Here is a 112,694-nt window from a genome sequence, read left to right as displayed (position 1 = left end):
CTGCCGATCATCGAGAAGATCTGCACGAACGGGCTGCCGCTGTAGGCATCGCCGGAAGCGTTGAGGGTCTGCAGCAGGCTGTCCCAGGGCGTCAGCGAGAGCAGCACGACCAGGGCGCCGATGTAGAAGATCAGGATGCGATAGATCACCTGGTTGATCGCCTTCGGGATCACCGTCCTCGGCTTGTCCGCCTCGGCCGCGGTGAAGCCGAGCATTTCCAGGCCACCGAAGGAGAACATGATGATCGCCATGGCCATCACCAGGCCGCTCACTCCGTTGGGGAAGAAACCGCCGTGTGCCCAGAGGTTGCTCACCGAAGCCTGCGGACCGCCGCTGCCGCTGAACAGCAGGTAGCAGCCGAGCAGGATCATGCCGATGATCGCCACCACCTTGATGATCGCGAACCAGAACTCGGCTTCGCCGAAGGCCTTGACGTTGGCCAGGTTGATCGCGTTGACGACGACGAAGAACAACGCCGCCGTGGCCCAGGTCGGCACCTCCGGCCACCAGTAGTGGATGTACTTGCCGACCGCGGTCAGTTCCGACATCCCGACCAGGATGTACAGCACCCAGCAGTTCCAGCCGGAGAGGAAGCCGGCGAAGCCGCCCCAGTACTTGTGCGCGAAGTGGCTGAAGGAGCCGGCGACCGGCTCCTCGACGATCATCTCGCCGAGCTGGCGCATGATCATGAAAGCGATGAAGCCGGCGATGGCGTAGCCGAGGATCATCGACGGGCCCGCCGACTTGAGCACCCCGGCCGAGCCGAGGAACAGGCCGGTGCCGATGGCGCCGCCGAGGGCGATCAACTGGATGTGACGATTCTTCAGGCCGCGCTTGAGCTCGCCCGAATGCGGATGTTGGCCGTCCATTGAATTATCTCACGCAAGTGGAAATTTATTGTTGTCGGAGGCGAAACGGGGCCGTGCGGCTCAGGCGGCAGGCGCACGGCGGGCGCCATGCGGGGCGCGTGGCGGCGGGCGGTCGGCTGGGCGGAGGGAGGACTCACGGATCATGCGTCACCTGTTTGTTGTTGTACGTGACGTGAATGGGCCGCCAGGCTCGTGGCTCGGCGGTGCGGGCAAGGCTGGCGCGATCGGCGCCGCTGGAACGGAAACGCGGAGCGCAAGGAAAACCGCCAGCCCCGGAACAGGCTGGCGGCAGCGGGATCAGATCACGCCGCGGCGAATCTGGTCTTCCTCGATGGACTCGAACAGGGCCTTGAAATTGCCCTCGCCGAAGCCCTGGTTGCCCTTGCGCTGGATGATCTCGAAGAAGATCGGGCCGATCACCGTGTCGGTGAAGATCTGCAGCAGGATGCCGTCGTCGCCCGGGGCGCCGTCGATCAGCAGGTTCAGTTCGCGCAGTTGCTCGAGCGGCTCGCCATGCCCGGCGACGCGGGTGTCGACCTTCTCGTAGTAGGTGTCCGGGGTCGACATGAACTTCACGCCGTTGTCGCGCAGCTTGCGCACGGTGGCATAGATGTCGTCGGTGGTCAGGGCGATGTGCTGGATGCCTTCGCCATGGTATTCGCGGATGAATTCCTCGATCTGCGAGGTATCGTCGGCCGACTCGTTGATCGGGATGCGGATCTTCCCGCAAGGTGCGGTCATGGCGCGGGAGAACAGGCCGGTGAGCTTGCCTTCGATGTCGAAGTAGCGAATCTCGCGGAAGTTGGCGATGCGCTCGTAGAAACCGGACCAGACGTCCATCTGGCCGCGCTTGACGTTGTGGGTCAGGTGGTCGATGTAGGTCAGGCCGACCGAGTTGTCGTTGGCGCTGCGGCCTTCGATGAACTCGAAGTCGACGTCATAGATGCTGCGGTCGCCGTAGCGGTCGACAAGATACAGCAGCGAACCGCCGATGCCTTCCAGGGAAGGGATGTTCAGCTCGCCGAAGTTGGCGTGGCTGCCCACCAGCTTGGCGCCCTGGGATTCGGCGTAGGCGGCGGCCTGGGAAGCGTTCTTCACCCGGAAGGCCATGGCGCAGGCGCTCGGGCCGTGCTTGAGGGCGAATTCATGGACATGCCCGGTCGGGCTGCCGTTGAGCACGATGTTGATATCGTTCTGCTGGAACAGGAAGACTTCCTTGGAACGATGCTTGGCGGTTTCGGTGAAGCCCATCATGTTGAACAGCTGGCGCAGCTGCTCGATGCCCTTGGCGTCGGGGGCGGTGAACTCGACGAATTCGAATCCGTCGGTACCGATGGGATTGTGCTGTTCGATCTTGGCCACGGCGTTCATCCGGCCTCCTCGTTGTTCTTGTTGAATGGACCGCCGCCGGTCCAGGCGGCCGACGACATGGGAGATGCCTTCATCTCACCCCGTGGCGGCGCGGCGGACAAGCCGTCGGCAGGGCCCGGCACAGGGCCTGGCGCAGGGTTTCTGGCAACTATTCCTTACGCGCCGGCGGCATGCATGGCGAACGCCCGGTCTTCGTAAAGTTATCTTTACAGTGCGGTGCGAAAAGCTGCCAGCAGCGCTGTCACGGCTGCGCTGAAAGCCGGCGCTGCATGATCGGCGTCAAGCGGTTAACCTGCGTCTTTCCTCCGCGACGGCATTCCCATGGCACGACCCGCCCCACCCGACCTGAGCGACAGCCGCCGGCCCCTGCGCGGCGTTGCCCGCAGCTATCCTGCCGGGCACCGCGTCGATGCCCACGAGCACGCCTGGGGCCAGGTGCTCTATGCGGTGTCCGGGATGATGTGGCTGGAGACGCCCGACGAGGCCCTGCCGGTCCCGCCGCAACGGGCGGTCTGGTTGCCTCCGGGCCTGCGCCATGCGGTGCGGGTCGCCTCCGAGTTGCAGATGCGCAACATCTACCTGAGCCCGGAACTCTCCCGCGGCCTGGAGGACCGCACCCTGGTGCTGGTGGTCGGCCCGCTGCTGCGCGAGCTGATCGTCAGCCTGGTGGAGCAGGAACGGCAGAGCGACCCCGACTACTATCGGGCGCTGGCCGATCTCGCCGTGCTCGAACTCGGCCGCGCGCGCCGTTCCAGCCTCCGCGTACCGCTGCCGGACGCCTCCGACAGGCGCCTGCTCGCGCTGTGCCAGGCGGTGATGGCCAATCCCTCCCTGGACATCGGCCTGGAGCGCCTGGCTGAAGACGCCGGGGCCAGCGTGCGGACCCTCTCGCGCCTGTTCCAGCGCAGCCTGGGCATGGGCTTTGCCGACTGGCGGCGGCAGGTGCAGCTGGCGACCGCCGCCGCCGCACTGATCGATGGCCGTCCGGTGGCAGGCATCGCCCATGCCCTGGGATATACGCCGAGCGCCTTCAGCGACATGTTCCGCCGCGAGCTGGGCGTCTCTCCCACCGAGTACAGGGCCGAGCATCACCAGCCGTTCCAGCCTTGACCGGTATTCGATAGCTATTGGCCGATAGATGTTTTTTCGGCCAACTAGACTGGCACCATCGTTCACCGTCCCTGTCAGCCGCCATGAACTACCTGATCTCCCTCGGCATCGGCCTGCTGGTCGGCGCGCTCTACGCCGTCCTCGACTTCCGCTCGCCGGCGCCCCCCGCCATCGCCCTGGTCGGCCTGCTTGGCATGCAGCTCGGCGAACAGCTTTTCCCCCTTGGCCGCGACCTGCTGCAGCAGTGGCTGCACTGATCGCCGCGACGACACGGAGCCCCCGATGAAAGCACTGCAATTCGACCGTACCGGCGACCTCGCCGCCCTCGAGTTGGTGGACATGCCCGACCCGCTTCCCGCCGCCGATGAGGTGCGGGTGGAAATCCGCGCCGCCGGGCTGAATCCGAGCGACGTGAAGAACGTCCTCGGCCGCTTCCCCTATACCACCCTGCCCCGGGTACCGGGCCGCGACTTCGCCGGGGTGGTGGTGGAGGGACCGAAGGCTCTGCTCGGCCAGGCGGTCTGGGGCACCGGGCGGGAGCCGGGATTCTTCCGCGACGGTAGCCACGCGCAGTTCCTGACCCTGCCGGCCGCCGGCGTCGCGCTCAAGCCGGAAAGCCTGAGCTTCGCCCAGGCCGCCAGTTGCGGGGTGCCCTACAGCACCGCCTGGGACGCCCTGCAACGCAGCCAGGTCAAGGCCGGCACCCGGCTCCTGGTAATCGGCGCCAACGGCGCGGTCGGCAAGGCCGCGCTGGCGCTGGCCAAGGCCCTGGGGGCCGAAGCGATCGGCGCGGTGCGGCGCGAGGAGCAACGCCAGGCGCTGGAAACGCAGGGCATCGCCGCGCTGCTGCTGGGCGAGCCGGCCGAGCTGGCGGCACAGGTGGAAGGGATCTTCCCCGGCGGGGCCGAGGTGATCTTCGATACGACCGGTTTCTGGCTCGAGGCGGCGGTCCCGGCGCTGGCCGCCTTCGGTCGCCTGGCGATCATCGCCGCACCGGCCGACGGCCATGTGCGCCTACCCGCATTGAACCTGTACCGCCGCGGTGGCTCGGTGGTGGGGATCAACTCGCTGCTCTATGGCGTGGAAGCCTGCGCAGGCTTCCTCGACGCCTTCGGCAAGCTGTTCGACCAGGGCCGCCTGCCGCTGCCGGACGGGCTGCGGGAAGTCCCGCTGGAGCAGGGCGTTGAGCAGTACCGGGCAGTGAACGAAGGCACCTGCGAGAAGATCATCCTGGTGCCTTGAGGACCAGCGGAATCCCGGCGGAACATGCCGGGATTCCGCTGCGCGCAAGACTACTCCGCGCCGACCGCGAGCTTGCGGGCGCTGCGCGCCTCCTCCAGCTGCATGCAGCGCTCGAGGAACAGATACATGTAGTCGTAGCTCTTGCAGATCGCGTCGCGCAGTTGCCGGCGCAGCTCGGCGCTGGGATTGGTGCCGGCCAGGGTGCAGATGATCTCCAGCGCCTCCCAGGGGTGGGCATCGTCGTACTGGGCGTGGAGCTTGAGCCACTTCATGGCGCGCTTGCGGCCTTCCTTGGGGAAGGCGTTTTCGTAGACGCCGTTCGAACAGACCAGCGCCGACCACTCGCCGGTGACGCCTTCGATGGCGTAGTTGGTGGCGGCCATGGCCACCGCCAGTGAGTCGCTGGCGCAGGTGTGCCAGCACCAGTGGCTGAGCGCGTGCAGTTCGGCCGGCACGTCTTGCGCCTGGATCTCGGCCAGGCTCACGCCGTGGGCCTCGGCCCAGTGCAGCCAGTAGTCGGCGTGGTTGAGTTCGACCCGAATGTTGCGCATCAGCCAGCGGCGCGCCATGTCTTCGCCGGGATGGCGGGCGAAACGGGTCTTCAGCAGGTTCTGCGACATGTACAAGGGGAACTGCTCGACCACCGGCCAGCCGCCGATCAGGTACAGGCGCATCAGCGCCGGGCTCAGCTCGGCGTCGCGCATGCGCCGGTACAGCTCGTGACCGGAAACCCGGTCCTTGCTCGCCTGGCAGTCGACGATCAGTTGCTGCGCCCACTGCGGATAGCTTCCCGCCTCCTGCAAGGGGCCCGTACGGTCAAAGAACTCGCTCACACCCGTCTCCCTTCTCTTCTTGTCGGCAACGGCCTCATAGCAGCGAAACTACTCTTTCTTCGCCCCGCGGTCACCTACCGGAGGTTCTGTCCCAGGCTCGGCCACAGGCCTTGGGCATCCACTCCAGCCCCCGGAGGCTGGCGACTGAACGGCAGGGGCGCGCCGATGGCCAGGCCCTGGGCATAGTCGATGCCGATCTCGCGCAGCGCTTCCATGACTTCGACGGTCTCGACGAACTCCGCGATGGTACGTTTGCCCATCACGTGGCCGATATGGTTGATCACCTGGACCATGGCGCGATCGATGGGATCCTCGAGCATGTCCTTGACGAAGCTGCCATCGATCTTCAGGTAATCCACCGGCAGGTGCTTGAGGTAGATGAAGGACGACATGCCGGCGCAGAAATCGTCCAGGGAGAAACGACAGCCGGTGTCCTTGAGCTCGTTGATGAAGCGGATGGCGCTGGCCAGGTTGGCAACCGCCACGGTTTCGGTGACCTCGAAGCAGATCGTCTGCGGCGGAATGCGGTAACGGGCGAACAGCTCGGTGAGGAACTGCAGGAACGACTCGTCGCCGATGGTCGCGCCGGAGAGGTTGATGGCGCAGGTGCCGATCGGCTCGGCGCGAGGGTCCTGGGCGCGTTCGACAAGGGTGCGGAAGGCATTCTCCACCACCCAGCGATCGATCAGCGTCATCAGGCCGTAGCGCTCGGCGGCGGGTATGAAGCTCAGCGGCGGCACCAGGCGCCCGCCCTCGTCGCGCAGGCGCAGCAGCAGTTCGACGTGCAAGCCCTCCTCCGCACCTTCGCCCAGCGGCACGATGGGCTGGGCATAGAGACTGAAGCGGTCTTCCTCCAGCGCCAGGTGGATGCGCTGGACCCAGGTCATCTCGCCGAAGCGCATCGATAGTTCGACGTCGTCCTGATGGAACACCTGGACCCGGTTGCGGCCCTTTTCCTTGGCCATGTAGCAGGCCATGTCGGCGGAGCGCAGCGCCTCCTCGAGGGTCGAGATACCCGGCAGCAGGTGCACCAGGCCAACGCTGACGGTGCAGTTGAACGGCTGCCCGCTCCAGGTGAAGTGCAGGTCCTGGATGGTCTTGCGCAGATGGTCGGCGATCTCCACGGCTTTTTCCGCCGGACAGTTCTCCAGCAGGATGCCGAACTCGTCGCCGCCCAGCCGCGCCAGCGTGTCGCCCTCGCGCAAGCCTTGCTGCAGCAGGGTACAGACCTGGCGCAGCAGTTCGTCGCCGGCGGCGTGGCCGCAGGTGTCGTTGACCAGCTTGAACTGGTCCAGGTCGAGGAACATCAGGGCGTGCCGCCCGCTGTTGCGCTCCAGGCGTTCCAGCGCTATCTGCAGGCGATACTCGAACTCGCGGCGGTTGGTCAGCCCGGTCAACGCATCGTGGGTCGCCTGCCAGGACAGGCGCGCCATGTACTGGCGCTCGCGGGTCATGTCGTGAAGCACCAGGACCACCCCGGTGATCTCGCCGCCACGGTGGATCGGCGCGCCCACCAGGGTCACCGGCACGCTGCTGCCGTCGTGACGCAGAACCAGCTTGGAATGCTCGCGACCGCCGTCGATCTCGCCGCTGAGGATCTGCTCGATCAGCAGCATGCCCTCCTCCCGCGAGCTTTCGTCGACGATCCGGAACAGCGACGCCAGGGGCAGGCCGCGGGCCTTGTCCAGCGTCCAGTTGGTCATCTGCTCGGCGGCCGGGTTGAGGTAGGAAATGCCCCCCTGGGTGTCGGCGGTGATCACCCCGTCGCCGATCGAGGCCAGGGTGATCTGGGCCCGTTCGCGCTCGGCATCGAGGGCGTTCTCCACTTCCTGGCGCTGCATCAGTTGCTGCCGGGTCCGCAGGAACGCCAGGAGGATGAGCACGCTGGCGGTGGTCAGGTTGGCCACCAGCAGCAGCCTGAGCAAGGCCCGCGAGCCCTCGCCGAGGGCGTCGCTGAAGGCCTTGGCCGCCGGCGTGACCTTCTCGTTGATCGCGTGGATCTCGGTCTTCCACTGTTGCACCTGCTCGGCGCTGGCCTGCCCGGCGCCGATGCCCGCGCGCATCTTGCCGGCGACGTCGATCAGTTCCATGACGTACTTGTCGCCCACCAGCCACAGCTCGATGGCGCGCTCGAAGTAACTGAAGTCGTGGAAGTTGCGGTACAGCCAGATGATCGCGGTAACGTCGTCGGCATGGTTGCCGCCCTTGAGGATGCCCTGGCGGGCCGCCTCGATGTCCGGGTCGGGCTGGTCCAGGGCAAGGCGCATCTCGCGGTCGCCGAGGGGGATCGCGATGGCCTCCTCGTAGCGGCGGAAGTCTTCGTCGGCGCGTGAGTCGGCATAGAGGGTGAGGTAGTAGATGGCATCCTTCTGGCCCTTCGACCAGAGGCTTTCGCCGCCGACATAGCTGCGCACCGCGGAGAGGACGTAGAGACTGCCGCCCGCCAGCATGGCCTGCAGCAGCACCACGACGATGAAGGGCCATACCAGGCCGAGCAGGCGGGGCTTGTCGAGAGTCCGGTTCTGCCTCATTCCATCTACCATTCAAACTGGCGCTAAGCGATCGGGCGCCGTCTCCGTCGCCCCTGACTGCATCACCTGTCGGCCGCTCAAGATCCCGTCGCAGAACTCCCGAGGCCTTGCCTGCCGGCAGCCACGACGCTGGAGGAGGCGGACACCTGGCAAACAGTAGGAGTCTAGTGGCTGTTTGCCGAACCTGCCCTGCACCTGGCGGAACAGACAGCGTTTTTTATTGCCGCAGCCAATAAAAACCGGATGTCTTATATGGAATATACGAGAAAAACCGCCAGGCGACAGCCTGGCGCCTCACATCTGTTGCAGATGTCCGTAGAGCCGGGCGTAGAGGCCGCCTTCGGCGATCAGTTGCTGGTGATCGCCGTCTTCGGCGATATGCCCGCCATCGAAGACCAGGACCCGGTCGGCCTGCTTCACCGCCGACAGCCGATGGGCCACGATCAATGTGGTGCGGCCTTCGAGGAAGTCGCCGAGCGCCTGGTGCAGGGCGTACTCGGTAGCGGCGTCGAGGGCCGAGGTGGCCTCGTCGAGGATCACCACCTTGGGCTCGGCGAGGATCATCCGGGCGATCGCCAGGCGCTGCCGCTGACCGCCCGACAGGCGCACCCCGGAACGCCCGACCACGGTGTCCAGCCCCTGCGGCAGGCGCCGCACGCCGTCGGCCAACTGGGCGATCTCCAAAGCCCGCCAGCAGGCCTGGTCACTGCGTTCGCGGCCCATGGTCAGGTTGGCCCGCACGCTGTCGTTGAACAGCGCCGGATGCTGGAGGACCACCGCGACATGTTCGCGCACGCAGTCCAGGCCGATTTCCTCCAGGGGCACCCCGCCGTAGCGGATGCTGCCGCGCTGCGCACTGTAGAGGCCGAGCAGCAGTTGCACCAGCGTGCTCTTGCCGCCGCCGCTGGCGCCGACCAGGGCAACCTTCTCGCCGGCGCCGATGTTCAGGTCCAACTGCTCCAGGACCTTGTCCTCGCCGTAGGCGAAATCCAGCCCGCGCACCTCGATGCCAACGGTCGTGCGGCCGGCGAACGGATCGCGCAGCGGCGGGTAGCGCGGCTCGTCGGCCCGCGCCAGCAACTCGTTGATCCGCTGCAACGCGCCGCCAGCGGCGTAGTAGGCGTATTGCAGGCCGAGCAGCTGTTCGACCGGACCGATCATGAACCAGAGGTAGCTGAACACCGCGAGCATCTGGCCGATCGACAGGTCCGAGAGCAGCACGGTGAGCATCGCCGCGGCGCGGAACACGTCGATGCCGAACTGGAACAGCAGGCCGCTGGCGCGCCCGGCGGCGTCGCTCTTCCATTGCGAGGCCACGGCGTAGTCGCGGACCTCCTGGGCGCGGTGGCCGAGGCGGCCGAGGAAATAGCCCTGGCGATTGCCGGCGCGGACTTCCTGGATCGCCTCGAGGGTCTCGGTGAGCGCCTGGGTGAAGCGCGCGGTGCTGTCGTTCTCGAGCTTCTTGAGATGTTTGACGCGCTTGCCCAGCTGCACCGTGGACCAGATCACCAGCGGGTTGAACAGCAGGATCAGCAAGGCCAGCTGCCAGTGCATCCAGACCAGGATCGCGGCGGTGCCGAGCAGCGTCAGCAAGGCGACCAGGAAGCGGCTGAGGGTTTCCCCGACGAACTTGTCCAGGGTGTCCAGGTCGGTCACCAGGTGGGCGCTGATCGAACCGCCGCCGAGGGTTTCGTATTCGCCCAGGGCGATATGCCGGAGGCGCTCGATCAGACGCAGGCGGATGCGGTAGACGATGTCCTTGGACAGCCGCGCGAACAGCTTCGCCTGGAGCACGTTGAACACCAGCGCCGCCCCCCGCAACAGGAGGGTCGCCGCCAGCATCAGGCCGATGTAGCCGAACGCCACCTGCCAGTCGGCGGGCAACAGGCGGTCCATGAAACGCAGCGCGCCGTCGCCCTTGCCGAGCAGCACTTCGTCCACCAGCAACGGCAGCAGCAAGGGGATCGGCACGGTGCAGAGGGTGGCCAGCACCGCCACCAGGTTGGCGAGCAACAGGGCTTTCTTGTGGCGCAGTGCGAGTCGACGAATCTCCGCCCAGCTCAGGCGGTCTCCGCGCTCACTCATGCCGGCCCCGTTCCAGCCAGCGGCCGAGCAAGGGTGAAAGTTCGGCAAGCGGCTGGTAGCCGTTGGTGAGCAACGCCAGTTGGCCGTTGCGCTCGGCCAGCAGGGTCGGGAACCCGGCGATGCCGAGGTCCTGGACCCAGGCGAAATCGGCGGCGGTGGCGTCACGCGCCTCGCCGCTGTCGAAGGCCGCGGCGAACTCGATGCGCGGAAGCCCCACCGCTTCCGCCAGGCCGGCGAGCACCGCCGCCTGGGTGACATCGCGACCCTCGGCGTAGAACGCCCGCTGGATCGCCCTCACCAGCGGCCAGGTGCTTTCCTCGTCGAGGCTGCGCGCCGCCACCAGGGCCCGGCAGGCCGGCTCGGTGTCATAGACGAAGCCATCGGGCAACGCGTCGTCGAAGCGGAACGGCTGGCCGGTGGTCTGCTGCACGGTCTGCCAGTGGCCGAGGATGTAGCCGCGGGTATTCGGGTCGAGCGCCGCGCCGTGGCCGGCGCGCAGGCCACCGGCTACCAGGTGGAAAGCGACGCCGTCGGCGGCCGCCTGCCGGGACAGCGCCTCGGCGACCGGGGCGAAGCCCCAGCACCAGGAGCACATGGGGTCCATCACGTACAGCAGGCGGGCCTTGGCCAAGGTTCAGTTCTCCAGCGTGGACTGGCGCGGATCGCGACCGAGCGGGTGCGGCTGGTTGCGCTGCCGCGCCAGTTCGATCTGTTTCTGCCGCTCGCGGGCGCCGGCGCGGGTCTTCTCGCTCAGCGAGTCCCAGCAGTGCGGACAGCTGATGCCGGGCACGTAGTGCTCGGACTGGCGGTCCTCCAGCGAAACCGGGTTGCGGCAGGCGTGGCACTGATCGTACTCGCCCTCGCTAAGATCGTGGCGCACGGTCACGCGGTTGTCGAATACGAAGCAGTCGCCGCGCCACAGGCTCTGTTCCTGCGGCACCTCTTCGAGGTACTTGAGGATGCCGCCCTTGAGGTGGAAGACCTCCTCGAAACCGGCGCCGAGCATGTAGCTGGAAGCCTTCTCGCAGCGGATGCCGCCGGTGCAGAACATCGCCACCTTCTTGTGCCGCGCCGGGTCGTAGTGGGCCTTGATGTACTCGGGGAACTCGCGGAACGACCTGGTCTTCGGATCGACCGCGCCCTCGAAGGTGCCGATCGCCACCTCGTAGTCGTTGCGGGTATCGATCAGCAGGACTTCCGGATCGCTGATCAGGGCATTCCAGTCCTTCGCCTCGACATACTGGCCGACCTGCTTGTTCGGATCGACGCCAGGCACGCCGAGGGTGACGATTTCCTTCTTCAGCTTGACCTTGGTGCGGTAGAACGGCTGTTCGTCGCAGTAGGATTCCTTGTGCTCGATATCGGCCAGCCGGGGATCGCTGCGCAGCCAGGCGAACAGCGCATCGATGCCTTCGCGGCTACCGGAGACGGTGCCGTTGATGCCTTCCTCGGCCAGCAGCAAGGTGCCTTTCACACCGTTGTCGAGCAGGGTTTGCAGCAGGGGTTCACGCAGCGCCACGTAATCGTCGAGAGTCACGAACTTGTACAGCGCCGCCACGACGATGGATGTCATGGGGATATAGCCTCCAGGTGGTCGCCCGCGTAAAGGGCGGACCGGAACGAAAAGCGCCAGCCGCTGGCGCCATGGAAACGACAACGCCGGCGGAAGGCCGGCGCTGGGTGCGTAGTCTAGCGCAGCAGGGGCAGGCTCTGCACCCCGCCGCGACGGACGCCGTCTCAGGGTATGTCGTGCTTGCTCCCGCCGCGGCAGGTCGGCGAGGCCGGCACCGCAGCCTGGCTCCACTCCTCAGGGGTGAAGGTATGCAGCGCCAGGGCGTGGAACTCGCCCATCAACCCACCGAGGGTGGCATATACCTTCTGGTGCCGCTTCACCGCGTTCAACCCGGCGAACTGCGGGCTGACCAGCACCACCTTGAAGTGGGTCTCCAGCCCGCGGCTGTGCATGTGGCTCTCGTCGAGCACCTCGACGTGTTGCGGATCGAGGGGCTGCAGGGCGGTCTGGATACGGTCACGCATGCTCATCGCGAATCACGACTCACTTTTTCTTCTGGGCCGGCGCGGCGACGCCGAGTTCCTTGTCCATGTCGGCCATCAGCTTGTTCACCGGCTCGACGGCGCCTTGCAGCTTGGCCTGGGTCAGTTGGGCGGATTCGGCAGTCAGGCGCGGCATCTTCTCCAGCACCTTCTTGCCCAGCGGCGACTGGTAGAAGGCATTCAGGTCCTTCAGCTCGGACTCGGTGAAGTTGGTGGTGTAAAGCTTGATCAGCTCGGGCTTGATCTTGTCCCAGCCGATGGCGCGGTCCAGTTCGGCATTGGCCTTGGCCTGGTAACGCTCGAGAACCGCCTTCTTGCTCTCCGGCGCCTTGGCCTGGGCGAAGCGCTGGGCCAGCATCTGCTGCACCTGGGCATAGACCGGGACCGTCAGCTTGTCGGCATGGACCAGCTTGAGGAATTGCTCGGCCTGGCTGGCGGAATCGGCCATGGCCATGGAGCTGAGGCTGAGCAGCACGGCGCTGCCGATGAGGCGAAGACGGGTCATGGAAAATCCTTGAGGTTGGGTAGATGTGTCCGTGGGACCCGACATTCTGCGCCTAAGTTCGAAATCCGCTCAAGCGCGGCGCCGAATATCGGGAGAATCCTATCCGGCGCCCGCCCGCTCCATGCCGTCTACTATCAGTTCTGTAGTGGGTACTTGCCGCCTTCCTTCCGCAGCCGGCATGCTTGCGTCAGCCTGTCACATGGATGTGTTAGATGAACGGAACCGCCGCCGATACCCTCGCCGTATCGCCCCCGCCCCTGCGCAACCTCTGCGACGGCCACGGCCGGCTCGATCCCCGGGCGGTCGGCTGGTCCGCCCGGCCGCGGGTGCTCTGCCACATCCCCGGCCACTTCGGCCGGCGCAAGCGCTGGAACCACTGGTGCATCGTCAGCCCCGGCTGGATGCTCTCGCTGACCATCGCCGACCTCGACTACCTGACCTACGGCGCCGCCTATTTCCTCGACCTGGACAGCGGCCAGGCGGTAGCGCACACGCAGATCCGCTTCTTCGGCCTCGGCTGCCAGTTGCCCGACGAGCCGCAGGCCAGCCATGCCTTCGAGCATCCCCGCCTGCAATTGCGCTTCGACGAACAGCCCGGGCGCCTGCGCGTCACCGGCCAGGCCCCGGACCTCGGCGGCCTGCCGCTGGAGCTGGCGCTGGAAGTGCGACGACCGTCGCACCTGGAGTCGGTGAACCTGGTGGTGCCGATGGGCAAACACACCTTCCATGCCTGCAGCCGCCAGCTCGGCCTGCCGATCAGCGGCTGCCTGCAGCTCGGCCGCCGACGCTACGACTGCCAGGCGGGCCAGAGCTTCGCCGCGCTGGACTTCGGCCGCGGCGTCTGGCCGCTGCATACCTACTGGACCCGCGCCGCCTTCGCCGCCCCCGGCGGCATCGCCGGCAACTTCGGCACCGGCTGGACCGAAGCCAGCGACCTGCGCGAGAACGCCCTGTGGTTCGGCGGCAAGCTCAGCCGCGTGCTCGACGACGTGCACATCCGCGAGCCTCGCGACCCGCTGGCCGAATGGCGCCTGGACAGCGCCTGCGGTCGCGTCGAGCTGCTCTTCCGTCCCGAACAGCTGCACCAGGCGCGGCCCAGCGTCGGCCTGTTCTATGCCAATACCCGCCAGTGGTTCGGCCGTTTCAACGGCACCCTGCGCCACGACGACGGCGACTGCGTGCCGGTGGACGGCGCCCTCGGCTGGATCGGTTCGACCCGCGCGCGCTGGTGAGGCCGGCGGCGGGCAATCTATTTCCGACCCGCAGCGCGGCGAAAAATGCCCACGAGGAAGCGACGGCAGCGGAACCCAAGGCGGGAGCGAAGGCCTAAACTGCCGGATACGCACCCTGGAGAACACTCATGAGCCGGACCGAAACCGATAGCCTGGGCACCATCGAGGTGCCCGACGACGCCTACTGGGGCGCCCAGACCCAGCGTTCGCTGGAGAACTTCGCCATCGGCGGCCAGCGCATGCCGCTCGCCGTGATCCACGCCCTGGCGCTGATCAAGAAAGCCGCCGCGCGGGTCAACGACCACCTCGGCGAACTGCCGCCGGAAGTCGCCCGGCTGATCGAACAGGCCGCCGACGAAGTCCTCGCAGGCCGCCACGACGAACACTTCCCGCTGGTGGTCTGGCAGACCGGCAGCGGCACCCAGACCAACATGAACGTCAACGAGGTGATCGCTGGCCGCGCCAACGAACTGGCCGGCAATCCGCGTGGCGGCAAGTCGCCGGTGCATCCCAACGACCACGTCAACCGCGCGCAGAGTTCCAACGACAGCTTCCCCACCGCCATGCACATCGCCGCCGCCAAGGCCGTGCACGAACAATTGCTGCCGGCCATCGCCGAGCTTTCCGGCGGTCTCGCCGAACAGTCGGCGCGGCACGCCAGCCTGGTCAAGACCGGGCGCACCCACCTGATGGACGCCACGCCGATCACCTTCGGCCAGGAACTCTCGGCCTTCGTCGCCCAGCTCGACTACGCCGAGCGCGCCATCCGCGCGGCGCTGCCGGCGGTCTACCAGTTGGCCCAGGGCGGCACCGCGGTGGGCACCGGGCTCAACGCGCCGAAGGGCTTCGCCGACGCCATCGCCGCGGAAATCGCCGCCGAATCGGGCCTGCCCTTCGTCGCCGCGCCGAACAAGTTCGCCGCCCTGGCCGGCCACGAGCCGCTGGTCATCCTCTCCGGCGCCCTGAAGAGCCTGGCGGTGGCCCTGATGAAGATCGCCAACGACCTGCGCCTGCTCGGTTCCGGCCCACGCGCCGGCTTCGCCGAGGTGAAGCTGCCGGCCAACGAGCCGGGCAGCTCGATCATGCCCGGCAAGGTCAACCCGACCCAGTGCGAGGCGCTGTCGATGCTGGCCTGCCAGGTCATGGGCAACGACAGCACGATTTCCTTCGCCGCCAGCCAGGGCCATCTGCAACTCAACGTGTTCAAGCCGGTGATCGTCTACAACCTGCTGGAGTCCATCCGCCTGCTCGCCGACGGCTGCCGCAACTTCAACAAGCATTGCGTCGCCGGCCTGGAGCCGGACGCCCAGCGCATGGCCGACCTGCTGGAGCGCGGCCTGATGCTGGTCACCGCACTGAACCCGCACATCGGCTACGACAAGGCCGCCGAAATCGCCAAGAAGGCCTACGCCGAAGGCACCACCCTGCGCGCCGCGGCGCTGCAGCTGGGCTACCTGGACGAAGCGCAGTTCGACGAATGGGTACGGCCGGAGCAGATGCTGGAGGCCGGCCACCATGGTTGAAACCGCCAAGACCGGCGCCACCCCGCTGGAAGGCGACGGCAAGCGCATCCTGCTGATCGTCGGCTCGCCCAAGCGCAAGAGCTTCTGCCACCTGCTCGCCGAATGCTACGCCCAGGGCGCGCGCAGCAAGGATCACGTGGTGCGCGAACTGAAGCTGGGCGAGCTGGCCTTCGACCCGATCCTCCACGAAGGCTACGAACAGAGCCAGGTGCTCGAACCCGACCTGCTGGAAGCGCAGCGGCAGATCCACTGGGCCGAGCACCTGGTGTTCGTCTACCCGGTCTGGTGGGGCGGCCTGCCGGCGCTGCTGCAGGGCTTCTTCGACCGCGCCCTGCAGCCGGGCTTCGCCTTCCGCTACCGCGGCACCCAGGACAAGGACTGGGAGCAACTGCTGGGCGGGCGCAGCGCCGACCTGCTGGTCTGCCACGACCAGCCGCTGTCGCGGCTGCGCTTCCTCAAGGGCCCGCCGGCGCACCGGCAGATGGTGCGCAGCGTGCTCGGCGCCTGTGGCATCGCCACCCGCCGCCTGGAAGAGTTCGCGCCGATGCGCAGTTCCAGCGAGGAACAGCGCCAGGGCTGGCTGCGTCGCGCCGAACAGCTCGGCAGCCAGGTCTAGTTCCCTTCCCGCCCGGCTGCGGCCGGGCGCGGACACTGATCGTTCTGACAGGTCCGCCACCTTCCCGCCGGCTTCCCTTCCCCGCCCCCATGGCGGCCCTTTGCCTGCCTCTACCGGCTCACAGTGCGGGTGCCGACCGCTTTGCATTCCGCGACATCCATCAGGAATGGGTAGCGAATCTGACCGGCCCGTCACATTTGGTAGGGACCTCAAACCGGCACCGAGGGCTAGGATCAGCCCGCTTCGAAATGAATCCGGTTCTGGAAAAAAGGACTTGTCATGAAACACTACTCAGCCACCCTGGCACTCCTGCCACTCACCCTCGCCCTGTTCCTGCCCCAGGCAGCCCATGCCCACGGCTCGATGGAAACGCCGCCCAGCCGCGTCTACGGCTGCTTCCTCGAAGGTCCGGAGAATCCCAAGTCGGCCGCCTGCAAGGCCGCCGTCGCCGCCGGCGGCACCCAGGCGCTGTACGACTGGAATGGCGTCAACCAGGGCAACGCCAACGGCAACCACCAGGCGGTGGTCCCCGACGGCCAGCTCTGCGGCGCCGGCAAGGCACTGTTCAAGGGCCTGAACCTGGCTCGCAGCGACTGGCCGAGCACCGCCATCGCCCCGGACGCCAGCGGCAACTTCCAGTTCGTCTACAAGGCCAGCGCGCCGCACGCGACCCGCTACTTCGACTTCTACATCACCAAGGACGGCTACAACCCCGAGAAGCCGCTGGCCTGGAGCGACCTGGAACCCGCGCCGTTCTGCTCGATCACCAGCGTCAAGCTGGAGAACGGCACCTACCGGATGAACTGCCCGCTGCCCCAGGGCAAGACCGGCAAGCATGTGATCTACAACGTCTGGCAGCGCTCGGACAGCCCGGAAGCCTTCTACGCCTGCATCGACGTGAGCTTCAGCGGCGCCGTCGCCAACCCCTGGCAAGCGCTGGGCAACCTGCGCGCGCAGCAGGACCTGCCGGCCGGTGCCACCGTCACCCTGCGCCTGTTCGATGCCCAGGGCCGCGACGCCCAGCGTCACAGCCTGACCCTGGCCCAGGGCAACAACGGTGCCAAGCAATGGCCGCTGGCGCTGGCGCAGAAGGTCAACCAGGACTCCACCCTGGTCAACATCGGCGTGCTGGATGCCTACGGGGCGGTCAGCCCGGTGGCCAGCTCGCAGGACAACCAGGTCTACGTGCGCCAGGCCGGCTACCGCTTCCAGGTCGACATCGAACTGCCGGTCGAGGGCGGCGGCGAGCAGCCGGGCGGCGACGGCAAGGTCGACTTCGACTATCCGCAAGGCCTGCAGCAATACGACGCCGGGACCGTAGTGCGCGGTGCCGATGGCAAGCGCTACCAGTGCAAGCCCTACCCGAACTCCGGCTGGTGCAAGGGCTGGGACCTCTACTACGCCCCGGGCAAGGGCATGGCCTGGCAGGACGCCTGGACCCTGCTGTAACGCCCTCGACTGCCGCCCGCTCCGGGCGGCAGTCGTTTTCGCCGCCAGGCACCCGCCGCGAGACGGCGAATCCGCGCAACGGTACAGTCCCCCGGCGAAACCCTGGCTACGTGTGCCTGTTCAATCTGCCGTGCGCTCCCTAGGCTGGTCCGACCACCAGCACGGGGAAACCACGCATGCCTTTTTCTCTCGCCTCCCTCCAACAAGCCGCCGCCATCGTCCACCAGAGCCTGCCGCCGACGCCGCAGATACGCTGGCCACTGCTATGCGAGGCACTGGGTTGCGAAGTGTGGATGAAGCACGAGAACCACCTGCCGGTGGGGGCCTTCAAGCTGCGCGGCGGCCTGGTGTATTTCCACCACCTGGCGCACCAGGGTGAGCGGCCGGCCGCCGTGATCAGCGCCACCCGCGGCAACCACGGCCAGTCGGTGGCCTTCTCGGCGAGCCGCTACGGCATCCAGCCGATCATCGTCGTGCCGCACGGCAACAGCCGCGAGAAGAACGCGGCGATGCGCAGCCTCGGCGCGGAGCTGATCGAGCATGGCGAGGACTTCCAGGCCTCCCGCGAATACGCCGCCGAGCGCGCCCGGCGCGAAGGCCTGCACCTGATTCCGGCGTTCCATCCCTGGCTGGTGGCCGGGGTCGCCAGCTACAGCCTGGAGTTGTTCGCCGCGCTGGCCGACCTTGACGAAGTCTACGTGCCGATCGGTATGGGTTCGGGCATCTGCGGCCTGATCGCCGCGCGCGACGCGCTGGGCCTGAAGACCCGCATCGTCGGCGTGGTGTCCGCCCATGCGCCGGCCTACGCCCTGTCGTTCGAGGCCGGCACGGCGATCAGCCACCCGGTCGACACCCGCCTGGCCGACGGCATGGCGTGCAGTACGCCGGACCCGAGCGCGCTGGAAATGATCCTGGCCGGCGCCGATCGCCTGGTGCGGGTCAGCGACAGGGAGATCGGCGCGGCCATGCGCCTGTGCTTCACCAGCACCCACAACGTCGCCGAGGGCGCCGGGGTGGCGGCGCTGGCCGCCGCCTGGCAGGAGCGCGAGCGCCTGAAGGGGCTGAAGGTAGGCCTGATCCTCAGCGGAGCGAACGTCGACCGCGAGGTATTCGCCGAGCAACTGGCCGCCGGCGACTGAGCCGGCGCCGCTAGGCCAGCCCCGCGAGGAGCAGCAGCCACCAGGCGAGCACCAGCAACTGCACGAAGAAGCCGGCGAAACGCAGCCAGACGAACAGCGCGGAGGTGCTGACCAGGTGCATCAGCGACTGGAACAGCCGGGCGCCGAGCACCAGTGGCGCCAACGGGTCGGTCAGGCTGCTCTGCCCGCTGGCGATCGCGTAGAGCAGCGCGCCGGCCAGCAGCGGCAGGTTCTCCACGCAGTTGGCATGGACTCGCACCAGCCGCTGGCCGAAACCGCCAGGCGTGTTGCTGCCATCGGCGGCGAAGGCGTTCACCGCCATCCGCCCGCCGAGTACCAGCAGGCCGCGCTGGCTGACCAGCAGGAAGACCAGCAACAGGGTCCAGGCGATCAGGCCGAGCAGGCAGATCGCGCTAGGGCTGAGAAACATGGATGACGCTCCTTCTATTGTCTTGTCGTGGGAAGGATGAAGCGTCTGGATTCTAGGCCGGCTAGAGCAATTGCTCTATTCGCAGTCCGCCGTCCTTAAGTCGTGTTCTGCCGGTACGCCGCTCGGCCCCGATGTCCGCCGTCGGCGGATGCGTAACCGGACGACCCACTGCCCGCGGCTTTCCGAACGGACAAAGAAAAGCCCCGCCGAAGCGGGGCCTTCCTTGCACGCAGCACTCAGGGCTGTCTTCTCATCAGAGCGAATCGAGATAGCGCTCCACATCCAGCGCGGCCATGCAGCCGGCGCCGGCCGAGGTGATCGCCTGGCGGTAGACGTGGTCGGCCACGTCGCCGGCGGCGAACACACCCGGTACGTTGGTCGCGGTGGCGTTGCCTTCGCGCCCGCCGTTGACCACCAGGTAGCCGTCCTTCAGGGCCAGTTGCCCTTCGAACAGCGAGGTATTGGGAGTATGGCCGATGGCGACGAACATGCCATCCACAGCGATCTCCTCGCTGCCGCCATCGCGGGTCTTCAGGCGCACGCCGGTGACGCCCATCGCGTCGCCAAGCACCTCATCGACCTCGGCGTTGAGCTTGAGCACTATCTTGCCTTCGGCGACCCGCGCCTGCAGCTTGTCCTGGAGGATCTTCTCGGCGCGGAAGGTCTCGCGACGATGCACCAGGGTCACCCGGCTGGCGATGTTGGCCAGGTACAGGGCCTCTTCGACAGCGGTATTGCCGCCACCGATCACCGCCACTTCGCGGTTGCGGTAGAAGAAACCGTCGCAGGTGGCGCAGGCCGACACGCCCTTGCCCATGAACGCCTGCTCCGACGGCAACCCCAGGTAGCGCGCGCTGGCACCGGTGGCGACGATCAGTGCGTCGCAGGTGTAGGTGCCATTGTCGCCGCGCAGGGTGAACGGCTTGCCGGCCAGGTCCACGGCATGGATGTGGTCGAAGACGATCTCGGTCTCGAAGCGCTCGGCGTGCTCCTGCATCCGCTGCATCAGTGCCGGGCCGGTCAGGCCGTGGGGATCGCCCGGCCAGTTGTCGACCTCGGTGGTGGTGGTCAACTGGCCGCCGGCCTGCATGCCGGTGATCAGCAGCGGCTTGAGGTTGGCGCGCGCGGCGTAGACAGCCGCGCTGTAACCGGCGGGACCGGAACCGAGAATGATCACTCGGGCGTGGCGGAGGGTATCGGGCATCTCGTCGGACTCCTGCCGACATCAGCGTCGGCGCGAATAAAAACGGGGCCACCAAAGCACATGGGGAAGGCTTGGAAGGAGCGGTCGCCCCGGAAAAAGGTCGGTCGGGCACACTTCGCGCCCGGCAGCGGGATCACAGTGCCTCGGCGTTCTCGGCCAGGTACGAGGCCACGCCCTCGGCGCTCGCCTTCATGCCTTTCTGGCCCTTGCGCCAACCGGCCGGGCAGACCTCGCCGTGTTCCTCGGTGAACTGCAGGGCCTCGACCAGGCGCACCATCTCGTCCACCTCGCGCCCCAGCGGCAGGTTGTTCACCACCTGGTGCTGGACCACCCCGGCGCGGTCGATCAGGAACGAAGCACGCAAGGCCACGCCGTCCTCGTGCTCGATGCCGTAGGCGCGGGTGATCTCGTGCTTGACGTCGGCGACCATGGTGAACTCGACCGCGCCGATGCCGCCCTTCTCCACCGGCGTGCTGCGCCAGGCGTGATGGGTGAACTGCGAGTCGATGGAGACACCGACCACCTCGACGCCCAGCTCGCGGAACTTATCCATGCGGTTATTGTGGGCAATGATTTCCGAGGGGCAGACGAAAGTGAAGTCGAGCGGCCAGAAGAACAGTACGACGTACTTGCCGCGCAGGCTGGAAAGCTGGAAGGCATCGACGATGGAACCGTCGCCGAGGACCGCGGCGGCAGTGAAATCGGGGGCTTGCTTGTTGACCAGTACGCTCATCGCGAGGCTCCTAGAAGGTTGGGTTCCGCCCGGCGACGCCAGGCTCCCGGAAGAATATGCAGCGCAGGTTACCCAGCCACGACGATGCATTGAAATGTCGAATTTCAATTCGCACGATAGAGTCAGCCTATGCTCTCAACCTGCGGCTAGACTCATGCTGTCGCCCATTACCCGTCCTCACCGCATGCCCCTACGCACACGCCTGCTCTGGCTGTTCCTGCCGTTGCTGGCCGCCAGTCTCGGCGGTATCTGGCTCTTGTCGGAAAGCATCCTGCTGAGCCGTTTCGACCGAGAGGACCAGCAACGCCTGCAAGAGGGCGCCACCGTCCTGCACAACCGGCTGGACTTCGAGTTGAAGCGCCACCTGGACATCGTTCGCACCTACGCCTGGTGGGATGCCAGCTACGACTTCATCCAGCGCCCCAACGAGACCTTCGAACAGGAAAACCTCGACCACGAGATGCTCGACGACCTGGGATTCGACTTCGTCCTGTTCCTCGACGACCGGGGTCACCTGCAACTGAAGCAGTGGTCCCCGCCCGCGCCCGACCAGCGCGTGCTCTTCGGCGCCCCCTCGGCGAGCGACCAGGCCCTGCTCGAGGCACTGCAGCAACGCGCCATCCGCCTCGGCGCGCTGGACTTTCGCGGACGCACCGACCACAGCCTGAGCGAGCTGCTGCTGGTCGACAACCTGCCGACCCTGCTGGTCAGCGTGCCTATCAGCAACAACCAGGGTAGCGCGCCGGCGAAGGGCGCGATCCTCGCCGGCTACTTCCTTGACCGGGAACGCCTGGCCAACCTCCGCGAACAGATGCAGGCCGACCTGCAACCGATGCCCAACATCGCCACCGACGCCACCTGGAAGCCGCTGCGCAGCCGCAGCGGCAGTACCCACAACCAGGCCCTGCTCAGCCCACGGCGGTTCATCGGCGAACATGTCCAGCAGGTCTCGGTGCAGTACCTGAGTTCCAGCGGCGAGCCGCAGCTGCGCTTCGACATCACCAAGAAACGCCTGCTCTACATCCAGGGCGAGAAGGCCATCAACTTCTTCCTCGGCGCCTCCCTGCTGGTCGCGCTGGGCGCTTTCCTGGTCGGCTACCTGGCCCTGGAGCTGTGGGTCCTGCGCCGGGTCCAACGGCTCAACCGGGAGGTCGCCGAAGTCGGACGCAACGCCCACTCGATACGCCTGAGCGACTTCGGCAACGACGAGCTGGGACAACTGGCGGGCGAGATGAACCAGATGCTCGAGCGCCTGGAACACAGCGAGGCGCGCGACCGGGCGATCCTCCAGTCGATGCGCGACGGCTACTTCGAAATGGACGTCGACGGCGTGATCCTCACCGTCAACCCCGCGCTCTGCCAACTGCTCGGCCAGACGCGCGAAACGCTGATCGGCCATCCCTACTACGAACTGCTCGGCGAAGACGACCTGGCGCGTGCCCGCCAACCCTTCCAGCGCGCCATGCAGAGCGGCGCAGGCAAGACCTTCGCCATCCCCCTGCAGCGCGCCGACGGCAGCCTCGGCTACTTCGAGGCCACGGTTTCGCTGATCCACGACCTGCAGGGCGAACTACGGGGCTACCGCGGCATCGTCCGCGACGTCAGCGACCAGATCGCCTACCAGCAGCAATTGCTGGAAATGGCCTACCGCGACCCGCTGACCGGCCTGGGCAACCGCAAGGCCTTCGACGAACAGCTCGGCCAGGCGTTGCTTCGCGCCGGCTCCGGCGGAAGCGAACTGGCGCTGCTGTACCTGGACCTGGACCGCTTCAAGGAGGTCAACGACCGCTTCGGCCACGACATCGGCGATGCCCTCCTCAGGACCGTCGCCGAACGGGTACGCAGCACCCTGCGGCAGCCGGACAAGGCCTACCGCCTGGGCGGCGACGAATTCGCCGTGCTCCTCGAGGACAGCCAGGAAAACAATCCGCAGCGCCTCGCAGAACGCCTGCTGGCGGCGCTGGTCCAACCGATCGCGCTGAATGGCGAACGCATCGACTTCGTCACCCCGAGCATCGGCATCGCTCTCTACCCGCGGCATGCCGGCGATGCCGAAGGACTGGTCCGTGCCGCCGACAGCGCCATGTACCAGGCCAAGCGCCAGCGCAACCACTATTGCCTGTACCAGGCGCCAGCCTGAAATGCGCGGTCAAACAGGCTCTGTCGCGGGCTTTCGCCAGTCTGCTAAGGTTTCAGCCCGCATCCCATCGGAGAACCATTCCCTATGCCAGCCCTGAGCGGCCCGCAATACCTCGGCGAAGGCCTGAAGCTGATCATGCGTCCCGGCCTGCGCCTGTTCGTGCTGATCCCCCTGACCCTCAACCTGCTGGTGTTCGCCCTGCTGATCGGCTTCGCGATGCAGCAGTTCAGCCACTGGGTCGACCTGCTGATGCCCAGCCTGCCCGACTGGCTGAGCTTCCTGCAGTACATCGTCTGGCCGCTGTTCGTCCTGCTGGTGCTGGTGATCGTGTTCTTCACCTTCACCATGGTCGCCAATATCATCTCCGCGCCGTTCAACGGCTTCCTCTCGGAAAAGGTCGAGGTGGTGGTTCGCGGCCGCGACGACTTCCCGCCGTTCAGCTGGGCCGAACTGCTGGCGATGATCCCGCGCACCATGGGTCGCGAGATGCGCAAGCTCGCCTACTTCCTGCCGCGCGCGCTGGTGCTGCTGGTGCTGAGCTTCGTGCCCGGGGTCAACCTGATCGCCACGCCGCTGTGGATCCTCTTCGGCATCTGGATGATGGCGGTGCAGTACATCGACTATCCGGCGGACAACCACAAGCTCGGCTGGAACGAGATGCTCGCCTGGCTGCGCAGCAAGCGCTGGGCGTGCATGGGTTTCGGCGGGATGACCTACCTGGCGCTGCTGATCCCGCTGGTCAACCTGGTCATGATGCCCGCCGCCGTCGCCGGCGCCACCCTGTTCTGGGTCCGCGAGGAAGGCGAGAAGGCGCTGGTGAAATAAGCATGCGCCCGGTGTCCGCTGTCGGCATTGTCAGGCGAGCGTCAGCGCCCTGACAGCCGGCGTCGGGCACACTACGAATGCCCTCGGGAGCGTCGGCGCAGGCCGCAGCCGAGACCTGCGCCAGCCCTTGCAGACCGGCTCGACGCTGCCGAACCGACTGGCCGCCGGTGCTTCCCCACGCAGGCGGCCTTTTTTTACCCCCCTGCCTTGCCGTCCATGCAGGATGGCCGGCGCTCACCCCCTTCCTGTCCGCTACGCCCCCCCTCGACGCCGCCACCCTGGCACTACAGTGGCAACCAGGCGAGGCAGGCTCCGGCCCGCTTTCGATGACCACCGTCCCCAGCCCGCCCAGCGGCGGAAAACAAGAAGAGGGTCGCCATGTCACGTTCCGCATTCACCGCGCTCTTGCTGTCCTGCGTCCTGCTGGCGCTCTCCATGCCTGCCACGGCCGACGACCTGCCCTACCGCTTCGGCCTGGGCAAGGCGGACATCACCGGCGAAGCCGCCGAAGTCGGCATGATGGGTTACTCCTCCCTCGAACAGAAGACCGCCGGCATCCACATGCGCCAGTGGGCGCGTGCCTTCGTGATCGAGGAAGCGGCCAGCGGCCGTCGCCTGGTCTACGTCAACACCGACCTGGGGATGATCTTCCAGGCCGTGCACCTGAAGGTCCTGGCCCGGCTCAAGGCGAAGTACCCCGGTGTCTACGACGAGAACAACGTGATGCTCGCCGCCACCCACACCCACTCCGGTCCGGGCGGCTTCTCCCACTACGCGATGTACAACCTGTCGGTGCTCGGCTTCCAGGAAAAGACCTTCAACGCCATCGTCGACGGCATCGTCCGCTCCATCGAGCGGGCCCAGGCCAGGTTGCAGCCCGGCCGCCTGTTCTACGGCAGCGGCGAGCTGCGCAACGCCAGCCGCAACCGCTCGCTGCTGTCGCACCTGAAGAATCCGGACATCGCCGGCTACGAGGATGGCATCGACCCGCAGATGAGCGTGCTCAGCTTCGTCGACGCCAACGGCGAGCTGGCCGGCGCGATCAGTTGGTTCCCGGTGCACAGCACCTCGATGACCAACGCCAATCACCTGATCTCCCCGGACAACAAGGGCTACGCCTCCTATCACTGGGAGCACGACGTCAGCCGCAAGAGCGGTTTCGTCGCCGCCTTCGCCCAGACCAATGCCGGCAACCTGTCGCCCAACCTGAACCTGAAGCCCGGCTCCGGTCCCTTCGACAACGAGTTCGACAACACCCGCGAGATCGGTCTGCGCCAATTCGCCAAGGCCTACGAGATCGCCGGCCAGGCCCAGGAGGAAGTGCTCGGCGAACTGGATTCGCGCTTCCGTTTCGTCGACTTCACCCGCCTGCCGATCCGCCCGGAGTTCACCGACGGCCAGCCGCGCCAGTTGTGCACCGCGGCCATCGGCACCAGCCTGGCCGCCGGTAGCACCGAAGACGGTCCAGGCCCGCTGGGGCTGGAGGAAGGCAACAATCCGTTCCTCTCGGCCCTGGGCGGGTTGCTCACCGGCGTGCCGCCGCAGGAACTGGTGCAATGCCAGGCGGAAAAGACCATCCTCGCCGACACCGGCAACAAGAAACCCTACCCCTGGACGCCGACGGTGCTGCCGATCCAGATGTTCCGCATCGGCCAGTTGGAACTGCTCGGCGCCCCCGCCGAGTTCACCGTGATGGCCGGGGTGCGGATCCGCCGCGCGGTGCAGGCGGCCAGCGAAGCGGCCGGTATCCGCCATGTGGTCTTCAATGGCTACGCGAATGCCTATGCCAGCTACGTCACCACCCGCGAGGAATACGCCGCCCAGGAATACGAAGGCGGCTCGACCCTCTACGGCCCCTGGACCCAGGCCGCCTACCAGCAGTTGTTCGTCGACATGGCGGTGGCGCTGCGCGAACGCCTGCCGGTGGAAACCTCGGCGATAGCGCCGGACCTGTCCTGCTGCCAGATGAACTTCCAGACCGGAGTAGTGGCCGACGATCCCTATATCGGCAAGTCCTTCGGCGACGTGTTGCAACAACCCAGGGAAAGTTATCGCATCGGCGACAAGGTGACCGTCGCTTTCGTGACCGGACATCCGAAGAATGACTTGCGCACCGAGAAGACTTTCCTGGAAGTGGTGAATATCGGCAAGGATGGCAAACAGACGCCCGTGACCGTTGCCACCGATAATGACTGGTATACTCAATACCGCTGGGAGAGAGTGGGTATATCTGCCTCGAAAGCGACTATCAGCTGGTCCATTCCACCAGGGACCGAGCCCGGCCATTACTACATCAGGCACTACGGCAACGCGAAGAACTTCTGGACCCAGAAGATCAGCGAAATCGGCGGATCGACCCGCTCCTTCGAGGTGCTCGGCACCACTCCCTAGCGGGCTCCAGCCAAGGTTGCGAGATTCGCCAGCCAACTTTATGACGCATGAAAGTCGTCAAATAAAATGTGATTTAAAACACATGAACAAGTGACCTTTCATTCAGCCGACAAGGGCATGGAACTTCATTTCCATGCCCTTTGTTTTTATCCCGAAAAACTTCTCAAGTTGTCGCTCAAGGTCATATCGAAGTCGCTTTCGGGATCAACCGATAAATTATCGCCATGAAACCATCGGCTCGCTGTATTCCCTGCCGGAAAAACAGCGAAGACGATTAATCATCTCGAAACAAGAAGTACGCAGATTGATGGAAATCAAAAAACCACCCGGGAAATAAAACGATGACCGAAAACTGGAAATTCCGCCGTCGAACCTTTCTCAAGCACGGCGCCCAGGCCGCTACCCTGGCCGGCCTTTCCGGGCTGTTCCCGGAGACGCTCCGGCGCGCCCTGGCCATCGAGCCGGACATCCGCACCGGAACCATCCAGGACGTCCAGCACGTGGTCATCCTGATGCAGGAGAACCGCAGCTTCGATCACTACTTCGGCCACCTCAACGGCGTCCGCGGCTTCAACGATCCTCGCGCGCTCAAGCGCCAGGACGGCAAGCCGGTCTGGTACCAGAACTACAAGTACGAGTTCTCCCCCTATCACTGGGATACCAAAGTCACCAGCGCCCAGTGGGTGAGTTCGCAGAACCATGAATGGTCGGCCTTCCACGCGATCTGGAACCAGGGCCGCAACGACAAGTGGATGGCGGTGCAGTACCCCGAAGCCATGGGCTACTTCAAGCGCGGCGACATTCCCTACTACTACGCCCTGGCCGACGCCTTCACCCTGTGCGAGGCCTACCACCAGTCGATGATGGGCCCGACCAATCCGAACCGCCTCTACCACATGAGCGGACGCGCCGCCCCCAGCGGCGACGGCAAGGACGTACACATCGGCAACGACATGGGCGACGGCACCATCGGCGCCAGCGGCACGGTGGACTGGACCACCTATCCCGAGCGGCTAAGCGCCGCTGGCGTGGACTGGCGGGTCTACCAGGAAGGCGGCTACCGCTCCTCGTCACTCTGGTACCTGTACGTCGACGCCTACTGGAAATACCGGCTCCAGGAGCAGAACAACTATGACTGCAACGCCCTCGCCTGGTTCAGGAACTTCAAGAACGCTCCGCGCGATTCGGACCTCTGGCAGCGCGCCATGCTCGCCCGCGGCGTCGACCAGTTGCGCAAGGATGTGCAGGAGAACACGCTGCCGCAGGTGTCGTGGATCGTCGCGCCCTACTGCTACTGCGAGCATCCCTGGTGGGGCCCCTCGTTCGGCGAGTACTACGTGACCCGGGTGCTCGAGGCGCTGACCAGCAACCCCGAGGTCTGGGCCAGGACCGTGTTCATCCTCAACTACGACGAGGGCGACGGCTTCTATGACCACGCCAGCGCCCCGGTGCCGCCGTGGAAGGATGGCGTCGGCCTTTCCACGGTCAGCACCGCCGGCGAGATCGAGGCATCCAGCGGGCTGCCCATCGGGCTCGGCCACCGCGTCCCGCTGATCGCCATCTCGCCCTGGTCGAAGGGCGGCAAGGTCAGCGCCGAAGTGTTCGACCATACCTCGGTGCTGCGCTTCCTCGAACGCCGCTTCGGCGTCGTCGAGGAAAACATCTCGCCCTGGCGGCGTGCCGTCTGCGGCGACCTGACTTCGCTGTTCGACTTCCAGGGCGCAGGCGATACCCAGGTCGCCCCCGACCTGACCAACGTCCCGCAGAGCGACGCGCGCAAGGAGGACGCCTACTGGCAGCAGTTCTACCGGCCCAGTCCCAAGTACTGGTCCTACGAGCCCAAGAGCCTGCCCGGCCAGGAAAAGGGCCAGCGCCCTACCCTCGCGGTGCCCTACCAGTTGCACGCCACGCTGGCCCTCGACATCGCCGCCGGCAAGCTGCGCCTGACCCTGGGCAACGACGGCATGAGCCTGCCGGGCAATCCGCAGGGACACTCCGCTGCGGTATTCCAGGTGCAGCCGCGGGAAGTCGGCAATCCGCGCTTCTATACCGTGACCAGCTATCCGGTGGTCCAGGAAAGCGGAGAGGAACTGGGCCGGACCCTCAACGACGAACTCGACGACCTGCTCGACGCCAACGGCCGCTACGCCTTCGAGGTGCACGGCCCCAACGGCTTCTTCCGCGAGTTCCACGGCAACCTGCATCTCGCCGCGCAGATGGCGCGGCCCGAGGTATCGGTCACCTATCAACGCAACGGCAACCTGCAGTTGAACATCCGCAATCTCGGCCGCCTGCCGTGCAGCGTGACGGTGACGCCGAACCCGGCCTATACCCGGGAGGGCAGCCGTCGCTATGAACTCGAACCGAACCAGGCGATCAGTGAAGTGTGGCTGTTACGCAGCAGCCAGGGCTGGTACGACCTCAGCGTGACCGCCAGCAATACGGAAGCCAACTATCTCCGCCGCCTGGCCGGACACGTCGAGACCGGCAAGCCGAGCAGGAGCGATCCATTGCTCGACATCGCAGCGACCTGAAGCGAGGAGTCCATCGCATGAGACCTACCCTGACCTGGACCTTGCTGGCCCTGCTGCTCTGCGGCACGGCCATCGGCGCCGTCCTGTTGCTTTACCCATCGGAGCCGGCGCCCGTCGCGCCCTTCGCGTCTCCCCCGCAGGCCACACCGGCGGCAAAACCTTCCATTCCTTCCCGAGCCCCCGAGATGAATACAGCCACCGCTCCCGACAACCTGGAACAGCAACTCGGCGAGTTCGGCCGCAACGCCGGGCAGATGTCCGAGATCGAACGCAAGCAGGCCGCCGAAGGCCTGATCGAACAGCTCAAGCGCGAGGTGGCGGTCGGCGCCGATCCGCGCCAGACCTTCGAGGAGATCCAGCGTCTGACGCCCTATGTGGAGGCCGATGCCAGGCGCCGCGAGGCGCTCGACTTCGAGATCTGGATGGCGCTCAAGGACAACGCCTCCGTCCAGCAGCAAGCGCCGACGCCTGGCGAGGAAGAGCAACTGCGCGAATACGCGCAAGAGTCGGACAAGGTGATCGCCGAGGTGCTCGCCAGCGTCGACGACGAGGAGCAGCGTCACGCCGCCATCGACGAACGCCTCAAGGCCCTGCGCAAGCAGATCTTCGGCGAGGAGAACCCACGCCTGCTGCAACGCTGAAATCCACGGCGCCCCGACAGGGGCGCCGTCACGCAAGCGTCACCAAAACTTCACATCCGCTACACGGCGTCGGTCGACACTGACGTCATGAGCAGACCTCTAAGCATCGCCCTGATCAGCGAAACCTACCCACCGGAAGTCAACGGCGTCGCCAATACCCTGGGTCGCCTGCATGCCGGTCTCCAGCAGCTTGGCCATCGGGTCCAGGTGGTGCGCCCGCGCCAGCCCGGCGACGACGGCCGGCGCAGCGACGCCGAGCTGGTGCTGACCCGCGGCTGGCCGTTGCCCGGCTACCCCGGCCTGCAATGGGGCATGTCGAGCCTGCACAAGCTGCTGCGCTGCTGGAAGCGCCAGCGCCCGGACGTGCTCTACATCGCCACCGAAGGCCCGCTCGGCTTCTCTGCCCTGCGCGCCGCGCGGCGCCTGGGCATCCCGGCGGTCAGCGGCTTCCACACCAACTTCCAGCAGTACAGCGAGCACTACGGCTTCGGTCCGCTGACCCGGCTGGTCACCGGCTACCTGCGCTGGTTCCACAACCGCACGCAGATGACCCTGGTGCCCAGCGGCAGCCAGCGCATGGAATTGCAGCGGCGCGGTTTCGAACGTCTCAACCTGCTCTCCCGCGGGGTCGACAGCCAACTCTTCCATCCCTCCCGGCGCGATCCCGAACTACGCCGGCGCTGGGGCCTGGGCGAACAGGACATCGCCGTGCTGCACGTCGGCCGGCTGGCGGCAGAGAAGAACCTCGGCCTGCTCGGCGGCACCTTCCGCGCGCTCTGCGCCGCCCATCCGCAGCTGAAGCTGCGCCTGGTACTGGTGGGCGACGGGCCGGAGCGCAGGCACCTCGAACGGGACCTGCCCGAAGCGCTGTTCTGCGGCGTCCAGCGCGGCGAAACCCTGGCCGCCCACTACGCCTCGGGCGACCTGTTCCTCTTCCCAAGCCTGTCGGAGACCTTCGGCAACGTGGTCCTCGAAGCCCAGGCCGCCGGCCTCGCGGTGGTCGCCTTCGACCAGGCCGCCGCCGGCCAGCACATCCGCCATGGGCACAACGGCGTGCTCGCCGCGCCGGGCGACAAGAGCGGCTTCGTCGAAGTCGCCAGTTGGCTGCTGGACGACCAGGAACGCCTGCGCCGGGTCCGTCTCAACGCCCGCCAGCACGCCAGCCGGCAAGGTTGGGACAGCATCGTCGAGCACTTCCAGAACTACCTGGAGGACGCCTGCGCCAGTCCGCTGGTCCAGCCCGCTCGGTCGAAGCCCGAGCGGCCGCCGGCGGAGGATGGCGGGGCCTTGCCACGCAGCCGCGAGTAGGTCTCAGGCAAAGGCTTTCGGCGCGGCGATGAAGCCCAGGCTCATGGCCCCGGCGCCCAGGTTGATGCCGCCGGTGGGACTGAGCATGCCCAGGTGCAAGTGGATGTCGCACTCGCGGCAGGCGTTCTCCAGCGCGGCGAAGCCCGGCAGGTCGCGCAGCGCGGTCGGATCGCCGGCATAGCTGAGACCCAGTTGCGGTGCCAGCAGCTCACCCGCCTGTACCCGCGCCAGGGCATAGCCGAACAGCTTCTCCGCCGACTTCTCGAAGCTCGGCGAGAGCGCCACCGGTTTGTCCTCGCCATCGGCCAGGCTGAACACCGGCTTGACGTCGAGCAGCGAGCCCAACCCCAGCGCCGCGCCCTTGACCCGGTCGACGAAACCGCTGCGATCACCCTTCTGGAAGCCGCGCCGGCGCAAGTGGCCCAGGTCGTCGGCGACCAGGTAGGTGCAGGTCTGCTGGCTGAGCTGTTCGAGGCGCGTACGCAGCGCGTTGGGGTGGCTGCCCTGCGCCAGCAGGCGCGTGCCCTCGGCCGCCAGGCAGGCGATGCCGGCGAACACCGAGTGGCTGTCGAGTACGCGCAGGGTGAAGGGACCGGCGATGCCGGCCGCGTGGCGGCGCTCGTGGTAGTGCTGGAGCAGGCCGAAGGAGGCCTGGGTGGCGTGCTCGAAGATCGGGCTGCGCAGGCTGTCGACGGTGAGGCAGACCACGTAGTCGAAGTCGGTCACCAGTTCGTCGAGGAACCATTGCTGCAACTCGGCGGCGGAGAGCGGCTGGCTGCCGTCCTTGCTGCCGACCTTGGGCAGGTGGTCGCGGTAGAAGCTCAGGGTGGTGTCGGGGTCGCGTCGATCGATGAGCCGCTGCTCGCCCAGGCGGATCCCGATCGGCATCACGCGGATGCCGTGGGCGGCGAGGAATTCGGGCGGCAGGTCGCAGGTCGCGTCGACCACCAGGCCGATACGCATGGATTCGCTCCTCTGGCCGTTTCTCGGCCTATTGTTGTGTTGGCGGTCATACAATGCCGGTTTCGGACTTTGAAGTCAGCCGGTCGCAGGGCGGGTTTTCGGAAAAAATCACGGCCATGAAAAATCCCACCCCGAGGGGTGGGATCTGCTTGCCGGCGCAGCGCCGGACCGGTGTGTCGCGGACGCGCCTTCAGACCAGGCTGGCCAGGGCCTCGCGGCTGAACGGCTTGATGTCGCCGATACGCCCCTCGCGGACCTTCACCGCCCACTCCGGATCCACCAGCAGCGCGCGGCCCACCGCGACCAGGTCGAACTCGCCCTTGTCCAGGCGCTCCACCAGGCCGTCGATGCTCGCCGGCTGCGCCACCTCGTCGGTTTTGCCGAAGAATTGCAGGAACTCGCTGCCGTCCAGGCCGACGTTACCCACGGTAATGGTCGGCTTGCCGGTCAGCTCGCGGGTCCAGCCGGCCAGGTTGAGTTCCGAGCCTTCGAACTCGGGAATCCAGAAGCGGCGGGTCGAGCAGTGGAAGATGTCGACGCCGGCCTCCACCAGCGGCGCGAGGAACTCGCGCAGGCCCTCCGGGGTTTCCACCAGGCGCGCGGAATAGTCCTGCTGCTTCCATTGGGAGAAGCGGAAGATGATCGGGAAATCCGCGCCGACCGCCGCGCGCACCGCCCGCACCAGCTCGACGGCGAAGCGCGAGCGATTGGCCAGGCTGCCGCCGTACTCGTCGTCCCGCTGGTTGCTGCCTTCCCAGAAGAACTGGTCGATCAGGTAGCCGTGGGCGCCGTGGATCTCCACCCCGTCCATGCCGATCGCCTGGGCGTCGCGGGCGGCCTGGGCGAAGGCGGCGATGACTTCCTGGATGTCGGCCTTGCTCATGCCGTGGACCAGCACCTTACCGTCCTTGGCCTTCTCCATCGGGCCGTAGCCGGGCACGCTGGCGTCCGGCTCCACGCCCAGGCGCCGAACGCTGCCGACGTGCCAGAGCTGCGGAACGATGCGCCCGCCCTCGGCATGCACCGCGTCGACCACCTGCTTCCAGCCGGCCAGGGCGTCCTCGCCATAGAAGCGCGGCACGTTCGGATAGCCGTTGGCGGCCTTGTGGCCGACCGTGGTGCCTTCGCTGACGATCAGGCCGACGCCGGCGGCGGCGCGCCGGCGGTAGTACTCGACGACCTTGGCGTTGGGTACGCCGCCCGGGGAAAAGTTGCGGGTCATCGGCGCCATCACCACACGGGTGGGCAGCTCCAGGGCGCCGAGACGGAACGGTTGGAACAGGGCTTCTACGGGGGCACTCATGGACGGACTCCTGAGGGGGAATGGGAGGTTCGGGCAGGTATCAGGCGCGGAGCAGCAGCTCCAGGCGCGACATGAAAGCATTCAACGGAGCGAGGCCGGCGCCGACCTTGAAGCGCGCCAGGGCGCCCTGCCAGGCGAAGCCGATGAAGCCGGCCAGGCTCGCGCAGTCCTCGTCGGCGGCCAGTTCGCCGGCCTCGCGCGCCTGCTCCAGGCAGTCCTGGAGGATTTGCGCGGAAGCCTGCAGGATCGACTCGACCTTGGCCGCGATCGGCGGCGACAGCTCGGCCATCTCGAAGCTCAGGCTGCCGATGAAGCAGTGGTATTCGGGCTTTTCCTGGCGGGCGAAGTGCTCCAGCAGCTCGCCGTAGTAGCGCAGCACCCGCTCGCGCGGGCTGAAGCGGCTGTCGCCGAGGGCCTGGGCGTAGCGCGCCAGGCGCGGCGCGTAGACGTGCTCCAGGGCCTGCTGGGCGAAGGCTTCCTTGCTGTCGAAGTAGTGATAGAAGGAGCCCTTGGGGATGCGCGCGGCCTGGACGATCTCCAGCACCCCGGTGCCGTGGTAGCCACGTCGGGTCATGACCTCGGAGCCCTTGGCCAGGATCAGTTCACGCTTGTCGAGTCGGTTGCTAGTCATGGAACGAGAGAATATGACCGGTCGTCTCGTCCGCCCAGCATTATCAACGGCGGTGATCAGGCGTTACAGGCAGGGGCTTATCGCGTTGCGTCATGAAGCGGCGCAAGACAGGAAAGGAAGCGGCGGGACGCGAACGCGTCCCGCGGGAGATCAACCCAGGGCCTTCTCGATGGCTTGCACCAGGGCCGGGTCGTCCGGCGCCGTGCGCGGGCTGAAACGCGCCAGCACGCGACCGTCGGGACCGAGCAGGAATTTCTCGAAGTTCCAGGTGATGTCGCCGGGAAACTCCGCGCCCTCGCCCGCCAGCAGGCGATAGAGCGGATGCCGCGCGCTGCCGTTGACCTCGACCTTGGCGCTCATCGGGAAGCTGACGCCATAGTTCAGGCTACAGAAGGACTGGATATCCGCCTCGCTGCCCGGCTCCTGGCCGGCGAACTGGTTGCAGGGCACGCCGAGCACCGCGAAACCGCGCTCGCGGTAGGTCTGGTAGAGATTCTCCAGGCCGGCGTACTGGGGTGTCAGGCCGCATTTGGAGGCGACATTGACCACCAGCAGCACCTTGCCCTTGAACGGGGAAAGCGGCAGGTCCTGTCCATCCAACCCCTGCAGGGTGAGATCGTGAAAGGCACTCATGACGTACTCCTTGCGCATTCAGCGACACAACGTGCCAAGCCCCGCACCGGGCAAGAACCCTGGCTGCGGCGCATCCCCAGGGACGGGGTAAAGAGCCCAGGCATGGCGCATGACGCGAAAGGCGCCCAAAGGCGCCTTTCGCTATACCAGCTTAGCAGTTCCGCCGGCGGACGGCCCAGGCCATCAATCGGCGAATGAACGCCGATCAGTGGTGGTGACCGCCTTCGCCATGGATGTGACCATGGGCGATTTCCTCGGCGTTGGCCTCGCGCACGTCGACTACCTTGACCTTGAAGTTCAGGCGCTGGCCGGCCAGCGGATGGTTGCCGTCGACGGTCACGTCGTCGCCGTCGATGTCGCGGATGGTGACGATCTGCATGCCGCCGTCCGGAGCCGAGGCGTGGAACTGCATGCCGACTTCCAGTTCGTCGACGCCTTCGAACATCTCGCGGGTCAGGGTCGCGACCAGTTCGGCGCTGTATTCGCCATAGGCGTCTTCAGGCTCGATGGCGACGCTCAGTTCGTCACCGACGTTCTTGCCTTCCAGGGCCTTCTCCAGGCCGACGATGATGTTGCCGGCACCGTGCAGGTAGACCAGCGGCGCGCCACCAGCGGAACTGTCGATGACATCCCCGGCGTCGTTGGTCAGGGTATAGTCGATGGAAACCGCCTTGTTGGCCGCGATCTGCATGGTTCGAAACCTTTTCGATAAAGAAGATGAATGCGTAAGTGTACGCATCAATAGCCCCGAAAGCGACCGCGCCCCTGATGAACGGGGCGCGCGGGCGCCGTCGCGGGTGATTGATTTTCATCAGGACGAGGAAGGCCATTGGGTGGCAGTCTTGTCCTGTGGCCATACTCAACACCTGCGCCACCAACCGCCCTGGCAATCGCGCGCCTGGGTCCTTGACGAAAACGAGCGGCACAGACAGCTCGGCCGCGAATTTCGCTGCGGCTGGTGTGCCCGGGAAGAAGAAGAGCAGACCAAGGAGCAGTGATGCCCTCACGCAACATACTGGTGATCAACTGCGGCAGTTCGTCGATCAAGTTCGCCCTGGTCAACGAGGCCCACTCCCTGTTTCCCCTGCACGGCCTCGCCGAGCGCCTGGGCAGCCGCGATGCGGTGCTGCGCTGGAAGCGCGGCGGCGACAGCGACAGCCTGATGATTCCCAACGCCGACCACCGCGCCGCCCTCGCCCAGTTGCTGCCGATGGTGCAGAACGCCGCGGGCGGCAAGCTCCACGGCATCGGCCACCGGGTGGTGCATGGCGGCGAGCTGTTCACCCATGCCACGCGCATCGACGACCGGGTGGTCGAGGCGATCCGGGCCACCGCGCCGCTGGCGCCGCTGCACAACCCGGCCAACCTGCAAGGCATCGAGGCAGCGATGACGCTGTTTCCCAAGCTGCCCCACGTCGCCGTGTTCGACACCGCCTTCCACCAGAGCCTGCCGGAGCACGCCTACCGCTACGCCCTGCCGGAGGCCCTCTACCGTGAGCATGGCGTGCGCCGCTACGGCTTCCACGGCACCAGCCACCGCTACGTCAGCCACCGCGCCGCGGAAATGGCCGGGTTGGCGGTCGGCGACAGCAGTTGGCTCAGCGCCCACCTCGGCAACGGCAGCTCGACCTGCGCCATCGTCAACGGCCAGAGCCTCGACACCAGCATGGGCCTGACCCCGCTGGAAGGCCTGGTAATGGGCACCCGCAGCGGCGACGTCGACCCCAACCTGCACAGCCACCTGGCGCGGACCCTGGGCTGGAGCCTGGAGCGCATCGACTCGATGCTGAACAACGAAAGCGGCCTGCTCGGCCTCTCCGACCTGTCCAACGACATGCGCACCCTGGAGCAGGAGCGCGAGCAGGGCCACCCCGGCGCGGCCCTGGCGATCGAGGTGTTCTGCTACCGCCTGGCCAAGTCCCTGGCGGCGATGAGCTGCGCCCTGCCGCAACTGGACGGGGTGATCTTCACCGGTGGCATCGGCGAGAACTCGCCGCTGGTGCGCGCCAAGACCGCCGCCCACCTGCGGCTGTTCGACCTGCGCCTCGACCAGGAGGCCAACGCCCGCTGCGTGCGCGGCGTCGCCGGGCCGATCCAGGCCGCGGGGCATCCGCGGGTACTGGTGATCCCGACCAACGAAGAGCGGCAGATCGCCCTCGACACGCTGGCCCTGCTCGACTGAACTGGATCGACGCCCCCGCCCAACCAGGCGGCGTGGCCAAACGCACGGCTTAAGGAGCCCAGATGCATACCTTCTTCATCGCCCCGACCGGTTTCGGCGTCGGCCTCACCTCGATCAGCCTCGGCCTGCTTCGCGCCCTGGAACGCGCCGGGCTGAAGGTCGGCTTCTTCAAACCCATCGCCCAGCTGCATCCCGGCGACCTCGGCCCGGAGCGCTCCAGCGAACTGGTGGCGCGCACCCACGGCCTGGATACGCCGAAGCCGCTGCCGCTGGCCCAGGTCGAGCGGATGCTCGGCGACGGCCAACTGGACGAACTGCTCGAAGAGATCATCAGCCTCTACCAGCGCGCCGCCGCCGACAAGGACGTGGTGATCGTCGAAGGCATGGTACCGACCCGTCACGCCAGCTACGCCGCGCGGGTCAACTTCCACCTGGCGAAGAGTCTCGACGCCGAGGTGATCCTGGTCTCCGCGCCGGAAAACGAGACGCTCACCGAACTGACCGACCGTATCGAGATCCAGGCCCAACTGTTCGGCGGCCCGCGCGACCCGAAGGTGCTCGGGGTGATCCTCAACAAGGTCCGCGGCGAGGCCGACGCGGCCAACGCCGAGGACGGCGTGGCGGACTTCGCCCGGCGCCTCACCGAACACTCGCCGCTGCTGCGCGACGACTTCCGCCTGATCGGCTGCATTCCCTGGCAGGACGAACTCAACGCCGCGCGCACCCGCGACATCGCCGACCTGCTCAGCGCACGGGTGATCAACGCCGGCGACTACGAGCAGCGCCGGGTGCAGAAGATCGTGCTATGCGCCCGCGCCGTGCCCAACACCGTGCAACTGCTCAAGCCCGGCGTGCTGGTGGTGACCCCCGGCGACCGCGACGACATCATCCTTGCCGCCAGCCTGGCCGCGATGAACGGCGTACCCTTGGCCGGCCTGCTGCTGTGCAGCGACTTCCCGCCCGACCCGCGGATCATGGAACTCTGCCGCGGCGCCTTGCAGGGAGGCCTGCCAGTGCTGTCGGTGGCCACCGGCTCCTACGACACCGCGACCAACCTGAACCGGATGAACAAGGAAATCCCGGTGGACGACCGCGAGCGCGCCGAGCGGGTCACCGAGTTCGTCGCCGGGCACATCGATTTCGAATGGCTCAAGCAGCGCTGCGGTACGCCGCGCGAGCTGCGCCTGTCGCCGCCGGCGTTCCGCTACCAGGTGGTGCAACGCGCGCAGAAGGCCGGCAAGCGCATCGTCCTGCCCGAGGGCAGCGAGCCGCGCACCGTGCAGGCGGCGGCGATCTGCCAGGCGCGCGGCATCGCCCGCTGCGTGCTGCTGGCCAAGCCGGACGAGGTCCAGGCGGTGGCCCAGGCCCAGGGCATCGTGCTACCGGAAGGCCTGGAGATCATCGACCCGGACCTGGTGCGGCAGCGCTACGTCGAACCGATGGTCGAGCTGCGCAAGGGCAAGGGGCTGAACGCGCCGATGGCGGAGCAGCAACTGGAGGACAGCGTGGTCCTGGCGACCATGATGCTTGCCCTGGACGAGGTCGACGGCCTGGTCTCCGGCGCCATCCACACCACCGCCAGCACCATCCGCCCGGCGCTGCAACTGATCAAGACCGCGCCCGGCTACAACCTGGTGTCGTCAGTGTTTTTCATGTTGTTACCGGACCAGGTGCTGGTCTACGGCGATTGCGCGGTGAATCCCGATCCTTCGGCCAGTGACCTGGCCGAGATCGCCGTGCAGAGTGCCGCGTCGGCGCAGGCTTTCGGCATCCCTGCACGGGTCGCGATGATCAGCTACTCCACCGGCGACTCCGGTTCCGGGGTGGATGTCGACAAGGTTCGCGAGGCCACCCGCCTGGCGCGCGAGCAGCGCCCCGACCTGTTGATCGACGGACCCTTGCAGTATGATGCCGCCGCCATCGCCAGCGTCGGCCGCCAGAAGGCGCCGAACAGCCCGGTGGCCGGGCAGGCCACGGTGTTCATCTTCCCCGACCTGAACACCGGCAACACCACCTACAAGGCGGTGCAGCGCAGCGCCGATTGCGTCAGCGTCGGGCCGATGCTGCAAGGCCTGCGCAAACCGGTGAACGACCTGTCGCGCGGCGCGCTGGTGGAAGACATCGTCTACACCATCGCCCTCACCGCCATCCAGGCGGACGCCCAGGCCCCGGCCTGAAGGAACGCCGCCCAGTGGGCGGCACTGGCTTCGGCCAGGCACGAGGATGTGCCATGTGAACGGCGGGACCACGCCCCGCTCCACGCGCCCGGCCCTGGCCGGGCGCCTACGTACAAGGACTCCTTGATGCTGTCGTTTCTCCCCCATTTCCTGCGCGGCTCCCTGGCCGGCCTGCTGCTGGTGTCCAGCACCCTGTGCTGGGCCTGCCTGCTGTTCGGCATGACCCTGGTCAAGCTGCTCCTGCCGTTCGCCGCCGCCCAGCGCCTGTGCAGCAAGATCATGAGCCTGATCGCCGAAGGCTGGATCGCCTGCAACAAGGGCTGGATGAACCTGGTCCAGCGCACCCGCTGGAACGTCCAGGGCCTGGAGGGCCTGGAGTACCAACACTCCTACCTGGTCACCAGCAACCACCAGAGCTGGGTCGACATCCTCGTCCTGCAATACCAGTTGAACCGGCGCATCCCGCTGCTGCGCTTCTTCCTCAAGCAGGAACTGATCTGGGTCCCGATCATCGGCCTGTGCTGGTGGGCCCTCGATTTCCCCTTCATGAAGCGCTACAGCAAGGCCTACCTGGCCAGGCACCCGGAGAAGAAAGGCCAGGACCTGGCGACCACGCGCAAGGCCTGCGCCAAGTTCAGCCGCATCCCGGTAGCGGTGTTCAACTTCCTCGAAGGCACCCGTTTCACCCGCGCCAAGCACGACGAGCAGCAGTCGCCGTTCCGCCACCTGCTCAAGCCCAAGGCCGGCGGTATCGCCTTCGTCCTCGACGCCATGGGCGAGCAATTGAAGACCCTGGTCAACGTGACCATCCACTACCCGGACGGCAGCCCGACCTTCTGGTGCCTGCTTTCCGGACGCCTGAAGGACGTCGTGGTGCGCTTCGAGGAACTGGAGATTCCGCGCCAGTTCGTCGGCAAGAGCTACGACCAGGACGCCGGCTACCGCGCGGAATTCCAGCAATGGGTCAACCAGCTGTGGGAGCGCAAGGACCAGTTGCTCGACAGCCTGCACCGCGAGTTTCCCGGTAACGCCAAGGCGTAGGACGAAGAGCGCCGACCAGCGCCCATGAAAAAGCCCGCCGAATGGCGGGCTTTTTCTTCCAGGCCGCGATCAGTACTGCGGCTGGGTCTGCGCCGGGCCCTGGGCGCCCGGAACCGGTCGCAGGTTGACCTCGACGCGCCGGTTCTGCGCGCGACCGTCGGCGGTGGAGTTGCTCGCGATCGGTTGGTCCGGGCCCATGCCGCGGGTACTCAGGCGAGTGCCGTCGACGCCCTGGGCGGTCAGGTAGCCGGCCACGCTCTGCGCACGACGCTGGGACAGGTCCATGTTGTGCTGGCGGCTGCCGGTGCTGTCGGTGTAGCCGACGATCTCGATGGTGTTCTGGTTGTACTGCTTGAACGAGTTCGCCAGGTTGTTCAGCGGCGCGTAGAAGCTCGGAGCGATGTTCGCCGAATCGGTGGCGAAGGTGATGTTGCCCGGCATGATCAGCTTGATGTCGTCGCCCTGGCGCTGCACTTCCACGCCGGTGCCTTCCATCTGCCGACGCAGCTCGGCTTCCTGCTTGTCGGCGTAGTAGCCATAACCCGCGGCGGCCGCGCCGGCAACGGCAGCGCCGATCAGCGCGCCCTTGCCACGGTTGTTGTGGTCGATCGCGGCGCCGGCGACGGCGCCGGCCAGCGCACCCAGTCCGCCGTACTTGGCCGTCTTGCTCATGCCACCCTGGCTTTGGCTTTGCGTGTCGTAGGGGTTGTTGTTGGCACAACCGGCGAGCAGCGCCAGTGCGGTGACGGCTGCGGCCAGAGGCAGGCAACGGGAGGTGAACATGGGAAAACTACTCCTCGAGGTACTGAAACGCCCCTGCGTGAGGGGCGGCCGACATCTTAGAGCATAGCCAGGTGGCAAAATTCCCGATGCTCGGAAAAATCCTTTTCAGCCCCTGACGAAGGGATTCTCGCGCATCTCTTCGCCCAGCGTGGTGTCCGGGCCATGGCCGGCGACCACCGTGGCATCCTCGTCGAGGCTGTACAGGCGCTGCCGGATCGAACGCTGGATCGCCGCCGAGTCGCCGCCCCACAAGTCGGTGCGGCCGATGCCGCGGCGGAACAAGGTGTCGCCGGCGATCAGCAGCTTCGCCCGGGGGAACCAGAAACTCATCGAACCCGGCGTATGCCCCGGCGTGTGCAGTGCCACTCCGCAACCGCAGGCCAGTTCCTCGTCGTCGGCCAGCCAGCGGTCCGGGGCCGGCACCGGCGTGTAGGGCACGCCGAACAGTTGGCACTGCATCTCCAGGTTGTCCCAGAGGAACTGGTCGTCCTTGTGCAGGTGCAGGCTGGCGCCGGTGCGCTTCTTCATCTCGCCGGAGGCGAGGAAGTGATCCAGGTGCGCGTGGGTATGGATGATGCTGACCACCTGCAGGCCGAGGCGGTCGAGGCGCTGCAGGATCAGTTCGTGGTCGCCGCCCGGATCGACGACGATGGCCTTCCTGGTCAGCGGATCGCCAATGATGGTGCAGTTGCACTGCAAAGGCCCGACGGGAAAGGTTTCGCGGATCAGCGCGGGGGATGTCGACATGCAAGACTCCGATCACGGTCGGCGCGGCAAGCGCGCCATGGATTTCTATGAAACGCCAAGCATGGCACATCCATCCGCTGCCGAGGACCGTCGGCGTCGGCTCAGGGCGCTTCGCGGTAGTCGCTGGGCAGCTTGCCGGTCCACTTGCGGAACGCCCGGCGGAAGTTCGACGAGTCGTTGAAGCCGAGCAACAGGGCAATCTCGTACAGCGGTAGCTGGGTGGTGGTCAGGTATTGCAGGGCCAGGCGCTTGCGCACATCGTCGAGGACCTGCTGGTAGGTGGTGCCCAGCGACGACAGGTGCCGGCGCAGGCTGCGCCCGCTGGTGTGCAGTTCGCGGGCGGCCTGTTCGAGGTCGGGGAAGTCGCCGGGACGCGCCAGCAGCAGGCGGCGCACACGGGTCAGCAGGCCTTCCTGGACGTCCAGGGTGGCCAGCAGCGCCTCGCACTGCTGCTCGCACATCTGCACCGTGGCCGGGTTGGCCAGCGCCATCGGTCGTTCCAGGTACTCGCTGGGCATGCTCAGCCAGTGCCAGGGCTGCTCGAACTCCGCAGCCACCCCGAACACCTCGGCGTAGCGCCGGGCATGGGCCGGCGGCGGATAGGCGAAGCCGACCCGCACGTCCTGCAACGGCTCGCCGACCAGGAAGCAGGCGATGGAATACAGCGTCGCCATCAGGCCCTCGGCGGCGAACACCGAAGCGGCGCCCAGCGGCATCGACTCCACCGCGCGCAACTCGGCGCGACCGTCATCGAGCACCAGCTCCAGTTCGTAGGCCAGGCCGAGCACCCGGTAGTACTTGAGGGCGAACTGGATGGCCTTGCCCAGGTTGGCGCTGGACAGCACCGCGTAGCCGAGGATGCCGTGGGCGGAGACGTTCAGGCGCTGGCCGAGCACCAGCCCCAGCGCCGGCTCGCCGCACAGGGCCTGGGCGCTGTAGGTGAGCTGGTTGAAGTCGAGGAAGGACAGGCGGCCGTTCGGGCTGTCCAGCACCTCGGGACGCACTCGCGCAGCGTCGAACAGCGCCTGGCGGGATACGCCGTACTCCGCGACGAGATCGAGGAGTGCCTCGGCATAGGCCACCGGCACCAGTTCGGCGGTGAAATTGAGCGGTTGTTTCATGGCTGTTTATTGTTCTGACCGCTGGCCGGATATGACCGGAAAGTTGGCAGAAGATAACCTTGTGAGGCTATCCCCCGCAAGCGATAGTCGATCCCATGGTCCTTCACCATCACAGGGAGCCGCTATGGCCAGCACCACCCCCGAAGGTCTGGAGATCCGCCCGCGTCATCTGGACTTCGACCTGCCCGATCCGATGCCGCGCCATTGGCACAGCGGCGACGCTTTCAAGACCCACATGTTCAACGCCATGTCGGTGCTGTTCCCCGATGGCGAGCGCTTCTTCATCGACTCCGTGCGCCACTACCGCGAGCGGGTCGAGGACCCGGCGCTGAAGCAACAGATCCGTGGCTTCATCGGCCAGGAAGGCCACCACAGCCGCGAGCACCTGGTCTACAGCGACCGCCTGCGCGCCCTCGGCTACGACATCGACCGCCTGGAAGGCGGTGCCAAGCGGCGCATCCGCTTCGCCCAGCAGAAACTGCACCCGTCGCGGCAACTGGCGGCCACCGCGGCCCTGGAGCACCTCACCGCGATCATGGCCGACGGCCTGCTGAGCAACCCCAGGTGGCTGGAAGGCGCCGACCCGACCATGGCCCGCCTGTGGCGCTGGCACGCACTGGAGGAAACCGAGCACAAGGCGGTGGCCTACGACGTGTTCATGCTGGTCAACGGCAAGGCCAGGCTGCGCCGCCGGGCGATGGTCCAGGGCACCTTTTTCTTCGCCCTCGACACCACCAAGGGCCTGGTCCACATGCTCAAGCGCGACGGCCTGCTGTGGAACTTCAAGGTCTGGCGCGACGGCATCAAGTGGCTGTGGGGCAAGGACGGCGTGTTCCGCTCGCTGGTGGGCGTGTACCTGGACTTCTACAAGAAGGACTTCCACCCCTGGCAGCACAATAACCTGCACCTCATCGAGCAGTACCGCGACCAGTTCGAACCGGAACCGAAGGCCGCCTGACCCTCCTCGCCGCCCCTCCGCGCCGCGAGAGGGGCTTGCATCGCTTCCCTGCCCTGCCTGGTATTTCGGCCTTTCGTCCATGCATTAAAAAGCCCGCGACTGACCAGCGCGGGCTTCTTCATGACGGCCTGGGATCAGGCCATCAGGAAGCGCAGTGCATCCGCCGCGGTCTGCTCGGGAATCTCCTCCATGGGGATATGCCCGACGCCCGGATAGGTCTTCACCTGGATCCCTGGCAGGTCGCGTTGCCACAGCGGTACGTGCTTCGGCGAGATCCAGCGGTCGCGTTCGCCCCACATCAGCAGGGTCGGCGCGACGATCCGGGCGATGCGTTCGCCGGAGGTGCCGAGTTCCTCGCGGTTGACCTTCAGCAACACGCGGAAGATCTCCATCATGCCCTTGCGGTTGCCCGGGCGGCGGCTCAGGTCGTAGTAACGGTCGACCACCCCCGGCTTGATCCGCCCCGGCTCGCCATAGACTTCCTTGATGCCCTGGGCGATCAGCGCCCGCGGCATCCACAGCGGCATCGCCAGGGTCGAGCCGGGCAGCGCCGCCGAGGCGATCATCCACGGCACCTTGCGCATCTGGTAACCGGCCGGGTCGATCAGCACCAGCCGCTCCACTCGCTGCGGCTGCGCCAGGGCGAAGTTCCAGGCGATATAGCCGCCCAGGGAGTTGCCAGCGATCGAGGCCTTGTCGATCTTCAGGAAATCAAGCAACTGGCCGAGGATCGCCACCATGCGCTCGCCGGAGTAACGGCTGTCACGCCCCGGCCCGGTCAGGCCGAAGCCCGGCACGTCGAAGCGCACGATGCGGAAGTAGGGCGACATCGCCTTCACCCAGTCGTCCCAGGTGTGCAGCGAGGCGACCACGCCGTGGATCATCACCAGCACCGGCTTGTCGCGGCTGCCTTCGTCGCGGTAGTGCAGCGGGAAACCGTCCAGCTCGATGAAGCGCGAGCCGCTGGACGGTGCGGCGTAGCGCTCGCGCAACGACTCCAGCGAGAGGGAGCCGAAGCCCAGGCGGGCGAATCCGACCGCCAGCGGCGGTTGCAGCAGATAGGGTGTCGCGGACATGGACGCACGTCTCCCGTCTTGTTGTTATGACAGGGCATCAGAGCATGGCCACGGCGGGCTGCGAGCCCAACCTAGGTTCTGTAGGCGCGAGCGGCGACTGCCCGGCTGTTACCCTTGCAGTCTCGTCGGAGCCTGGGTGCTGGGACAGAGCGTACCCACCAGCAGGTCGCCGAGCACCCGCTTGACCCGCGGCAGCTCCAGCGGGTCGCTGGCATTGAGCAGCTCCAGCGAAGCCGCCTCCATCGCCCAGATCAGCACCCGGTAGGTCAGCGCATCGTGGGCCGCACCCTGGGCGCCCAGGCGCTCGGCCCACAGCTCGATAATCTTCAGGTGCGCGCGCTGCCGGTGCGCCGCCAGCGGCGAGCCGGCATGCAGGGCCTCCTCCTGCATCATGCGGATGATCGGACCGACCGCCAGGTGGTAGTCGAAGAACAGCGAGACCATCGCCCGCAGCCAGTCCTCGTCGCTGCCGGCCTCGCTGCGCAGCCCGCCGAAGCGCGCCAGCAGCAATTGCACGGCGCTGTGGTAGATGCTTTCCAGCACCTCCAGCTTGCCGGCGAAATACTTGTAGAAAGTCCGCCGCGAGACCCGCGCCGCCTCCAGCAGGTCGTTGACCGTGGTCTCGGCGACTCCCTTGCGGGTGAACACCGGGATCGCCGCGAGCTGGATGTTGGTCCGTTGCAGATGCCCCACCAGCGGCCCCTCGCCCTGCGCCGCCTGGCGCGCCAGCGCGCCGTAGCCGCCGAGGTCCTCGAATACCGCCTGCAAGCCGTCCCACTGCGCCGTTGCCATCCCGTCCGCCCCAATCGAAGCGCGGGGTGACGGCGGCCCCGGCCATCGCTAACCTAGGCCGATCCACGCGCCCCGCAAGGAAAGTCCGTGCCGACCCTATCACGCCGCCTGCTCTGGCCGCTGGCCATCCTTTTACTGGTTCTCGGCCGCCCGCTCGCGGCCGCCGACCTCTACTACCTCGGCCAGCGCATCCCGGACATCCAGAAGCCCTGGGACAGCCACGACTACCAGGTGCTGATCGACGCCCTGAAGAAGATCGAGGAAACCCAGAAGAACGCCCTGCCGCGACGCAGCGGCGAATTCACCGGGCCGCTCTACCTGCGCATGGTCAGCGAGGAAAACTTCCGCCCGCAGCTGAACATCTACAGCCCCCTGGAGATCCGCCAGAACGAGGCCCGCGAAGTGCTGTTCAAGCTCAAGGAGCTGATGCGCCTGTACTTCGACTTCCGCGCCGCCAAGCAGCCCTACGGCGCCGAAGCGCTGGGCCTGATGAGCTACTCGCTGCGCGAGCAGTCGATCCTGTTCACCCTCACCGTCGAATTCTGGATGACCCTGTCCCAGGCCGAACAGCGCAACCCCGCGCGCCTGCAGGGCATGCAGGAAACCAAGGCGGCCGCGGCGATGCTCACCGGCAGCGCCCTCGACTACCTCGGCCTCACCGCCCAGTTCGAGCGCCAGGACCTGGTGCTCTACTCCGCCGAACTGGCCAAGGAAATGCCCGAGCTGTTCATCCACCTGCCCCCCCCGGTGCGCGCCCAGTTGCTGGAACGCATCGCCGGTTTCGCCAAGGACCACCCTTACCCCGAGGTCCGCGACAACATGCGCGACCTGCAACCGGTGTTGCAGGCGATCCAGGCCGACGTGGAAAAACAGCTGGCGCCCGGGCGGAACGCCAAGGCACCGGACAAACCCCTGGACCTGAGCCCGCCTCCGGAGGGGAAACCCAGCGGCGTCAACGGTTTATGAGCGGCGGATTGGACTCTCGCAGCCCTTTGCCGTAGACTGGTCGTCGACCTGTCAAGGTTTTGGGGCCGATTAGGATTCGACGCCGGTAACAAAACTTGAGGGGCATGCCGAGCTGGTAGCAGAACTCGTAAATTCGCTGCTGCAAACTTATAGTTGCCAACGACGACAACTACGCTCTAGCTGCTTAATGCGGCTAGCAGTCGCTAGGGGATGCCTGTAAACCCGAAACGACTGTCAGATAGAACAGGATCGCCGCCAAGTTCGCTGTAGACGTAACGGCTAAAACTCATACAGCTCGCTCCAAGCACCCTGCCACTCGGGCGGCGCGGAGTTAACTCAGTAGAGCTGGCTAAGCATGTAGAACCGATAGCGGAGAGCTGGCGGACGGGGGTTCAAATCCCCCCGGCTCCACCAAACGCAAACGACAAGCCCCTGATTTTCCTAGTGAATTTCAGGGGCTTTTTCTTTGCCCAGTCCCTTGCCTGCTCCTCCAGCGCCGGGCCTTTCCTGTTGCCGGCTCGCCTTGCTGCTCCCTCCCCTACCGTGACCGACACCCGGCGAGCTTCGCCAGCCCGCTCTTTTGGCTGCGGACGCGCGGAATGATATTTCCCGAATCTGTTAATGAGACCGTTCGATTCCGCCGCCAACAAGGCTCTGGAACGCTGGCAGGAAAACATTCATGGATTCAGGTTCGAAACTCCCCGTCCAAGAAAACGAGCCTCCGAGAAACCGACGCATACTTTTCGTCAAGCAAAGAAAAAGAATTTGAGCTAGACACTCACTACCAGGGTAAGCAGGCGTCTTATATCCCTGGAAAGCGAAACCTAAAACAGAGATTCCAAAACACGATAAACCGGCCTCCACAGACGCTCGAAGGACAAGAAAAATGAAAAAGGAACCGAAAGGAGCAAAAAACAGGATAGTCATCGCCAAAGATGAGAAGAACGTTCTGACCTGCACCAGCGAAGGGTTCGAATATACGCCAGACATCGTCAAGAACGTCTACGGAAAGAGCAGCCGACCCGCACTGGAAGACTGGTTCCTGACGGAACTTGATTTCTTTCGCAGGTATTACCCGGGATACGAGATTTTCACCCTCGGCTCCAGTTGTGTCTTCGGCGAAAAGTTCGTGAACTACCTGACCATCTGCGAATTCGACATAGACAGTACCTACGCCTTCGACTGTCTCAAGAAGGCCCTGAGGGAGTCCGACCAGGCCATTAGGCGGAAACTCTCCGCCATGTGGAAATGGGACATAGCCGCCAGGAAGGACTGGAGCATCGTCTTCATGGTTGGGCACATGGACTTCGCCTACTTCCTCCAGCACAGGAAGGAGTTCCAGGGGGATGCCCATAAGCGCTTCATGAGTACATTCACCACGGCGGAGACGAAAATCACCTCTCGCGACTACAAGGTCATGCATGACGGCGCGATCCTGCCCTTCGACGAAACGGCCCTGTCGCCGGAAGACAGGTTCATTTTCGAGAACTATCAAAAGATAAAGTTCGAAACCACGCCACTATGAAGTTACCGAGCAAAAACGAAAGGCGCCCGGCCGGACGCCTTTCGCCAACAAACTTCAGCCACTCGCCAGTTGCTTTCAAGCACTCCTACGAAGCCCAGGAGTTCCGACTCCTGACCGACTCTTCCAGAGTTCCGCAATAAAACTACAAATCAAAAATATCCTCAGACTGGACGCTTGAAAAAACACCGTTGGCAACGTTTCAATTCCCACCATATCTTCCGCATGGCAGTGGGAAAACTCATGTCACTACAGTCTGAAATGCTCGTGGAGCAGAAAGTTTCCAACGCCCAGAAATCCACCGGCACCGCCTATCTTCTGTGGTTATTCCTGGGCGGTTTCGGCGCACACCGCTTCTACCTGGGGAAAACCGGCACGGCGGTTACCCAACTGATCATCACGCTGATCGGTTGTTTCACCCTGTTCCCCCTGATCATTACCGGCATCTGGTGGATCGTCGATGCCTTCCTGATTCCCGGCATCATCCAGGGCCATACGGAACAGACCCGCCGCGACGCCCGGCTGGAAGTTGCAGCGCTGCAGGTAGCCGGCGCTTCCGTGTCGCACCCTCAAGACTGACCGGCGCACCTCGCTACGGTCCTCGGCGGGCCGGAGAAGAAACCGATGCCGGGAGGTGGGACAAGGAGAAGTCCCCTTCTGCGTTTCTTCCGCTGGCGATAGGTGCCGACTCGCTCAATCCCGAATTAGCCGCCAGAGCGGCCAGCACATCTCACTGATGCAAGGACCCGCATATGAGTGGAAAACCCGCCGCCCGCGTCACCGATCCAACGACCTGTCCAGTGCCAGGGCATGGCAGCAACCCCATCGCCCACGGTTCTCCCGACGTCGTTTTCGACGGCCTGCCGGCAGCACGGCAAGGCGACGCCTCAGCCTGCGGAAGCCCGATGATCTCAGCCGTTTCGTCGACGGTACTCATCAACGGCCTGCCGGCGGCGACGCTGGGTAGTATCGGGGCGCACGGCAACGTGGTTATCGGCGGCTCGGGGACGGTACTCATCGGCGACGTCTTCACGCCCGCCCCACGCGCTCCCGCCCTTCCCCTTAACTGCAACGGCGTGCCCTGTTCCGGGCGCTTCCAGCTCATCGACCACGAAACGGGCAAGCCCGTCGCCGGACGCCGGGTCAGGGTCTGGTCGAGTGGCGGCTGGAATGCGTTCGACACCACGGATGCCGACGGCATGACCTCCTGGATCGAGCGCCCCACCGCGGAGACCCTCTACATCGACCTGGTGCAGAGGGGCGACGCATGAGCGACCAGCCCAGCCTGTCCCGGGGAGGCATGAGCCCCGAAGGCAGGACCAACCCCTTCGGCACCCTGGAACCCAGGCTCGATCCGCAGGACAAGAAGGTGCTGTGCTCGGCGGTCTGCCATTGCAGCAGCACGCCCAACCTCAGCCAGGATGGAAAAAGCCTCAAGCAGGCGTGCGTGGCACAGCGGCTGGGAGAGTTGGACGAAATTCTCCAGGGACGCAGCCCCTACAAGCCCGAGGTCAGCTACGACATGACCAAGAACCCACCGCAGCCGATTCTCGATAGCCAGACCGGTAACAGTCCACATGGCTGGATACCGGGATGGATCAGCAAGTATTGGGATGAAGATCCGGAGCATCCGCCGTTCAAGCCAGGGAAAGGAATGATTCGCAGGCCCGACGTGATCATCGTTCAGAATCCCAACAGGCCGCCAACCCAGGACAATATCAAGCAGGTGGTGGAGATGAAGTTTCCGCCTGACCCACATAATAGGGAACAACTAGAGGATTATGCAGCGATTGCCGGCAACAAGAACAAGATTGTTGAAATGAAGCCCTCCGACTGCGACTGTGGCCAGGATCAACAATCCAAGGTGCCAGTAGAGCAAGTAGGGTGGGCCGCCGCCATCGCAGGTGGGGTGATGTTCGTCTTGACCCGAGGCCGTTCCCCTCGCCCGATGATTCCCGCCTATTGATCAAGAGGAAAAGCCCATGGAACAGCCATTCGATCTGGCCGCAGAGTTAACCAAGCAACCCCATCTACTGGAAATAGCCGGCAACCTGTTGATGAAGGGCGGCCCCGAAGACTATATCGGTGCAGTGCTTTGCCTACGCGGCACTCTCTACTTCAAAGAGGCCCATACCCCTCTGGTACGAGAGTCATTATGCCAATGCTTCGATGAGTTCAAGCGCCTGGCAGAGCCCCACCTCACCCGGCTCTGGCGTGAAGAGCCTGCAAAAGGAAAGCCACTGACCGCATACCGTGACACCCAACCACTGCGCGAGATGATGGGGGCAATGGATGAAGACGATCATCTCAGCTTCTGCTACACCAGCGGCAAGAAATCCCGCGATGCAGGCGCCTGGCTGTTTGATATTTACGGCAAGCGGAGCTGGCAAGCCAAAATGGGGCATGATCTTAGTGTTCTGGAGTTCTCCGTACCTCTGCTATATCAAGAGCAGCAGCCATTGGATTTCCTACAGCTGTTTATCGACTTCGCACGGCGACTAGAGCCTGAGCAGGGGTATGCGGGGCATGCCTACAATCTCTCGCCGACCAGTTGGGACAATGACGAGCCCTCCGAAGCCTTTATGGCGGCGCGTATGCCGGGTTTGGATGTAGGGACGGCTTGTCTGCTGGCCAATACTCCCGAGTTCAAACCTACAAGAATCAAAACTGTCAGTTGGCTAACCCTCCTGAACAACGAGCGCCTGGCGCTGGCCGGCGGGCTCGATGCCCTGCGTGCGCAACTGCCCTCCAGCCACTTTGCCCTCTACCGCTACGGCGATGGCGTGGTAATCCAGGCCGGTGCCTATCCCTATATCGCGGGTGATGCGGAAGACTCCAGACCCGCTCCGTATGTGCTGCTGAACCACGCGCTCAAAGGCATTCGCTATGAAACCGTCGGCTCGCTACACGGCGGCTCCCACGACGGCGAATTGCGGCTGGTGGGCTGGGCGGCCGATCAATGGCTGAAACGGCTGGATGTGGAAGACAGCGAACTCCCCCGCTGGCGCGACAAATTGCTCAACACTGAGCCATGCTTGGACGCGACGAACTCACTGCCGGAGCGCCCGTAGGGGCTTACGTTTTCTGGGATCAAAAGTGCTCGCCAAGGCTACACTCCCTATGAGGCGAGCCTGACAGAAAAATAAATATGTCCCCTTTTTCCTTCTTTTTCCTTACCTAAACGACTACATCAGCCTCCGCGCAAACCCACCTCCCACGAACAAGCCCCTTCAGCTCATCGACGCTAAGAGTTCGATCACGCCTGCGATGAACAACTGCATGGCAATTTGCACAGAGGGGCACCAGGTCAGTTTCAGGGTTCACGGCTTTGGGGGCTTCGAACTCAGAAATGGGCTGCGTGTGGTGAACGTGGATAAAACCCTTCGCGTACTCGCCGTATGCCTTTCCGAAATCAAAACCGCACGCCTTGCAAGCTACACCATGAATCGCAATTGCCTGGAGACGCAGCGTTGGGTCACGCTCGTAGCGGACCCCGTAGTAGGTGGACAGACTGCCCTCGGTGCGAGACTCGAAGCCCCCCAAAGCTCTATCGCCCCAACTCTCGGCAACCTGCAAAGGCTTAATCTCGGCCCTTGCCAGGATGCTATCAAAGGTGACCTGTCCAATCTCCCGGACACCACTACGCCAGTAGTTGCTGGCCTTCGATGGCGGAATGGGCTCTAGGTAGCTATTCCCTTCTTTTGCCAGGACTGCCTGCTCAAATGGCTGAAAACTCTCGATCAACGCGAAGAGATCACCTTTCGAGCTTTCAGGGTCAGGGTAAACCTTGCCGATACGCGCAATACCAAAGTAATGCGGCTGAGCACTGAGGCGCTGATCAGCAAAGGACTTATCTGTCAGCTTGCCCTTGTAGTAAACCACCTGCACCCCTGGCTTAAGGATGGCGCTGTATCGCCTTGGGTAGTGGTAGACAGCTCCAGTTTCGTCGTCCCAGATCGACACATCATTCTCAGCGATAACGGCGGGCATAGCTGCAGAGTCCTTTCATGATGGTTGAGCGACAGCCTATCAGGCACCTGCCCAAAATCGAACCTGGCAAAGAGCGGGAGCAATGCCCCTCTACTAGAAACCTATACCTACTTGAGATCGTTAGGCATGTAGCGAAAAGGCATGCCCAATTCACCACAACAGCCTAGCCAGACAAGGCGGATAGTACGGCACAGACGCTCATAGTTAAGGCCTGTGTGAATTCGGCTCAATGAACATACCGGCTCACATAGAGACTCCTCTAACCCCCGGCCTCGCCGGGGGGCACCGCCTCCGTCGGTTATCGTTGTCTGCGTGCGTATTCCGCCTCGAACAGCGACAGGGCGTCGCTGAGCAACGACAGCAAGGAGCCGGTGATGCGGCAGGTGCTTTCGCCGGTCTTCGGTTTCGTCGAGCAGGTCGAGGACGCTCAGCGTTCCGATCGCCGACTCCAGACGGCGGCGGGCGGTGTCGAACAGGTCTTCGCTGGCTGCGCTGCTGTCCAGGTAGAGGGTGGCGCAGCCGGGATGCTGGTTGCATTGCGAGGTGCGTCGCAGGGGGATGAAGGTGGAAGGGGACTGTGCGGTGACGGTTTTACCCGGCCAAGGCGCCGCTCGGGCAAGGTGCGAAGCGCTTCACAAAATGCCAAACAGAGGGCGAGCGCATCCCATCGCCAACACGCAATCGCCTTGAATGGCCGCTTCGATTCCTCGTCATGCGCGGATGCCGTGCCCGGCTCCAGCGCATCGCCACCCGCACCGGAAACCCTATGCCCTACCGCGTTCTCCTGCTCATCCTGGCCCTGACGCCCGCCCTCGCCTCCTCCGCCACCCTGGACGAACGCCTGGGTGACCTTGAACACGCCTTCAAGCCCGACCTCGACGGGACGACAAGCGCAAAGCCGGCCAGCCCGCCGCCGGAGCGGTTCAAGCTGGCGCCGCTGGGCAGCGTGGTGCGCAAGAAAGAGTGCGCGACGTCGAGACTGCCGGATGAGCAGTCCAGCTGCGCGGCGCTGGAGTTCTGCACGGACTGCGCGCAGTAAGCGCAGCCTCCAGGCGGAGCGCCGGCAATCTCACTTGGCGAACAACTGACCCATGTCGCGGAAGCTCTTGAACTCCAGCGCGTTGCCGCAGGGGTCGAAGAGAAACAGCGTGGCCTGCTCGCCGACCTGGCCCTTGAAGCGGATGTAGGGCTCGATCACGAAGCGGGTGCCGCGCTGCTTCAGGCGTTCGGCCAGGGCGTGCCAGTCGTCCCAGGCGAGGACCACGCCGAAGTGCGGCACCGGCACGTCGTGGCCGTCCACCGGGTTGCTGCCGGCGTGGCGCTGGGAATCGGTCTGCGGGTGCTGGTGGATGACCAACTGGTGGCCGAAGAAGTCGAAGTCGACCCAGTGCTCGGCGGAGCGGCCTTCGCTCAGGCCGAAGACCTCGCCGTAGAAGCGCCGGGCGGCCGGCAGGTCGTGGACAGGGATGGCGAGGTGGAAGGGCATCAGGCTCATGGCGCGGTTCCTCTGTGGGTGTGCCGGGATTATTTGCCGTGCCGATTTCGATGGAAAGCGCATAATATTTCGCCTGAGCAACACTTTTTTCGAGGCTTGGATGATCCGCGAACTCCGCACCCTGGTCGCCGTGGCGCGCCGGGGCTCCTTCGCCGCGGCGGGTGAACAGGTGGGGCTGACGCAGTCGGCGGTGAGCGCGCAGATCCGCGCGCTGGAACGCAGCGTCGGCGTCGAGTTGTTCAAGCGCACGCCGCGCGCGGCACACCTGAACGAGGCCGGGCGGCAGGCGGTGCGTACGGCCGAGCAGATCCTCGCGCTGTTCGACGGCATCGGCCAGGGCGACAGCCCGCGCGGACGCCTGCGCATCGGTGCGGTGAACACGGCGCAGACAGGGCTGCTGCCGGAGGTGCTCAAGCGCCTCGCCGAACAGGCGCCGCACATCGAGCCGCAGGTGGTGCCGGGCGTCTCGCTGCACCTGCTGGACCAGGTGGACGCCGCCGAACTGGACCTGGCGATCCTCATCCGCCCGCCGTTCAACCTGCCGCGCGGGCTCTCCGCGCAACGGGTCGAGCGCCAGCCGTTCGTGCTGATCGCGCCGCCGCAATGCACCACGACGGATGCGCTGGAATTGCTGCGCACGCAACCGTTCATCCGCTACGACCATGTGTCCTTCGGCGGTCGCCTGGTGGGCGATTTCCTCGAGGCGCAGCAGCTCAGGCCGCGCCAGGTGATGGAGCTGGATGAGATCGACGCGATCGCGCGGATGGTGGAGAACGGTCTCGGCGTGGCGCTGCTGCCCCGGGCCGGGCTGTGGCTACGCGAGCCGGCGCGGGTACGGGTGATCGAACTGGGCGCGCTGGAATTCCAGCGCGAGCTGGTGATGGTCAGCCGCAGCGGTTCGGCGCAGGACGACCTGGTCGGTGAATTCCGCCGCGCCCTGCTGGCCGAGACGGCGGCTCAGGAGGCCGCGCCGACCACCGCGTAGCGCGGCGCCGGGCGCGCCAGCTCGCCGAGGAAGGTCCACAGGCGTTCGGCCTCGCCGGGTAGCGGCAGGCGGCGACGGATCAGGGTGTAGCGCAACGGCACGTCGAAGCGCTGGCCGCCGGCGCGCACCAGGCGACGGCTGGCGAGGTCCTCGCGGACCAGGGTATGCGGCAGCCAGGCGACGCCCAGGCGCGACTGGGCGAAGAAGCGCAGCCCCTCGGTCTGGCTGGAACTGTGATGGCGCTGGAGGAACAGGCCGCTGTCGCGCAGCAGCGGTTCCAGGGCCCAGCCCAGGTGGCATTCCTCGGAGTAGCCGAGGAACGACAGCGCTTCGGTCTGCAGGCGGTCGAGATTGAACAGCGGCTGGCCGGCGGCGTCCGGCGCGCAGACCGCCACCAGTTGTTCGTGGCCAAGCTCCAGGCGCTGGAACTCGGCTTCGCTGTCGATGCCCAGGCGGCGCGACACCGCCTCGCCTTCGTCGAGCAACGCCACCACGTAGTCCACCGAGCCGTCGCGCAGGCGCGACAGGCATTGCGGCAGGTAATCGCAGTCGACGCTGAACTTGGCGCTGCGGAAGTCCGCCTGCAGGCGCGGAATCCAGTGCGGGAAGAACACCGAGGAGAGGATGTGCGGGGCGCAGAAACGAATGCGCCGCTGGGCGTCTTCGTCGCGCTCGCGGATCGACTGGCGCAGGTTGTCCAGGGCGCGCACCGCGTCCTGCGCCACGCCTTGCAACTGGCGGCCGGCCTCGGTCAGTTCGAGGGCGTGCTTGTGGCGCTCGAACACCGGCGCGCCGAGCCACTGTTCCAGGGTCTGGATACGCCGGCTGAGCCCGGACACGGAGACATGGCACTCCTGCGCCGCACGGCTGAAGCTCTTGATCCGACAGAGGACGAGGAAGTCCTTGAGCATCACCAGGTCGATCATCGTTGCGCGTTCCTCAACGGTCGGGCGTTTTCAGTCTACTTCGCGCGGCGGTGCCTGTTGCAAGGCTAAAGTTCGGTTTGTTTTGCCGATTTGGCAAGCAGCTCGTCGACTCCCGCAAAACAGACCGGGAAAACCGGCCCACAGTAGTGAGGTCGCGCTTTTCCAGCCATCGACCCGCCCGAGCATCGTGGCCGGGCGGGTCCGCCACGAGGACAGGACCATGCAGACATCCCCCGCTCCGGCCATCGTCGCCGGCGGCGCCTACCAGCCGGTGGTGCTCCACGCCGGCATCGCCTACGTCAGCGGCCAGTTGCCGCGCCAGCACGGCGAGCTGCGCTGGACCGGCAAGGTCGGCAGCGAACTCGACCTGGAACAGGCCCGCCAGGCCGCCCGGCTCTGCGCGGCGCGCTGCCTGCAGGCGCTGGAGGAGGCGCTGGGCGGCCTGCAACGGGTCGAGCGGCTGCTCAAGGTGACCGGCTACGTCGCCAGCGCGGCGGGTTTCGTCCAGCAGCCGGCGGTGATCGATGCCGCCAGCGAATATTTCGACGAGGTGCTCGGCGCGCGCGGCGGCCACGCCCGCGCCGCCGTCGGCGTGGCCGAGCTGCCGCGCGGCGCCGCGGTGGAGGTGGAACTGATCGCGGCGGTGCGGCCATGAGCGCGCTCTTCCCCGCCGCCCCCGACGCCTTCGGTGCCGACGAACTGCTGCGCCTGCGCCGCGAGACCCCGGCCTGGGGCAGCTACGCGCACTTCGCCCATGGCTCCGCCAGCCTGCCGCCGCAGGTGCTCTACGAGGCCCTCGACAGCTGGCTGGAAGCCGAGCGGCGCTGGGGCGTGCAGCGCGCCGCCGAGCATTTCGCCGAGCCCTTGCTGGCGGTCCGCGACAGCGTCGCGCGAGTGCTCGGCACCCAGCCACGGCACATCGCCCTGCTCGACTGCGCCAGCCGCGCATGGTCGGTGGCCTTTGCCGCGGCCCTGGCCGCCCATCCACGGATACGGGCGATCAGCAGCTTCGACGAATACGGTTCCAACAGCCTGTGCCTGCTCGCCGCGCGCCAGCAGCGCGGGCTGGAGCTGCGCCTGATCGACGCGCGCGGCGACGCCGCACAGCTGTTGCAACGGCTCGACGAGCAGTTGCACGACCTCGCCCCCGGCCAGACGCCGCTGCTGTCGCTCAGCGCGGTGCCCACCGGGCATGGCGCGGCTACCGCGCTGGAGGGCGTGGCCGAGCGCATCCGCGCCCATGACGGGCTGTTCTTCCTCGATGCCAGCCATGCGGTCGGCCAGTTGCCGCTGGCGGTGGAGGCGATCGGCTGCGACGTGCTGGTGTTCCCGCCGCGCAAGTGGCTGCGCGGGCCGAAGGGACTCGGCGTGCTCTATCTCGGCGAACGTGCCCTGGAGCGCCTGGCCCTGCCCGACGGGCTGGACGTCGGCGGCGCGCAATGGAGCGACGCCTTCGCCCTGCAGGCACGGGATGACGCGCGGCGCTTCGAATGCTCGGAGTTCAACCCGGGGCTGCGCCTGGCGCTCAAGGCCAGTTGCGACTACCTGTTGCAGACCGACGTCCGGCGCATCGCCCGGCGCAACCGCCAGTTGCGCGAACGCATCGCCCAGCAGCTCTACCGCCGGCTCGGCTGGACGCCGCTGGAACAAGGGCCGCACGCCAGCGCGTTGATGACCTACGCGGCCCCCGAACTGAGCGGCGAGCAATGGCTGAAGCGCCTCCACGCGCGCGGCGTGAACGCCTCCTACATCGGCCCGCAGTATGCCCGCTGGGCGCTGCGCGAGCAGGCGCTGCCGGGGGTACTGCGCCTGACTCCGCACTACCTGACCGACGACAGCGAGATCGAGCGCCTCGGCGAGGCCCTGGAGGATTGCCTGCGACAGCGCGCCGCCAGTTGAGCGACCTTGCGCGAATGGCAACGTTGCGCCGCCGTGCCGGCGGTTGGCGCAACGCCGGGCGATTTGCGCAAGGTCTTTGTGCCGGCGGCAACGAGCGTTGCCGAATGCGCCGCGCACGGCCGCCGCCATGCGGTTTAAATCCCTCTCGTAGAACAACGCATAACGATCCCGCCAGCGACATCTTTCACCTGCCTGAGACACCGACGACTTTCGACGCCCTGGGCAGCCTTTCGGTCCCCCGCGGACCGCTCCGCCCTCAATGGAATGATGAATGGAGGAAAGACGACCATGACCGGATCCCGGAAAACCCTGATTCTCGGATGCGCCTCCACCGGCGCCAAGTTCACCCCGCGCAACCACGCCGCCACCGGCGACCGCCTGCTCGACAGCATCTGCACCGGCGCCACCATCCGCACCGCCCCCGGCGAACTGCTGGACGAAGCGCGCCAGCTCTACGAGATGGGTTGCCGCTACTACCACTATCATGCGCGCAACCCGCTGACCCAGGAACAGACCACCGACAACGACATCTACCAGGCGGTCAGCCGCGCCCTGCAGAACCGCTTCCCCGACCTGATGCTGAGCTTCGGCGCCAGCCGCAACGGCAGCGAGGTGCAGGAGAACATCCGCCGCTTCGGCGAGTGGGAGCGGGTCAGCCACTGCGCCATCCCGCTGCACCTGGGCGGTGCGCACTTCGTGACGATCCAGGCGGCCATCGAATTGCAGGTGATCTGCGAGCTGGAGAAGCAAAGGCGCAAGCTCGACCTCGACTATGCCTCCAGCCCGGCCTTCCTCGCCGACCTGCGCGACTACCAGCCGTCGACGGCGCTGGAAAAGGCCGAGTTGCAGACCCACTCCACCAGCAAGGGCGCCGACTACGGGGTGACCTCGCCGATGACCCAGTTCCAGGTCTACCGCAACGCCATCCAGGCGCGCCAGAAGCTCGGCCTGTTCCACGAGGTGGAGTGGGTGCAGCATGTGCGCAGCTACGCCATGACCCGTTTCGCCGTGGAGCACCCGCGCCTGCGCCTGGGCGGTTCCGGCCAGTTGAACGTGATCCTGCTGTTCGGCTTCTCGCCACGCCTGCCGTTCCCGGAGACCTACCAGCAGTTCCGCGCGGTGATCGAGAGCGCCAAGAGCCTGGAGTACGACATCGGCGAACCCGGCGTGCGCAAGCGCAAGGTCAGCATCACGGTCGGCGCGGCGGTGATGCCGCAGCATGCCGCGCAGCACTTCCGGCCGCTCGACGTCGGTCCTCACGCCGGCACCCCGCTCTGCGCGGTGCGCCGGCTGGCCGCCTATGCCGCGCAGGCGGACAGCCAGGTCGATGTGCTGCGGGTCGGCATGGAGGACACGCCCTATGCGGTGGACGATGACGGCCAGGTGACGCTCAGCGACAACTGCCAGTTGCTGCGCCAGGCTCTCGACGAACTGCGCGCCAACGGCGCCGAGGCCGAGCTCGACGGCGAACGGATCTTCCAGCGCATGGGCATGGAACGCACCCTCGGCGAATACCTGTCGCTGCAGCGCCTGCATCCGCTCGGCGAAGCCAACTTCACCCTCGCACGGGAGTTCGTCCAGTGACCGCCGCCCTCGCCGCGAACCCGACCCAGCGCTACCGCTGGGTCATCCTGCTGATCGCCACCTTCGCCCAGGCCTGCGCCTGCTTCTTCGTCCAGGGCATCGGCGCGATCGCCGTGTTCATCCAGAACGACCTGCAACTCTCGTCGCTACAGATCGGCCTGCTGGTGTCGGCGGCGCAGCTGGTGCCGATCGTCGGCCTGCTGGTGGCCGGCGAGCTGCTCGACCGCTACTCCGAGCGGCTGGTGGTCGGCCTCGGCACGCTGATCGTCGCGCTGGCCCTCTGCGCCTCGCTGTGGGCCACCGACTACCTGACCATCCTGCTGTTCCTGGTGGTCGTCGGCGCCGGCTACAGCACGGCGCAGCCGGGCGGCAGCAAGTCGGTGTCACGCTGGTTTGCCAAGACCCAGCTGGGCTTCGCCATGGGCATCCGCCAGGCCGGGCTGCCGCTGGGCGGCGCGCTGTCCGCTGCGCTGCTGCCATACCTGGCGGGGATCTACGGCTGGCGCAGCGCATTCCTCGCCGGCGGCCTGGTAGCGTTCCTCGGCGCGCTGGCCTTCATGCTCTTCTACCGCACCCCGCCGGACGCCCCCGCGCCCGGCGCGAACCCCGCCGAACGCGACCTGGGCGCGGTGGTGAAGTCGCGGCTGGCGATGATCACCGACCCGGCGATGAAGAACATTGTCTGTTCCGGGGTGGCGCTGATCTCGGTGCAGTACGGCATCCTGGTGTTCACCGTGCTCTACCTGCACGAGACCCTGGAGATCGGCATCGGCATGGCCGCGACCCTGCTGTTCGTCGCCCAGGGCAGCGGCGTCGCCGGGCGCATCCTGCTGGCCGCCTGGAGCGACCGCTGCCGCGCCGGGCGCTACTTCCCGGTGATGGTCTGCCTCGGCGCGGTGATCCTCGGCCTGCTGGCGCTGGTCCTGCTGCCCCTGCAATCGCCGTTGGGGATGGGCCTGGTAGTGGCCTGGCTGGGCTTCTTCGGCTTCGGCTGGTACGGTCCCTGGGTGGCCTATGTGGCGGATACCGCGCCGGTCGGCAAGACCGGCTTCGCCCTCGGCCTGGCGATGGCCATCAACCAGTTGGCGATCGTTCTCGCGCCGCCGGCGCTGGGGCTGCTCAAGGACTTCAGCCACAGCTTCGTCCCCGGCTGGCTGGCGCTCTGCCTGATGGCGGCGGTAGCCCTTGTGGTCACCGCCTGGAGCGGCCGCGGCCTGCCCACCGCGCTGCCACAGAAGCACTGAAGCGATGACGGCCACGGCCGAGGAGGCACGATGCGCGCGATCCTGTTCGATGTGTTCGGTACCCTGGTGGACTGGCGTTCCAGCCTGATCGAGCAGTTCCAGGCGTTGGAGCGCGAACTCGGCGGGACCCTGCCCTGCGTGGAACTGACCGACCGCTGGCGCCAGCAATACAAGCCGGCGATGGACCGGGTACGCAACGGCCAGGCGCCCTGGCAGCACCTCGACCAGTTGCACCGGCAGAGTCTCGAGGCCCTGGCCGGAGAGTTCGGCCTGGCGCTGGACGAGGCCCTGCTGCAACGCATCACTGGCTTCTGGCACCGCCTGCGGCCGTGGCCGGACACGCTCGCCGGGATGCACGCGCTGAAGGCCGACTACTGGCTCGCCGCGCTGAGCAACGGCAACACCGCGCTGATGCTCGACGTCGCGCGGCACGCCGGGCTGCCCTGGGACATGCTGCTGTGCGCCGACCTGTTCGGCCACTACAAGCCCGACCCGCAGGTCTACCTCGGCGCCTGCCGCCTGCTCGACCTGCCGCCGCAGGAGGTGATGCTCTGCGCGGCGCACAACTACGACCTCAAGGCCGCGCGCGCCCTCGGCCTGAAGACCGCGTTCATCGCCCGGCCGCTGGAATACGGCCCCGGCCAGTCCCAGGACCTCGCCGCCGAGCAGGACTGGGACCTGATCGCCAGCGACCTGCTGGACCTGCACCGGCAACTGGCGGCCTCGGCCTGACCGACTTCCTCCTTCCTGCCCCCTGAACCGCTCGCCCAACCCGCGCGCCACGGCGCGCCGGGAAAGGCGCGCGCAGCGCCGGCACGCGTCCGGCAGGAGCTTCGTCATGTCCGCGAAGGATACCCCGGCCCCCCAGGCCGCCGAGCCCGGTCGCGCCCAGCCGGTCGAAGTCCCCGGCGGCGGCCACTGGTGGCGCCGCCTGCTGGCCTTCGCCGGCCCCGGCTACCTGGTCGCGGTGGGCTACATGGACCCGGGCAACTGGGCCACCGACGTCGCCGGCGGCGCGCAACTGGGCTACCTGCTGCTCTCGGTAATCCTGCTCTCCAGCCTGATGGCGATGCTGCTGCAGGCGCTGTCCGCGCGCCTGGGCATCGCCAGCGGCCTGGACCTGGCCCAGGCCTGCCGCGAACGCTACTCGCCGAGCACCTGCCGCCTGCTGTGGCTGGCCTGCGAGACGGCGATCATCGCCTGCGACCTGGCCGAGGTGATCGGCACCGCCATCGCCCTGAAGCTGCTGTTCGGCCTGCCGCTGGCCTGGGGCGCCTTGCTCTGCGTGGGCGACGCGCTGCTGGTGCTGGTGCTGATCGGACGTGGCCAACGGCCGCTGGAGGCCTTCGTGGTGGCGTTGCTGACACTGATTTTCGCCTGCTTCGCGGTACAGTTGCTGCTCTCGCGTCCCGAACTCGGCGAGGTGCTCCAAGGGTTCTTGCCGAGCCCGCGGGTGCTCAGCGACCCGGCTGCCCTGTACCTGGCGATCGGCATCGTCGGCGCGACCGTCATGCCGCACAACCTCTACCTGCATTCCTCGCTGGTGCAGAGCCGCGCCTACCCGCGCAGCCTTGCCGGCAAGCGCCAGGCGCTGCGCTGGGCGGTGGCCGACAGCAGCCTGGCGCTGACCCTGGCGCTGCTGGTCAACGCGGCGATCCTGATCGTCGCCGCCAGCGTGTTCCACCGCAACGGGCACACCGAGGTGGTCGATATCGAGCAGGCCCACGCGCTGCTCTCGCCATTGCTCGGCCTGGAACTCGCCTCGCTGCTGTTCGCCGTGGCGCTGCTCGCGTCCGGCCTCAACTCGACGGTCACCACCACCCTGGCCGGGCAGATCGTCATGGAGGGCTTCCTCCGCCTGCGCCTGGCGCCCTGGGCGCGGCGCCTGCTGACCCGTGGCGTCGCAGTGCTGCCGGTGCTGCTGGTGACCCTGCTCTACGGCGAGGATGGCACCGCGCGGCTGCTGATCTTCAGCCAGGTGATCCTGTCGATGCAGTTGCCGCTGGCAGTGATCCCGCTGCTACAGTTCGTTTCCGACCGGCGCCTGATGGGCCCGCTGGCGATCGGCGCCGGGACCCGGTGGCTGGCCTGGGCGGTAGCGCTGGCGATCGTCGGCCTGAACCTGCAACTGCTGGCCGACTTCGCGTTCGGCTGAGCATTGCCTGAGGGCACGCTGCGCGGTGCGGGACGCGCACTCAGGCAATGCTCAGCCATCGAGACCGCGGGGAAAACGGTCGGCCACCAGGTTCAAGGCGATGCCATGCTCCAGGCAGGCCTTGAGCCCGGCCAGCACCAGGGTGAAACCTTCGGTGGCGTCGACCACCCGCGGGATGACCTCTTCCGGGGTGCCGACGAAACCGCTGTTGCGGATGCTGACGAAGGTCCCGGCGCCGGGCAGTTCCTCGAACAGCCACTCCACCTGGGAAGGGTTGCTGTCGCCATTCGGCCATTCGATGAGGATGCGGCGGTTCGTCTGCAGGTCCTTCACTTCGATTTCCTGGGAAACCCCGTACATGTCCCAGTGCCAGCGCAGCCGTTTCCCGGCTTCGAGGCGGGCATCGCCGCGGCTGAACCAGAACCTGGCGGTGATGGCCGGATCGACGAAGGCTTCGAAGACCTCGGCGATGGGGCGGCGGATCAGCATTTCCGCCTTGGCGACGACCTGTGCGACGGCAGTCATGGCAAGTCCTCCATGGGGGTGGGCAAGGAAGCGGCCGCCGCATCGGGCGGCCGCTCGTGGCTAGTGGCTCAGGCCGGGTATTTCTCGTTCAGAGCGTAGAGGATCGCCGCCGTCTCCACATCCAGCGCGCCGTCGTAGTTCTCCGGGCGGAAATGCATCTGGAAAGCGCGCAGCAGGCTGGTGAAGTAGGCATCGTCGACCGTCGCCGGCAGCGCATAGCCGTACAGGCGGAACGCCTCCAGCAGGTCGGCGCGCGGCGGCAGGCCGTCGCGCTCGAAGCCTTCGCGATAGCGATCGCGGGTGGCGTCGTCGTACCAGGCGCCGATACCGGCCTCGTAGAGTTCCTTCCAGGGCAGCTTCGGACCCGGGTCGGACTTGCGCCCGACGGCGATGTCGGAGTGGCCGACCACGTTCTTCGGGGTCATGTCCGGGTAGCGCTGCAGGATGTTCTTCGCCAGTTGCTTGAGTGCGTTGATCTGCGAGCGCTCGTAGTCGGGGAAGGTGAACACGCCGTCGTCGTCGCGGGCGAGGTTGACGATCTCGATGCCGATGGAGGTGTCGTTGAGGTTGTCGCGGCGCGCCCAGCCGCTGACGCCGGCGTGCCAGGCGCGGTCTTCCTCGGCGACCAGGTTGAAGATGCGCTGGCCCTTGAAGCCGGCGGCCTTGTAGCTGGGGTCATGCGGCGCCGGGATCAGGTAGTGGGCACTGGCGGCGCCGGTGGTCAGCGCCTTGACCGAGGCGGCGAAGTCGAGCGCGGTGTAGTGCAGCACCAGGAAGCGCACGCGTTTGCCGTAGGGGGTAGTGGTGCGATAGCTGTTGTAGTCGATGGTCAGCATGGTTTTCACCTTTTTGCGGATGATGGAAAGCCCCCGGCCACAGGCTCGCCTGTAGCTAGGGACGTCGATGCAGCGATGAGGTTCAGGGGCCGGCCAAGGAAACGCGGACCCCGGCTAAACCGGAAGGAAGAAGACCGGGCATAAAAAAGCCCGGCACGCGGCCGGGCAAAAGGGATACACCAAAGGCAAGCCCCAGCGAACTGGGGGTGCGGGGGCTCACCGAGGCCACTGAACGATGGCGTTATGACAGCACCCGGCACAACCGAACTTTAAGTTGGCCGGACGCCGTGCGGGCGCACCCCAGAGCCTTTCGCACCGGTCGCCGCCCGCTGCGTCCGGTTGCGCGGCGGGCAGAAACGACGAAGCCCGGCGCTGGGGCCGGGCTTCGAGGGCGACCACGGGAAACGTGATCATGGGAAAAAACTACCGCGAGCGTCCCGCCGCGTGCAACACCGTTCGTCCGTTGGCCGCTCTACTTTGCACTTCTTCACAAAGTTCACCAATAGCCATACAGACCCTCGCCAGAGTGACTACTACTCTATCCACGCCAGGTCCGATTGCTCCTCCATCTCCTGGCATTCCCGGCCACTGTCCACCCCCGCACAGTGGCTTTTTTTCGCCTGCGCCTAGCGTCGTGCCAGCGGCGCCTCGTCCCGCGCCAGCATCAGCGCCAGGATGCAGCCGAGGAGGAACGCCTGCAGCGCCAGGCGAGCGGCCAGCAGCGTCGGCGGGAAGGATGGGAACAGGTCGGGGTGCTGCCACATGTAGAGGTTGGCCGGGGTCACGCAGAGGGTCAGGATGAACAGCCCGCACGCCGCCAGCCGGCGCCATGCCGGCACCAGCAGGGCGGCGGCGCCGAGCAGTTCGAAGACCCCGCTGACCCACACCGCCGCCAGCGGCCAGGGCACGTAGGGCGGGACGATGCCGACGAAGAAATCGGTGAAGACGAAATGGCCCAGCCCACCCAGCAGGAACCAGGCGGACACGAAGGCCACGAGCAGCGTGCGAGCGGGCGACGGCATGGATAACCTCGGCGCGGCGATGGAACGGCAATCCTGCCACGCGCCGCCGACGCCAGGCCCATAACCTTTGCCCGGTTGGCAGGCGTCCGCCGAAACAAATGCTCAAACATTCCCGCCGCCGGGGCGACATCTGCTCAAAAAATGTCCTGGCCTTTCTTCCTCGAAAGACATACAATCCGGCACTGCGTACCAAACTGAAAGTCAATCAGGCTTTACCCCACGACCGGGCCCACAGATGAAAAGGGCTCTACCATCAGGGTTACAGCCTTCCGATGGTTCTTCGGTCGCCACTCTTCTGAAGCAATCCCCTGCCATGCAGGGCCGATGGGAAGACCGGCGTCCCGCAATACCACCCGCAGATTGATCAGGATCTTGGCCTGGAAACTTTCCTGCCAATCGATCCTCTGATTAGTACCTGAACTGCCAGCTTGCTCTTTTCGAAAAAAGCCGGCATAACCAGTACGTTCCCCCGACACAAAGCTTTCTTGGCACTGTCACGGAGCGGGAACATTTGCAATATACGCTGCTCCATAAGCGTAAAAGTAAAGGAACATAAGAATATGTCTATTCAACATCGTACTCAGGATGCAATTCGCACCCTAACCGCCGCATTTGCGCCGTTCGACTGCCTGATCCAGGCAACTCGTAAAGGAAACTTCAGTTTCACCATCGTTGACCAGCATGGCGTGGCCTGCCACAGCGAGCGCCTGTATCCGGAGCAGTACGACGACTCCGGCAAAATGGAAGAAGTGATCAATCGAGTTCGCAAGAAAACACTGGCTGCCTGAATCATGCAAGCATCAGCGCGAATGCAAGGAAAAGCCCCGTCCCCGACGGGGCTTTTTTGTGGGACAGCGAAAAGTACAGGTTAAGTTGAAGAAAGCTCCCACGCAGGAAATAAATATTTACTTATTCCTTTTTAAATATTTCCTCGCCAACTTCGTCATATTCCCGCGGCCAGGGGAAACAAGCGCAGGCCGTTTCTCCCGTACTCCACTCAGACGATCGCCAGGTTTCGCTTGCGGGTTGGTGGCGGGAACGCCTGGTCGAGCGCCCGCAGGTCGTCGGCGCTAAGTTCCAGGTCGGCCGCCGCCGCATTCTGGCGGATGTGAGCGGACGTCACCGCCTTCGGGATCGCGATCACCCCCTGCTCCAGTAGCCAGGCCAGGGCGACCTGGGCGCTGCTGGCGTCGTGGCGCGCGGCGATCTCGCCGAGCGCCGGGTGCCGTAGCAGCCTGCCGCCCTGCCCCACCGGACAGTAGGCCATCACCGGCATGCCGCGCTCCTGGCACCAGGGCAGCAGGTCGTATTCGATACCGCGCTCCTCCAGGTTGTACATCACCTGGTTGGCGGCACAGGCGCTGCCATCCAGTTCGTACATGTCGCCCAGGTCGAAGTTGGACACGCCCCAGCGCAGGATCTTGCCCTGGTCGCGCAACCGCTCGAAGGCTTCGATGGTTTCCTCCAGCGGATACCGGCCCTGCCAGTGCAGCAGGTAGAGGTCGATGGTTTCGCAACCGAGCCGGCGCAGGCTGCGCTCGCAGGCCGCCGGCAGACCCTTGCGGCTGGCGTTGTGCGGGTAGACCTTGCTGACCAGGAAGACCTCTTCGCGGCGTCCCGCGATAGCCGCGCCGACCACGTCTTCGGCGCCGCCCTCGGCGTACATCTCGGCGGTATCGATCAGCGTCATCCCCAGCTCGATGCCTTCACGCAGCGCCGCGACCTCGCGCTTGCGTTCGCCGGGCTGCTCGCCGATATGCCAGGTACCCTGGCCGATGGCGGCGACCTCCTGGCCATCGATCAGCGTGAGCGTTTTCATGCAGCGTCTCCTGTGGTGAATGGACGGGGCCTCATGCCCAGGGATCATAGCTGCCGAAGCTCCAGACGTGGCCCTCCGGATCGCGGCAAGTGAAGCCGCGACCGCCGTAGTCCTCGTCCTTGATGTCGATGACGATCTCGGCGCCGGCGGCCTGGGCGCTGCGGAACAGGGCGTCGGGATCGGCGACCACCAGGTAGAGGCTCTGGGTATTGCCGCCGGCTTCGTCGACGTGCCGCATCAGCCGACCGTAGGCGTTGTCGCGGACGCTCGAGCCGAGCATCAGCATGCCGTTGGCGCCGTTCGGGCTGGCGTAGGTCAACTCGGCGTGGAGCACCTGTCCGTCCTCGCCGGGCACCACCAGCTTGCGCTGGAAGCCAAAGGTCCGGCACAGCCAGTCGATGGCGGCCGGCGCATCGCGGTAACGCAGGCAGGGAATGACGCTGGCGACGGTGTTGCTGGCGGGCGTGTGCATGGCGCATACCTCCGGGGGAAAGCACGACCACCAGCATAGACGCTGGACCGGACCGCCCCCGAGGCACGGATGGGCGGCGCGCCCTTCAGCGCAGCAGCGCCAGCACCCCGCCGAGCAACGGCACTCCGGCGGCGCAAGGCAATGCCCAGCGTGGCCGCCAGGCGAGCAGCAGGACCAGCGTGCCGGCCGCCAGCATCAGCAGGCAGGACCAGAAGACGATGCCGATCTCCACGCCCTGCCGGTGGATCGAGAAGGCCAGTGCCAGGCCCAGGTCGAGCAGCGCCACGCCGCGTAGCAGAAGCACCCGGGGAGCCGACGGCTCGTGGCCGAGGAGGTTCTTGTGGTGGCGGTTCATGGCCAGGCAGAGAGCGGTGAAAGCCAGCAGGTTGAGGCCGAAGACCAGCAGCATCAGGCCACCTCCTGGACGTTCAGGCGTCGCCGGACGGGCTTGCTCGACGCTTGCCGACGTCGCCAACCTAGCCAGGCGCAGAGCAGGCCGAGGCCCAGCAGGCTGAGGTCGACGCCGGCCAGCACCCAGTCGCCGCGCTGCAGGCTGGCCAACAGGTTGCCTTCCGGGCTACGCAGCAGGCCGAGCAGCGGCAGGCCCAGCGCCAGCACGGCGGCGAGGCGCAGTTGCGTGCGACCGAGGGTCCCGCTGTTGCGGCGGACGATGGCCCACAGCGCGACCAGCGCCCAACTGGCGCAAAACACGCGGATCTCCCAGGTGTCGCGGCCGGCCAGTTGCGTCGGCAGCAGGCGGTTGCCCCACAGCAGCGCCAGGCTGGCCAGCGGCAGGCCGCCGCAGACCGCCAGGTTCAGCGCCCGCACCAGACCAACGCCACGACTGCCGCGGACCTCGCGCTTGGCCAGCCAGACCTGCAACCCGCCGAAGATCATCATCGCCCCGGACAGCCCGAGCAACAGGTACATCCAGCGCACCAACTGGCCGCCCCACTGGATCATGTGCAGGCCGGTCAGCCAGCCGTAGGTGGCGTAGCCGGGCGCATAGGACGGCTGGGCATGCAGCAGTTCGCCGCTGGAGGCATCGAAGTTGACCGTGCGCTGGTCGTCGAGGATGCGCGAGGCGTCGCGCCGGCGGATGTCCACGGTGGCCGCCTCGTCATAGGGATGGTGGACGCTGATCCAGCCCGGCGCGCCGCCGTCGGCCCAGACCTTGCCGGCCTCGACGATCAGGCCGTCGATGGACGCCGGCGGCCCCGCCGGGCGGCCGACTTCCTCGCGTTCGTAGGAGCCCTGCACTTCATGGAAGAAGCGCTCGCCATCGTTCTGGTAGACCACCTGCAGGCCCGCCTGCATGTAGTAGACGATGAAGATCACCAGGCCGGTGTAGGCGATCATCAGGTGGAACGGCAGGCCGATCACCCCCAGCACGTTGTGCGCGTCGAGCCAGGCGCGCTGCCGCGCCGCCTGCGGGCGCAGGGTGAAGAAGTCCTTGAAGATCCGCCGGTGCACGATGGTCCCGCTGACCAGCGCCACCAGCATCAGCATCCCGGCGATGCCGACGATGTACAGGCCGACCATGCCGGCGTGCAGGTCGTAGTGCAGGGTGAAGAAGAACTCGCCGCCGACTGTCTTCGGCAGCGGCTGGCCGCTCACCGCGTCCAGCTGAAAGACCTTGAACTCGCTGCCGTCGCGTGGCTCCCAGCCGGCGTTCCAGTAGGGCGCCCGCTCGCTCGGCGGCAGCATCCACCAGGCATGGGCATCGGGGGCGCGCTGGCGCAACCAGTCGCGCACCTGGTCGGCGCCCAGCGACTGCGCGCCGGGCAGGTGCAGGTCCGGCTGCATCCAGCGGGTCAGCTCCTTGTCGAAGCTGGCCAGGCTGCCGGCGAAGACGATGACGAACAGCAGCCAGCTGACCAGCAGCCCCGACCAGGTATGCAGGCCGGACATCGATTGACGCAGGTTCATGGACGCGCTCCGTAGTCGAGGCCGAGCCAGGCCAGGCCGCCCAGCGCCAGGCTGGCCAGCGCCAGCACCCAGCAGGCGCGCCAGGCGCTGCGCGCGGCGAAGGCGTAGACGATGGCCGCGACCCACACGGCGAAGCAGCCGAGGCTGCCGAACGAGACCCGGTCGGGACGCGGCAGCGGCAGGTAGATGCTCAGGCAGGCGGTGACCGCATAGGCCAGCGCGTAGCCAAGCAGGACCGCGACGAGGATGCGGCCGGTGACGGATAGTCCGCCGGCCAGGGCCTGGCTGGTCATGGGGTGGCGTCCCGGGTGGAAACAGGGCCTTGCATCGTCGCTACCTCGTCTGGCTGGCACGGCGACGCCGCGCTCGCGGGTGGCGAGGCGGTCGTCGATTCGGAAGGTTTGCGACTGTATCTCAATTACGTTCGCATTTGTACTTGCTCCGGACGACCGCCAGGTCGCGTCGCGCCAGGGATTGCCGGGGTCCGACGAGTGCGGGTCGTATCCCGTCGCATTCGTCCGCCGCGCCATACGTCCATCTCCGCTCTGCGCAAGCGCGCCGAGCTTGGTAATATCGGCTGTTTGCGGTTTCGGCTGGTCTCGCCGAAGGACATACCGGATGACTTCACCCTCCGCCCCAGACACCCAGCTCAGCCTGGCCATCGACCCGGCCCGGCCGTATGCGCGGCTGACCCTCGGCAGCCACGTGCACAGCGGCTACGACCTGCGCAGCGGACGCATGCAGAGCATTTCCCGGCACCGTGCGGCGCTGGCCTTCATCTATGCCGGCGAGGCGGTTTCCGGGCGTCCCGGCAGCGAGCCACGGGAGGCCCAGCGGCGTATCGAACGGCGTCCGGCGCACGAGCAGGAATACCGCGAGACCCTGCGCCGCCTCGGCTTCAAGCCGGCGACCCGGCGCAGCGACGCGCTCGAGGAGAGCGCCGGCGAGATGTTCGAACTGCCCGGCGACAACGCCTGGCTGCACTTCATGCAGGACGACCTGCCGCGCCTGCGCCAGCAAGGCTGGTTCATCGACATCCGCGCCGACTTCGCCTACGACCTGACGCCCATCGACGCCTGGTACGCCGAGGTCGAGGAAGCCGACGACCGCCAGTGGTTCGAGCTGGAACTGGGCATCCAGGTCGCCGGCCAGCGGGTCAGCCTGCTGCCGGCGCTGACCGAACTGATCCGCCGCAGTCCGGCCCTGCTCGATCCGCGCGCCCTCGCCCGGCACGCCGACGAAGAGCAACTGGTGCTGCGCCTGGAACTCAACCCGCCGCTGCGCGTGGCGCTGCCCTTCGGCCGCCTGAAGCCGGTGCTGGCGGCGCTTTCCGACTTCTACCTGGGCGACCCCGAACCGCAGCGCAAGCTGCGCCTGGGCGCACCGGACGCGGCGCGCCTGGCCGATCTCGACGAGTTGCCGCTGGCCTGGGAAGGCGGCGACAACCTGCGCGACTTCGCCCGCCGCCTACGCAGTTTCCAGGCTCGTCCGGCGACCCCGCCGCAAGGCCTGCGCGCCGAACTGCGGCCCTACCAGCTCGAAGGCCTGAGCTGGATGCAGACCCTGCGCGAACTCGACAGCGGCGGCGTGCTGGCCGACGACATGGGGCTGGGCAAGACCTTGCAGTCGCTGGCCCACGTGCTCCTGGAAAAGCAGGCCGGGCGGCTCGACACGCCGGCGCTGGTGGTGATGCCCACCAGCCTGATCCCCAACTGGCTGGACGAGGCCGAGCGCTTCGCCCCCGATCTGCGCGTGCTGGCCCTGCACGGCGCCGGCCGGCGCCGCGACTTCGCCCGCATCGACGAGCACGACCTGGTGCTGACCACCTATGCCCTGCTGCCACGCGACGCCGCCGAGCTGGGCAAGCGGCGGTTCCACCTGCTGATCCTCGACGAGGCGCAGAACATCAAGAACGCCACCACCAAGGCCGCCGTCGCCGCCCGCGAGCTGGCGGCACGGCATCGCCTGTGCCTGACCGGCACGCCGCTGGAGAACCACCTCGGCGAACTCTGGTCGCTGTTCCATTTCCTGATGCCCGGCTGGCTCGGCGACGCCCGCCAGTTCGCCCAGGACTACCGCACGCCGATCGAGAAGCACGGCGACGAGGCACGCCTCAGTCACCTGGCCGCGCGCCTGCGGCCGTTCCTGCTGCGACGGACCAAGGAACAGGTGGCCTCGGAACTGCCGCCGAAGAGCGAGTTCACCCAGTTCGTCGAACTCAGCGAGGCGCAACGCGAACTCTACGAGACCGTGCGCCTGGCGCTGGACCGCAAGGTCCGCGAGGAGATCGCCCGGCGCGGCCTGGCGCGCAGCCGCATCGTGATCCTCGAGGCGCTGCTCAAGCTGCGCCAGGTCTGCTGCGACACGCGCCTGCTGCAACGCCAGGAAGACGGCGCGCGCAGCGGCCGGGCGCTCAGCTCGGGCAAGCTGGCCTACCTGCTCGACATGCTCGACGAACTGATCGCCGAGGGTCGCCGGGTCCTGCTGTTCTCGCAGTTCACCTCGATGCTCGCGCTGATCGAGGACGCCCTGCGCCAGCGCGGCGTCGACTACGTCCTGCTGACCGGCGAGACCCGCGACCGCCGCGCCCCGGTACAGCGCTTCCAGAGCGGCAAGGTGCCGGTGTTCCTGATCAGCTTGAAGGCAGGCGGGGTCGGCCTCAACCTGACCGCGGCGGACACCGTGATCCACTACGATCCCTGGTGGAACCCGGCGGTGGAGAACCAGGCCAGCGACCGCGCCTACCGCATCGGCCAGGACAAGCCGGTGTTCGTCTACCGGCTGATCGCCCGCGGCACGGTGGAAGAGAAGATCCAGCACCTGCAGCAGGAAAAGGCCGCCCTCGCCGACGGCCTGTTCAGCGAAGGCAACGGCGACGGCTGGAAGCTCGACGAGGCCGATATCGACGCGCTGTTCGCGCCCTTGCCCAAGGCGCTCTGAGGGCCGCCCGGATTCAGCGCGCGACGCCGCGGTAGACGTAGGTCATCGGCCGCGGCCCGGGCAGGTAGCCCTGTTCCAGCTCGTCGATGCGAAAGCCGGCCTCGCGCAGCAAGGCCGGCATGTCGCGGTCCAGGTGGCAACCGCCGGCCAGCGGTTTCCACCAGGGCGTCAGGCGCCGTTGCCAGGCCAGCACCGAGGCGTCCGGCGCGCGCCCATGCTCGCAGAACAGCAATTCGCCGCCACGCTTCAGCACCCGACGCATCTCGCCCAGCGCCGGCAGCGGCGCGGCGATGGAGCAAAGGGTGAAAGTGCAGACGATGGTGTCGAAGCTTTCCGCCTCGGCGCGGATCTCGCCAAGCTCGAGGGCGACCATTTCCACCGGGATGCCGATTTGCGCCGCGCGCTCGCGGGCCAGCGCCTGCATTTGCGCGGCCGGGTCGACGCCGACGATCGCCGACACCTTCGCCGCGTCGTAGAAGCCCAGGTTGAGCCCGGTGCCCAGACCGATCTCCAGCACCCGCCCATGGGCGCGCGGCACCAGCAGCGAACGCTGCTTCATCACGTCGCCCATGCCGCAGGCGAAGTCGATCAGGCGCGGCAACACGTAACGGTCATAGATGCCCACGAAACTCTCTCCTGGCACAGCGGCTGGAGGGGAAAGCATAGACCAGCGATGCATTAGACGATTGTCGACAATCAAGCGACGAATGATTGACCCCACGCAATCCAGGCGGTAGCTTTCGCAAACATTGTCGACACATCGACCCGGACAGCCAGTACCATGACCCAGAACCCGCCCCCTCTCGAGATTGCCCATGACGACGGCGAGACCTTGTCGGAACACGTCTTCCGCAAGATCCAGAGCGCCATCGTCAGCGGCGAGATCGCGCCGGGCAGCAAGATCTCCGAGCCGGAGCTGGCGCGCACCTACGGCATCAGCCGCGGCCCGCTGCGGGAGGCGATCCACCGCCTGGAAGGCCTGCGCCTGCTGGTGCGGGTGCCGCATGTCGGGGCGCGGGTGGTGTCGCTGAGCCACGCCGAGCTGATCGAGCTCTACGAGATCCGCGAGTCCCTGGAAGGCATGGCCTGCCGACTGGCCGCCGAGCGCATGAGCCAGGCCGAGATCGACGAGTTGCGTCGGGTGCTCGACACCCACGAGCGCGACGAGGCGTTCCAGGCCGGGCGCGGCTATTACCAGCAGGAAGGCGACTACGACTTCCACTACCGGATCATCCAGGGCAGCGGCAACGCCACTCTCACCCGCATGCTCTGCGGCGAGCTCTACCAACTGGTGCGGATGTACCGCATCCAGTACTCGACCACGCCGAACCGGCCGCGCCAGGCCTTCGCCGAACACCACCGCATTCTCGACGCCATCGCCGACCGTGACGGCGAACTGGCCGAGCTGCTGATGCGCCGCCACATCAGTGCGTCGCGCCGCAATATCGAGCGCCAGCTGGAACCCCAGCCGGCGAAGCTCGCCTCCGCTTCCTCCACCGTCTAAGAGGTCCGTGATGAGCCAGACGTCCCTTACCCCCGGCCAGCGCTTCCGCGAAGCCGTGGCCACCGAACACCCGCTGCAGGTGGTCGGCACCATCAACGCCAACCACGCCCTGCTGGCCAAGCGCGCCGGCTTCAAGGCCATCTACCTGTCCGGCGGCGGTGTCGCCGCCGGTTCCCTGGGCCTGCCGGACCTGGGTATCAGCGGCCTCGACGACGTGCTCACCGACGTGCGCCGGATCACCGACGTCTGCGACCTGCCGCTGCTGGTGGACGTCGACACCGGCTTCGGCTCCTCGGCGTTCAACGTCGCCCGCACGGTGAAGTCGATGATCAAGTTCGGCGCCGCCGCGATGCATATCGAGGACCAGGTCGGCGCCAAGCGCTGCGGCCATAGGCCGAACAAGGAGATCGTCTCGCAGCAGGAGATGGTCGACCGCATCAAGGCCGCCGTCGATGCCCGCAGCGACGACTCCTTCGTGATCATGGCGCGCACCGACGCGCTGGCCGTGGAAGGCCTGCAGGCCGCCATCGACCGCGCCTGCGCCTGTGTCGAGGCCGGTGCCGACATGATCTTCCCGGAAGCCATGACCGAACTGGCCATGTACAAGGAATTCGCCGCCGCGGTGAAGGTGCCGGTGCTGGCCAACATCACCGAGTTCGGCGCCACCCCGCTGTTCACCACCGACGAACTGGCCTCCGCCGACGTGTCCCTGGTGCTCTACCCGCTGTCGGCCTTCCGCGCCATGAACAAGGCGGCGGAGAACGTCTACACCGCGATCCGTCGCGACGGCACCCAGAAGAATGTGATCGATACCATGCAGACCCGCATGGAGCTGTACGATCGCATCGATTACCACAGCTTCGAGCAGAAGCTCGACGCGCTCTTCGCGCAGAAGAAGAACGCCTGAACATCGAGCCCGGCGTGCGCCTGAGCGCCGGTCCGCGAACCCCGTGAAACCGAGTTGCAGCATCCAGAAAAAGTTCAAGAAAGGAGAGAGCAATGGCTGAAGCAAAAGTACTGAGTGGCGCCGGCCTGCGTGGCCAGGTGGCCGGTCAGACAGCCCTGTCCACCGTCGGCCAGGAAGGCGCCGGCCTGACCTACCGTGGCTACGACGTCCGCGACCTGGCGGCGGCGGCGATCTTCGAGGAAGTCGCCTACCTGCTGCTCTACGGCGAACTGCCGAACAAGCAACAGCTCGACGCCTACCTGAAGAAGCTCCAGGGCCAGCGCGACCTGCCGCAGGCGCTGAAGGAAGTTCTCGAACGGATTCCCAAGGACGCCCACCCGATGGACGTGATGCGCACTGGCGCCTCGGTCCTCGGCACCCTGGAACCGGAGCTGAGCTTCGACCAGCAGCGCGACGTCGCCGACCGCCTGCTCGCCGCCTTCCCGGCGATCATGACCTACTGGTACCGCTTCACCCACGAAGGCCAGCGCATCGACTGCAACAGCGACGAGCCGACCATCGGCGGGCACTTCCTCGCCCTGCTCCACGGCAAGAAGCCCAGCGAGCTGCACGTGAAGGTGATGAACGTCTCGCTGATCCTCTACGCCGAGCATGAGTTCAACGCATCCACCTTCACCGCGCGGGTTTGCGCCTCGACCCTGTCCGACCTCTACTCCTGCGTCACCGGCGCCATCGGCTCGCTGCGCGGCCCGCTGCACGGCGGCGCCAACGAGGCGGCGATGGAACTGATCGAACGCTTCTCTTCGCCGCAGGAAGCCACCGCCGAGCTGCTGAAGATGCTCGAGCGCAAGGACAAGATCATGGGCTTCGGGCATGCCATCTACAAGGATTCCGACCCGCGCAACGAAGTGATCAAGGGCTGGTCGAAGCAGCTCGCCGACGAGGTCGGCGACAAGGTCTTGTTCGCGGTTTCCGAGGCCATCGACAAGACCATGTGGGAGCAGAAGAAGCTGTTCCCCAACGCCGACTTCTACCACGCCTCGGCGTATCACTTCATGGGCATCCCGACCAAGCTGTTCACGCCGATCTTCGTCTGCTCGCGGACCAGCGGCTGGACCGCCCACGTCTTCGAACAGCGCGCCAACAACCGCATCATCCGCCCGAGCGCCGAGTACACCGGCGTCGAGCAGCGCGCGTTCGTGCCGCTGGAGCAACGCTGATCCACGCCGTCCGGCGCGCCGAACGCGAGCGCGCCGGACGGTTGCCGCACCCAGAATTCGAAAGGCCGGCGTGGGCTGCGCCACGGCGCGAGCGACACGCTTCCGAACACCCCGTGATTGAGTCCGAGCCATGAACAGCGCACACCGCAAACCGCTCCCCGGCACCCGCCTGGACTACTTCGACGCCCGCGAGGCGGTCGAGGCGATCCAGCCCGGCGCCTACGCCAAGCTGCCCTATACCTCCCGCGTGCTCGCCGAGAACCTGGTGCGCCGCTGCGACCCGGCGACCCTGGAGGCTTCGCTGCGCCAACTGGTCGAGCGCAAGCGCGACCTCGACTTCCCCTGGTACCCGGCGCGGGTGGTCTGCCATGACATCCTCGGGCAGACCGCGCTGGTCGACCTCGCCGGCCTGCGCGACGCCATCGCCGACAAGGGCGGCGACCCGGCCCAGGTCAACCCGGTGGTGCCGGTGCAACTGATCGTCGACCACTCGCTGGCGGTGGAATGCGGCGGCTACGACCCCGAGGCCTTCGCCAAGAACCGCGCCATCGAGGACCGCCGCAACGAGGACCGCTTCCACTTCATCGACTGGACCAAGCAGGCCTTCCGCAACGTCGACGTGATCCCGCCGGGCAACGGCATCATGCACCAGATCAACCTGGAGAAAATGTCGCCGGTGATCCAGGCGCGCGACGGCGTGGCCTTCCCCGATACCTGCGTGGGCACCGACAGCCATACCCCGCACGTCGACGCCCTGGGCGTGATCGCCATCGGCGTCGGCGGCCTGGAAGCGGAAAACGTGATGCTCGGCCGCGCCTCCTGGATGCGCCTGCCGGACATCGTCGGCGTCGAGCTGAGCGGCCGTCGCCAGCCGGGCATCACCGCCACCGACGTGGTGCTGGCCCTGACCGAGTTCCTGCGCAAGCAGAAGGTGGTCGGCGCCTACCTGGAGTTCTACGGCGAAGGCGCCTCCAGCCTGACCCTCGGCGACCGCGCGACCATCTCCAACATGGCTCCGGAATACGGCGCCACCGCGGCGATGTTCGCCATCGACCAGCAGACCATCGACTACCTGCGCCTCACCGGCCGCGACGACGAGCAGGTCGCCCTGGTGGAGGCCTATGCGCGCACCGCCGGACTCTGGGCCGACAGCCTGGTCGACGCCGAGTACGAGCGGGTACTGAAGTTCGACCTGTCCAGCGTGGTGCGCAACATGGCCGGCCCGTCCAATCCGCACGCCAGGGTCGCCACCAGCGAACTGGCGGCGAAAGGCATCGCCGGCAACCTCGAGCGGGCCCGCGCCGAGGAAGCCGAGGGCCTGATGCCGGACGGCGCGGTGATCATCGCCGCGATCACCAGTTGCACCAACACCAGCAACCCGCGCAACGTGATCGCCGCCGGCCTGCTGGCGCGCAACGCCGACCGCCTCGGCCTGGTCCGCAAGCCATGGGTGAAGACCTCGCTGGCACCCGGCTCCAAGGTGGTCACCGAATACCTGCGCGAAGCCGGCCTGCTGCCGCACCTGGAAGCCCTCGGCTTCGGCGTGGTGGCCTACGCCTGCACGTCTTGCAACGGCATGTCCGGCGCCCTCGACCCGGCGATCCAGCAGGAGATCGTCGAGCGCGACCTGTACGCCACCGCGGTGCTCTCCGGCAACCGCAACTTCGACGGGCGCATCCACCCCTACGCCAAGCAGGCCTTCCTCGCCTCGCCGCCGCTGGTGGTGGCCTACGCCATCGCCGGGGCCATCCGCTTCGACATCGAGCGCGACGTGCTCGGCGTGGTGGACGGCAAGGAGATCCGCCTGAAGGACCTCTGGCCGAACGACGAGGAGATCGACGCGGTGGTCAGGGCGGCGGTGAAGCCCGAGCAGTTCCGCCAGGTCTACATCCCGATGTTCGACATCACCCACGGCGAGCGCGAGAAGGTCGACCCGCTCTACGCCTGGCGCCCGACGAGCACTTACATCCGCCGCCCGCCGTACTGGGAAGGCGCCCTCGCCGGCGAACGCACCTTGCGCGGCATGCGCCCGCTGGCGGTGCTGCCGGACAACATCACCACCGACCACCTGTCGCCGTCCAACGCGATCCTCGCCGACAGCGCGGCGGGCGAGTATCTGGCGAAAATGGGCCTGCCCGAGGAGGACTTCAACTCCTACGCCACCCACCGCGGCGACCACCTCACCGCACAACGCGCGACCTTCGCCAACCCGAAGCTGTTCAACGAGATGGTGCGCAACGCCGACGGCAGCGTGAAGCAGGGTTCGCTGGCGCGGGTCGAGCCGGAAGGCAAGGTGATGCGCATGTGGGAAGCCATCGAGACCTACATGGAGCGCAAGCAGCCGCTGATCATCGTCGCCGGCGCCGACTACGGGCAGGGTTCTTCGCGCGACTGGGCAGCCAAGGGCGTGCGCCTGGCCGGGGTGGAGGCGATCGTCGCCGAGGGCTTCGAGCGCATCCACCGCACCAACCTGATCGGCATGGGCGTGCTGCCGCTGGAGTTCAAGCCGGGTACCACCCGCCTGACCCTGGGGATCGACGGCAGCGAGACCTTCGACGTGCTCGGCGCTCGCCGGCCGCGCGCCGACCTGACCCTGGTCATCCACCGGCGCGACGGGGAGCGGCTCGAAGTGCCGGTGACCTGCCGCCTGGACAGCGACGAGGAAGTCTCCATCTACGAAGCCGGCGGCGTACTGCAACGCTTCGCCCAGGACTTCCTGGAGGCGGCCGGCGCCTGATGGCGCCGGCGAAACACCCTGGTAGGACGGACGACGCGTAGCGTCATCCGCCGACGACCGGCAGCGGCTGTCGAACGCAGCCGCTGCCCCTGAATTCGATTGCCGAGGACGACGACGCATGGCCCACCCACCCCAGATCCGCATCCCCGCCACCTACCTGCGCGGCGGCACCAGCAAGGGCGTGTTCTTCCGCCTGGAAGACCTGCCGGAATCCTGCCGGGTCCCCGGCGAGGCGCGCGATCGGCTGTTCATGCGGGTGATCGGCAGCCCCGACCCCTATGCCGCGCACATCGACGGGATGGGCGGCGCCACCTCCAGCACCAGCAAGTGCGTGATCCTCTCGAAGAGCAGCCAGCCGGGCCATGACGTCGACTACCTCTACGGCCAGGTCTCCATCGACAAGCCCTTCGTCGACTGGAGCGGCAACTGCGGCAACCTCTCCACCGGGGCCGGCGCCTTCGCCCTGCACGCCGGGCTGGTGGATCCGGCGCGGATACCGGAAGACGGCATCTGCGAGGTGCGCATCTGGCAGGCCAATATCGGCAAGACCATCATCGCCCACGTGCCGGTGAGCGGCGGCCAAGTCCAGGAAACCGGCGACTTCGAGCTGGACGGAGTGACCTTCCCGGCGGCCGAGATCGTGCTGGAGTTCCTCGACCCGTCCGACGACGGCGAGGACGGCGGCGCCATGTTCCCCACCGGCAACCTGGTGGACGATCTGGAGGTGCCGGGGGTCGGTACCTTCAAGGCGACCATGATCAACGCCGGGATTCCCACGGTGTTCGTCAATGCCGAGGAGATCGGCTACCGCGGCACCGAGCTGCGCGAAGAGATCAACGGAGACCCGCAGCAACTGGCGCGCTTCGAACGGATCCGCGTCGCCGGCGCCCTGCGCATGGGCCTGATCAAGACCCCCGAGGAAGCCGCGACCCGCCAGCACACGCCGAAGATCGCCTTCGTCGCCCCGCCCCGCGACTACCGCACCGCCAGCGGCAAGCTGGTGGCGGCCGGCGATATCGACCTGCTGGTCCGCGCGCTGTCCATGGGCAAGCTGCACCACGCGATGATGGGTACCGCGGCGGTGGCCATCGGCACCGCCGCAGCCATTCCCGGCACCCTGGTGAACCTCGCCGCCGGCGGCGGCGAACGCAGCGCGGTACGCTTCGGCCATCCCTCCGGCACCCTGCGAGTGGGCGCCGAGGCCAGCCAGGCGAACGGCGAATGGACGGTGACCAAGGCGATCATGAGCCGCAGCGCGCGAATCCTCATGGAAGGCTGGGTGCGCGTACCCGGCGACGCCTTCTGAACCGACCTATCCTTGCCCCGGCCTTCCGCCACCGCGAAAGGCCGGGGCGTCTTGCAGCCACGACAAGAAAAACCATCCCCGAACCAGCCTGACCCGAGAGGAAACCCACCACTTACGAACCACTGGAGTACGCGATGAGTGCCAACGTCGATCTCAACCAACGTCCCGACTACGACGCCGTCCTGCAGGACATCGCCGACTACGTGCTGGACTACCGCATCGATTCCACGGAGGCCCTGGACACCGCCCGCAACTGCCTGATGGATACCCTCGGCTGCGGCCTGCTGGCGCTGCGCTTCCCGGAATGCACCAAGCACCTCGGCCCGCTGGTCGAGGGCACCCTGGTCCCGCACGGCGCGCGGGTGCCGGGCACCTCCTTCCGGCTCGACCCGGTCAAGGCCGCCTGGGACATCGGCTGCATCGTCCGCTGGCTGGACTACAACGACACCTGGCTGGCCGCCGAGTGGGGCCATCCCTCGGACAACCTCGGCGGCATCCTCGCCGTCGCCGACCACCTCTCGCAGAAACGCCTGGCCAACGGCGAAGCGCCGCTGAGCATGCGCCAGGTACTGGAAGCGATGATCATGGCCCACGAAATCCAGGGCGTGATCGCCCTGGAGAACTCGTTCAATCGCGTCGGCCTCGACCATGTGCTGCTGGTCAAGGTCGCGTCCACCGCCGTCTGCGCCAAGCTGATGGGGGCCGACCGCGAGCAACTGCTGGCCGCCCTCTCCCACGCCTTCGTCGACGGCCAGGCCCTGCGCACCTACCGTCACGCACCGAACGCCGGCTCGCGCAAGTCCTGGGCCGCTGGCGACGCGACGAGCCGCGGCGTGCGCCTGGCGGACATCGCCTTGCGCGGCGAGATGGGCATCCCCGGCGTGCTCAGCGCGCCGCAATGGGGTTTCTACGATGTCCTGTTCAGCCACACCAGCAAGGACCTGGCGACCAAGCCCGAGGACAAGCGGCGCTTCAGCTTCCCCCAGGGCTACGGCAGCTACGTGATGGAAAACGTGCTGTTCAAGATCAGCTTCCCCGCCGAATTCCACGCGCAGACCGCCGCCGAGGCCGCCGTGCGCCTGCATCCGCTGGTGAAGGACCGCCTGCAACGGATCAGCCGCATCGTCATCACCACCCACGAGTCGGCGATCCGCATCATTTCCAAGGTCGGCCCGCTGGCCAACCCCGCCGACCGCGACCATTGCCTGCAGTACATGACCGCCGTGCCGCTGATCTTCGGCGACCTGGTGGCCGAGCACTACGAGGACGCCTTCCACGCCGCCCACCCGCTGATCGATCGCTTGCGCGAGAAAATGGAGATCGTCGAGGAGCCGCGCTACAGCCGTGAATACCTGGAGGCGGACAAGCGCTCCATCGCCAACGCCGTGGAAGTGTTCTTCGACGACGGCAGCAGCACCGGCCAGGTCGCCGTGGAGTACCCGCTCGGCCATCGCCGCCGGCGCGCCGAAGGCATCCCGCTGCTGCAGGAGAAGTTCAAGGCCAACCTGGCCACGCGCTTCCCGCCGCAGCGCTGCCAGAGGATCTTCGACCTGTGCAGCCACCAGGCATCGCTGGAAGCCACGCCGGTGAACCGCTTCATGGACCTCCTGGCGATCTGAGCGCGCCCGCCTGGAAGGCGCTGGGCGGCTGGCCGAGGACCCGGCGGAACATGGTCGAGAAGGCTGCCGGGCTCTGGTAGCCGCAGTCCAGGGCGATGGCGGTGACCGTTTCGCCGCCGGCCAGCCGCGCCAGTGCCTGCACCACGCAGGCGCGTTGCTTCCAGGCACCGAAGCTGAGGCCGGTGTAGCGACGGAAGGTGCGGTTGAAACTGCGCAGGCTGGTATGCAGCAACCCGGCCCAGCGTTCGGCGCTGGCGCGGATGTCGGGCTCGACGAGGAACGCCTCGCAGAGCGCCAGCCAGCGCGGCTCGGGCGGCAAGGGCACGTGCAGCGGCAGCGTCTCGGCCGCCGCCAGCTCATGGAGCAACAGCGTCGCCAACGCGCCGTCGCGACCTTCGGTGTCGTATTCCAGGGGCATGTCCACCGCCGCCAGCAACAGTTGCCGCAGCAGCGGCGACACCGCCAGCACCTGGCAGTGCGCCGGCATCGCCATGGCGCTGCCGGGCTCGATGTACAGGCTGCGGGTGCTCACCCCGAGCATTCGTACCTCGTGCTCGACGCCCGGCGGAATCCACACTGCGCGCTGTGGCGGCACCACCCAGCCGGCGTCGCCGGTACGCACCTGCATCACCCCGCTGGCACCGTACAGCAATTGCGCGCGACGATGCCGATGGCGCGGCAGCAGGTAGCCGTCGGGATAGTCGGTACCCATGGCCACCACGGCCCGGGGCGTGGCGTCGTACTGCTCGATGGAAGCGTTGCGCATGGTCGAAGCACCTGGCCGAAACACGAATAGTATTGGCCAACCTCGCGAAGCGGGCCAGTCCCGGGACGCCTAAGCTGGCCTTCCGCTCTCGCTCCGGAAACCCGCCATGTTCTATCTCCTGCTCTTTCTCTGCGGCTGCCTCACCGGGGTCAGCGCCGTGCTGTTCGGCTTTGGCGGCGGCTTCGTGGTGGTGCCGCTGCTCTATCACCTGCTGCAACTCGGTCGCGCCGCCGACGACCCGCTGGCCCAGGCGGCCATGCAGGTCGCGGTGGCCACCTCGACCTGCGTGATGATCGTCAACGCCGCCCTCGCCACCTATCGCCACCGGCGCGCCGGCAGCCTGCTGCGCGCCTATGTCTGGCCGCTGGGCGCGTACATCGGTGTCGGCGCGGTGCTTGGCGCGGCGCTGGTCGGCCTGGCCAGCGGCGACTTCATTCGCCTGGCCTTCGTCGCCTACCTCGCCATCACCATCCTCGACTGCCTGTTGCGTCGCGGCTTCCTCAGCCGCGCCGAGGAGCGCCAGGCGCGGCCGCTGGGCGTCGGCGAGACGCGTCTGGGCGGAACGCTGATCGGTGCGATCGCCACCTTCCTCGGCGTCGGAGGCAGCGTGATGACCGTACCACTGCTGCGCCGCTGCGGGCTGAGCATGACCCAGGCGACCTCCATGGCCAACCCGCTGAGCCTGCCGGTGGCTCTTGGCGGCACCCTTACCTACCTGGTCCTGGCCGGCTACCAGGAGCAAGGCCTGGGCCGAGGCTTCGTCGGCTACATCGACCTGCTGGCCTTCGCCACCCTGGCCGGCGGCGGCTGGCTCGGCATCCGCCTGGCGACCCCGCTGATCGGGCGGATTCCCGATGCGCTGCATGCACGGGTGTACGTCGGCCTGCTGGCGGCGGTGATGCTGAGCATGCTGGCGGGCTGATGCCCCAGCCTGGGTAGGGCGAATAACGCCAACGGCGTTATCCGCCGGATGCACCGGACCGGATATCGGCGCAACGAAAAAAGGGCCTCGTCCGAGGCCCCTTTTCTTTTCCGGCGCTACACCGCTCAGGACGCCGCGCGGCTTACCGAGCCGGTGCCGGCAGGCTCCTTCGGCGCCAGGTTGAAGGCGTAGTACAGGACGGTCAGCAGCAGGATGAACGGCGGGCCGATGTAGAGGGCGATGCGGGTGTCCTCGAAGAAGGCCATCAGCACCACCACCATCACCAGGAACGCCAGCGCCAGGTAGGAACTGACCGGGTACAGCCACATGCGGTATTGCAGCTTGTCGCACTCGGCCGGGCTGAGCGTCTTGCGGAAGCGCAACTGGGCCAGCAGGATCATCGCCCAAGTCCAGATCGCGCCGAAGGTGGCGATGGAAGTCACCCAGACGAATACCTTCTCCGGCACCAGGTAGTTCAGCAACACGCCCAGCAGCAGCGCCAGGATCGACAGGATCAGCGCCCGGCGCGGTACGCCGCTGCGCGAGGCCTTGCCGAAGAAGGCCGGGGCCTGGCGATGCTGGGCCAGGCTGTAGAGCATGCGCCCGGTACTGAAGATGCCGCCATTGCAGGACGACAGTGCGGCGGTGATCACCACGAAGTTGATGATCCCGGCGGCGGTCTTGATGCCCATGCGCTCGAAGGTCATCACGAAGGGGCTGCCCTGGGTGCCGATCTCGTTCCACGGATAGAGCGACATGATCACGAACAGCGAGCCGACATAGAACAGCAGGATGCGCCAGAACACCGAGTTGATCGCGCTGGGAATGGTCTTCGTCGGGTTACGCGCTTCGCCGGCGGTGAGGCCGATCATTTCCACCCCGAGGTAGGCGAACATCACCATCTGCAGCGACATCAGCACGCCCTGGATGCCATTGGGCATGAAGCCGCCGTGGGCCCAGAGGTTGGAGATGCCGGTGGCGATGCCGTCGTTGCCGAAGCCGAAGGCGATCATGCCGATGCCGACCACCACCATCGCCAGGATGGTGACGATCTTGATCAGGGCGAACCAGAACTCGAACTCGCCGAAGGCACGCACCGCGATGAGGTTGATCGTGCCCATGCTCGCCAGGGCCGCCAGGGCCCAGATCCAGCGCGGCACGTCGGGGAACCAGATACCCATGTAGACGGCGACGGCGGTGATTTCGGCGACACAGGTCACCAGCCAGAGGAACCAGTAGTTCCAGCCGGTGATGAAGCCCGCCAGCGGGCCCAGGTAGTCCTTGGCGTACTGGCTGAAGGAACCGGCCACCGGATTGTGTACCGCCATCTCGCCGAGGGCGCGCATGATCACCAGGATCGCCAGGCCGCCGAGGATGTAGGAGATCATGATGGCCGGGCCGGCCATCTGGATGGCCTTCGCCGAGCCCAGGAACAGGCCGACGCCGATACAGGCGCCGAGCGCCATCAGGCGGATGTGTCGCTCACCGAGCTCGCGCTTCAGGGAGCCGTCTTGAACCTTCTGTTCGCCGACAGACGACATGGGAACAACCTCATTTTGTTATTGAGATAGATCAGTTGCGGACTCGCTCGTGCGGTCGGGGTAGGGAAGCGGATTTCACCAACGGCGCGGCCCCTGCGCGATACCGCACAGCGGGCGACGACGGGGCGTCATAGGTTCCAGGACTGCACACCGGAAGAGGCTGTCCGCTCTCGTGGAGCGAACGTGGGCATTGCGGGAGTCGACTACAACTGAGGTCGGGCCGGAGTTTTACACAAGATTTCAAGGCCGTCATGCCCCGCGATGGGGCAACTGGACCAAAGGCGTAAGGACCGCCAACGCTGAATGGATTCACTCCCTGGGTCGCGCGCGCGGCAGCAGGGACAGCGGCCGGCCGAGCCGGGAGTGGACGGTTTCGCGCTGGCCTTGCAGGCGCCAGCTGCGCTCGAGCAGCCGGCTGCGCTGCATGGGGTCAGCGCAGGGGTTCGCGGCAGCGGAGATCGCGGTAGGGGCCGTCGAGCCTGACCCAGCCGTCTCCCGGCGAGGTCTGCATGCAGGCGACCTGGCCGTCGAGCTTGCTCTGCCATTTGTAGAAGGGCGCCGGCGCGGCCTGCGCCGCGAGGCCGGAGAAACCCGCCAGGACGACACCGACGAGAAGGGGAAAAAGTGTGCGCATCGACATTCCGGACCCGAAACACAAGGAACTCAGACAGACACTCTAACCCCTGCGCCACGCCGCTCCAATCCTCGGTCGTCCGATTGCCGCCGGGGAGATTTTCCTTGCACGAATGACAGCAGGGTTGCAGCGGGACAACTAGACTTCCCCCCAGGTGCGGATGAATTGCGCAGCTACAGGCGGTGCGAGCATGGGTGCATCAGAACGATCCACGAACGACCCTTCCGAGCTGCAACCCTGCAGTCTCCCTGCCTCCGCTTCTCCTCGAAAAAGCCGTCTCCGCCAACGCCTGATGCTGATCGGCTTCGCCTTGCCGATCCTCGCCGCGGTGGGCATCGTGGTACTTCACGAAGCGCACACCTCGCGGCTGCAGGCACGCGAGCTGGCACGCTATGCCGCGACCCTGGACTACGAGGTGCGCCAGGGTCCCAGCGAGGCCATCCTGTTCCCGGCGGACGGCCCCTTCGACCGCCGCCTCGGCTATCAGTTGCTGCCTTCGTTCATGCAGCGCCTGTACGACCGCGACTACGCCATCACCCGCCAGGCGCACTTCTCCCCGGCACTGATGCGCTACGCCGAACACCGGCTGTTCCCGCCCTACGCGGAAAAGGCCCAGGCCGGGCTGGACATCGCCGATTGCCGCGGCGTGCCGATCTACGACTTCCGCTATCCGCAACGGCGCTACGCGAACTTCGCCAGCCTGCCGCCGCTGGTGGTGCAGAGCCTGCTGTTCATCGAGAACCGCGACCTGCTCGATCACGAACGCCCCTACCTCAACCCGGCGGTGGACTGGGGTCGCTTCACCCAGGCGGCGCTGTCGCAGGTCGGCAAGATGCTCGGCTTCAGCGCGCACTCCTCCGGCGGCAGCACCCTGGCGACCCAGATCGAGAAATACCGCCACTCTGCCGAAGGGCGCACCGGCAGCATCGGCGACAAGCTGCGGCAGATGCTCTCGGCCAGCGTACGCAGCTATCGCGAAGGCCCGGCCAACTTCGCCGCGCGCCAGGACATCGTGCTCACCTACCTCAACTCGGTGCCGCTGTCGGCGGCGCCGGGCTACGGCGAGGTCACCGGCCTGGCCGATGGCCTGTGGGTCTGGTACGGCGCCGACTACCGGCAGGTCGGCGAGGCACTCGACGGCAAGGCCGGACTGGCCGCCCAGGGCCTGGCCCTGCGCCAGGTGCTGGCGCTGATGATCGCCCACCGCCGGCCTTCCTTCTATCTGGCGCCGCGCGGCCGCGACGAGCTGGACCGGATGACCGACAGCCACCTGCGGGTCCTGACCCAGGCCGGCGTCATCGAGGCGCCGTTACGCGATGCGGCGCTGGCGCAGAAGCTGGCGTTCCGCGACCCACGCAGCCAGCCGACGGTGCAACCGCTGCCGACCAACAAGGGCGTGACCCTGGCTCGCACCCGCCTGGCCGGGATGCTCGGCGTGCCACTGTACGACCTCGACCGTCTCGACCTGCGGGCCAATACCACCCTCCAGCACGAGTTGCAGGAAAGCGTCACCGCCTACTTGCAGAAACTCGCCGACCCGGACTACGCCGCCCAGCTCGGGCTGATCGGCGAACGCCTGCTGACCCCGACCTCGACCCGCTCGGTACGCTACAGCTTCACCCTGTTCGAACGTACGCCGAGCGGCAACCAGGTGCGGGTGCAGACCGACAACACCGACCAGCCCTTCGACATCAACGAAGGCAGCAAGCTGGAGTTGGGCTCCACCGCCAAGCTACGGGTGCTGGCCAGCTACCTGGAGACCGTCGCGCAGATCCACCGCGACTATGGCGGCATGAGCGTCGCCGAGCTGCGCAAGGTGGAAGTGGAGCCGCTCGATTTCATCCTCCGCTGGGGCATCGACTACCTGGTCGCCAGCCGCGACCGCGATCTTTCCGCGATGCTCCAGGCGGCCATGGAACGGCGCTATTCGGCCAGCCCCTACGAGAGCTTCTTCACCGGCGGCGGGCTGCACACCTTCAACAACTTCCGCAAGGAAGACAACGGCCGCCGGCCGATGCTGCTGGAAGCCCTGCGCGAATCGATCAACCTGCCCTTCGTGCGCCTGCTGCGCGACCTGATCCGCCACGATATCTACCAGAACGCCGGGAGCAAGGTGCAGTTGCTGGCCGACGACAAGGACCCGCGCCGCGCCGACTACCTCGACCGTTTCGTCGACAAGGAAAGCCAGGTCTACCTGCGCCGCTTCTGGGTCAAGTACCGCGACAAGGACGCCAACCAGCGCCTGGAGACCTTCCTCGACGGCCTGCGTCCCTGGCCGGTGCGGCTGGCCGCGATCCACCGCTACCTGCAGCCACAGGCCGACCTGGCGAGCTTCAGCGCCTTCCTCCGCGAACGCCTGCCCCGCGGCAGCCTGACCGACAAGCGCGCCGCCGAGCTGTACGAGCGCTACGGCCCGGGCAAGTTCAACCTCAACGACCAGGGCTACGTCGCCCGCGTGCACCCGCTGGAGCTATGGCTGCTCGGCTATCTGCAGAAGCAGCCGCAGGCGACCTTCGGCGAGGCGGTGGCGGCCAGCGGCGCCGAGCGCAAGGAGGTCTACGGCTGGCTGTTCAAGTCGCGGCACAAGAACGCCCGCGACAAGCGCATCCGCATCCTGCTGGAGGTGGAGGCCTTCCTCGACCTGCACCAGCAATGGAAGAAACTCGGCTATCCCTTCGATCACCTGGTGCCCTCCTACGCCACCGCCCTGGGCAGCTCCGGCGACCGCCCGGCGGCGCTGGCCGAACTGATGGGGATCATCGTCAACGATGGCGTGCGCATGCCGACCCTGCGCCTGGAGCACCTCGACTTCGCCCTGGGTACGCCCTACGAGACGCGCTTCGCCCCGGAAGCCACCCTCGGCCAGCGGGTGATGACCTCGGAGGTCGCCACGACCCTGCGCAACGCGCTGTCCCAGGTGGTCGACGCCGGCACCGCGCGGCGCCTGCAAGGCACCTTCAGCCGTCCGGACGGCGCGCCACTGGTGATGGGCGGCAAGACCGGCACCGGCGACAACCGCCTGCAGACCTTCAGCGCCGGCGGCCATGTGCGCAGTTCGAAGGCACTGAACCGCACCGCCACTTTCGTCTTCTACATCGGCCCGCGGCACTTCGGTACCCTCACCGCCTACGTCGACGGCAGCGAGTCGAGCCAGTTCAAGTTCACCTCGGCCCTGCCGGTGCAGGTACTCAAGGGCATGGCACCGCTCCTCAGGGACTACCTCGACCCACGCACCGCCACCCGCTGCCAGGTACCGTTGTCGCCGCAACAGATCGGCCGCCTGTAGCGGTTCAGCGCACCGGCCAGTACCAGGCCGGCCGGTCCAGCTCGCGCAGCCCCTGGATGCGGGTCTCGCCGAAGTCCTTCTCCAGCCCCAGCGAATGGCATTCCGGGTGTTCTTCGAGCGTCGCGACAAGCCGCGCGGCGTGCGACACCACCAGCACCTGGGAGTACTGCGCGGCCTGGCCGACCAGGCGCCCGAGGGCCGGCAGCAGGTCGGGATGCAGGCTGGTTTCCGGTTCGTTGAGCACCAGCAGCGCCGGCGGCCGCGGCGACAACAGGGCGGCGATCCACAGCAGGTAGCGCAGGGTGCCGTCCGACAGCTCCGCGGTGCGCAGCGGCCGCAGCAGGCCGGGCTGCTCGATCAGCACTTCGAAGCGCCCTCCCGGGTTGTCGATGTGCAGGCGGCTGCCGGGAAAGGCATCGTCCACCGCTTCGTCCAGCGCCGCCGCATCGCCGATCTCGCGGATGGTCTGCAGGGCCGCGGCCAGGTCGGCGCCGTCGGCGCCCAGCACCGGCGTATGGGTGCCGATCTGCGGACGCCGCGCCGGTGCCTCGGCGTCGCTGCGGAAATGGTCGTAGAAGCGCCAGGAGCGGATCCGCTCGCGCAGGCCGAGCAGTTCCGGCACCTGTCGCGGGTCCACCGCCGCGCCCAGCATGCTGTCGAAGGTGGCGAGGTGCTGCGCCGCCACTTCCCAGCGACCGCCGCCGCCGCGTGCGCGCAACAACGGCCCGCGACGGTCGACGAGGACATTGGCCGGGCGCAGGAACGGGCCGGCCCAGATGCATTCGCGCTTGATCACCGGGTCGAGACCGAACTTGCTCTGGCTTGGCTCCGGCAGGCCGAGGTCGATGCAATAACCGAAATCCTCCCCGACGAAGCCCAGGCGCAGGTTCACCGACTGCCGGCGCACGCTGCCTTCGATCGGCTGGGCGCCACTGCGCATGGCCCGGCTGATGTCCTCCGGTCCCGCCCACAGGGTCGATGGCAGGCCGCCCTCGCGCGCCAGCGACGGGATCACTTCGCCGCGCGCACTGTCCGCCAGCAGGCGCAAGGCCCGGTAGACGTTGGACTTGCCGGCGCCGTTGGCGCCGGTGATCAGGTTCAGGCGCCGCAGCGGCATCACCAGGTCGCGCAGGGTGCGGTAGTTGGACACCGCCAGGGTGGTCAGCATGGCTGCTCTCGAAGGAACGGAAACGCGGCCGATTGTAGGCCAAATGCCGCATCGCTTACTTGAGCCCGGCTACCCCGGCGACGATCAACCCGACAGAAACCAGCTTCACCGCCGTCAGGCTCTCGCCAAGCAGCAGGACGCCGAGGAACACCGTGCCCAGCGAGCCGATCGCGGTCCAGATCGGATAGGCGACGCTGACCGGCAACTCGCGCAGCGCCAGGGTCAGGAAATAGATCCCGCCGATCGCCGCGACCACCGTCAGCAGCGACGGCCAGAGTCTGCCGAAGCCGTTGGAGAACTTCATGCCCATGGCGAAGGCGACCTCGAAGGCCGCCGCCACCAGCAGATGGAACCAGGCCATGGCGGCTCCTCAGGCCGACCGCGCCAGCGCCAGCAGGCGCTGTTCCGCCTCGGCGCAGGAGTCCTCGAAGGACCTGCCGCCGGATTCCTCGCCTTCCGCCGCGACCACCGTGACCTCGTCGATGCCGATGAAACCCAGCGCGGTGCGCAACCAGGGATCGGCGTGGTTCATCGCCTGGTTCTCGCCGCCCGGGCCGAAGCCATGGCCACCGCGACTGGTGACGATCAGCGCACGCTTGCCACGCAGCAGCGGCCGGTACTGGGCGACGCCATTGTCGAGGACGAAATCGAAGGTCACCCCGAGGCGCACGATCTGGTCGATCCAGGCCTTCAGGCCGCTGGGCACGCTGAAGTTGTACATCGGCGTGGAGATCACCAGCAGGTCGCTGTCGAGCAGTTCGCCGACCAGTTGGTCGCTCAGCGCCAAGTCGGCCTGCATCGCCAGCGAACGCTGTTCCGGCTGGGGATGGAAGGCGGCGGCGACGAAGGCCTCGGTGACCGCCGGAAGCGGTACCCGGCCGACTTCGCGGCGAGCCACGCGGGCCTGCGGATGGGCTTCGCGATAGGCCGCCAGGAAAACCTCGGCGAGACGCCGGGACTGCGAGCGCTCGCCTCGCGGACTGGCATGCACTGCAAGAATTCTACTCATCTGTATCTCCTTGGATTCGGCTAGACTCGAATGGCCTCAAGGCCCTTCTCCTGGAGCCAGAAATTATTGGCAGCGGGGGTTCCCGACAAATGAGCAATAGTTGTTCAGGGTGAATTCAGTTCACCCATGGAGATTCCAATGTTCGCTTCCCTGCCGCTGACCGCGTTGCGCACCTTCGAATCGGCGGCCCGCCAGTCGAGCTTCAAGGCCGCCGCCGAGGAGCTTGCGGTAACGCCAACCGCGGTTTCCCACCAGATCCGTTCGCTGGAAGCCTGGCTCGGCGTTCCGCTGTTCCAGCGCCTGCCACGGAAAGTGCGCCTGACCGACTGCGGCGATCGGCTGTTCCGCAGCCTGCACGGGGCCCTGCTGGAAATTTCGCAGAGCGTCGACACGCTGCGTCCACAGCGCAGCGTAGGCAACCTGACGGTCTCCACCACCCCGGCCTTCGCCGCCCTCTGGCTGGTGCCGCGTCTCGGCCGCTTCTACGCCGCGCACCCGCAGATCAACCTGCGCCTGGACACCAACTGCGAAGTCCTCGACCTGCACCAGGACGCCAGCATCGACCTGGTGATCCGCTACAGCCTCGACGACCATCCGAACTTCTACGGTCTCTGCCTGTTCGACGAATGCTTCGCGGTCTACGGCTCGCCGGCCCAGGTCGCCCTGGCCGCAGAACGGCAGCCGACCCTGATCAGCGTGCGCTGGCACAACTCCAGGCTCTACGCCCACGGCTGGGAGGCCTGGTGCGCGCAGGCCGGCGAAGACTGGATGGAGGGCCAGCCGGTGATCCGCCAGTACGACGAGGAGCACTATGCCCTGCAGGCGGCCATCGCCGGCCAGGGACTGGTGCTGGCCAGTTCGATCCTGGTTTCGGAAAGCGTCGCCAGCGGCCTGCTGCAACCCTACAGAGCGGATATCAGTGTCGACGGCGCCGGCTACAGCGCGCTATGCGTGCCCGGACGGGAACGTCATCCGCCGGTGAAGGCATTCTTCGAATGGCTGAGGCTGGAGGCACGACAGTCGGGGCACGCTTGCCGGCTGGAGCGGGACGCCTGAGCGGCGCGGCGGGACAGGGACAACGCGGCTGCCGTTATCCGTCCTGCGCGGCCAGGCGCAGCAGCCGCCGGACAAAACGACGGCCCGCACCTTGCGGGGCGGGCCGTCTCCATGCGCGGGCGCTTTACCCGCCCGCAGGCTCGATCAGCGCTGGGTTACCGGAGCAGCGGAACCCTGGTGCGCCTCGCGGTACTCCTGCTCCGCATCGTCGAAGCGCTTGAGCATGCTCGTCGAAGGCGCCTTGCCGAGCAGGCTGAAGACGACGATGGCGACGCTGGCGAAGAGGAAGCCGGGGATGATCTCGTACAGGCCGGTCCAGCCCAACAGGTTCTTCCACAGGATCACCGTCGCCGCGCCGACGATCATGCCGGCCAGCGCGCCGTTGCGGGTCATCCGCTTCCACAGCAGGGAGAACAGCACCAGCGGGCCGAAAGCGGCGCCGAAGCCGGCCCAGGCATAGGACACCAGGCCGAGCACGCGGTTTTCCGGGTTGGAGGCCAGCCAGATGGCGATCACCGCCACCAGCAGCACCATGGCGCGACCGACCCAGACCAGTTCCAGCTGGCTGGCGCCCTTGCGCAGGAAGGCCTTGTAGAAGTCCTCGGTGAGCGCCGAGGAGCAGACCAGCAGCTGGCAGCTCAGGGTGCTCATGACCGCGGCGAGGATGGCGGACAGCAACACGCCGGCGATCCACGGGTTGAACAGGATCTTGGCCAGCTCGATGAATACCCGCTCGGGGTTCTCGCTGACCGCGCCGGCCTGCTCCGGATGCGCCTGGAAGTAGGCGATGCCGAAGAAGCCCACGGCCACGGCGCCACCGAGGCAGAGGATCATCCAGGTCATGGAGATGCGGCGCGCGGCCGGGATCGATTTCACCGAGTCGGCGGCCATGAAGCGCGCCAGGATGTGCGGCTGGCCGAAGTAGCCCAGGCCCCAGGCCATCAGCGAGATCACGCCGATGAAGGAGGCGCCCTTGAGCATGTCGAAGCTGGTCGCGTCCTTCAGCTCGATGGCGGTGAAGGTCGGCTCGACGCCGCCGGTGGCGAGCATCACGATCACCGGGGTGAGGATCAGCGCGAAGATCATCAGCGAGGCCTGCACGGTGTCGGTCCAGCTCACCGCGAGGAAGCCACCGATGAAGGTGTAGGCGATGGTCGCCGCGGCGCCGGCCCACAGCGCGGTCTCGTAGGAGAGGCCGAAGGTGCTCTCGAACAGGCGCGCACCGGCGACGATGCCGGAAGCGCAGTAGATGGTGAAGAACACCAGGATCACCAGGGCCGAGAAGATCCGCAGCAGGCGGCTGTTGTCCTCGAAGCGGTTGGTGAAGTAGTCGGGCAGGGTCAGCGCGTTGCCGTTGTGCTCGGTCTGCACCCGCAGGCGGCCGGCGACGAACAGCCAGTTGAGGTAGGCGCCGACGATCAGGCCGATGGCGATCCAGCTTTCGGACAGGCCGGACAGGTACACCGCGCCGGGCAGGCCCATCAGCAGCCAGCCGCTCATGTCGGAGGCGCCGGCGGACAGCGCCGTGACGAAGCTGCCGAGGCTGCGGCCACCGAGGATGTAGTCGGAGAAGTTGTTGGTGGAGCGATATGCCGCCAGGCCGATCAGGACCATGGCCGCGATGTAGATCACGAAGGTGATCAGCGTGGGCGTATTGACACTCATAGGGACTCCCCTATTGCTTGTTTTTATCCGGGCCCTTGCGTGTGCAAGCAACGGGTAGCGGGCCCTTGGTTGGCAGAATGGCGCTTGTGGCGTCACTCCGTGAGCGCTTGCCGGAGCAAGCCGGAAACGTGGGTGGCCTCAAACGAGTCCGAACAGGCCCACGCCTCACGATCCCTCCCCTGTCGGGCAGGGAAAATCGTCCTTTATGGTCCGTTCCGGGCACGCACCGGAACGGCGGTCATTTCCCTTGGCGTTCGCTGCGGCGAACCCCGGAAACCGACCCGGGCGCCAAGGCGCCCGGGAACGGAGTATCACTCGGCGTCGGCCAGCGACAGCAGCGACGCGTTGCCGCCCACCGCGGTGGTGTTCACCGACGTGGTGCGCTCGCTGACGAAACGCAGCAGGTAGTTCGGCCCGCCGGCCTTGGGACCGGTGCCGGACAGCCCGTGGCCGCCGAACGGTTGCACGCCCACCACCGCGCCGATCTGGTTGCGGTTGATGTAGAGGTTGCCGACCCGCGCCAGCTCTTCGATGCGACGGGCGGTTTCCTCGTTGCGGCTATGGACCCCCATGGTTAGGCCGAAACCGGTGGCGTTGATCGCCTGCACGACCTTTTCCAGGTCCTGCGCGGCATAACGCACCACGTGCAGCACCGGGCCGAAGTTCTCTTTCTTCAGCTCGTCGATACCGCTGATCTCGAACGCGACGGGAGCGACGAAGTGACCGTTCAGGTTGCCCGGCACCTTGGTCTCGGCGATCAGCTTGCCAGCGGCCTTCAGCGCGGCGATGTGCTGCTCCAGGCCGGCCTTGGCCTCGGCGTCGATCACCGGGCCGACGTCGCTGACGCGCACGTCGGTCGGGCCGACCTTCAGCTCGGCCATGGCGCCCTTGAGCAACTCGATCACCCGCTCGGCGATGTCCTGCTGCACGTACATCACGCGCAGCGCGGAGCAGCGCTGGCCGGCGCTGGTGAACGCGGATTGTACCGCATCCTTGATCACCTGTTCCGGCAAAGCGGTGGAATCGACGATCATCGCGTTCTGCCCGCCGGTCTCGGCGATCAGGGTGGCGATGGCGCCGGGCTTCTCGGCCAGTTGGCGGTTAATGATGCGGGCGGTGTCGGTGGAGCCGGTGAAGGCCACCCCGGCGACCCGCGCGTCACGGCAGAACACGCCGCCGAGGGTGGCGCCGTCGCCCGGCAGCAGGGCGATAACGTCCTTCGGCAGGCCGGCTTCGAACATCAGTTCGACGGTGCGCGCGGCGATCAGGCTGGTCTGCTCGGCCGGCTTGGCCAGCACAGTGTTGCCGGCCACCAGCGCGGCGCTGATCTGGCCGAGGAAGATCGCCAGCGGGAAGTTCCACGGGCTGACGCAAGCGAAGATGCCGCGGCCTTCGTAGAACAGCTCGTTGCGCTCGCCGGTCGGGCCGCGCAATTCCTCGCGGACCAGGCGCTGGCGGGCCTGCTGGGCGTAGTAGCGGCAGAAGTCGACCGCCTCGCGGATCTCGTCGATACCGTCCTGCAACGACTTGCCGGCTTCCAGGGTGCACAGCGCCATCAGCTCGCCGCGCTGGGCTTCCAGCAGGTCGGCGAGACGCTCGAGGATGCCGGCACGCTCGTCCACCGGGGTGGCGCTCCAGCGCGGCCAGGCCGCCTGCAACACGTCGAGGGCCTTGCCGGCCTGCTCGGCGGACGCGTACTGGACGCTGCCGACCAGCCTCTCCAGGTCGTACGGGCAACGCACTTCGTGGGCCGGGCCGGAGAGCTTCTCGCCGTTGACGATCGGCGCGGCTTGCCACTGGCGGGTCAGGTGCGGCTTGTAGGCGAGCTCCAGCTCGTTCCACTGGTTCTGGATGTTCATGTTGATGCCCTGGGAGTTTTTCCGCCCGGCGCCGAAGATCGCCTGGGGCAGAGGGATACGGTCGTTGGCCAGCGTCTTGAACTGGCGCAGTTGGGTAACCGGGTGCTGGATCAGCGTCTCCACCGGCACGCGCGGGTCCACCAGCTTGTGCACGAAGGAAGAGTTGGCGCCGTTCTCCAGCAGGCGCCGGACCAGGTACGGCAGCAGGTCCTTGTGCGCGCCGACCGGGGCGTAGATGCGCACGTTGCGGCGGTACTTCTCGATCACCGTGTCGTACAGCGCGTCGCCCATGCCGTGCAGGCGCTGGAACTCGAAGTCGCGCTCCTCGCCGCCGGCGGCCCTGGCTTCGTCGGCCAGGGCGAGGATGGCGGTCACGGTGTGGGCGTTGTGGCTGGCGAACTGCGGGTAGATCACCCCGCGGGTGTGCTCGCTGAGCAGGTAGCGGGCGCAGGCCAGGTAGGAAGTGTCGGTGCCTTCCTTGCGGGTGTAGACGGGGTAGCCATCGGCGCCCTGCACCTGGCACTGCTTGATCTCGCTGTCCCAGTAGGCACCCTTCACCAGGCGCAGCGGGATGCGTGCGCCAAGCTCGCGGCCGAGCAGGGTCAGCCATACCAGCACCGGCAGGCAGCGCTTGGAGTAGGCCTGGATGACCAGGCCGAACTCGCCCCAGCCGGCGATGGCCGGGTCGCGCATCAGCTTCTCGTAGAGTTCGAGGGACAGCTCCAAGCGATCGGCTTCCTCGGCGTCGATGGTGATGCCGACGTTCAGCTTGCGCGCGCGCACCGCCAGTTCCAGGACATTGGCGAACAGCTCGCTGAGCACCCGCTCGCGTTGCGCCACTTCGTAGCGCGGATGCAGCGCCGAGAGCTTGATCGAGATCGACGGCCGCGGCCCCGGACCGACCTGCGGCTCGGCGCCGACGGTGTCGATGGCCTGGCGGTAGTCGGCCATGTATTTCTCGGCGTCGGCGGCGGTCAGCGCGGCCTCGCCGAGCATGTCGAAGGAATAGGTGTAGCCCTGCTCGCGGCATGGACGACCGTTCTTCAGCGCTTCGGAGATGGTCCGGCCAAGCACGAACTGCTTGCCCATCAGCTTCATCGCCTGGTTCATCGCGGCGCGGATCACCGGTTCGCCAGAGCGCTGCACCAGCCGGCTGATGACGCTCGGGGCGCGGCCGTCGGTGCGTTCGTCGATGTTCACCACCTTGCCGGTCATCACCAGGCCCCAGGCGGCGAAATTGACCAGAACGTTGTCGCTCTGGCCGAGATGGCGCTGCCAGTCGGCGGCGGACAGCTTGTCGCGGATCAGCGCGTCGGCGGTCGCCGCGTCAGGCACACGCAACAGCGCCTCGGCCAGACACATCAGCATCAGGCCTTCCTGGGTGTCCAGGCTGTATTGGCGCAGGAGTGCGTCGAGGGTATCGACGGCGTTGTCCCGGCTGCGCACGGTTTCGATCAGTGCGCGGGCGTTGCGGCGGATAGCCTCGATGCCGTCGGGACCGGGGTCGGCGAGCTGCAGCAGTTCGCCCAGGTAGGCTTCCTCGTCGACCGCGTAGTTGGCGCTGATGACAGGGAAGAATTCGGCTGCGGACCGGGTCTGGTCCTCGCCCTGCAAGACGTGACTGGCTTTGAACATCACGCCCTCCTCTTGTGGAGCCATTGTTATTGAAAGAAGTCCGGCCAGGCGTCCATTGCCCGGGGCACCGCCGCCGGCGGGTTGTGCCGGCGGCGCGGCACGTCCTGTGGCGCGGGAATACGGATCAGTATGGGTCAGGCCCATTCCGCCGGCGCGAGGCACCAGCGGATAGCGGAATGTAGTGGCTGCGAGAGGGGCGATTCTTGCGAAAGACTCTGGAGTTTTTGCGGAAAACTCCTGGCTGCGGAACTTTCCCGTTCCTCTTCGCCGGCAGGCATGCGGACATTGCCGCTGCACGTCGGCACGACGCCATGCAGAGTGGCTACGCGGGTCTACCGACACAAAAAGAAATAATATAACATCCCAATAAATACGCCGATCCGACCCCGTCGCCCTTCCTCCGGGAAGGGCCTGGGTTCGCTTTGGCCTGAAAAAAGTCCGACCCATGACCATGGAGCCCGCAATGTCCTCTTCCGGCCTTTTCCCTTCCCGTCCGCTCTGGCCTCTCACGCCACTGGCGCTGGCCTGCCTGATTGTTTCGGGGGAAACGCTCGGCGCCGACGGCCGCCCCAGCGAATTGCCCTCCCAGGTGATCACCGCCAACCCGCTGGGCAACGAATCTCCCGCCACGCCCAGCAGCGTGCTCGAAGGCGACGAGCTGACCCTGCGACAGAAAGGCAGCCTCGGCGAAACCCTCAACGGCCTGCCCGGGGTGTCCTCCACCTACTTCGGACCGGGCGCCAGCCGACCGGTGATCCGCGGCATGGACGGTGATCGCATCCGCCTGCTGCGCAACGGCGTCGGTGCGCTCGACGCCTCGTCGCTGTCCTACGACCACGCGGTGCCGGAAGACCCCAACAGCGTCGAGCGCCTGGAAGTGGTACGCGGCCCGGCCGCCCTGCTCTACGGCGGCAATGCCATCGGCGGGGTGGTGAACAGCTTCGACAACCGCATCCCCAGCGAACCCGTCGACGGCATCCACGGCAGCGGCGAACTGCGCTACGGCGGCGCCGACACCACCCGTAGCCGCTCCGGCGCACTGGAGGCCGGCGACGGCAACTTCGCCCTGCACGTGGACGCCGCCAGCCGCGAGTTCAACGACGTCAGGATTCCCGGCTACGCCCATTCCAGCCGCCAGCGGCAGATCGACGGCGACACCGGCAAGCATCGGGTGCAGAACAGCGACGGCCGCCAGGACGGCGGCGCCGTCGGTGGCTCCTATCACTGGGAGCACGGTTACGCCGGCCTCTCCTACAGCGGCTACGACAGCAACTATGGCTCGCCGGCCGAGGACGACGTGCGCCTGAAGATGCAGCAGGACCGCTACGCCTTCGCCTCCGAGATCCGCGACCTCGAAGGCCCGTTCACCTCGCTGAAGCTGGACGCCGCCTATACCAAGTACGAGCACAAGGAAATCGAGGACGGCGAGACCGGCACCACCTTCAAGAACGAAGGCTACGAAGGCCGCATCGAGGCCCGCCACCGCCCGCTCGGCCCGCTGAACGGGGTGGTCGGCGCGCAGTTCGCCAACAGCCGCTTCTCCGCCCTCGGCGAGGAAGCCTTCGTGCCGCACACGGAAACCGACAGCGCCGCGCTGTTCGCCCTGGAGGAATGGAAGCTCAGCGACCGCCTCGACCTCAGCTTCGGCGCCCGCCTGGAGCACACCCGCGTGGACCCCGACGCCAAGGGCAACGAGCGCTTCGCCGAGAACGACGGTTCACAGAGCTTCACCACCGGCAGCCTGTCCACCGGCGCGGTGTACAAGCTGACGCCGATCTGGTCGCTGGCCGCCACCCTCAGCTACACCGAGCGCGCCCCGACCTTCTACGAGCTGTACGCCAACGGTCCGCACGCCGCCACCGGCACCTACGAGGTAGGCGATGCCGACGCGGACAAGGAAAAGGCGGTCTCCACCGACCTCGCCCTGCGCTTCGACAACGGCGTGCACAAGGGCAGCGTCGGGGTGTTCTACAGCCGCTTCTCCAACTACATCGGCCTGCTCGCCAGCGGTCGCCATCGCAACGAGGAAGGCGAAGTGGTCGCCGCCGGCGATGACGAGGCGCTGCCGGAATACCTCTACAGCGGCGTTCGCGCGGACTTCTACGGCGTCGAGGCGCAGGACCGCATCCACCTGCTGGAAAGCCCGTACGGCAACTTCGACCTGGAACTCTCCGGGGACTACACCCGCGCCAAGAACAAGGACACCGGCGAACCGCTGCCACGCATCGCCCCGCTGCGCCTGAACACCGCGCTGATCTGGGAGTTGCAGCAGTGGCAGGCGCGGGTCGACGTCGAACACGCCGCCTCGCAGCACCGCGTGCCGGAGGAAGAACTCTCCACCGACGGCTACACCACCCTCGGCGCCAGCCTCGGCTACAACTTCGACCTCGGCGAGAGCCGCTGGCTGGCCTTCGTCAAGGGCACCAACCTGACCAACCAGACCGTGCGCTACGCCAGTTCGATCCTGCGCGACCGGGTGCCGGCGGCGGGACGCGGCATCGAGGCGGGGGTGAAGGTGGCGTTCTGAGACAGGCCGTGCGGGACGAATTCGCTCGGCGGATGACGTCCGCGCCGTTATCCGTCCTACACCACTCCCGGTAGGGCGAATAACCGCCTGCGGTTATCCGCCGAAGGTGGCGGATGGCGCTCAGCCCTTGCGCAGCGACTTCGGCGTCAGCCCCAGGTAGCGGCGCATCGCCGTGGTCAGCGCGCTCTGGCTGGAGAAGCCGCATTCCTCGGCGATCCGCACCAGAGGCAGGCGGCTTTCCCGCAGCAACCGCGCGGCGCAGTCGAGGCGGACCTTGAGCAGGTACTGGTGCGGGGTCAGGCCGACGCTGTCCTTGAACTGCGCGTGGAAATGGCTCGGGCTGAGACAGGCGACCTGGGCCAGTTCGGCGACCGTGATGCGCCGCGCCAGGTTCCGCACGATATGCGCGTCCAGGCGCTCCAGGTCGAGCGGCCCGCTGGCCGCCAGGGGCTGCTGCTCGCCGAACAGGCGCAGGTGCAGGGCGCGGATCAGCACTCCGCCGAGGGCACGGGTCAGCAGCGGGTCGCTGCCGTAGCGGGCCAGTTCGGCGCCGGCGTAGCTGAGCAGGTTCTGGAAGTCGGCGTCCAGGGTCGGGTAGCGCGGCGCCTCGAACAGGCGCGCGAGCAGGTCGGGGTCTTCCGGGGTCGGGTTGTCCTCGCCCAGGTCGATGATCAGCATGCGGTTGTCGCCCACCCCGGCGAACACGTGGCCCGCCTCGCCCGGCACCAGGCAGGCGCGCATCCGGCAGACTTCCCCGCCACAGCCGTTGACCTCGAATTCGGCGCGCCCGGCCAGCGACATCACCAGTTGGTGATGCTCGTGGGCGTGGGTGTGCGACTGGTCGGGCAGACGGATGAGGCGGGTGTCGAACATGAACGGCAACTGCTCAATTTTTGCGCACTCTACTCGACTTGCCCGACGCTGCCCAGCACCTTGCCGCAAGTGGTACCCGCGTACCGCGTGCTGCGTGGAAACCTTCGGCAACATCCTTGAACGGACAGGGATTGAAACCCGCCCCCGGGGCCCCATCTAGACTCTCATGTTTCAGTCAGTCAGGTGCCTCATGAGCGACCAGGACGTTAATCCCGAACACATCAGCGACGCGCAGCCCGCCGGCACCGGCCTGGTGCTGCCCGGCCAGACCCTGCCGACCACCCTCTACGTGATCCCGATCCACAACCGCCCGTTCTTCCCGGCGCAGGTGCTGCCGGTGATCGTCAACGAAGAACCCTGGGCGGAAACCCTCGAACTGGTGGCCAAGACCGACCACCATTCGCTGGCCCTGTTCTTCATGGACAATCCTCCGGAAGACCCGCGCCACTTCGACGTCAACAGCCTGCCCGAGCACGGCACGCTGGTCCGGGTGCACCATGCCTCGCGCGAGGGCGGCAAGCTGCAGTTCGTCGCCCAGGGCCTGTCGCGGGTGCGTATCCGGGGCTGGATCAAGCGCCATCGTCCGCCGTTCATGGTGGAGGTGGACTATCCGAAGACCCCGATCGATCCCAGTGACGAAGTGAAGGCCTACGGCATGGCCCTGATCAACGCGATCAAGGAGCTGCTGCCGCTCAATCCGCTGTACAGCGAGGAACTGAAGAACTACCTGAACCGCTTCAGTCCCAACGACCCGTCGCCACTCACCGACTTCGCCGCGGCCCTGACCACCGCGCCCGGCGGCGAACTGCAGGAAGTGCTGGACACCGTGCCGATCCTCAAGCGGATGGAGAAGGTCTTGCCGCTGCTGCGCAAGGAGGTGGAAGTCGCGCGCCTGCAGAAGGAACTGTCCGCCGAGGTCAACCGCAAGATCGGCGAACACCAGCGCGAATTCTTCCTCAAGGAACAGTTGAAGATCATCCAGCAGGAGCTGGGCATCACCAAGGACGACAAGAGCGCCGACGCCGACGAATTCCGCGCCCGCCTGGAAGGCAAGGTGCTGCCCGAGCAGGCGCGCAAGCGTATCGACGAAGAGCTGAACAAGCTGTCGATCCTCGAGAGCGGCTCGCCCGAGTACGCCGTCACCCGCAACTACCTGGACTGGGCCACAGCCCTGCCCTGGGGCGTGTACGGCAAGGACAAGCTCGACCTCAAGCATGCGCGCAAGGTCCTCGACAAGCATCACGCGGGCCTCGACGACATCAAGGATCGCATCCTCGAGTTCCTCGCCGTGGGTAGTTTCAAGGGCGAGATCGCCGGCTCCATCGTGCTCCTGGTCGGCCCGCCGGGAGTGGGCAAGACCAGCATCGGCAAATCCATCGCCGAGAGCCTCGGCCGGCCGTTCTACCGTTTCAGCGTCGGCGGCATGCGCGACGAGGCGGAGATCAAGGGCCACCGCCGCACCTACATCGGCGCCCTGCCCGGCAAGCTGGTGCAGGCGTTGAAGGAAGTCGAGGTGATGAACCCGGTGATCATGCTCGACGAGATCGACAAGCTCGGCGCCAGCTACCAGGGCGACCCGGCCTCGGCGCTGCTGGAAACCCTCGACCCGGAGCAGAACGTCGAATTCCTCGACCACTACCTGGACCTGCGCCTGGACCTGTCCAAGGTGCTGTTCGTCTGCACCGCCAACACCCTCGACTCGATCCCCGGACCGCTCCTCGACCGGATGGAAGTGATCCGCCTGTCCGGCTACATCTCCGAGGAAAAACTGGCCATCGCCAAGCGCCACCTGTGGCCCAAGCAGTTGGAAAAGGCCGGCGTACCCAAGGGCCGCCTGAGCATCAGCGATGCCGCGCTGCGCGCGGTGATCGAGGGCTATGCGCGGGAAGCCGGGGTGCGCCAGTTGGAGAAACAGCTCGGCAAGCTGGTGCGCAAGTCGGTGGTCAAACTGCTGGAGGATCCCGAGTCGAAGGTGAAGATCGGTCCCAGGGACCTCGAGGACTACCTCGGCATGCCGGTGTTCCGCAGCGAGCAGGTGCTTTCCGGGATCGGCGTGATCACCGGGCTGGCCTGGACCAGCATGGGCGGCGCCACCCTGCCGATAGAGGCGACCCGCATCCACACGCTGAACCGTGGCTTCAAGCTCACCGGCCAGCTCGGCGACGTGATGAAGGAATCCGCCGAGATCGCCTATAGCTACATCGGCTCGCACCTGAAGAAGTATGGCGGCGACCCGACCTTCTTCGACCAGGCGTTCGTCCACCTGCACGTGCCGGAAGGTGCCACGCCCAAGGACGGTCCCAGCGCCGGCGTCACCATGGCCAGCGCCCTGCTCTCCCTGGCGCGCAACCAGGTGCCGAAGAAAGGCGTGGCGATGACCGGCGAACTGACCCTGACCGGCCAGGTCCTGCCCATCGGCGGGGTCCGCGAGAAGGTGATCGCCGCGCGCCGGCAGAAGATCTTCGAGCTGATCCTGCCGGAAGCCAACCGCGGCCACTTCGAAGAGTTGCCCGACTATCTCAGGGAAGGGCTGACCGTGCATTTCGCCAAGCGCTACGGCGACGTGGCCAAGGTGCTGTTCCCGGCCTGAGCCGGCGGCGGATGGCCGACCGGTTCGGCCGTCCGCCGCGCCAACCTTGGCACTCGGGCGCCAGCAGGGTTTATGCTGGCGCCCTTTCCATTCGAGCCGAGGAGCGCTGCATGTCCTTTTCCCCCTCCCGTCTGCTGCTGCCATTGTCCATCGTGGTCCTGGCCGGCTGCGCCGGGCAACAGAAGCCGGTGGTCACCCTGGACGACGCCGACGACTGTTCGCCGCTGAAGCTGACGCAAGGCCAGGAACTGGTGCTGACCCTGCCGAGCAATCCCACCACCGGCTTCCGCTGGGAACTGCGCAACCCTGCTGCCAGCGTGCTCAAGCGCCTTGGCCCGGAGGTCTACAGCAATTCCGAAGAAGACAGCGGCCTGGTTGGCAGCGGCGGCGAATCGACCTGGCGCTTCCGCGTCGCCGCCAGCGGCGACGACCGCCTGGAACTGGTCTACCGGCGGCCCTGGGAAAAGGACGCGGAACCGGCGGAAAGCTTTTCCTGCGCGATCCAGGTGCGCTGAAACCGCTGCCCGCGGCGGACACATTCTGTACGAAGACCGACGTCCCGCGCCGTGGCGACCTGGCCTATCCTGACAGGCCCCGTCGCCCCGAGGACTCCATGCTCCGCGCCTCCTTCGTCCTGCTCGCCCTGTCCTGCGCCGCTCCTCTGCCCTCGCTGGCCGAACCGTTGCGCTTCGCAGGCGACGACGGCTGCCCCTACCTGTGCCCTGGCACGCCGCAGCGGCCCGGCTACCTGGTCGAGGCGCTCAGCCAGGTCCTTCGGGAGCCACCGCACTTCGACAGCCTGCCCTGGCCGCGCGCCGTGCAGATGGTCCGCGACGGCCATCGCGACGGCCTGGTCGGCGCCTATGGACTCGACGGCCTGCGGGTCGGCAGCGAGCCCATCGGCTGGGTCGGGCTGGCCTTCTACACCCGCCACGACAGCGACTGGCACTACTCCGGCGATGCTTCCCTGCTCGGCCAGCGCCTGGGCCTCGCCCAGGGCTACGTGAACAATCCGCGCTTCGAAGCCTGGCGCAGCCAGGCCGGCGACGACGACCTGCACCTGCAGGTCCTCGGCGGCGAGCGCGTGCTGCCGCGCAACCTGCAGAAACTGCTGCTCGGCCGCATCGACGTGCTATTGGAAGACCGCGACATCATCGAGCACTACCTGGAGCATCATCCGCAGCTCGCCGGACAGATCCGCCGCGCCGGCGAACTACCCGGGCGGCAGCCGCTGCACGTCGGCCTCAGCCCGCACCTGCCGGAGGTCGACGCGCGTCTCGCGGAACTCGACGAAGGGCTACGCCAACTGCGTCGCGAAGGCACCCTGAAGGTCCTCGGCGAGCGCTATAGGCTTTCTTTCGAATGACTTTCCGGGCCGCCGGAAATCCGCCGCCAGACCAGCAACCACGCTGCTTTCAGCCGATTGAATAAATTCCGGCAGGCCTTTTTGGCGTCGTCTATTACTCAATCTACGACGGCACCGAAAGGAGGCGCGTCATGGGCACCGCTCTTCGTTACTCACTGCTCTGGGCATCCACTGTCTTCGTTTCCTCCTGCGGCAGCCTGCTGCCCAGCGAACGAGCGGAAGTCCAATCCCCCTTCGTCGACTACCTCGATGCCGAACTGCGCTATTCCCAGGCGCAACCCGGCAGCACGACCCGTTCGCAGCTGTTCGGGCTGGGTTTCGATCCATTGACCCAGGGCAACGGCCGCATGCTGTCGTTCATCGACGTGCGGCTCATGTTCATCCAGCCGAACATCCCCATCGATTACCTGCCGGGCGGCCTGGTGCAATGCCTGGAAGCGAAGGACCGTTGCATCGGCTACGCCTTCGATTTCAGCAAGACCGACACCCAGCGGGTCGGCAGCTTCTGGGCGGACGTGTTCAACTTCCGCAAGAAACGGGAGTTGCAGGGCTGGTCGTTCAAGGCGGTGTTCGTCTTCGTCAACGACGTGCTGGTGCACAAGGTCAGCAACGGCGAACCGAACATCCATCGCCTGGAAGACAAGAAGAACCCGCTGGGTCCGCTGCAGGGCGCGGGAGAGTACTTCTCCGACAAGCTCAGGTGATTCGCCTGCGCGCATGGGTGAATCGTCGCCGCGCAGTTGGGCGACGCTCATCCCTCGGCTACAATTCGGCCCCCTGAAAAGCCGTGATGCCCGAGGTCACCCGCGTGAGCGAGTCCGATCGCCTGTTCGCCCAACCCCAGCAACGTGTCGCCGACTTCGTGTTCAACGAAGACGTGGTGCGCGTGTTCCCCGACATGATCAAGCGCTCCGTGCCGGGCTACCCCACCATCGTCGAGAACATCGGCGTACTCGGCGCGCAGTTCGCCCAGCCGAACAGCGTGCTCTACGACCTAGGCTGCTCGCTCGGCGCGGTCACCCAGTCGCTACGCCGCCACGTCCGCAACGACGGCTGCCGGGTGATCGGGGTGGACAACTCGCACGCGATGATCGAGCGCTGCAGTGAATACCTGCATGCCCAGGACGCCATGTACCAGGAGCTGCTGCCGGTCGAGCTGATCGAGGCCGACATTCTCGCCCTGGACCTGCAACCCACCTCGCTGGTGGCGATGAACTTCACCCTGCAGTTCGTCGCCCCCGACCAGCGCCTCGGCCTGCTGCGCAGGATCCGCCAGGCACTGCTGCCCGGCGGCGCGCTGATCCTCTCGGAGAAACTGCGCTTCGCCGATGCGCAGGAGCACGCGCTGCTCACCGACCTGCACATCGCCTTCAAGCGTGCCAACGGCTACAGCGAGCTGGAGATCGCGCAGAAGCGCAGCGCGCTGGAAAACGTCATGCTCCCCGACACCTTCGAGGAACACCGTGAACGGCTGCTGGCCGCCGGCTTCAGCCGGGTCAGCCAATGGTTCCAGTGTCTCAACTTCGCATCGATGATCGCCCTGCCATGATCCAGCACCTCGCCCTCGACGCCCTCCAGCGACACCTCGCCGGCTCTCCGCTGTACGGCTGGGCGACCAGCCTGCCCGCGCAGATCGCCGCGCGCATCGAGGAAGGCCACGGCGACCTGGCCCGTTGGTGGAGCGCGGTCCAGCGCCTGCCCCAGGTGCCCGCACCGAAGGTCGAACTGGCCCAGCGCTTCGCCCTGCACAGCGACCACGATGCGGCGCTGCAAGCGCAGGTGAAGGAAGCGCTGCAAGGGCTGATTCCCTGGCGCAAGGGGCCGTTCGACTTCTTCGGCGTACAGGTCGATACCGAATGGCGTTCCAACTGGAAATGGGAGCGTGTCTCGCCACATGTCGAACTGCGTGGCAAACGCGTCCTCGATGTCGGCTGCGGCAACGGCTACTACCAGTGGCGCATGCTCGGCGCCGGCGCGGAGAGCGTGGTCGGGGTCGATCCGAACTGGCTGTTCCTCTGCCAGTTCCTCGCCGCCAAGCGCTACCTGCCGGAGCTGCCGGCCTGGCACCTGCCGCTGGCCCTGGAAGACCTGCCGGAGAAGCTCGAAGGCTTCGACACGGTATTCTCCATGGGCGTGCTCTATCACCGTCGCTCGCCCATCGACCACCTGCTGGCGCTCAAGGACTGCCTGAAGCGCGGCGGCGAACTGGTCCTGGAGACCCTGGTGGTGGAAGGCGACGCCAGCACCGTGCTGGTGCCCGAGGACCGCTACGCGCAGATGCGCAACGTCTGGTTCCTGCCCTCGGTGGCAGCCCTGGAGCTCTGGCTGCGCCGCGCCGGGTTCGCCGACGCGCGCTGCGTCGACGTCAGCCTGACCAGCGTCGAGGAACAACGCTCCACCGAATGGATGCGTTTCCAGTCGCTGCCGGAATTCCTCGATCCGCAGGACCGTTCGCGAACCGTCGAAGGCCTGCCGGCACCGATGCGCGCCACGCTGGTGGCGCGCAAGCCCTGACAGCGAATAGGGAAAAGCCCATCCTCGGATGGGCTTTTTTTTGCTTTCATCCGCCCCGCAGGTCGACGGCAAGCGGGGCGCGATTGCCTCAGCGCTTGGTCGCCGCGGCCAGCATCAGCGCTTTCATCTCGGCCACCGCCTGCCTGAAGCCGACGAACAGGGCGTGGGCGACGATGGCGTGGCCGATGTTCAGCTCGTTGATGCCGTCGATGGCCGCGACCGGCTCGACATTGTGGTAGTGCAGGCCATGCCCGGCGTTGACGATCAGGCCGAGGGAACGCCCGAGGGCCACGCCCTCGCGTACCCGCTGCAGCTCACGGGCCTGCTCCTCGGGGTCTTCGGCGTCGGCGTAGCGACCGGTATGCAGTTCGATAGCCGGCGCGCCGACCCGGGCGGAGGCCTCGATCTGCCGCGGATCGGGATCGATGAACAGCGACACTTCGCTGCCCACCGCAGCCAGGCGTCGCACCGCGTCGCGGATGCGCTGTTCCTGGCCAGCGACGTCGAGGCCGCCCTCGGTGGTCAGTTCCTCGCGGCGCTCGGGGACCAGGCAGCTATGCGCCGGCCGGATCTCCTCGGCGAAGGCGAGCATTTCCTCGGTGACCCCCATCTCGAAGTTCATCCGCGTCTGCAGCACTTCCTTGAGCACCCGCACGTCGCGTTCCTGGATATGCCGGCGGTCCTCGCGCAGGTGCACGGTGATACCGTCGGCGCCGGCTTCCTCGGCGTCCAGGGCGGCCTTCACCGGGTCCGGATAGCGGGTGCCCCGGGCCTGGCGCAGGGTGGCGACGTGATCGATGTTCACGCCGAGCAGAATTCGAGTGGCTTCAGTCACGGGGTGACTCCTTACGGTTCATGAACAGCTCGCGGCTGACCAGCGGCCGGCCGCCCAGATGGGGAGCGAGCGCCTGGCGCATCAGGCGCTTGGCCGCCGCCAGGGCGCCGGGGGCGCTCCAGTCGGCGTCGGCCATGGATAACAGTTCGGAGCCCTGGAACAGCCCGGGTTGCAGCTGCGCCACCGGCTCCAGGCCGGCCTCTGGCAAAAGCTGGTACAACGCCTGCGGCTCGATCGGGCGCCCATCGATGTCGACATCGAGAGCGAAACCATAGCCCAGTTGCTCCAGCAGGCGCCATTCGAACGCGCGCAGCAGCGGTTCGATGGGTCGCCCCGCCGCCAGCAGCGGCAGGGTCGCGGCGTAGTGGGCGAAGATTTCCGGCTGCGGGTCTTCCGCCGGCAACAGGCGGATCAACAGCTCGTTGAGATAGAGACCGCTGAACAGCGCCTGGCCATTGAGCAGGTTGGGAATACCGGCGCTTTCCAGGCGGGCCACGGTCTTCAGTTCGCCGCGCCCGCGCCACTCCGCTTCCAGCGGCACGAATGGCCGCGCCAGGGCGCCAGCCTTGCCGCGGGCGCCGCGCAGGACCGCGCGCAGGCGACCCAACGGGGTGAAGAAGTCCACCAGGGCGCTGGTTTCCTTGTACGGCCGGCTATGCAGCACGTAGGTGGCTTGGGCGGCGGCGAAGGACATGGCGGGTCGACCGGGCGCGAGAGGAATGGCGCCCGGCTGGCGCCGGGCTGCCGGGAACGGTCAGAGGTCGCCGTAGCCCAGCGAGCGCAGGGCACGCTCGTCGTCGGACCAGCCGCCCTTGACCTTGACCCAGAGGTTGAGCATGACCTTGGAGTCGAACAGCACTTCCATGTCCTTGCGCGCGTTCTGGCCGATGCTTTTGATCCGCTCGCCCTTGTCGCCGATGATGATCTTCTTCTGCCCCTCGCGCTCCACCAGGATCAGCGCATGGATATGCAGGATGCGACCTTCCTGCTTGAACTCCTCGATCTCCACGGTGATCTGGTAGGGCAGCTCAGCGCCGAGCTGGCGCATGATCTTCTCGCGGACCAGCTCGGCGGCCAGGAAGCGGCTGCTGCGGTCGGTGATCTGGTCTTCGGGGAAGAAGTGCTCGCTTTCCGGCAGACGCTCGGCGACCAGCTTCTCCAGCACGTCCAGGTTGGTCCCGTGCTGCGCCGAGATCGGTACTACCTCGGCCTTCGGCAACTGCTGGGTGAGCCATTCGAGGTGCGGCAGCAGGTCGGCCTTCTCCTCTATGCGGTCGGTCTTGTTCACCGCGATCAGCACCGGGCAACTGACGTACTGCACGCGCTCCAGGACCATCTGGTCCTCTTCGGTCCAGCGGGTGCGGTCGACCACGAAGATCACCACGTCGACATCCTTCAATGCCGCGCTGGCGGTACGGTTCATGTAGCGGTTGAGGGCCTTCTCGCCGCTCTTGTGCAGGCCGGGCGTATCGACGTAGACGGCCTGCACCTCGCCCTCGGTCTTGATCCCGAGCATGTTGTGACGGGTGGTCTGCGGCTTGCGCGAGGTGATCGCCAGCTTCTGCCCGAGGATGTGGTTGAGCAGGGTGGACTTGCCCACATTGGGGCGCCCCACGATCGCCACGTAGCCGCAACGGCTGCCGGCGGGGATGTCGTCGTGCATGTCAGTCATGGCCATTCTCCACGCCCAGGGCCACCAGCGCGGCGGCCGCGGCCACCTGCTCGGCGATGCGGCGGCTGCCGCCGTGCCCGTGGGTCTTGTCGCTCAGCAGGGCCACTTCGCAATCGACGAAGAAGGTCCGGCAATGGGGTTCGCCCTGGATATCCACCACCTCGTAGCGCGGCAGGTCGCAGCCACGCGACTGCAGGAACTCCTGCAGGCGGGTCTTGGGGTCCTTGTTGGTGTCCACCGGGGTCAGCTCGCGCAGTTGCGGTCCGAGCCAGGCGATGATCCGCTCGCGCGCGGAGTCCATGCCGGTATCCAGGTAGATGGCGCCGATCAGGGCTTCCATCGCATCGGCGAGGATCGACTCGCGGCGGAACCCGCCGCTCTTCAGCTCGCCCGAGCCCAGCCGCAGGTAGTCGCCCACCTCGAAGCCGCGCGCCAGCAGGGCCAGGGTCTCGCCCTTGACCAGTCGCGCGCGCAGGCGCGAAAGCTGGCCTTCGCGAGCCTGCGGGAAGTGGTGGAACAGCGCCTCGCCGATGACGAAGTTGAGAATGGCGTCACCGAGGAACTCCAGGCGCTCGTTGTTGCGCCCGGCGTAGCTGCGATGGGTCAGGGCCAGGACCATCAGGTCCCGGTCTTTGAAGGTATAGCCGAGCTTGCGCTCGAGTCGGTCCAGCGAATTACTCACGGCATGCGTACACGGAATTCTTTGTCGAAGTGGACCACCAGGTCGATGTTGCTGATCAGTGGCTCGCGTTTTTCATATTTCAGGTGCGCCCGGAATTGGTTGTCTTCCAGTTGCACCTCCAGGGCCTTCTCCAGGTCCAGGTTGCGGATGCCGTTGATCTGCATCCCCTTGCCGACGTAGCTGTAGAACTCCGGCACGGAACGCACCTCGGCCGCCTTGTCGGTCTCCACGGAAGTGATCACCTTCTCCAGCGAGTAGTAATCCATGTAGTGCGGGATGATCTTGAATGCGGCGCTGGCGAAGAACGCCACCACGCCCAGCACCACCAGCCACCCCAGCAGGGACATCCCCTTCTGCGAACGCGCGAACCTCATGTCGGACCTCATGTCAGTGTAGTTATTCCGTCCAGCGAGCGGTAACGCCATCGGGCAGGGCCCTGCGGCGGCGTTCGCGGAAGTGAAAGCGGGGCTGCCCTCGGGAGCAGCCCCGCTTCGCGATTATTCAGCAGGAGCGCCCTTCCGCGTGGCGAACCTGCGCACAGGTCAGTGAATCACGCCGACCCGGGAGAAGTTCGGCAGGTTGCTCATCTTCGGATCGGGCCAGCTCATCCATACAGCGAAGGCCTTGCCGACGATATTGCGGTCCGGAACCATGCCCAGCAGATCCTTGGGGATCTTCGGATCGTTCCAGTAGCGGCTGTCGTTGGAGTTGTCGCGGTTGTCGCCCATCATGAAGTAGTGGCCGGCGGGAATGGTCCACTGGCGGTCGGGCTCGATGCGATAGCGGCTCATTTCCTTGCGGATCAGGTGCTCGGCCTGGCCCAGCTTCTCCTGGTACAGGGTCACGCTGCCCAGGGTGCCCGGTTCCTCGCCGACCAGTTTCTCCGCCACCAGCTCGCCGTTGACGTACAGGCGCTTTTCCTTGGTGTAGCGCACGGTGTCGCCGGGCAGGCCGACCACGCGCTTGATGTAGTTGATGTTCGGTTCGCTGGGATAGCGGAACACCATGACATCGCCGCGCTGCGGATCACCGATCGGGATCACCTTGGTGTCCAGCACCGGCAGGCGGATGCCGTAGGCGAACTTGTTGACCAGGATGAAATCGCCGACCTCGAGGGTAGGTTTCATCGACCCCGAGGGAATCTGGAACGGTTCGACCAGGAAGGAACGCAGCACCAGCACGATGAACAGCACCGGGAAGAACGACTTGCCGTACTCCACCAGCAGCGGTTCCTTGTTGAGCTTCTCCAGCACTGCCGGATCGGGCTCGTTCACCTGCCCTTCGTAGGAAGAGATCGCGGCCCGCCGACGCGGCGCGAACAGCACCAGGTCGACCAGGGCCAGGGCGCCGCATACAGCCACGGCGATGACCAGCAACAACGGGAAATTGAGTGTCATGGGTTCTAGCTATCCACTTTGAGCACGGCGAGGAAGGCTTCCTGGGGAATTTCCACGCTACCGACCTGCTTCATCCTTTTCTTACCAGCCTTCTGCTTCTCCAGCAGCTTGCGTTTACGGCTCACGTCGCCACCGTAACACTTGGCCAGCACGTTCTTCCTGAGCGCCTTGACCGTCGAGCGGGCGATGATTTGCCCACCGATGGCTGCCTGGATCGCCACGTCGAACATCTGCCGCGGGATCAGTTCCTTCATTTTCTCCACCAGCTGGCGGCCCTTGTAGGGGGCGTTGTCGCGGTGGACGATCAGGGCGAGGGCGTCGACCTTCTCGCCATTGATCAGCACGTCGAGACGAACCAGGTTGGACGGCTCGAAACGATCGAAGCTGTAGTCCAGGGAAGCATAGCCGCGGCTGGTGGACTTGAGGCGATCGAAGAAGTCGAGCACCACCTCGTTCATCGGCAGGTCGTAGACCACCTGCACCTGGCCGCTGAGGAAGTGCATGTCGCGCTGCACGCCGCGCTTCTCGATGCACAGGGTGATCACGTTGCCCAGGTGGTCCTTGGGCACCAGGATGGTGGCGCGGCAGATCGGTTCGCGCATTTCCTGGATGGACGCCAGGTCCGGGAGCTTGGACGGGTTGTCAACGTAGATGATCTCGCCGTTCTTCTGCACGATCTCGAAGACCACCGTGGGCGCGGTGGTGATCAGGTCCAGGTCGTATTCGCGCTCCAGGCGCTCCTGGATGATCTCCATGTGCAGCATGCCAAGGAAGCCGCAACGGAAGCCGAAGCCCAGGGCTTCGGAGCTTTCCGGCTCGTATTGCAGCGACGAGTCGTTGAGGGTCAGCTTCTGCAGGGCGTCGCGGAAGTCCTCGAAATCGTCCGAGCTGACCGGGAACAGGCCCGCGTAGACCTGCGGCTTGACCCGCTTGAAGCCCGGCAGGACCTCGACGTCCGGCGTGTTGTTAAGGGTCAGCGTATCGCCCACCGGCGCGCCGTGGATATCCTTGATACCGGCGATGATGAAGCCCACCTCGCCCGCCTTCAGGTCGACGGTCTCGGTGTGCTTCGGAGTGAATACCCCGACGCTGTCCACCTGGTGGACCTTGCCGGTGGACTTCACCAGGATCTTGTCGCCCTTTTTCACCCGGCCGTTCTTCACCCGCACCAGCGAGACCACGCCGAGGTAGTTGTCGAACCAGGAGTCGATGATCAACGCCTGCAGCGGCGCCTCGATCTCGCCTTCCGGGGCGGGGATGGCGGTCACTAGGCGCTCCAGCACCTCCAGCACACCCATCCCGCTCTTGGCGCTGCAGGCCACGGCGTCGGTGGCGTCGATGCCGATGATGCTCTCGATTTCCTCTTTCACCCGCTCCGGCTCGGCCTGGGGCAGGTCCATCTTGTTCAGCACGGGCATCACTTCCAGCCCCTGCTCGATGGCGGTGTAGCAGTTGGCGACGGACTGCGCCTCGACGCCCTGGCCGGCGTCCACTACCAGCAGCGCGCCCTCGCAGGCGGCCAGCGAGCGGCTGACTTCGTAGGTGAAGTCGACGTGGCCGGGGGTATCGATGAAGTTGAGCTGGTAGGTCTTACCGTCCTGCGCCTTGTAGTGCAGGGTCACGCTGTGGGCCTTGATGGTGATCCCGCGCTCGCGCTCCAGGTCCATGGAGTCCAGGACCTGGGCCTCCATTTCGCGATCGGAGAGGCCGCCGCACATCTGGATGAAGCGATCGGCCAGCGTCGACTTGCCATGGTCGATATGGGCAATGATGGAGAAATTGCGGATATGGCTCAGGTCGCTCACGGCTCAACACACTCGAAAAGGGCAAGGGCGGCAATCCGCCGAAAAATAGCCGGGGAGTTTACCTGATGCTCGGGCAAGGCGTCACGCAGGTAACGGATTGACGGGCATGAAAAAGGG

101 protein-coding genes, 1 other RNA gene and 1 pseudogene (1 of these 103 cut by a window edge) are annotated in these 112,694 nt (G+C 66.6%); 52 read left to right on the top strand and 51 right to left on the bottom strand.

Going from position 1 to position 112,694, the window contains the following annotated elements:
- Together FHW81_RS12575 and hppD are read right to left on the bottom strand one after the other, a co-directional pair.
- A protein-coding gene (locus FHW81_RS12575) for an amino acid permease (RefSeq protein ID WP_003085884.1) crosses the window boundary here: on the bottom strand, positions 1–869 show its 5' portion. 550 nt of this gene lie to the left of the window's left edge; the window shows 869 of its 1,419 coding nt (coding positions 1–869); the start codon lies at positions 867–869; its stop codon lies off the left edge, out of view.
- Positions 870–1,166: 297 nt separating this feature from the next.
- Positions 1,167–2,240 (bottom strand): 4-hydroxyphenylpyruvate dioxygenase, encoded by a 1,074-nt coding sequence (hppD, locus tag FHW81_RS12570; RefSeq protein WP_003106569.1) that lies wholly within the window; start codon positions 2,238–2,240, stop codon positions 1,167–1,169.
- A gap of 321 nt (positions 2,241–2,561) precedes the next feature.
- On the opposite strand from hppD, the gene FHW81_RS12565 reads away from it, so the two are divergent.
- The 3 genes from FHW81_RS12565 (at position 2,562) to FHW81_RS12555 (ending at position 4,592) form a co-directional block, all read left to right on the top strand.
- Positions 2,562–3,350 (top strand): AraC family transcriptional regulator, encoded by a 789-nt coding sequence (locus FHW81_RS12565; RefSeq protein WP_003106570.1) that lies wholly within the window; start codon positions 2,562–2,564, stop codon positions 3,348–3,350.
- An 83-nt stretch (positions 3,351–3,433) separates the two neighbouring features.
- Positions 3,434–3,607 carry a DUF1427 family protein gene (locus FHW81_RS12560; protein ID WP_003106572.1) on the top strand — a complete coding sequence of 58 codons (174 nt, stop codon included), beginning with the start codon at positions 3,434–3,436 and terminating at the stop codon, positions 3,605–3,607.
- A 25-nt stretch (positions 3,608–3,632) separates the two neighbouring features.
- The gene (locus FHW81_RS12555) at positions 3,633–4,592 is read left to right on the top strand and encodes a quinone oxidoreductase family protein (RefSeq protein WP_003106575.1); all 960 of its coding nucleotides are present in this window, start codon (positions 3,633–3,635) and stop codon (positions 4,590–4,592) included.
- A gap of 50 nt (positions 4,593–4,642) precedes the next feature.
- Here FHW81_RS12555 and FHW81_RS12550 read toward each other — a convergent pair whose 3' ends face one another.
- The 7 genes from FHW81_RS12550 to FHW81_RS12520 all read right to left on the bottom strand — a co-directional run bounded on the left by FHW81_RS12550 (position 4,643) and on the right by FHW81_RS12520 (position 12,646).
- Complete coding sequence (locus FHW81_RS12550; RefSeq protein WP_003106577.1) at positions 4,643–5,425, bottom strand: TenA family transcriptional regulator; 783 nt, start codon at positions 5,423–5,425, stop codon at positions 4,643–4,645.
- 74 nt (positions 5,426–5,499) lie between these two features.
- Positions 5,500–7,956, bottom strand: coding sequence for an EAL domain-containing protein (locus tag FHW81_RS12545; protein WP_003106578.1), 2,457 nt, complete (start codon positions 7,954–7,956; stop codon positions 5,500–5,502).
- Between the two features lie 294 nt (positions 7,957–8,250).
- A complete protein-coding gene (locus FHW81_RS12540; RefSeq protein ID WP_003106581.1) occupies positions 8,251–10,041 on the bottom strand; it encodes an ABC transporter ATP-binding protein in 1,791 nt (596 codons plus the stop codon).
- Positions 10,034–10,636 carry a DsbA family protein gene (locus FHW81_RS12535; RefSeq protein ID WP_049950152.1) on the bottom strand — a complete coding sequence of 201 codons (603 nt, stop codon included), beginning with the start codon at positions 10,634–10,636 and terminating at the stop codon, positions 10,034–10,036. Before FHW81_RS12535 ends, FHW81_RS12540 begins: the two co-directional genes overlap by 8 nt.
- Before the next feature lie 39 nt (positions 10,637–10,675).
- Positions 10,676–11,614, bottom strand: coding sequence for a rhodanese-related sulfurtransferase (locus FHW81_RS12530; RefSeq protein ID WP_003085861.1), 939 nt, complete (start codon positions 11,612–11,614; stop codon positions 10,676–10,678).
- 164 nt (positions 11,615–11,778) lie between these two features.
- The gene (locus FHW81_RS12525) at positions 11,779–12,084 is read right to left on the bottom strand and encodes a BolA family protein (protein WP_003114234.1); all 306 of its coding nucleotides are present in this window, start codon (positions 12,082–12,084) and stop codon (positions 11,779–11,781) included.
- A 13-nt stretch (positions 12,085–12,097) separates the two neighbouring features.
- Positions 12,098–12,646, bottom strand: coding sequence for a DUF2059 domain-containing protein (locus FHW81_RS12520; RefSeq protein WP_003120754.1), 549 nt, complete (start codon positions 12,644–12,646; stop codon positions 12,098–12,100).
- A 167-nt stretch (positions 12,647–12,813) separates the two neighbouring features.
- On the opposite strand from FHW81_RS12520, the gene FHW81_RS12515 reads away from it, so the two are divergent.
- The 5 genes from FHW81_RS12515 (at position 12,814) to FHW81_RS12495 (ending at position 18,560) form a co-directional block, all read left to right on the top strand.
- Entirely contained in the window at positions 12,814–13,833 is a 1,020-nt protein-coding gene (locus tag FHW81_RS12515) for a DUF2804 domain-containing protein (RefSeq protein ID WP_031756449.1), read from the top strand.
- Positions 13,834–13,961: 128 nt separating this feature from the next.
- Positions 13,962–15,356, top strand: coding sequence for a class II fumarate hydratase (locus FHW81_RS12510; protein ID WP_003085854.1), 1,395 nt, complete (start codon positions 13,962–13,964; stop codon positions 15,354–15,356).
- Positions 15,349–15,972, top strand: coding sequence for an NAD(P)H-dependent oxidoreductase (locus FHW81_RS12505; protein ID WP_003085852.1), 624 nt, complete (start codon positions 15,349–15,351; stop codon positions 15,970–15,972). The genes FHW81_RS12510 and FHW81_RS12505 overlap by 8 nt, the downstream gene beginning before the upstream one ends.
- 279 nt (positions 15,973–16,251) lie before the next feature.
- The gene (gene cbpD, locus FHW81_RS12500; protein ID WP_003140848.1) at positions 16,252–17,421 is read left to right on the top strand and encodes a chitin-binding protein CbpD; all 1,170 of its coding nucleotides are present in this window, start codon (positions 16,252–16,254) and stop codon (positions 17,419–17,421) included.
- Positions 17,422–17,597: 176 nt separating this feature from the next.
- Complete coding sequence (locus tag FHW81_RS12495; protein WP_033988455.1) at positions 17,598–18,560, top strand: threonine dehydratase; 963 nt, start codon at positions 17,598–17,600, stop codon at positions 18,558–18,560.
- 10 nt (positions 18,561–18,570) lie between these two features.
- On the opposite strand, the gene FHW81_RS12490 is transcribed toward FHW81_RS12495, so the two are convergent.
- The 3 genes from FHW81_RS12490 to FHW81_RS12480 all read right to left on the bottom strand — a co-directional run bounded on the left by FHW81_RS12490 (position 18,571) and on the right by FHW81_RS12480 (position 20,927).
- On the bottom strand, positions 18,571–18,990 hold the full coding sequence (locus FHW81_RS12490; protein WP_003085846.1) for an MAPEG family protein: 420 nt from the start codon (positions 18,988–18,990) through the stop codon (positions 18,571–18,573).
- 253 nt (positions 18,991–19,243) lie between these two features.
- The gene (trxB, locus tag FHW81_RS12485) at positions 19,244–20,194 is read right to left on the bottom strand and encodes a thioredoxin-disulfide reductase (protein WP_023126488.1); all 951 of its coding nucleotides are present in this window, start codon (positions 20,192–20,194) and stop codon (positions 19,244–19,246) included.
- Positions 20,195–20,327: 133 nt separating this feature from the next.
- Positions 20,328–20,927 carry a peroxiredoxin gene (locus tag FHW81_RS12480; RefSeq protein ID WP_003085842.1) on the bottom strand — a complete coding sequence of 200 codons (600 nt, stop codon included), beginning with the start codon at positions 20,925–20,927 and terminating at the stop codon, positions 20,328–20,330.
- A 184-nt stretch (positions 20,928–21,111) separates the two neighbouring features.
- Between FHW81_RS12480 and FHW81_RS12475 the strand changes: the two genes are divergently transcribed.
- From FHW81_RS12475 to FHW81_RS12450, 6 genes are all read left to right on the top strand, one after another.
- Entirely contained in the window at positions 21,112–23,067 is a 1,956-nt protein-coding gene (locus tag FHW81_RS12475) for a sensor domain-containing diguanylate cyclase (protein WP_023980572.1), read from the top strand.
- A gap of 84 nt (positions 23,068–23,151) precedes the next feature.
- Positions 23,152–23,892 (top strand): sulfate transporter CysZ, encoded by a 741-nt coding sequence (gene cysZ / locus FHW81_RS12470; RefSeq protein ID WP_003085838.1) that lies wholly within the window; start codon positions 23,152–23,154, stop codon positions 23,890–23,892.
- Between the two features lie 378 nt (positions 23,893–24,270).
- Positions 24,271–26,283: a ceramidase CerN gene (gene cerN / locus FHW81_RS12465; protein ID WP_060774270.1), complete on the top strand. Its 2,013-nt coding sequence runs from the start codon at positions 24,271–24,273 to the stop codon at positions 26,281–26,283.
- Positions 26,284–26,624: 341 nt separating this feature from the next.
- A complete protein-coding gene (locus tag FHW81_RS12460; protein WP_014603212.1) occupies positions 26,625–28,817 on the top strand; it encodes a phosphocholine-specific phospholipase C in 2,193 nt (730 codons plus the stop codon).
- A gap of 17 nt (positions 28,818–28,834) precedes the next feature.
- Positions 28,835–29,458: a phospholipase C accessory protein PlcR gene (gene plcR / locus FHW81_RS12455; protein WP_003120761.1), complete on the top strand. Its 624-nt coding sequence runs from the start codon at positions 28,835–28,837 to the stop codon at positions 29,456–29,458.
- Positions 29,459–29,545: 87 nt separating this feature from the next.
- The gene (locus tag FHW81_RS12450) at positions 29,546–30,766 is read left to right on the top strand and encodes a glycosyltransferase family 4 protein (RefSeq protein ID WP_003116486.1); all 1,221 of its coding nucleotides are present in this window, start codon (positions 29,546–29,548) and stop codon (positions 30,764–30,766) included.
- A gap of 3 nt (positions 30,767–30,769) precedes the next feature.
- Here FHW81_RS12450 and FHW81_RS12445 read toward each other — a convergent pair whose 3' ends face one another.
- The 5 genes from FHW81_RS12445 to FHW81_RS12425 all read right to left on the bottom strand — a co-directional run bounded on the left by FHW81_RS12445 (position 30,770) and on the right by FHW81_RS12425 (position 34,987).
- Positions 30,770–31,729 carry a DegV family protein gene (locus tag FHW81_RS12445; protein WP_015503426.1) on the bottom strand — a complete coding sequence of 320 codons (960 nt, stop codon included), beginning with the start codon at positions 31,727–31,729 and terminating at the stop codon, positions 30,770–30,772.
- A gap of 190 nt (positions 31,730–31,919) precedes the next feature.
- Positions 31,920–33,032, bottom strand: coding sequence for an NADH:flavin oxidoreductase (locus FHW81_RS12440; protein ID WP_003085824.1), 1,113 nt, complete (start codon positions 33,030–33,032; stop codon positions 31,920–31,922).
- 40 nt (positions 33,033–33,072) lie between these two features.
- Positions 33,073–33,663 carry a TetR/AcrR family transcriptional regulator gene (locus FHW81_RS12435; protein WP_003085819.1) on the bottom strand — a complete coding sequence of 197 codons (591 nt, stop codon included), beginning with the start codon at positions 33,661–33,663 and terminating at the stop codon, positions 33,073–33,075.
- Positions 33,664–33,813: 150 nt separating this feature from the next.
- A complete protein-coding gene (locus FHW81_RS12430; RefSeq protein ID WP_003109429.1) occupies positions 33,814–34,296 on the bottom strand; it encodes a glutathione peroxidase in 483 nt (160 codons plus the stop codon).
- 205 nt (positions 34,297–34,501) lie between these two features.
- Positions 34,502–34,987: an FKBP-type peptidyl-prolyl cis-trans isomerase gene (locus FHW81_RS12425; RefSeq protein ID WP_003085816.1), complete on the bottom strand. Its 486-nt coding sequence runs from the start codon at positions 34,985–34,987 to the stop codon at positions 34,502–34,504.
- Between FHW81_RS12425 and FHW81_RS12420 the strand changes: the two genes are divergently transcribed.
- From FHW81_RS12420 to FHW81_RS12405, 4 genes are all read left to right on the top strand, one after another.
- Positions 34,956–35,294 carry a DUF3565 domain-containing protein gene (locus tag FHW81_RS12420; RefSeq protein WP_003109430.1) on the top strand — a complete coding sequence of 113 codons (339 nt, stop codon included), beginning with the start codon at positions 34,956–34,958 and terminating at the stop codon, positions 35,292–35,294. The genes FHW81_RS12425 and FHW81_RS12420 overlap by 32 nt on opposite strands.
- Positions 35,294–36,478 carry an acetate kinase gene (locus tag FHW81_RS12415; RefSeq protein ID WP_003085814.1) on the top strand — a complete coding sequence of 395 codons (1,185 nt, stop codon included), beginning with the start codon at positions 35,294–35,296 and terminating at the stop codon, positions 36,476–36,478. The genes FHW81_RS12420 and FHW81_RS12415 overlap by 1 nt, the downstream gene beginning before the upstream one ends.
- Before the next feature lie 62 nt (positions 36,479–36,540).
- Entirely contained in the window at positions 36,541–38,655 is a 2,115-nt protein-coding gene (gene pta, locus FHW81_RS12410; protein ID WP_003085813.1) for a phosphate acetyltransferase, read from the top strand.
- Positions 38,656–38,781: 126 nt separating this feature from the next.
- The gene (locus FHW81_RS12405) at positions 38,782–39,696 is read left to right on the top strand and encodes an acyltransferase (RefSeq protein WP_003085811.1); all 915 of its coding nucleotides are present in this window, start codon (positions 38,782–38,784) and stop codon (positions 39,694–39,696) included.
- A 69-nt stretch (positions 39,697–39,765) separates the two neighbouring features.
- Here the strand turns inward: FHW81_RS12405 and FHW81_RS12400 are convergent, their stop codons facing one another.
- The 3 genes from FHW81_RS12400 to oruR all read right to left on the bottom strand — a co-directional run bounded on the left by FHW81_RS12400 (position 39,766) and on the right by oruR (position 42,347).
- The gene (locus FHW81_RS12400; RefSeq protein ID WP_003085808.1) at positions 39,766–40,479 is read right to left on the bottom strand and encodes an OmpA family protein; all 714 of its coding nucleotides are present in this window, start codon (positions 40,477–40,479) and stop codon (positions 39,766–39,768) included.
- A 105-nt stretch (positions 40,480–40,584) separates the two neighbouring features.
- Entirely contained in the window at positions 40,585–41,226 is a 642-nt protein-coding gene (locus tag FHW81_RS12395) for an MBL fold metallo-hydrolase (RefSeq protein ID WP_003085806.1), read from the bottom strand.
- A 101-nt stretch (positions 41,227–41,327) separates the two neighbouring features.
- Positions 41,328–42,347, bottom strand: a complete 1,020-nt coding sequence (oruR, locus tag FHW81_RS12390) for an ornithine utilization transcriptional regulator OruR (RefSeq protein ID WP_003114220.1) — start codon at positions 42,345–42,347, stop codon at positions 41,328–41,330.
- A 124-nt stretch (positions 42,348–42,471) separates the two neighbouring features.
- On the opposite strand from oruR, the gene FHW81_RS12385 reads away from it, so the two are divergent.
- A complete protein-coding gene (locus tag FHW81_RS12385) occupies positions 42,472–43,305 on the top strand; it encodes a metal-dependent hydrolase (protein WP_003109433.1) in 834 nt (277 codons plus the stop codon).
- 134 nt (positions 43,306–43,439) lie between these two features.
- On the opposite strand, the gene FHW81_RS12380 is transcribed toward FHW81_RS12385, so the two are convergent.
- Positions 43,440–44,381 carry an alpha/beta fold hydrolase gene (locus tag FHW81_RS12380; RefSeq protein ID WP_003085798.1) on the bottom strand — a complete coding sequence of 314 codons (942 nt, stop codon included), beginning with the start codon at positions 44,379–44,381 and terminating at the stop codon, positions 43,440–43,442.
- Between the two features lie 108 nt (positions 44,382–44,489).
- Positions 44,490–45,173, bottom strand: coding sequence for a TetR/AcrR family transcriptional regulator (locus FHW81_RS12375; protein ID WP_003085795.1), 684 nt, complete (start codon positions 45,171–45,173; stop codon positions 44,490–44,492).
- Positions 45,174–45,260: 87 nt separating this feature from the next.
- Here FHW81_RS12375 and FHW81_RS12370 point away from each other — a divergent pair, with 87 nt between their 5' ends.
- The 7 genes from FHW81_RS12370 to FHW81_RS12340 all read left to right on the top strand — a co-directional run bounded on the left by FHW81_RS12370 (position 45,261) and on the right by FHW81_RS12340 (position 50,732).
- Positions 45,261–46,139 carry a hypothetical protein gene (locus tag FHW81_RS12370; protein WP_106120564.1) on the top strand — a complete coding sequence of 293 codons (879 nt, stop codon included), beginning with the start codon at positions 45,261–45,263 and terminating at the stop codon, positions 46,137–46,139.
- A 61-nt stretch (positions 46,140–46,200) separates the two neighbouring features.
- Positions 46,201–46,553, top strand: a transfer-messenger RNA (tmRNA) gene (gene ssrA, locus FHW81_RS12365).
- Positions 46,554–47,025: 472 nt separating this feature from the next.
- Positions 47,026–47,664: a hypothetical protein gene (locus FHW81_RS12360; RefSeq protein ID WP_003109444.1), complete on the top strand. Its 639-nt coding sequence runs from the start codon at positions 47,026–47,028 to the stop codon at positions 47,662–47,664.
- 240 nt (positions 47,665–47,904) lie between these two features.
- On the top strand, positions 47,905–48,240 hold the full coding sequence (locus tag FHW81_RS12355; protein WP_024947444.1) for a TM2 domain-containing protein: 336 nt from the start codon (positions 47,905–47,907) through the stop codon (positions 48,238–48,240).
- A 173-nt stretch (positions 48,241–48,413) separates the two neighbouring features.
- Complete coding sequence (locus FHW81_RS12350) at positions 48,414–48,932, top strand: PAAR domain-containing protein (RefSeq protein WP_024947445.1); 519 nt, start codon at positions 48,414–48,416, stop codon at positions 48,930–48,932.
- Positions 48,929–49,627 (top strand): VRR-NUC domain-containing protein, encoded by a 699-nt coding sequence (locus FHW81_RS12345; protein WP_024947446.1) that lies wholly within the window; start codon positions 48,929–48,931, stop codon positions 49,625–49,627. Before FHW81_RS12350 ends, FHW81_RS12345 begins: the two co-directional genes overlap by 4 nt.
- A gap of 16 nt (positions 49,628–49,643) precedes the next feature.
- Positions 49,644–50,732, top strand: a complete 1,089-nt coding sequence (locus FHW81_RS12340; protein WP_106120563.1) for a DUF3396 domain-containing protein — start codon at positions 49,644–49,646, stop codon at positions 50,730–50,732.
- Positions 50,733–50,838: 106 nt separating this feature from the next.
- On the opposite strand, the gene FHW81_RS12335 is transcribed toward FHW81_RS12340, so the two are convergent.
- Together FHW81_RS12335 and FHW81_RS12330 are read right to left on the bottom strand one after the other, a co-directional pair.
- The gene (locus FHW81_RS12335) at positions 50,839–51,651 is read right to left on the bottom strand and encodes an HNH endonuclease (RefSeq protein ID WP_003114208.1); all 813 of its coding nucleotides are present in this window, start codon (positions 51,649–51,651) and stop codon (positions 50,839–50,841) included.
- 298 nt (positions 51,652–51,949) lie between these two features.
- Positions 51,950–52,211 (bottom strand): annotated as a pseudogene (locus tag FHW81_RS12330) (hypothetical protein).
- A 206-nt stretch (positions 52,212–52,417) separates the two neighbouring features.
- Between FHW81_RS12330 and FHW81_RS12325 the strand changes: the two are divergent.
- Positions 52,418–52,690, top strand: a complete 273-nt coding sequence (locus tag FHW81_RS12325) for a hypothetical protein (RefSeq protein ID WP_003145735.1) — start codon at positions 52,418–52,420, stop codon at positions 52,688–52,690.
- Positions 52,691–52,720: 30 nt separating this feature from the next.
- On the opposite strand, the gene FHW81_RS12320 is transcribed toward FHW81_RS12325, so the two are convergent.
- The gene (locus FHW81_RS12320; protein ID WP_003085665.1) at positions 52,721–53,146 is read right to left on the bottom strand and encodes a VOC family protein; all 426 of its coding nucleotides are present in this window, start codon (positions 53,144–53,146) and stop codon (positions 52,721–52,723) included.
- A gap of 100 nt (positions 53,147–53,246) precedes the next feature.
- Here FHW81_RS12320 and FHW81_RS12315 point away from each other — a divergent pair, with 100 nt between their 5' ends.
- Complete coding sequence (locus FHW81_RS12315; RefSeq protein WP_003145737.1) at positions 53,247–54,131, top strand: LysR substrate-binding domain-containing protein; 885 nt, start codon at positions 53,247–53,249, stop codon at positions 54,129–54,131.
- Here the strand turns inward: FHW81_RS12315 and FHW81_RS12310 are convergent.
- The gene (locus tag FHW81_RS12310) at positions 54,104–55,057 is read right to left on the bottom strand and encodes a LysR family transcriptional regulator (protein WP_003085661.1); all 954 of its coding nucleotides are present in this window, start codon (positions 55,055–55,057) and stop codon (positions 54,104–54,106) included. The genes FHW81_RS12315 and FHW81_RS12310 overlap by 28 nt on opposite strands.
- Before the next feature lie 220 nt (positions 55,058–55,277).
- Between FHW81_RS12310 and FHW81_RS12305 the strand changes: the two genes are divergently transcribed.
- From FHW81_RS12305 to FHW81_RS12280, 6 genes are all read left to right on the top strand, one after another.
- Entirely contained in the window at positions 55,278–55,712 is a 435-nt protein-coding gene (locus FHW81_RS12305) for a RidA family protein (RefSeq protein WP_003116494.1), read from the top strand.
- Positions 55,709–56,956, top strand: a complete 1,248-nt coding sequence (locus FHW81_RS12300) for an aminotransferase class V-fold PLP-dependent enzyme (protein WP_016263832.1) — start codon at positions 55,709–55,711, stop codon at positions 56,954–56,956. Before FHW81_RS12305 ends, FHW81_RS12300 begins: the two co-directional genes overlap by 4 nt.
- A gap of 288 nt (positions 56,957–57,244) precedes the next feature.
- Positions 57,245–58,540 (top strand): 3-keto-5-aminohexanoate cleavage protein, encoded by a 1,296-nt coding sequence (locus FHW81_RS12295; RefSeq protein WP_080911775.1) that lies wholly within the window; start codon positions 57,245–57,247, stop codon positions 58,538–58,540.
- Positions 58,537–59,784, top strand: coding sequence for an MFS transporter (locus tag FHW81_RS12290; RefSeq protein ID WP_003085654.1), 1,248 nt, complete (start codon positions 58,537–58,539; stop codon positions 59,782–59,784). Before FHW81_RS12295 ends, FHW81_RS12290 begins: the two co-directional genes overlap by 4 nt.
- 30 nt (positions 59,785–59,814) lie before the next feature.
- Positions 59,815–60,516, top strand: a complete 702-nt coding sequence (locus tag FHW81_RS12285; protein ID WP_003106623.1) for a haloacid dehalogenase type II — start codon at positions 59,815–59,817, stop codon at positions 60,514–60,516.
- A 106-nt stretch (positions 60,517–60,622) separates the two neighbouring features.
- Positions 60,623–61,939: an Nramp family divalent metal transporter gene (locus FHW81_RS12280; RefSeq protein ID WP_003106624.1), complete on the top strand. Its 1,317-nt coding sequence runs from the start codon at positions 60,623–60,625 to the stop codon at positions 61,937–61,939.
- A 51-nt stretch (positions 61,940–61,990) separates the two neighbouring features.
- Here the strand turns inward: FHW81_RS12280 and FHW81_RS12275 are convergent, their stop codons facing one another.
- From FHW81_RS12275 to FHW81_RS12265, 3 genes are all read right to left on the bottom strand, one after another.
- Complete coding sequence (locus tag FHW81_RS12275; protein ID WP_003085649.1) at positions 61,991–62,464, bottom strand: SRPBCC family protein; 474 nt, start codon at positions 62,462–62,464, stop codon at positions 61,991–61,993.
- 68 nt (positions 62,465–62,532) lie between these two features.
- Positions 62,533–63,300, bottom strand: coding sequence for an N-acetylmuramoyl-L-alanine amidase AmpDh3 (ampDh3, locus tag FHW81_RS12270; RefSeq protein ID WP_003106625.1), 768 nt, complete (start codon positions 63,298–63,300; stop codon positions 62,533–62,535).
- Between the two features lie 626 nt (positions 63,301–63,926).
- Positions 63,927–64,322: a DoxX family protein gene (locus FHW81_RS12265; RefSeq protein ID WP_003106627.1), complete on the bottom strand. Its 396-nt coding sequence runs from the start codon at positions 64,320–64,322 to the stop codon at positions 63,927–63,929.
- A 560-nt stretch (positions 64,323–64,882) separates the two neighbouring features.
- Between FHW81_RS12265 and FHW81_RS12260 the strand changes: the two genes are divergently transcribed.
- Complete coding sequence (locus tag FHW81_RS12260) at positions 64,883–65,110, top strand: hypothetical protein (protein ID WP_003085644.1); 228 nt, start codon at positions 64,883–64,885, stop codon at positions 65,108–65,110.
- A 209-nt stretch (positions 65,111–65,319) separates the two neighbouring features.
- Here the strand turns inward: FHW81_RS12260 and FHW81_RS12255 are convergent, their stop codons facing one another.
- From FHW81_RS12255 to FHW81_RS12235, 5 genes are all read right to left on the bottom strand, one after another.
- On the bottom strand, positions 65,320–66,141 hold the full coding sequence (locus FHW81_RS12255; RefSeq protein WP_003109743.1) for an aldo/keto reductase: 822 nt from the start codon (positions 66,139–66,141) through the stop codon (positions 65,320–65,322).
- 31 nt (positions 66,142–66,172) lie between these two features.
- Positions 66,173–66,613 carry a VOC family protein gene (locus FHW81_RS12250; RefSeq protein ID WP_003085641.1) on the bottom strand — a complete coding sequence of 147 codons (441 nt, stop codon included), beginning with the start codon at positions 66,611–66,613 and terminating at the stop codon, positions 66,173–66,175.
- Positions 66,614–66,698: 85 nt separating this feature from the next.
- Positions 66,699–67,022 carry a DUF3325 domain-containing protein gene (locus FHW81_RS12245; RefSeq protein ID WP_003114195.1) on the bottom strand — a complete coding sequence of 108 codons (324 nt, stop codon included), beginning with the start codon at positions 67,020–67,022 and terminating at the stop codon, positions 66,699–66,701.
- A complete protein-coding gene (locus FHW81_RS12240; RefSeq protein WP_004364134.1) occupies positions 67,022–68,542 on the bottom strand; it encodes a PepSY-associated TM helix domain-containing protein in 1,521 nt (506 codons plus the stop codon). Before FHW81_RS12240 ends, FHW81_RS12245 begins: the two co-directional genes overlap by 1 nt.
- Positions 68,539–68,835 (bottom strand): DUF3649 domain-containing protein, encoded by a 297-nt coding sequence (locus FHW81_RS12235; protein WP_003085639.1) that lies wholly within the window; start codon positions 68,833–68,835, stop codon positions 68,539–68,541. Before FHW81_RS12235 ends, FHW81_RS12240 begins: the two co-directional genes overlap by 4 nt.
- Positions 68,836–69,490: 655 nt before the next feature.
- Between FHW81_RS12235 and FHW81_RS12230 the strand changes: the two genes are divergently transcribed.
- Positions 69,491–71,482 (top strand): DEAD/DEAH box helicase, encoded by a 1,992-nt coding sequence (locus FHW81_RS12230; RefSeq protein ID WP_003118645.1) that lies wholly within the window; start codon positions 69,491–69,493, stop codon positions 71,480–71,482.
- A 13-nt stretch (positions 71,483–71,495) separates the two neighbouring features.
- Here the strand turns inward: FHW81_RS12230 and FHW81_RS12225 are convergent, their stop codons facing one another.
- Complete coding sequence (locus FHW81_RS12225; RefSeq protein WP_003118644.1) at positions 71,496–72,146, bottom strand: class I SAM-dependent methyltransferase; 651 nt, start codon at positions 72,144–72,146, stop codon at positions 71,496–71,498.
- A 117-nt stretch (positions 72,147–72,263) separates the two neighbouring features.
- On the opposite strand from FHW81_RS12225, the gene FHW81_RS12220 reads away from it, so the two are divergent.
- The 6 genes from FHW81_RS12220 to prpD all read left to right on the top strand — a co-directional run bounded on the left by FHW81_RS12220 (position 72,264) and on the right by prpD (position 80,775).
- The gene (locus FHW81_RS12220) at positions 72,264–72,986 is read left to right on the top strand and encodes a GntR family transcriptional regulator (protein WP_003085635.1); all 723 of its coding nucleotides are present in this window, start codon (positions 72,264–72,266) and stop codon (positions 72,984–72,986) included.
- A 10-nt stretch (positions 72,987–72,996) separates the two neighbouring features.
- Positions 72,997–73,893 (top strand): methylisocitrate lyase, encoded by an 897-nt coding sequence (gene prpB / locus FHW81_RS12215; protein ID WP_003103044.1) that lies wholly within the window; start codon positions 72,997–72,999, stop codon positions 73,891–73,893.
- A 92-nt stretch (positions 73,894–73,985) separates the two neighbouring features.
- Complete coding sequence (prpC, locus tag FHW81_RS12210) at positions 73,986–75,113, top strand: bifunctional 2-methylcitrate synthase/citrate synthase (protein WP_003103050.1); 1,128 nt, start codon at positions 73,986–73,988, stop codon at positions 75,111–75,113.
- Positions 75,114–75,243: 130 nt separating this feature from the next.
- Positions 75,244–77,850 (top strand): Fe/S-dependent 2-methylisocitrate dehydratase AcnD, encoded by a 2,607-nt coding sequence (acnD, locus tag FHW81_RS12205; protein ID WP_080911778.1) that lies wholly within the window; start codon positions 75,244–75,246, stop codon positions 77,848–77,850.
- 118 nt (positions 77,851–77,968) lie between these two features.
- Positions 77,969–79,156: a 2-methylaconitate cis-trans isomerase PrpF gene (prpF, locus tag FHW81_RS12200; protein WP_003103056.1), complete on the top strand. Its 1,188-nt coding sequence runs from the start codon at positions 77,969–77,971 to the stop codon at positions 79,154–79,156.
- Between the two features lie 134 nt (positions 79,157–79,290).
- Positions 79,291–80,775, top strand: coding sequence for a 2-methylcitrate dehydratase (gene prpD, locus FHW81_RS12195; protein WP_003103059.1), 1,485 nt, complete (start codon positions 79,291–79,293; stop codon positions 80,773–80,775).
- Here prpD and FHW81_RS12190 read toward each other — a convergent pair.
- Positions 80,753–81,541, bottom strand: a complete 789-nt coding sequence (locus FHW81_RS12190) for an AraC family transcriptional regulator (RefSeq protein WP_003103062.1) — start codon at positions 81,539–81,541, stop codon at positions 80,753–80,755. The genes prpD and FHW81_RS12190 overlap by 23 nt on opposite strands.
- A 106-nt stretch (positions 81,542–81,647) precedes the next feature.
- On the opposite strand from FHW81_RS12190, the gene FHW81_RS12185 reads away from it, so the two are divergent.
- Positions 81,648–82,463 carry a sulfite exporter TauE/SafE family protein gene (locus FHW81_RS12185; RefSeq protein ID WP_003085615.1) on the top strand — a complete coding sequence of 272 codons (816 nt, stop codon included), beginning with the start codon at positions 81,648–81,650 and terminating at the stop codon, positions 82,461–82,463.
- Positions 82,464–82,588: 125 nt separating this feature from the next.
- Here the strand turns inward: FHW81_RS12185 and FHW81_RS12180 are convergent, their stop codons facing one another.
- Both FHW81_RS12180 and FHW81_RS12175 read right to left on the bottom strand, forming a co-directional pair.
- The gene (locus tag FHW81_RS12180; protein ID WP_003103066.1) at positions 82,589–84,004 is read right to left on the bottom strand and encodes an amino acid permease; all 1,416 of its coding nucleotides are present in this window, start codon (positions 84,002–84,004) and stop codon (positions 82,589–82,591) included.
- Between the two features lie 430 nt (positions 84,005–84,434).
- Positions 84,435–84,644 (bottom strand): hypothetical protein, encoded by a 210-nt coding sequence (locus FHW81_RS12175; protein WP_009875978.1) that lies wholly within the window; start codon positions 84,642–84,644, stop codon positions 84,435–84,437.
- 154 nt (positions 84,645–84,798) lie between these two features.
- Here FHW81_RS12175 and FHW81_RS12170 point away from each other — a divergent pair, with 154 nt between their 5' ends.
- The gene (locus FHW81_RS12170) at positions 84,799–87,924 is read left to right on the top strand and encodes a transglycosylase domain-containing protein (protein ID WP_003123023.1); all 3,126 of its coding nucleotides are present in this window, start codon (positions 84,799–84,801) and stop codon (positions 87,922–87,924) included.
- A 4-nt stretch (positions 87,925–87,928) separates the two neighbouring features.
- On the opposite strand, the gene FHW81_RS12165 is transcribed toward FHW81_RS12170, so the two are convergent.
- The 3 genes from FHW81_RS12165 to azoR1 are packed head-to-tail and all read right to left on the bottom strand — an operon-like array spanning position 87,929 to position 90,101.
- On the bottom strand, positions 87,929–89,092 hold the full coding sequence (locus tag FHW81_RS12165; protein WP_060774273.1) for an AAA family ATPase: 1,164 nt from the start codon (positions 89,090–89,092) through the stop codon (positions 87,929–87,931).
- Between the two features lie 55 nt (positions 89,093–89,147).
- A complete protein-coding gene (locus FHW81_RS12160) occupies positions 89,148–89,453 on the bottom strand; it encodes a DMT family transporter (RefSeq protein WP_003103070.1) in 306 nt (101 codons plus the stop codon).
- Positions 89,454–89,462: 9 nt separating this feature from the next.
- Positions 89,463–90,101, bottom strand: coding sequence for an FMN-dependent NADH-azoreductase AzoR1 (gene azoR1 / locus FHW81_RS12155; protein ID WP_010793862.1), 639 nt, complete (start codon positions 90,099–90,101; stop codon positions 89,463–89,465).
- 126 nt (positions 90,102–90,227) lie between these two features.
- On the opposite strand from azoR1, the gene FHW81_RS12150 reads away from it, so the two are divergent.
- Positions 90,228–91,157, top strand: coding sequence for a LysR substrate-binding domain-containing protein (locus FHW81_RS12150; RefSeq protein ID WP_079760250.1), 930 nt, complete (start codon positions 90,228–90,230; stop codon positions 91,155–91,157).
- Between the two features lie 144 nt (positions 91,158–91,301).
- Here FHW81_RS12150 and putP read toward each other — a convergent pair whose 3' ends face one another.
- Together putP and putA are read right to left on the bottom strand one after the other, a co-directional pair.
- Entirely contained in the window at positions 91,302–92,822 is a 1,521-nt protein-coding gene (gene putP / locus FHW81_RS12145; RefSeq protein ID WP_003103073.1) for a sodium/proline symporter PutP, read from the bottom strand.
- A 311-nt stretch (positions 92,823–93,133) separates the two neighbouring features.
- Positions 93,134–96,316 (bottom strand): bifunctional proline dehydrogenase/L-glutamate gamma-semialdehyde dehydrogenase PutA, encoded by a 3,183-nt coding sequence (gene putA, locus FHW81_RS12140; protein WP_003085590.1) that lies wholly within the window; start codon positions 96,314–96,316, stop codon positions 93,134–93,136.
- A gap of 463 nt (positions 96,317–96,779) precedes the next feature.
- Between putA and FHW81_RS12135 the strand changes: the two genes are divergently transcribed.
- A complete protein-coding gene (locus tag FHW81_RS12135) occupies positions 96,780–98,843 on the top strand; it encodes a TonB-dependent receptor (RefSeq protein WP_003101985.1) in 2,064 nt (687 codons plus the stop codon).
- A 120-nt stretch (positions 98,844–98,963) separates the two neighbouring features.
- Here the strand turns inward: FHW81_RS12135 and FHW81_RS12130 are convergent, their stop codons facing one another.
- Entirely contained in the window at positions 98,964–99,716 is a 753-nt protein-coding gene (locus FHW81_RS12130; RefSeq protein ID WP_003085585.1) for an AraC family transcriptional regulator, read from the bottom strand.
- 190 nt (positions 99,717–99,906) lie between these two features.
- Between FHW81_RS12130 and lon the strand changes: the two genes are divergently transcribed.
- The 6 genes from lon to cmoB all read left to right on the top strand — a co-directional run bounded on the left by lon (position 99,907) and on the right by cmoB (position 106,186).
- Positions 99,907–102,306 (top strand): endopeptidase La, encoded by a 2,400-nt coding sequence (gene lon / locus FHW81_RS12125; protein WP_003101982.1) that lies wholly within the window; start codon positions 99,907–99,909, stop codon positions 102,304–102,306.
- A 110-nt stretch (positions 102,307–102,416) separates the two neighbouring features.
- The gene (locus FHW81_RS12120; RefSeq protein WP_003085581.1) at positions 102,417–102,821 is read left to right on the top strand and encodes a protease inhibitor I42 family protein; all 405 of its coding nucleotides are present in this window, start codon (positions 102,417–102,419) and stop codon (positions 102,819–102,821) included.
- A gap of 98 nt (positions 102,822–102,919) precedes the next feature.
- Positions 102,920–103,672 (top strand): substrate-binding periplasmic protein, encoded by a 753-nt coding sequence (locus FHW81_RS12115; protein ID WP_003145751.1) that lies wholly within the window; start codon positions 102,920–102,922, stop codon positions 103,670–103,672.
- Between the two features lie 131 nt (positions 103,673–103,803).
- On the top strand, positions 103,804–104,376 hold the full coding sequence (locus FHW81_RS12110) for a hypothetical protein (RefSeq protein WP_003085577.1): 573 nt from the start codon (positions 103,804–103,806) through the stop codon (positions 104,374–104,376).
- A 104-nt stretch (positions 104,377–104,480) separates the two neighbouring features.
- Positions 104,481–105,221, top strand: coding sequence for a carboxy-S-adenosyl-L-methionine synthase CmoA (gene cmoA / locus FHW81_RS12105; RefSeq protein ID WP_003123029.1), 741 nt, complete (start codon positions 104,481–104,483; stop codon positions 105,219–105,221).
- Complete coding sequence (gene cmoB, locus FHW81_RS12100; protein ID WP_060774275.1) at positions 105,218–106,186, top strand: tRNA 5-methoxyuridine(34)/uridine 5-oxyacetic acid(34) synthase CmoB; 969 nt, start codon at positions 105,218–105,220, stop codon at positions 106,184–106,186. Before cmoA ends, cmoB begins: the two co-directional genes overlap by 4 nt.
- An 88-nt stretch (positions 106,187–106,274) precedes the next feature.
- On the opposite strand, the gene pdxJ is transcribed toward cmoB, so the two are convergent.
- The 7 genes from pdxJ to lepA form a co-directional block, all read right to left on the bottom strand.
- Entirely contained in the window at positions 106,275–107,021 is a 747-nt protein-coding gene (gene pdxJ / locus FHW81_RS12095) for a pyridoxine 5'-phosphate synthase (RefSeq protein WP_003101974.1), read from the bottom strand.
- Complete coding sequence (recO, locus tag FHW81_RS12090; RefSeq protein ID WP_003085569.1) at positions 107,014–107,715, bottom strand: DNA repair protein RecO; 702 nt, start codon at positions 107,713–107,715, stop codon at positions 107,014–107,016. The genes pdxJ and recO overlap by 8 nt, the downstream gene beginning before the upstream one ends.
- 60 nt (positions 107,716–107,775) lie before the next feature.
- Positions 107,776–108,693 carry a GTPase Era gene (era, locus tag FHW81_RS12085; RefSeq protein WP_003085566.1) on the bottom strand — a complete coding sequence of 306 codons (918 nt, stop codon included), beginning with the start codon at positions 108,691–108,693 and terminating at the stop codon, positions 107,776–107,778.
- Positions 108,686–109,375 (bottom strand): ribonuclease III, encoded by a 690-nt coding sequence (gene rnc / locus FHW81_RS12080; RefSeq protein WP_003085565.1) that lies wholly within the window; start codon positions 109,373–109,375, stop codon positions 108,686–108,688. Before rnc ends, era begins: the two co-directional genes overlap by 8 nt.
- Positions 109,372–109,749 (bottom strand): DUF4845 domain-containing protein, encoded by a 378-nt coding sequence (locus FHW81_RS12075; protein ID WP_003085562.1) that lies wholly within the window; start codon positions 109,747–109,749, stop codon positions 109,372–109,374. The genes rnc and FHW81_RS12075 overlap by 4 nt, the downstream gene beginning before the upstream one ends.
- A gap of 168 nt (positions 109,750–109,917) precedes the next feature.
- Positions 109,918–110,772 (bottom strand): signal peptidase I, encoded by an 855-nt coding sequence (gene lepB / locus FHW81_RS12070; protein ID WP_003101969.1) that lies wholly within the window; start codon positions 110,770–110,772, stop codon positions 109,918–109,920.
- A 5-nt stretch (positions 110,773–110,777) separates the two neighbouring features.
- The gene (lepA, locus tag FHW81_RS12065; RefSeq protein WP_003085555.1) at positions 110,778–112,577 is read right to left on the bottom strand and encodes a translation elongation factor 4; all 1,800 of its coding nucleotides are present in this window, start codon (positions 112,575–112,577) and stop codon (positions 110,778–110,780) included.
- Positions 112,578–112,694 lie beyond the last annotated feature (117 nt).

Origin of the sequence: Pseudomonas sp. RC10-4-2, from assembly GCF_050433085.1 — a bacterium.
GTDB classification, from domain to species: Bacteria; Pseudomonadota; Gammaproteobacteria; order Pseudomonadales; family Pseudomonadaceae; genus Pseudomonas; species Pseudomonas aeruginosa.
Note: the sequence above shows the minus strand (reverse complement) of the source record. Positions and strands in the feature narration are given on the sequence as shown.

Excerpts from the sequence above, each read along its gene's own strand:
- hppD (WP_003106569.1), bottom strand. The coding sequence starts at position 2,240 with ATGAACGCCGTGGCCAAGATCGAACAGCACAATCCCATCGGTACCGAC.
- FHW81_RS12565 (WP_003106570.1), top strand. The coding sequence starts at position 2,562 with ATGGCACGACCCGCCCCACCCGACCTGAGCGACAGCCGCCGGCCCCTG.
- FHW81_RS12560 (WP_003106572.1), top strand. The coding sequence starts at position 3,434 with ATGAACTACCTGATCTCCCTCGGCATCGGCCTGCTGGTCGGCGCGCTC.
- FHW81_RS12555 (WP_003106575.1), top strand. The coding sequence starts at position 3,633 with ATGAAAGCACTGCAATTCGACCGTACCGGCGACCTCGCCGCCCTCGAG.
- FHW81_RS12545 (WP_003106578.1), bottom strand. The coding sequence starts at position 7,956 with ATGAGGCAGAACCGGACTCTCGACAAGCCCCGCCTGCTCGGCCTGGTA.
- FHW81_RS12540 (WP_003106581.1), bottom strand. The coding sequence starts at position 10,041 with ATGAGTGAGCGCGGAGACCGCCTGAGCTGGGCGGAGATTCGTCGACTC.
- FHW81_RS12535 (WP_049950152.1), bottom strand. The coding sequence starts at position 10,636 with ATGTGCTCCTGGTGCTGGGGCTTCGCCCCGGTCGCCGAGGCGCTGTCC.
- FHW81_RS12530 (WP_003085861.1), bottom strand. The coding sequence starts at position 11,614 with ATGACATCCATCGTCGTGGCGGCGCTGTACAAGTTCGTGACTCTCGAC.
- FHW81_RS12525 (WP_003114234.1), bottom strand. The coding sequence starts at position 12,084 with ATGAGCATGCGTGACCGTATCCAGACCGCCCTGCAGCCCCTCGATCCG.
- FHW81_RS12520 (WP_003120754.1), bottom strand. The coding sequence starts at position 12,646 with ATGTCGGGTCCCACGGACACATCTACCCAACCTCAAGGATTTTCCATG.
- FHW81_RS12515 (WP_031756449.1), top strand. The coding sequence starts at position 12,814 with ATGAACGGAACCGCCGCCGATACCCTCGCCGTATCGCCCCCGCCCCTG.
- FHW81_RS12510 (WP_003085854.1), top strand. The coding sequence starts at position 13,962 with ATGAGCCGGACCGAAACCGATAGCCTGGGCACCATCGAGGTGCCCGAC.
- FHW81_RS12505 (WP_003085852.1), top strand. The coding sequence starts at position 15,349 with ATGGTTGAAACCGCCAAGACCGGCGCCACCCCGCTGGAAGGCGACGGC.
- cbpD (WP_003140848.1), top strand. The coding sequence starts at position 16,252 with ATGAAACACTACTCAGCCACCCTGGCACTCCTGCCACTCACCCTCGCC.
- FHW81_RS12495 (WP_033988455.1), top strand. The coding sequence starts at position 17,598 with ATGCCTTTTTCTCTCGCCTCCCTCCAACAAGCCGCCGCCATCGTCCAC.
- FHW81_RS12490 (WP_003085846.1), bottom strand. The coding sequence starts at position 18,990 with ATGTTTCTCAGCCCTAGCGCGATCTGCCTGCTCGGCCTGATCGCCTGG.
- trxB (WP_023126488.1), bottom strand. The coding sequence starts at position 20,194 with ATGCCCGATACCCTCCGCCACGCCCGAGTGATCATTCTCGGTTCCGGT.
- FHW81_RS12480 (WP_003085842.1), bottom strand. The coding sequence starts at position 20,927 with ATGAGCGTACTGGTCAACAAGCAAGCCCCCGATTTCACTGCCGCCGCG.
- FHW81_RS12475 (WP_023980572.1), top strand. The coding sequence starts at position 21,112 with ATGCCCCTACGCACACGCCTGCTCTGGCTGTTCCTGCCGTTGCTGGCC.
- cysZ (WP_003085838.1), top strand. The coding sequence starts at position 23,152 with ATGCCAGCCCTGAGCGGCCCGCAATACCTCGGCGAAGGCCTGAAGCTG.
- cerN (WP_060774270.1), top strand. The coding sequence starts at position 24,271 with ATGTCACGTTCCGCATTCACCGCGCTCTTGCTGTCCTGCGTCCTGCTG.
- FHW81_RS12460 (WP_014603212.1), top strand. The coding sequence starts at position 26,625 with ATGACCGAAAACTGGAAATTCCGCCGTCGAACCTTTCTCAAGCACGGC.
- plcR (WP_003120761.1), top strand. The coding sequence starts at position 28,835 with ATGAGACCTACCCTGACCTGGACCTTGCTGGCCCTGCTGCTCTGCGGC.
- FHW81_RS12450 (WP_003116486.1), top strand. The coding sequence starts at position 29,546 with ATGAGCAGACCTCTAAGCATCGCCCTGATCAGCGAAACCTACCCACCG.
- FHW81_RS12445 (WP_015503426.1), bottom strand. The coding sequence starts at position 31,729 with ATGCGTATCGGCCTGGTGGTCGACGCGACCTGCGACCTGCCGCCCGAA.
- FHW81_RS12440 (WP_003085824.1), bottom strand. The coding sequence starts at position 33,032 with ATGAGTGCCCCCGTAGAAGCCCTGTTCCAACCGTTCCGTCTCGGCGCC.
- FHW81_RS12435 (WP_003085819.1), bottom strand. The coding sequence starts at position 33,663 with ATGACTAGCAACCGACTCGACAAGCGTGAACTGATCCTGGCCAAGGGC.
- FHW81_RS12430 (WP_003109429.1), bottom strand. The coding sequence starts at position 34,296 with ATGAGTGCCTTTCACGATCTCACCCTGCAGGGGTTGGATGGACAGGAC.
- FHW81_RS12420 (WP_003109430.1), top strand. The coding sequence starts at position 34,956 with ATGGAAACCGCCTTGTTGGCCGCGATCTGCATGGTTCGAAACCTTTTC.
- FHW81_RS12425 (WP_003085816.1), bottom strand. The coding sequence starts at position 34,987 with ATGCAGATCGCGGCCAACAAGGCGGTTTCCATCGACTATACCCTGACC.
- FHW81_RS12415 (WP_003085814.1), top strand. The coding sequence starts at position 35,294 with ATGCCCTCACGCAACATACTGGTGATCAACTGCGGCAGTTCGTCGATC.
- pta (WP_003085813.1), top strand. The coding sequence starts at position 36,541 with ATGCATACCTTCTTCATCGCCCCGACCGGTTTCGGCGTCGGCCTCACC.
- FHW81_RS12405 (WP_003085811.1), top strand. The coding sequence starts at position 38,782 with ATGCTGTCGTTTCTCCCCCATTTCCTGCGCGGCTCCCTGGCCGGCCTG.
- FHW81_RS12400 (WP_003085808.1), bottom strand. The coding sequence starts at position 40,479 with ATGTTCACCTCCCGTTGCCTGCCTCTGGCCGCAGCCGTCACCGCACTG.
- FHW81_RS12395 (WP_003085806.1), bottom strand. The coding sequence starts at position 41,226 with ATGTCGACATCCCCCGCGCTGATCCGCGAAACCTTTCCCGTCGGGCCT.
- oruR (WP_003114220.1), bottom strand. The coding sequence starts at position 42,347 with ATGAAACAACCGCTCAATTTCACCGCCGAACTGGTGCCGGTGGCCTAT.
- FHW81_RS12385 (WP_003109433.1), top strand. The coding sequence starts at position 42,472 with ATGGCCAGCACCACCCCCGAAGGTCTGGAGATCCGCCCGCGTCATCTG.
- FHW81_RS12380 (WP_003085798.1), bottom strand. The coding sequence starts at position 44,381 with ATGTCCGCGACACCCTATCTGCTGCAACCGCCGCTGGCGGTCGGATTC.
- FHW81_RS12375 (WP_003085795.1), bottom strand. The coding sequence starts at position 45,173 with ATGGCAACGGCGCAGTGGGACGGCTTGCAGGCGGTATTCGAGGACCTC.
- FHW81_RS12360 (WP_003109444.1), top strand. The coding sequence starts at position 47,026 with ATGAAAAAGGAACCGAAAGGAGCAAAAAACAGGATAGTCATCGCCAAA.
- FHW81_RS12355 (WP_024947444.1), top strand. The coding sequence starts at position 47,905 with ATGTCACTACAGTCTGAAATGCTCGTGGAGCAGAAAGTTTCCAACGCC.
- FHW81_RS12350 (WP_024947445.1), top strand. The coding sequence starts at position 48,414 with ATGAGTGGAAAACCCGCCGCCCGCGTCACCGATCCAACGACCTGTCCA.
- FHW81_RS12345 (WP_024947446.1), top strand. The coding sequence starts at position 48,929 with ATGAGCGACCAGCCCAGCCTGTCCCGGGGAGGCATGAGCCCCGAAGGC.
- FHW81_RS12340 (WP_106120563.1), top strand. The coding sequence starts at position 49,644 with ATGGAACAGCCATTCGATCTGGCCGCAGAGTTAACCAAGCAACCCCAT.
- FHW81_RS12335 (WP_003114208.1), bottom strand. The coding sequence starts at position 51,651 with ATGCCCGCCGTTATCGCTGAGAATGATGTGTCGATCTGGGACGACGAA.
- FHW81_RS12325 (WP_003145735.1), top strand. The coding sequence starts at position 52,418 with ATGCCCTACCGCGTTCTCCTGCTCATCCTGGCCCTGACGCCCGCCCTC.
- FHW81_RS12320 (WP_003085665.1), bottom strand. The coding sequence starts at position 53,146 with ATGAGCCTGATGCCCTTCCACCTCGCCATCCCTGTCCACGACCTGCCG.
- FHW81_RS12315 (WP_003145737.1), top strand. The coding sequence starts at position 53,247 with ATGATCCGCGAACTCCGCACCCTGGTCGCCGTGGCGCGCCGGGGCTCC.
- FHW81_RS12310 (WP_003085661.1), bottom strand. The coding sequence starts at position 55,057 with ATGATCGACCTGGTGATGCTCAAGGACTTCCTCGTCCTCTGTCGGATC.
- FHW81_RS12305 (WP_003116494.1), top strand. The coding sequence starts at position 55,278 with ATGCAGACATCCCCCGCTCCGGCCATCGTCGCCGGCGGCGCCTACCAG.
- FHW81_RS12300 (WP_016263832.1), top strand. The coding sequence starts at position 55,709 with ATGAGCGCGCTCTTCCCCGCCGCCCCCGACGCCTTCGGTGCCGACGAA.
- FHW81_RS12295 (WP_080911775.1), top strand. The coding sequence starts at position 57,245 with ATGACCGGATCCCGGAAAACCCTGATTCTCGGATGCGCCTCCACCGGC.
- FHW81_RS12285 (WP_003106623.1), top strand. The coding sequence starts at position 59,815 with ATGCGCGCGATCCTGTTCGATGTGTTCGGTACCCTGGTGGACTGGCGT.
- FHW81_RS12280 (WP_003106624.1), top strand. The coding sequence starts at position 60,623 with ATGTCCGCGAAGGATACCCCGGCCCCCCAGGCCGCCGAGCCCGGTCGC.
- FHW81_RS12275 (WP_003085649.1), bottom strand. The coding sequence starts at position 62,464 with ATGACTGCCGTCGCACAGGTCGTCGCCAAGGCGGAAATGCTGATCCGC.
- ampDh3 (WP_003106625.1), bottom strand. The coding sequence starts at position 63,300 with ATGCTGACCATCGACTACAACAGCTATCGCACCACTACCCCCTACGGC.
- FHW81_RS12265 (WP_003106627.1), bottom strand. The coding sequence starts at position 64,322 with ATGCCGTCGCCCGCTCGCACGCTGCTCGTGGCCTTCGTGTCCGCCTGG.
- FHW81_RS12260 (WP_003085644.1), top strand. The coding sequence starts at position 64,883 with ATGTCTATTCAACATCGTACTCAGGATGCAATTCGCACCCTAACCGCC.
- FHW81_RS12255 (WP_003109743.1), bottom strand. The coding sequence starts at position 66,141 with ATGAAAACGCTCACGCTGATCGATGGCCAGGAGGTCGCCGCCATCGGC.
- FHW81_RS12250 (WP_003085641.1), bottom strand. The coding sequence starts at position 66,613 with ATGCACACGCCCGCCAGCAACACCGTCGCCAGCGTCATTCCCTGCCTG.
- FHW81_RS12245 (WP_003114195.1), bottom strand. The coding sequence starts at position 67,022 with ATGCTGCTGGTCTTCGGCCTCAACCTGCTGGCTTTCACCGCTCTCTGC.
- FHW81_RS12240 (WP_004364134.1), bottom strand. The coding sequence starts at position 68,542 with ATGAACCTGCGTCAATCGATGTCCGGCCTGCATACCTGGTCGGGGCTG.
- FHW81_RS12235 (WP_003085639.1), bottom strand. The coding sequence starts at position 68,835 with ATGACCAGCCAGGCCCTGGCCGGCGGACTATCCGTCACCGGCCGCATC.
- FHW81_RS12230 (WP_003118645.1), top strand. The coding sequence starts at position 69,491 with ATGTTCGAACTGCCCGGCGACAACGCCTGGCTGCACTTCATGCAGGAC.
- FHW81_RS12225 (WP_003118644.1), bottom strand. The coding sequence starts at position 72,146 with ATGCTTTCCCCTCCAGCCGCTGTGCCAGGAGAGAGTTTCGTGGGCATC.
- FHW81_RS12220 (WP_003085635.1), top strand. The coding sequence starts at position 72,264 with ATGACCCAGAACCCGCCCCCTCTCGAGATTGCCCATGACGACGGCGAG.
- prpB (WP_003103044.1), top strand. The coding sequence starts at position 72,997 with ATGAGCCAGACGTCCCTTACCCCCGGCCAGCGCTTCCGCGAAGCCGTG.
- prpC (WP_003103050.1), top strand. The coding sequence starts at position 73,986 with ATGGCTGAAGCAAAAGTACTGAGTGGCGCCGGCCTGCGTGGCCAGGTG.
- acnD (WP_080911778.1), top strand. The coding sequence starts at position 75,244 with ATGAACAGCGCACACCGCAAACCGCTCCCCGGCACCCGCCTGGACTAC.
- prpF (WP_003103056.1), top strand. The coding sequence starts at position 77,969 with ATGGCCCACCCACCCCAGATCCGCATCCCCGCCACCTACCTGCGCGGC.
- prpD (WP_003103059.1), top strand. The coding sequence starts at position 79,291 with ATGAGTGCCAACGTCGATCTCAACCAACGTCCCGACTACGACGCCGTC.
- FHW81_RS12190 (WP_003103062.1), bottom strand. The coding sequence starts at position 81,541 with ATGCGCAACGCTTCCATCGAGCAGTACGACGCCACGCCCCGGGCCGTG.
- FHW81_RS12185 (WP_003085615.1), top strand. The coding sequence starts at position 81,648 with ATGTTCTATCTCCTGCTCTTTCTCTGCGGCTGCCTCACCGGGGTCAGC.
- FHW81_RS12180 (WP_003103066.1), bottom strand. The coding sequence starts at position 84,004 with ATGTCGTCTGTCGGCGAACAGAAGGTTCAAGACGGCTCCCTGAAGCGC.
- FHW81_RS12175 (WP_009875978.1), bottom strand. The coding sequence starts at position 84,644 with ATGTCGATGCGCACACTTTTTCCCCTTCTCGTCGGTGTCGTCCTGGCG.
- FHW81_RS12170 (WP_003123023.1), top strand. The coding sequence starts at position 84,799 with ATGAATTGCGCAGCTACAGGCGGTGCGAGCATGGGTGCATCAGAACGA.
- FHW81_RS12165 (WP_060774273.1), bottom strand. The coding sequence starts at position 89,092 with ATGCTGACCACCCTGGCGGTGTCCAACTACCGCACCCTGCGCGACCTG.
- FHW81_RS12160 (WP_003103070.1), bottom strand. The coding sequence starts at position 89,453 with ATGGCCTGGTTCCATCTGCTGGTGGCGGCGGCCTTCGAGGTCGCCTTC.
- azoR1 (WP_010793862.1), bottom strand. The coding sequence starts at position 90,101 with ATGAGTAGAATTCTTGCAGTGCATGCCAGTCCGCGAGGCGAGCGCTCG.
- FHW81_RS12150 (WP_079760250.1), top strand. The coding sequence starts at position 90,228 with ATGGAGATTCCAATGTTCGCTTCCCTGCCGCTGACCGCGTTGCGCACC.
- putP (WP_003103073.1), bottom strand. The coding sequence starts at position 92,822 with ATGAGTGTCAATACGCCCACGCTGATCACCTTCGTGATCTACATCGCG.
- putA (WP_003085590.1), bottom strand. The coding sequence starts at position 96,316 with ATGTTCAAAGCCAGTCACGTCTTGCAGGGCGAGGACCAGACCCGGTCC.
- FHW81_RS12135 (WP_003101985.1), top strand. The coding sequence starts at position 96,780 with ATGTCCTCTTCCGGCCTTTTCCCTTCCCGTCCGCTCTGGCCTCTCACG.
- FHW81_RS12130 (WP_003085585.1), bottom strand. The coding sequence starts at position 99,716 with ATGTTCGACACCCGCCTCATCCGTCTGCCCGACCAGTCGCACACCCAC.
- lon (WP_003101982.1), top strand. The coding sequence starts at position 99,907 with ATGAGCGACCAGGACGTTAATCCCGAACACATCAGCGACGCGCAGCCC.
- FHW81_RS12120 (WP_003085581.1), top strand. The coding sequence starts at position 102,417 with ATGTCCTTTTCCCCCTCCCGTCTGCTGCTGCCATTGTCCATCGTGGTC.
- FHW81_RS12115 (WP_003145751.1), top strand. The coding sequence starts at position 102,920 with ATGCTCCGCGCCTCCTTCGTCCTGCTCGCCCTGTCCTGCGCCGCTCCT.
- FHW81_RS12110 (WP_003085577.1), top strand. The coding sequence starts at position 103,804 with ATGGGCACCGCTCTTCGTTACTCACTGCTCTGGGCATCCACTGTCTTC.
- cmoB (WP_060774275.1), top strand. The coding sequence starts at position 105,218 with ATGATCCAGCACCTCGCCCTCGACGCCCTCCAGCGACACCTCGCCGGC.
- recO (WP_003085569.1), bottom strand. The coding sequence starts at position 107,715 with ATGTCCTTCGCCGCCGCCCAAGCCACCTACGTGCTGCATAGCCGGCCG.
- era (WP_003085566.1), bottom strand. The coding sequence starts at position 108,693 with ATGACTGACATGCACGACGACATCCCCGCCGGCAGCCGTTGCGGCTAC.
- FHW81_RS12075 (WP_003085562.1), bottom strand. The coding sequence starts at position 109,749 with ATGAGGTTCGCGCGTTCGCAGAAGGGGATGTCCCTGCTGGGGTGGCTG.
- lepB (WP_003101969.1), bottom strand. The coding sequence starts at position 110,772 with ATGACACTCAATTTCCCGTTGTTGCTGGTCATCGCCGTGGCTGTATGC.